The sequence below is a fragment of the Stenotrophomonas sp. WHRI 8082 genome, assembly GCF_040223995.2.
GTDB lineage: Bacteria > Pseudomonadota > Gammaproteobacteria > Xanthomonadales > Xanthomonadaceae > Stenotrophomonas.
The window spans coordinates 3,774,482-3,886,858 of the sequence record NZ_CP167826.1 but is presented as its reverse complement, the minus strand read 5'-3'; the positions used below and the strand labels follow the sequence as shown (position 1 = coordinate 3,886,858).

At 64.0% G+C, this 112,377-nt stretch carries 108 protein-coding genes, 7 tRNA genes and 1 pseudogene (1 of these 116 running past the window's edge); 30 read left to right on the top strand and 86 right to left on the bottom strand.

Features of this window, described 5'->3' with window-relative positions; all coding sequences use genetic code 11:
* Window positions 1–166: 166 nt before the first annotated feature.
* From dsbG to ABRP17_RS17125, 3 genes are all read right to left on the bottom strand, one after another.
* Window positions 167–1,000 (bottom strand): thiol:disulfide interchange protein DsbG, encoded by an 834-nt coding sequence (dsbG, locus tag ABRP17_RS17135; RefSeq protein WP_188327055.1) that lies wholly within the window; start codon window positions 998–1,000, stop codon window positions 167–169.
* Between the two features lie 31 nt (window positions 1,001–1,031).
* Window positions 1,032–1,832, bottom strand: coding sequence for a TlpA disulfide reductase family protein (locus ABRP17_RS17130; RefSeq protein ID WP_349984382.1), 801 nt, complete (start codon window positions 1,830–1,832; stop codon window positions 1,032–1,034).
* 97 nt (window positions 1,833–1,929) lie between these two features.
* Window positions 1,930–2,985: a GlxA family transcriptional regulator gene (locus tag ABRP17_RS17125; RefSeq protein WP_188327053.1), complete on the bottom strand. Its 1,056-nt coding sequence runs from the start codon at window positions 2,983–2,985 to the stop codon at window positions 1,930–1,932.
* A gap of 196 nt (window positions 2,986–3,181) precedes the next feature.
* On the opposite strand from ABRP17_RS17125, the gene ABRP17_RS17120 reads away from it, so the two are divergent.
* The 10 genes and pseudogenes from ABRP17_RS17120 to ABRP17_RS17075 all read left to right on the top strand — a co-directional run bounded on the left by ABRP17_RS17120 (window position 3,182) and on the right by ABRP17_RS17075 (window position 7,958).
* Window positions 3,182–3,580 carry a heavy metal-responsive transcriptional regulator gene (locus ABRP17_RS17120; RefSeq protein WP_188327052.1) on the top strand — a complete coding sequence of 133 codons (399 nt, stop codon included), beginning with the start codon at window positions 3,182–3,184 and terminating at the stop codon, window positions 3,578–3,580.
* Between the two features lie 68 nt (window positions 3,581–3,648).
* Window positions 3,649–5,906 (top strand): annotated as a pseudogene (locus ABRP17_RS17115) (heavy metal translocating P-type ATPase).
* A gap of 76 nt (window positions 5,907–5,982) precedes the next feature.
* A tRNA-Ala gene (locus tag ABRP17_RS17110) sits at window positions 5,983–6,058 on the top strand.
* Window positions 6,059–6,109: 51 nt separating this feature from the next.
* Window positions 6,110–6,185: transfer RNA gene (locus ABRP17_RS17105), tRNA-Glu, on the top strand.
* Window positions 6,186–6,367: 182 nt separating this feature from the next.
* Window positions 6,368–6,443 (top strand) — tRNA-Ala (locus ABRP17_RS17100).
* 49 nt (window positions 6,444–6,492) lie between these two features.
* Window positions 6,493–6,568: transfer RNA gene (locus tag ABRP17_RS17095), tRNA-Glu, on the top strand.
* A gap of 43 nt (window positions 6,569–6,611) precedes the next feature.
* Window positions 6,612–6,687 (top strand) — tRNA-Ala (locus ABRP17_RS17090).
* A gap of 49 nt (window positions 6,688–6,736) precedes the next feature.
* A tRNA-Glu gene (locus tag ABRP17_RS17085) sits at window positions 6,737–6,812 on the top strand.
* A 57-nt stretch (window positions 6,813–6,869) separates the two neighbouring features.
* The gene (locus ABRP17_RS17080) at window positions 6,870–7,817 is read left to right on the top strand and encodes an SOS response-associated peptidase family protein (RefSeq protein WP_349984383.1); all 948 of its coding nucleotides are present in this window, start codon (window positions 6,870–6,872) and stop codon (window positions 7,815–7,817) included.
* A gap of 55 nt (window positions 7,818–7,872) precedes the next feature.
* Window positions 7,873–7,958: transfer RNA gene (locus tag ABRP17_RS17075), tRNA-Leu, on the top strand.
* A 48-nt stretch (window positions 7,959–8,006) separates the two neighbouring features.
* Here the strand turns inward: ABRP17_RS17075 and ABRP17_RS17070 are convergent.
* The 12 genes from ABRP17_RS17070 to ABRP17_RS17015 all read right to left on the bottom strand — a co-directional run bounded on the left by ABRP17_RS17070 (window position 8,007) and on the right by ABRP17_RS17015 (window position 19,808).
* On the bottom strand, window positions 8,007–8,222 hold the full coding sequence (locus tag ABRP17_RS17070) for a hypothetical protein (RefSeq protein WP_188327049.1): 216 nt from the start codon (window positions 8,220–8,222) through the stop codon (window positions 8,007–8,009).
* 79 nt (window positions 8,223–8,301) lie between these two features.
* Window positions 8,302–10,479 (bottom strand): PAS domain S-box protein, encoded by a 2,178-nt coding sequence (locus ABRP17_RS17065; RefSeq protein WP_349984384.1) that lies wholly within the window; start codon window positions 10,477–10,479, stop codon window positions 8,302–8,304.
* Window positions 10,480–10,709: 230 nt separating this feature from the next.
* Complete coding sequence (locus tag ABRP17_RS17060) at window positions 10,710–13,100, bottom strand: Tex family protein (RefSeq protein WP_349984385.1); 2,391 nt, start codon at window positions 13,098–13,100, stop codon at window positions 10,710–10,712.
* A 156-nt stretch (window positions 13,101–13,256) separates the two neighbouring features.
* The gene (locus tag ABRP17_RS17055) at window positions 13,257–13,472 is read right to left on the bottom strand and encodes a hypothetical protein (RefSeq protein ID WP_349984386.1); all 216 of its coding nucleotides are present in this window, start codon (window positions 13,470–13,472) and stop codon (window positions 13,257–13,259) included.
* 216 nt (window positions 13,473–13,688) lie between these two features.
* A complete protein-coding gene (locus ABRP17_RS17050; protein WP_188327045.1) occupies window positions 13,689–14,147 on the bottom strand; it encodes a hypothetical protein in 459 nt (152 codons plus the stop codon).
* Window positions 14,144–14,350 carry a PspC domain-containing protein gene (locus tag ABRP17_RS17045; protein WP_192079786.1) on the bottom strand — a complete coding sequence of 69 codons (207 nt, stop codon included), beginning with the start codon at window positions 14,348–14,350 and terminating at the stop codon, window positions 14,144–14,146. Before ABRP17_RS17045 ends, ABRP17_RS17050 begins: the two co-directional genes overlap by 4 nt.
* A gap of 117 nt (window positions 14,351–14,467) precedes the next feature.
* Window positions 14,468–15,535, bottom strand: a complete 1,068-nt coding sequence (gene phaC, locus ABRP17_RS17040; RefSeq protein ID WP_349984387.1) for a class III poly(R)-hydroxyalkanoic acid synthase subunit PhaC — start codon at window positions 15,533–15,535, stop codon at window positions 14,468–14,470.
* Window positions 15,532–16,629: a class III poly(R)-hydroxyalkanoic acid synthase subunit PhaE gene (gene phaE / locus ABRP17_RS17035; RefSeq protein WP_349984388.1), complete on the bottom strand. Its 1,098-nt coding sequence runs from the start codon at window positions 16,627–16,629 to the stop codon at window positions 15,532–15,534. Before phaE ends, phaC begins: the two co-directional genes overlap by 4 nt.
* Before the next feature lie 13 nt (window positions 16,630–16,642).
* Complete coding sequence (locus ABRP17_RS17030; protein ID WP_188327041.1) at window positions 16,643–17,257, bottom strand: phosphatidylcholine/phosphatidylserine synthase; 615 nt, start codon at window positions 17,255–17,257, stop codon at window positions 16,643–16,645.
* A 433-nt stretch (window positions 17,258–17,690) separates the two neighbouring features.
* Window positions 17,691–18,179, bottom strand: coding sequence for an 8-oxo-dGTP diphosphatase (locus ABRP17_RS17025; RefSeq protein ID WP_192079792.1), 489 nt, complete (start codon window positions 18,177–18,179; stop codon window positions 17,691–17,693).
* A gap of 41 nt (window positions 18,180–18,220) precedes the next feature.
* Window positions 18,221–18,733: a DUF1249 domain-containing protein gene (locus ABRP17_RS17020; protein ID WP_188327039.1), complete on the bottom strand. Its 513-nt coding sequence runs from the start codon at window positions 18,731–18,733 to the stop codon at window positions 18,221–18,223.
* Between the two features lie 253 nt (window positions 18,734–18,986).
* Window positions 18,987–19,808, bottom strand: coding sequence for a pyruvate, water dikinase regulatory protein (locus ABRP17_RS17015; RefSeq protein ID WP_188327038.1), 822 nt, complete (start codon window positions 19,806–19,808; stop codon window positions 18,987–18,989).
* A gap of 145 nt (window positions 19,809–19,953) precedes the next feature.
* Between ABRP17_RS17015 and ppsA the strand changes: the two genes are divergently transcribed.
* Window positions 19,954–22,332, top strand: coding sequence for a phosphoenolpyruvate synthase (gene ppsA, locus ABRP17_RS17010; protein ID WP_192079798.1), 2,379 nt, complete (start codon window positions 19,954–19,956; stop codon window positions 22,330–22,332).
* A 264-nt stretch (window positions 22,333–22,596) separates the two neighbouring features.
* Here ppsA and ABRP17_RS17005 read toward each other — a convergent pair whose 3' ends face one another.
* The 5 genes from ABRP17_RS17005 to ABRP17_RS16985 form a co-directional block, all read right to left on the bottom strand.
* The gene (locus ABRP17_RS17005) at window positions 22,597–23,445 is read right to left on the bottom strand and encodes an EcsC family protein (protein WP_349984389.1); all 849 of its coding nucleotides are present in this window, start codon (window positions 23,443–23,445) and stop codon (window positions 22,597–22,599) included.
* 123 nt (window positions 23,446–23,568) lie between these two features.
* Window positions 23,569–24,138 (bottom strand): oligoribonuclease, encoded by a 570-nt coding sequence (orn, locus tag ABRP17_RS17000; protein WP_349984390.1) that lies wholly within the window; start codon window positions 24,136–24,138, stop codon window positions 23,569–23,571.
* Window positions 24,139–24,207: 69 nt separating this feature from the next.
* Window positions 24,208–24,729, bottom strand: coding sequence for a tRNA adenosine(34) deaminase TadA (gene tadA / locus ABRP17_RS16995; RefSeq protein ID WP_349984391.1), 522 nt, complete (start codon window positions 24,727–24,729; stop codon window positions 24,208–24,210).
* Window positions 24,726–25,178 carry a manganese-binding transcriptional regulator MntR gene (gene mntR, locus ABRP17_RS16990; RefSeq protein ID WP_349984392.1) on the bottom strand — a complete coding sequence of 151 codons (453 nt, stop codon included), beginning with the start codon at window positions 25,176–25,178 and terminating at the stop codon, window positions 24,726–24,728. The genes tadA and mntR overlap by 4 nt, the downstream gene beginning before the upstream one ends.
* Window positions 25,179–25,319: 141 nt before the next feature.
* A complete protein-coding gene (locus ABRP17_RS16985; RefSeq protein WP_349984393.1) occupies window positions 25,320–26,447 on the bottom strand; it encodes a DNA adenine methylase in 1,128 nt (375 codons plus the stop codon).
* A gap of 430 nt (window positions 26,448–26,877) precedes the next feature.
* Here ABRP17_RS16985 and ABRP17_RS16980 point away from each other — a divergent pair, with 430 nt between their 5' ends.
* Together ABRP17_RS16980 and ABRP17_RS16975 are read left to right on the top strand one after the other, a co-directional pair.
* Complete coding sequence (locus ABRP17_RS16980; protein ID WP_349984394.1) at window positions 26,878–27,462, top strand: hypothetical protein; 585 nt, start codon at window positions 26,878–26,880, stop codon at window positions 27,460–27,462.
* Window positions 27,459–28,787, top strand: a complete 1,329-nt coding sequence (locus tag ABRP17_RS16975) for an XVIPCD domain-containing protein (RefSeq protein ID WP_349984395.1) — start codon at window positions 27,459–27,461, stop codon at window positions 28,785–28,787. Before ABRP17_RS16980 ends, ABRP17_RS16975 begins: the two co-directional genes overlap by 4 nt.
* 57 nt (window positions 28,788–28,844) lie before the next feature.
* Here the strand turns inward: ABRP17_RS16975 and ABRP17_RS16970 are convergent, their stop codons facing one another.
* The 16 genes from ABRP17_RS16970 to ABRP17_RS16895 form a co-directional block, all read right to left on the bottom strand.
* On the bottom strand, window positions 28,845–29,375 hold the full coding sequence (locus ABRP17_RS16970; protein ID WP_349984555.1) for a DUF4189 domain-containing protein: 531 nt from the start codon (window positions 29,373–29,375) through the stop codon (window positions 28,845–28,847).
* 196 nt (window positions 29,376–29,571) lie between these two features.
* Window positions 29,572–29,985: a DUF4189 domain-containing protein gene (locus ABRP17_RS16965; protein WP_372487027.1), complete on the bottom strand. Its 414-nt coding sequence runs from the start codon at window positions 29,983–29,985 to the stop codon at window positions 29,572–29,574.
* Window positions 29,986–30,154: 169 nt separating this feature from the next.
* On the bottom strand, window positions 30,155–30,664 hold the full coding sequence (locus tag ABRP17_RS16960; protein WP_349984397.1) for a DUF4189 domain-containing protein: 510 nt from the start codon (window positions 30,662–30,664) through the stop codon (window positions 30,155–30,157).
* A 257-nt stretch (window positions 30,665–30,921) separates the two neighbouring features.
* Window positions 30,922–31,359, bottom strand: coding sequence for a DUF4189 domain-containing protein (locus tag ABRP17_RS16955; RefSeq protein WP_192079818.1), 438 nt, complete (start codon window positions 31,357–31,359; stop codon window positions 30,922–30,924).
* 148 nt (window positions 31,360–31,507) lie between these two features.
* Window positions 31,508–32,659 (bottom strand): type IV secretion system protein, encoded by a 1,152-nt coding sequence (locus tag ABRP17_RS16950; RefSeq protein ID WP_349984399.1) that lies wholly within the window; start codon window positions 32,657–32,659, stop codon window positions 31,508–31,510.
* 77 nt (window positions 32,660–32,736) lie between these two features.
* The gene (locus tag ABRP17_RS16945) at window positions 32,737–33,507 is read right to left on the bottom strand and encodes a hypothetical protein (protein ID WP_188327021.1); all 771 of its coding nucleotides are present in this window, start codon (window positions 33,505–33,507) and stop codon (window positions 32,737–32,739) included.
* A 32-nt stretch (window positions 33,508–33,539) separates the two neighbouring features.
* Window positions 33,540–35,987, bottom strand: coding sequence for a VirB4 family type IV secretion/conjugal transfer ATPase (locus tag ABRP17_RS16940; protein WP_349984401.1), 2,448 nt, complete (start codon window positions 35,985–35,987; stop codon window positions 33,540–33,542).
* 45 nt (window positions 35,988–36,032) lie between these two features.
* Window positions 36,033–36,365 (bottom strand): type IV secretion system protein VirB3, encoded by a 333-nt coding sequence (locus ABRP17_RS16935; RefSeq protein WP_188327019.1) that lies wholly within the window; start codon window positions 36,363–36,365, stop codon window positions 36,033–36,035.
* The gene (locus tag ABRP17_RS16930; protein WP_188327018.1) at window positions 36,358–36,744 is read right to left on the bottom strand and encodes a TrbC/VirB2 family protein; all 387 of its coding nucleotides are present in this window, start codon (window positions 36,742–36,744) and stop codon (window positions 36,358–36,360) included. The genes ABRP17_RS16935 and ABRP17_RS16930 overlap by 8 nt, the downstream gene beginning before the upstream one ends.
* 73 nt (window positions 36,745–36,817) lie before the next feature.
* Window positions 36,818–37,768, bottom strand: coding sequence for a transglycosylase SLT domain-containing protein (locus tag ABRP17_RS16925; RefSeq protein WP_349984402.1), 951 nt, complete (start codon window positions 37,766–37,768; stop codon window positions 36,818–36,820).
* Between the two features lie 55 nt (window positions 37,769–37,823).
* A complete protein-coding gene (gene virB11 / locus ABRP17_RS16920; RefSeq protein WP_188327016.1) occupies window positions 37,824–38,867 on the bottom strand; it encodes a P-type DNA transfer ATPase VirB11 in 1,044 nt (347 codons plus the stop codon).
* A gap of 15 nt (window positions 38,868–38,882) precedes the next feature.
* Entirely contained in the window at window positions 38,883–40,121 is a 1,239-nt protein-coding gene (locus ABRP17_RS16915; protein ID WP_349984403.1) for a TrbI/VirB10 family protein, read from the bottom strand.
* Window positions 40,118–40,894 (bottom strand): TrbG/VirB9 family P-type conjugative transfer protein, encoded by a 777-nt coding sequence (locus ABRP17_RS16910; RefSeq protein WP_188327014.1) that lies wholly within the window; start codon window positions 40,892–40,894, stop codon window positions 40,118–40,120. The genes ABRP17_RS16915 and ABRP17_RS16910 overlap by 4 nt, the downstream gene beginning before the upstream one ends.
* The gene (locus ABRP17_RS16905; protein WP_188327013.1) at window positions 40,891–41,976 is read right to left on the bottom strand and encodes a virB8 family protein; all 1,086 of its coding nucleotides are present in this window, start codon (window positions 41,974–41,976) and stop codon (window positions 40,891–40,893) included. Before ABRP17_RS16905 ends, ABRP17_RS16910 begins: the two co-directional genes overlap by 4 nt.
* Before the next feature lie 84 nt (window positions 41,977–42,060).
* Window positions 42,061–42,531: a toxin co-regulated pilus biosynthesis Q family protein gene (locus ABRP17_RS16900; protein WP_223203053.1), complete on the bottom strand. Its 471-nt coding sequence runs from the start codon at window positions 42,529–42,531 to the stop codon at window positions 42,061–42,063.
* A gap of 408 nt (window positions 42,532–42,939) precedes the next feature.
* The gene (locus ABRP17_RS16895) at window positions 42,940–44,580 is read right to left on the bottom strand and encodes a type IV secretory system conjugative DNA transfer family protein (protein WP_372487025.1); all 1,641 of its coding nucleotides are present in this window, start codon (window positions 44,578–44,580) and stop codon (window positions 42,940–42,942) included.
* Window positions 44,581–44,809: 229 nt separating this feature from the next.
* Between ABRP17_RS16895 and ABRP17_RS16890 the strand changes: the two genes are divergently transcribed.
* Entirely contained in the window at window positions 44,810–45,472 is a 663-nt protein-coding gene (locus tag ABRP17_RS16890) for an NAD-dependent epimerase/dehydratase family protein (protein ID WP_188327011.1), read from the top strand.
* On the opposite strand, the gene ABRP17_RS16885 is transcribed toward ABRP17_RS16890, so the two are convergent.
* Window positions 45,461–45,844 carry a DUF6180 family protein gene (locus tag ABRP17_RS16885; protein WP_188327010.1) on the bottom strand — a complete coding sequence of 128 codons (384 nt, stop codon included), beginning with the start codon at window positions 45,842–45,844 and terminating at the stop codon, window positions 45,461–45,463. The two genes, ABRP17_RS16890 and ABRP17_RS16885, sit on opposite strands and share 12 nt — an antisense overlap.
* Before the next feature lie 38 nt (window positions 45,845–45,882).
* Window positions 45,883–47,097: an OmpA family protein gene (locus tag ABRP17_RS16880; protein WP_349984404.1), complete on the bottom strand. Its 1,215-nt coding sequence runs from the start codon at window positions 47,095–47,097 to the stop codon at window positions 45,883–45,885.
* Window positions 47,098–47,253: 156 nt separating this feature from the next.
* Here ABRP17_RS16880 and ABRP17_RS16875 point away from each other — a divergent pair, with 156 nt between their 5' ends.
* The gene (locus ABRP17_RS16875) at window positions 47,254–47,514 is read left to right on the top strand and encodes a DUF3253 domain-containing protein (RefSeq protein WP_349984405.1); all 261 of its coding nucleotides are present in this window, start codon (window positions 47,254–47,256) and stop codon (window positions 47,512–47,514) included.
* Between the two features lie 51 nt (window positions 47,515–47,565).
* On the opposite strand, the gene ABRP17_RS16870 is transcribed toward ABRP17_RS16875, so the two are convergent.
* Window positions 47,566–47,790 carry a hypothetical protein gene (locus ABRP17_RS16870; RefSeq protein ID WP_349984406.1) on the bottom strand — a complete coding sequence of 75 codons (225 nt, stop codon included), beginning with the start codon at window positions 47,788–47,790 and terminating at the stop codon, window positions 47,566–47,568.
* Window positions 47,791–48,263: 473 nt separating this feature from the next.
* On the opposite strand from ABRP17_RS16870, the gene ABRP17_RS16865 reads away from it, so the two are divergent.
* Complete coding sequence (locus tag ABRP17_RS16865; protein WP_349984407.1) at window positions 48,264–49,058, top strand: NYN domain-containing protein; 795 nt, start codon at window positions 48,264–48,266, stop codon at window positions 49,056–49,058.
* 11 nt (window positions 49,059–49,069) lie between these two features.
* On the opposite strand, the gene ABRP17_RS16860 is transcribed toward ABRP17_RS16865, so the two are convergent.
* A complete protein-coding gene (locus ABRP17_RS16860; protein ID WP_349984408.1) occupies window positions 49,070–49,450 on the bottom strand; it encodes a helix-turn-helix domain-containing protein in 381 nt (126 codons plus the stop codon).
* Between the two features lie 82 nt (window positions 49,451–49,532).
* Here ABRP17_RS16860 and ABRP17_RS16855 point away from each other — a divergent pair, with 82 nt between their 5' ends.
* On the top strand, window positions 49,533–50,600 hold the full coding sequence (locus tag ABRP17_RS16855) for an SDR family oxidoreductase (RefSeq protein ID WP_372486828.1): 1,068 nt from the start codon (window positions 49,533–49,535) through the stop codon (window positions 50,598–50,600).
* A 49-nt stretch (window positions 50,601–50,649) separates the two neighbouring features.
* Here the strand turns inward: ABRP17_RS16855 and ABRP17_RS16850 are convergent, their stop codons facing one another.
* The gene (locus ABRP17_RS16850; protein WP_188327004.1) at window positions 50,650–51,408 is read right to left on the bottom strand and encodes an OBAP family protein; all 759 of its coding nucleotides are present in this window, start codon (window positions 51,406–51,408) and stop codon (window positions 50,650–50,652) included.
* A 215-nt stretch (window positions 51,409–51,623) separates the two neighbouring features.
* Between ABRP17_RS16850 and ABRP17_RS16845 the strand changes: the two genes are divergently transcribed.
* Window positions 51,624–52,118, top strand: coding sequence for a ferritin-like domain-containing protein (locus ABRP17_RS16845; protein WP_192094854.1), 495 nt, complete (start codon window positions 51,624–51,626; stop codon window positions 52,116–52,118).
* A 79-nt stretch (window positions 52,119–52,197) separates the two neighbouring features.
* On the opposite strand, the gene ABRP17_RS16840 is transcribed toward ABRP17_RS16845, so the two are convergent.
* Window positions 52,198–54,375 carry a TonB-dependent siderophore receptor gene (locus ABRP17_RS16840; protein ID WP_349984410.1) on the bottom strand — a complete coding sequence of 726 codons (2,178 nt, stop codon included), beginning with the start codon at window positions 54,373–54,375 and terminating at the stop codon, window positions 52,198–52,200.
* A 198-nt stretch (window positions 54,376–54,573) separates the two neighbouring features.
* On the opposite strand from ABRP17_RS16840, the gene ABRP17_RS16835 reads away from it, so the two are divergent.
* Window positions 54,574–54,840 carry a plasmid stabilization protein gene (locus ABRP17_RS16835; RefSeq protein ID WP_349984411.1) on the top strand — a complete coding sequence of 89 codons (267 nt, stop codon included), beginning with the start codon at window positions 54,574–54,576 and terminating at the stop codon, window positions 54,838–54,840.
* Between the two features lie 43 nt (window positions 54,841–54,883).
* Here the strand turns inward: ABRP17_RS16835 and ABRP17_RS16830 are convergent, their stop codons facing one another.
* A complete protein-coding gene (locus ABRP17_RS16830) occupies window positions 54,884–56,332 on the bottom strand; it encodes a DUF4832 domain-containing protein (protein ID WP_349984412.1) in 1,449 nt (482 codons plus the stop codon).
* Between the two features lie 377 nt (window positions 56,333–56,709).
* On the opposite strand from ABRP17_RS16830, the gene ABRP17_RS16825 reads away from it, so the two are divergent.
* Complete coding sequence (locus ABRP17_RS16825; protein WP_349984556.1) at window positions 56,710–57,261, top strand: CPBP family intramembrane glutamic endopeptidase; 552 nt, start codon at window positions 56,710–56,712, stop codon at window positions 57,259–57,261.
* 43 nt (window positions 57,262–57,304) lie between these two features.
* Here ABRP17_RS16825 and ABRP17_RS16820 read toward each other — a convergent pair whose 3' ends face one another.
* From ABRP17_RS16820 to ABRP17_RS16790, 7 genes are all read right to left on the bottom strand, one after another.
* Complete coding sequence (locus tag ABRP17_RS16820) at window positions 57,305–57,685, bottom strand: hypothetical protein (protein ID WP_188327001.1); 381 nt, start codon at window positions 57,683–57,685, stop codon at window positions 57,305–57,307.
* A gap of 364 nt (window positions 57,686–58,049) precedes the next feature.
* Window positions 58,050–58,613: a TetR/AcrR family transcriptional regulator gene (locus ABRP17_RS16815; RefSeq protein ID WP_188327000.1), complete on the bottom strand. Its 564-nt coding sequence runs from the start codon at window positions 58,611–58,613 to the stop codon at window positions 58,050–58,052.
* 38 nt (window positions 58,614–58,651) lie between these two features.
* Window positions 58,652–59,929: a beta-ketoacyl-ACP synthase II gene (gene fabF / locus ABRP17_RS16810; protein ID WP_349984414.1), complete on the bottom strand. Its 1,278-nt coding sequence runs from the start codon at window positions 59,927–59,929 to the stop codon at window positions 58,652–58,654.
* 36 nt (window positions 59,930–59,965) lie between these two features.
* Window positions 59,966–63,031 carry an efflux RND transporter permease subunit gene (locus tag ABRP17_RS16805; protein ID WP_349984415.1) on the bottom strand — a complete coding sequence of 1,022 codons (3,066 nt, stop codon included), beginning with the start codon at window positions 63,029–63,031 and terminating at the stop codon, window positions 59,966–59,968.
* The gene (locus ABRP17_RS16800; protein WP_349984416.1) at window positions 63,028–64,140 is read right to left on the bottom strand and encodes an efflux RND transporter periplasmic adaptor subunit; all 1,113 of its coding nucleotides are present in this window, start codon (window positions 64,138–64,140) and stop codon (window positions 63,028–63,030) included. Before ABRP17_RS16800 ends, ABRP17_RS16805 begins: the two co-directional genes overlap by 4 nt.
* Window positions 64,141–64,205: 65 nt before the next feature.
* A complete protein-coding gene (locus ABRP17_RS16795) occupies window positions 64,206–64,832 on the bottom strand; it encodes a TetR/AcrR family transcriptional regulator (protein ID WP_349984418.1) in 627 nt (208 codons plus the stop codon).
* 9 nt (window positions 64,833–64,841) lie between these two features.
* A complete protein-coding gene (locus ABRP17_RS16790) occupies window positions 64,842–65,993 on the bottom strand; it encodes an MFS transporter (RefSeq protein WP_372487023.1) in 1,152 nt (383 codons plus the stop codon).
* Between the two features lie 297 nt (window positions 65,994–66,290).
* Here ABRP17_RS16790 and ABRP17_RS16785 point away from each other — a divergent pair, with 297 nt between their 5' ends.
* Window positions 66,291–67,196, top strand: a complete 906-nt coding sequence (locus ABRP17_RS16785; RefSeq protein ID WP_349984420.1) for a LysR family transcriptional regulator — start codon at window positions 66,291–66,293, stop codon at window positions 67,194–67,196.
* A 105-nt stretch (window positions 67,197–67,301) separates the two neighbouring features.
* Here the strand turns inward: ABRP17_RS16785 and ABRP17_RS16780 are convergent, their stop codons facing one another.
* From ABRP17_RS16780 to ABRP17_RS16760, 5 genes are all read right to left on the bottom strand, one after another.
* Window positions 67,302–67,703 carry a tautomerase family protein gene (locus ABRP17_RS16780; protein ID WP_188326994.1) on the bottom strand — a complete coding sequence of 134 codons (402 nt, stop codon included), beginning with the start codon at window positions 67,701–67,703 and terminating at the stop codon, window positions 67,302–67,304.
* A gap of 99 nt (window positions 67,704–67,802) precedes the next feature.
* On the bottom strand, window positions 67,803–68,162 hold the full coding sequence (locus ABRP17_RS16775) for a hypothetical protein (protein WP_349984421.1): 360 nt from the start codon (window positions 68,160–68,162) through the stop codon (window positions 67,803–67,805).
* A 34-nt stretch (window positions 68,163–68,196) separates the two neighbouring features.
* The gene (locus ABRP17_RS16770) at window positions 68,197–69,399 is read right to left on the bottom strand and encodes an MFS transporter (protein WP_349984422.1); all 1,203 of its coding nucleotides are present in this window, start codon (window positions 69,397–69,399) and stop codon (window positions 68,197–68,199) included.
* Between the two features lie 101 nt (window positions 69,400–69,500).
* On the bottom strand, window positions 69,501–70,406 hold the full coding sequence (locus ABRP17_RS16765) for a LysR substrate-binding domain-containing protein (protein WP_349984423.1): 906 nt from the start codon (window positions 70,404–70,406) through the stop codon (window positions 69,501–69,503).
* 103 nt (window positions 70,407–70,509) lie between these two features.
* On the bottom strand, window positions 70,510–71,613 hold the full coding sequence (locus ABRP17_RS16760; protein WP_349984424.1) for an alkene reductase: 1,104 nt from the start codon (window positions 71,611–71,613) through the stop codon (window positions 70,510–70,512).
* 110 nt (window positions 71,614–71,723) lie between these two features.
* Between ABRP17_RS16760 and ABRP17_RS16755 the strand changes: the two genes are divergently transcribed.
* On the top strand, window positions 71,724–72,632 hold the full coding sequence (locus tag ABRP17_RS16755; RefSeq protein WP_349984426.1) for a LysR family transcriptional regulator: 909 nt from the start codon (window positions 71,724–71,726) through the stop codon (window positions 72,630–72,632).
* A gap of 78 nt (window positions 72,633–72,710) precedes the next feature.
* Here the strand turns inward: ABRP17_RS16755 and ABRP17_RS16750 are convergent, their stop codons facing one another.
* Window positions 72,711–73,667, bottom strand: a complete 957-nt coding sequence (locus tag ABRP17_RS16750) for an AraC family transcriptional regulator (protein WP_349984427.1) — start codon at window positions 73,665–73,667, stop codon at window positions 72,711–72,713.
* A 106-nt stretch (window positions 73,668–73,773) separates the two neighbouring features.
* On the opposite strand from ABRP17_RS16750, the gene ABRP17_RS16745 reads away from it, so the two are divergent.
* Both ABRP17_RS16745 and ABRP17_RS16740 read left to right on the top strand, forming a co-directional pair.
* Entirely contained in the window at window positions 73,774–75,012 is a 1,239-nt protein-coding gene (locus ABRP17_RS16745; protein ID WP_349984428.1) for an MFS transporter, read from the top strand.
* A 135-nt stretch (window positions 75,013–75,147) separates the two neighbouring features.
* Complete coding sequence (locus ABRP17_RS16740; RefSeq protein ID WP_349984429.1) at window positions 75,148–75,510, top strand: hypothetical protein; 363 nt, start codon at window positions 75,148–75,150, stop codon at window positions 75,508–75,510.
* A gap of 413 nt (window positions 75,511–75,923) precedes the next feature.
* Here the strand turns inward: ABRP17_RS16740 and ABRP17_RS16735 are convergent, their stop codons facing one another.
* Window positions 75,924–76,082, bottom strand: coding sequence for a BLUF domain-containing protein (locus ABRP17_RS16735; RefSeq protein ID WP_349984431.1), 159 nt, complete (start codon window positions 76,080–76,082; stop codon window positions 75,924–75,926).
* Between the two features lie 134 nt (window positions 76,083–76,216).
* Here ABRP17_RS16735 and ABRP17_RS16730 point away from each other — a divergent pair, with 134 nt between their 5' ends.
* Window positions 76,217–76,462, top strand: coding sequence for a hypothetical protein (locus tag ABRP17_RS16730; protein ID WP_349984432.1), 246 nt, complete (start codon window positions 76,217–76,219; stop codon window positions 76,460–76,462).
* An 81-nt stretch (window positions 76,463–76,543) separates the two neighbouring features.
* Here ABRP17_RS16730 and ABRP17_RS16725 read toward each other — a convergent pair whose 3' ends face one another.
* Window positions 76,544–76,993 (bottom strand): GNAT family N-acetyltransferase, encoded by a 450-nt coding sequence (locus ABRP17_RS16725; protein ID WP_349984433.1) that lies wholly within the window; start codon window positions 76,991–76,993, stop codon window positions 76,544–76,546.
* 309 nt (window positions 76,994–77,302) lie between these two features.
* Between ABRP17_RS16725 and ABRP17_RS16720 the strand changes: the two genes are divergently transcribed.
* The 3 genes from ABRP17_RS16720 to ABRP17_RS16710 are packed head-to-tail and all read left to right on the top strand — an operon-like array spanning window position 77,303 to window position 80,702.
* Window positions 77,303–79,441, top strand: a complete 2,139-nt coding sequence (locus tag ABRP17_RS16720) for a TonB-dependent receptor (protein ID WP_349984434.1) — start codon at window positions 77,303–77,305, stop codon at window positions 79,439–79,441.
* An 8-nt stretch (window positions 79,442–79,449) separates the two neighbouring features.
* Window positions 79,450–80,580 carry a PepSY-associated TM helix domain-containing protein gene (locus tag ABRP17_RS16715; RefSeq protein WP_349984435.1) on the top strand — a complete coding sequence of 377 codons (1,131 nt, stop codon included), beginning with the start codon at window positions 79,450–79,452 and terminating at the stop codon, window positions 80,578–80,580.
* Window positions 80,577–80,702 (top strand): hypothetical protein, encoded by a 126-nt coding sequence (locus ABRP17_RS16710; protein WP_349984436.1) that lies wholly within the window; start codon window positions 80,577–80,579, stop codon window positions 80,700–80,702. Before ABRP17_RS16715 ends, ABRP17_RS16710 begins: the two co-directional genes overlap by 4 nt.
* A 308-nt stretch (window positions 80,703–81,010) precedes the next feature.
* Here the strand turns inward: ABRP17_RS16710 and ABRP17_RS16705 are convergent, their stop codons facing one another.
* The 3 genes from ABRP17_RS16705 to ABRP17_RS16695 all read right to left on the bottom strand — a co-directional run bounded on the left by ABRP17_RS16705 (window position 81,011) and on the right by ABRP17_RS16695 (window position 82,897).
* The gene (locus tag ABRP17_RS16705; RefSeq protein WP_349984437.1) at window positions 81,011–81,301 is read right to left on the bottom strand and encodes a type II toxin-antitoxin system RelE/ParE family toxin; all 291 of its coding nucleotides are present in this window, start codon (window positions 81,299–81,301) and stop codon (window positions 81,011–81,013) included.
* Window positions 81,294–81,539: a type II toxin-antitoxin system ParD family antitoxin gene (locus tag ABRP17_RS16700; protein WP_192079899.1), complete on the bottom strand. Its 246-nt coding sequence runs from the start codon at window positions 81,537–81,539 to the stop codon at window positions 81,294–81,296. The genes ABRP17_RS16705 and ABRP17_RS16700 overlap by 8 nt, the downstream gene beginning before the upstream one ends.
* Window positions 81,540–81,673: 134 nt before the next feature.
* Entirely contained in the window at window positions 81,674–82,897 is a 1,224-nt protein-coding gene (locus ABRP17_RS16695; protein WP_349984438.1) for a DUF1173 family protein, read from the bottom strand.
* Between the two features lie 1,181 nt (window positions 82,898–84,078).
* Here ABRP17_RS16695 and ABRP17_RS16690 point away from each other — a divergent pair.
* Window positions 84,079–85,245, top strand: coding sequence for an integrase arm-type DNA-binding domain-containing protein (locus ABRP17_RS16690; RefSeq protein ID WP_349984439.1), 1,167 nt, complete (start codon window positions 84,079–84,081; stop codon window positions 85,243–85,245).
* On the opposite strand, the gene ABRP17_RS16685 is transcribed toward ABRP17_RS16690, so the two are convergent.
* Genes ABRP17_RS16685 through ABRP17_RS16675 form a run of 3 tightly spaced genes read right to left on the bottom strand, consistent with a single transcriptional unit; the run spans window position 85,242 to window position 86,948 of the window.
* Window positions 85,242–85,844, bottom strand: coding sequence for a hypothetical protein (locus ABRP17_RS16685; protein ID WP_349984440.1), 603 nt, complete (start codon window positions 85,842–85,844; stop codon window positions 85,242–85,244). The genes ABRP17_RS16690 and ABRP17_RS16685 overlap by 4 nt on opposite strands.
* Window positions 85,845–85,849: 5 nt before the next feature.
* Entirely contained in the window at window positions 85,850–86,224 is a 375-nt protein-coding gene (locus ABRP17_RS16680) for a hypothetical protein (protein WP_349984441.1), read from the bottom strand.
* Entirely contained in the window at window positions 86,214–86,948 is a 735-nt protein-coding gene (locus ABRP17_RS16675; RefSeq protein WP_349984442.1) for a hypothetical protein, read from the bottom strand. Before ABRP17_RS16675 ends, ABRP17_RS16680 begins: the two co-directional genes overlap by 11 nt.
* A gap of 1,181 nt (window positions 86,949–88,129) precedes the next feature.
* Between ABRP17_RS16675 and ABRP17_RS16670 the strand changes: the two genes are divergently transcribed.
* Window positions 88,130–88,795, top strand: coding sequence for an SOS response-associated peptidase (locus tag ABRP17_RS16670; protein ID WP_349984443.1), 666 nt, complete (start codon window positions 88,130–88,132; stop codon window positions 88,793–88,795).
* Between the two features lies 1 nt (window position 88,796).
* On the opposite strand, the gene ABRP17_RS16665 is transcribed toward ABRP17_RS16670, so the two are convergent.
* The 22 genes from ABRP17_RS16665 to ABRP17_RS16560 form a co-directional block, all read right to left on the bottom strand.
* Window positions 88,797–91,925, bottom strand: coding sequence for a hypothetical protein (locus ABRP17_RS16665; RefSeq protein ID WP_349984444.1), 3,129 nt, complete (start codon window positions 91,923–91,925; stop codon window positions 88,797–88,799).
* A gap of 32 nt (window positions 91,926–91,957) precedes the next feature.
* On the bottom strand, window positions 91,958–96,709 hold the full coding sequence (locus ABRP17_RS16660; protein WP_349984445.1) for a host specificity factor TipJ family phage tail protein: 4,752 nt from the start codon (window positions 96,707–96,709) through the stop codon (window positions 91,958–91,960).
* Window positions 96,700–97,095, bottom strand: a complete 396-nt coding sequence (locus ABRP17_RS16655) for a peptidoglycan endopeptidase (RefSeq protein WP_349984446.1) — start codon at window positions 97,093–97,095, stop codon at window positions 96,700–96,702. Before ABRP17_RS16655 ends, ABRP17_RS16660 begins: the two co-directional genes overlap by 10 nt.
* Window positions 97,095–97,556, bottom strand: a complete 462-nt coding sequence (locus tag ABRP17_RS16650; protein ID WP_192094785.1) for a DUF1833 family protein — start codon at window positions 97,554–97,556, stop codon at window positions 97,095–97,097. The genes ABRP17_RS16655 and ABRP17_RS16650 overlap by 1 nt, the downstream gene beginning before the upstream one ends.
* Window positions 97,553–97,906 (bottom strand): hypothetical protein, encoded by a 354-nt coding sequence (locus ABRP17_RS16645; RefSeq protein WP_349984447.1) that lies wholly within the window; start codon window positions 97,904–97,906, stop codon window positions 97,553–97,555. Before ABRP17_RS16645 ends, ABRP17_RS16650 begins: the two co-directional genes overlap by 4 nt.
* Window positions 97,906–101,265, bottom strand: coding sequence for a phage tail length tape measure family protein (locus ABRP17_RS16640; RefSeq protein ID WP_349984448.1), 3,360 nt, complete (start codon window positions 101,263–101,265; stop codon window positions 97,906–97,908). Before ABRP17_RS16640 ends, ABRP17_RS16645 begins: the two co-directional genes overlap by 1 nt.
* Before the next feature lie 2 nt (window positions 101,266–101,267).
* Window positions 101,268–101,582: a hypothetical protein gene (locus ABRP17_RS16635; RefSeq protein WP_372486827.1), complete on the bottom strand. Its 315-nt coding sequence runs from the start codon at window positions 101,580–101,582 to the stop codon at window positions 101,268–101,270.
* A gap of 28 nt (window positions 101,583–101,610) precedes the next feature.
* Entirely contained in the window at window positions 101,611–102,003 is a 393-nt protein-coding gene (locus ABRP17_RS16630) for a hypothetical protein (protein ID WP_349984450.1), read from the bottom strand.
* A 101-nt stretch (window positions 102,004–102,104) separates the two neighbouring features.
* Window positions 102,105–102,563, bottom strand: a complete 459-nt coding sequence (locus ABRP17_RS16625; RefSeq protein WP_349984451.1) for a hypothetical protein — start codon at window positions 102,561–102,563, stop codon at window positions 102,105–102,107.
* Window positions 102,564–102,968: 405 nt separating this feature from the next.
* Window positions 102,969–103,205, bottom strand: a complete 237-nt coding sequence (locus ABRP17_RS16620; RefSeq protein ID WP_349984452.1) for a hypothetical protein — start codon at window positions 103,203–103,205, stop codon at window positions 102,969–102,971.
* Window positions 103,206–103,214: 9 nt separating this feature from the next.
* The gene (locus tag ABRP17_RS16615) at window positions 103,215–103,619 is read right to left on the bottom strand and encodes a phage tail terminator-like protein (protein ID WP_349984453.1); all 405 of its coding nucleotides are present in this window, start codon (window positions 103,617–103,619) and stop codon (window positions 103,215–103,217) included.
* On the bottom strand, window positions 103,616–104,041 hold the full coding sequence (locus tag ABRP17_RS16610; protein ID WP_349984454.1) for a hypothetical protein: 426 nt from the start codon (window positions 104,039–104,041) through the stop codon (window positions 103,616–103,618). Before ABRP17_RS16610 ends, ABRP17_RS16615 begins: the two co-directional genes overlap by 4 nt.
* Window positions 104,022–105,113, bottom strand: a complete 1,092-nt coding sequence (locus ABRP17_RS16605; RefSeq protein WP_349984455.1) for a phage minor head protein — start codon at window positions 105,111–105,113, stop codon at window positions 104,022–104,024. The genes ABRP17_RS16610 and ABRP17_RS16605 overlap by 20 nt, the downstream gene beginning before the upstream one ends.
* Window positions 105,113–105,469 carry a hypothetical protein gene (locus tag ABRP17_RS16600; protein WP_349984456.1) on the bottom strand — a complete coding sequence of 119 codons (357 nt, stop codon included), beginning with the start codon at window positions 105,467–105,469 and terminating at the stop codon, window positions 105,113–105,115. Before ABRP17_RS16600 ends, ABRP17_RS16605 begins: the two co-directional genes overlap by 1 nt.
* On the bottom strand, window positions 105,466–105,978 hold the full coding sequence (locus tag ABRP17_RS16595) for a DnaT-like ssDNA-binding protein (RefSeq protein WP_349984457.1): 513 nt from the start codon (window positions 105,976–105,978) through the stop codon (window positions 105,466–105,468). The genes ABRP17_RS16600 and ABRP17_RS16595 overlap by 4 nt, the downstream gene beginning before the upstream one ends.
* A 2-nt stretch (window positions 105,979–105,980) precedes the next feature.
* Window positions 105,981–106,613 (bottom strand): hypothetical protein, encoded by a 633-nt coding sequence (locus tag ABRP17_RS16590; RefSeq protein ID WP_349984458.1) that lies wholly within the window; start codon window positions 106,611–106,613, stop codon window positions 105,981–105,983.
* 45 nt (window positions 106,614–106,658) lie between these two features.
* Window positions 106,659–107,597 (bottom strand): major capsid family protein, encoded by a 939-nt coding sequence (locus tag ABRP17_RS16585; protein WP_349984459.1) that lies wholly within the window; start codon window positions 107,595–107,597, stop codon window positions 106,659–106,661.
* 13 nt (window positions 107,598–107,610) lie between these two features.
* Window positions 107,611–108,078: a hypothetical protein gene (locus ABRP17_RS16580; RefSeq protein WP_349984460.1), complete on the bottom strand. Its 468-nt coding sequence runs from the start codon at window positions 108,076–108,078 to the stop codon at window positions 107,611–107,613.
* A 3-nt stretch (window positions 108,079–108,081) separates the two neighbouring features.
* The gene (locus tag ABRP17_RS16575; protein ID WP_349984461.1) at window positions 108,082–109,203 is read right to left on the bottom strand and encodes a DUF2213 domain-containing protein; all 1,122 of its coding nucleotides are present in this window, start codon (window positions 109,201–109,203) and stop codon (window positions 108,082–108,084) included.
* A 3-nt stretch (window positions 109,204–109,206) separates the two neighbouring features.
* Entirely contained in the window at window positions 109,207–110,994 is a 1,788-nt protein-coding gene (locus tag ABRP17_RS16570; protein WP_349984462.1) for an anti-CBASS protein Acb1 family protein, read from the bottom strand.
* Window positions 110,994–112,376, bottom strand: coding sequence for a phage terminase large subunit (terL, locus tag ABRP17_RS16565; RefSeq protein WP_349984463.1), 1,383 nt, complete (start codon window positions 112,374–112,376; stop codon window positions 110,994–110,996). Before terL ends, ABRP17_RS16570 begins: the two co-directional genes overlap by 1 nt.
* On the bottom strand, window positions 112,373–112,377 hold the 3' end of the coding sequence (locus ABRP17_RS16560) for a hypothetical protein (RefSeq protein WP_349984464.1). The gene runs 616 nt beyond the window's last position; the window shows 5 of its 621 coding nt (coding positions 617–621); the start codon falls outside the window, past its right edge; it ends in the stop codon at window positions 112,373–112,375. The genes terL and ABRP17_RS16560 overlap by 4 nt, the downstream gene beginning before the upstream one ends.

Genomic DNA, 112,377 nt, shown 5'->3' with positions numbered 1-112,377 from the left:
ACGCATACGCCAAAGGTCGCAGGCGCGGCTGGGGCACCCTGGCCAGCTGCGCTGGCGTCGCTGGCGGATCCCTGCATGGCGTCTGCAGCTCTCGCGCACCTTCAAGCCCGGCGTGACGCCGTGACGCCGGGCTTTGCCCGGCGCATCGCCCTTACCCTTGCCGTACTCAGCGCGGACCGAACATCAGCTCAAGGTCATTGCCCTGCGGCATGCCCGAGCGACGCTGCACGTTGCCTTCGGCATCCTTGAACAGGATTCCCGGCGTGCCCTGGAAACCAAGTTCCACCATCAACGCCTGGTTGGCTTCCAGCTTGCGGCCGACGTCGGCACTGATGGCGACCGGCTTGATGCCGCCGCGTTCGAAGCCGCGCTCGTTTTCCAGCAACGCCGCGCTGGGGTCCTTCGCACCGATGATGGCCGCCGCCTTGCCGGGGCTGTCTTCGCGGATGACACCGACCATGATGTGGCGCAGCTGCACCTTGCCGGCATCCACCCAGGGACGCGCCGCATCCCAGAATCGGTGGCAGTACGGGCAATTGGCATCGCCGAAGGTGTAGACCACGCGTGGCGCGTCCGCCTTCCCGTCGGCAACCCAGGCACTGTTCTCCAGCTGGCTCCAGATCTTCGTGGTCATGGGGCCGGCGACCTTTGCCGTCAGCAGGTCACGTCCCACGTCATTGCCCTGCGCATCGAACAGGCTGCCGACCACCACGTGCTTGCCATCCGGGGTGAGGTAAGCGGCCGCAGGCTGCTGTCCACCGACCACGCCGGCGAAGCCGCGCAGGCCACCGGGTGCGTCGAATTCGGATACCACCTCGAAGCCCAGCTTCTGCAGGCCCTTGATCGGTGCAGGCACGGCCGCGCCGTCCTTGGCCGCCGCCGGCTTGCCGCCGCCAGCGGCTGCAGGCGTGGGGGCCTGCGCCTGGCCGCAGCCGGACACCGCCAGCAGGATCGGCAACACCAGCGCTACCGGGGCAGCGCGCAGATACGTGGGCAACATGGAAAACTCCTGGTTGATTGCGTGCGCAAGGCTACCTCAGCCCGCGCAGTTTGTGCTCCAGCCCGGCGGCGGTAAGTTCACCGAGGTGCAGCTCTCGAAGGCGACCATCACGGTCGAAAAACAGGGTGCTGGGATAGGCCTGCACCCCCAGCGCATCGCCGGTGGCGGACGGCGCATCCAGCAACACGCCCTGCAGCGCCGGCGCGTGCTGCCGTAGGAAGCGCTGGACGGTTTCAGCGTCTTCGCCCTGGTTGACGAACACGAAGCGTACCTGCCCATGCCGGCGTTGCGCGGCGGAAAGCACCGGCATTTCGCGCACGCAGGGGCCGCACCAGCTGGCCCACAGATTCAGCACCAGCGGCTGGCCCTGGGTATCGGCGAGCCGGACCGGCGCGCCTGTCAGGTCCTGCAGCACTACCGCAGGCACCTGCACGCGCTGTGCCTGCAGGTGCTGCAGGCCGAACGACGCCAACAGCCAGCCACTGCTGCCCAGCAGCGCAGCCGCCAGCACCGGCCCCCGCACGGCGGGTGCCTTGCGCAGGCGCCAGATGGCCCAGGCTGCAGCGGCGACGAAGAAACCCAACGGGTCGAATCCGCCATCGCCGATGCGCAGCACCGACCAGGGCGACTCCAGGTAAGTGGCCGCGTTGCGCAGCACGAACACTCCGCGTGCACCGACCAGCCCGAGCAGGAACATGTCCAGCAGCAGCGCGTTCGCAGGCCGCCACGACAGCGACGGAGGCCGCGGCCAGAACCGCGCGACCGCCATCGCCAGCAACAGGAACACGAGGGCCAGCACCACCGGGAGCGGTACTGGCCCGACACTCAACATCGCTTGTCCCTCATCACCACACCCTGCCCTGCACTGTCGCGACCGCTGATGCTCCACGACCCCTGCATCCAGCACAAGACAGAGAAAGCGCCGCCATTCAGGCGGCGTGGCGATCAACCGGGCGCACCGGCGTACCCATCACCGAAGGCACCGGCGCGGGCGCCAGCGAGCGATCACGCAGCTTGCCGGAGACCATGCGGCGATACGTTGCCGGTGTCATGCCGACGATGCGCAGGAACAGGCGCCGAAACGCACTCTGGTCCGCGTAACCGACCCCCCACGCCACTTCATCGATCGCGCCGCCCTGCTGCAGCAGCAACTGGGCCTTGGCGATGCGCAGCCGCTGACAGTACTCGATGGGGCGCAGGCCCGTCGCTTTCAGGAACCGCCGCTGCAGCGTGCGCGGCTCCAGTCCCGACGCCTGGCAGATCGCGCCCAGCGTCGCACCGCGTGCCGCGGTGGTGTGCAGCCAACGCTGCGCCTTCAGCACGTCACGGTCACCGTGGGCGAAATTGGCACTGAACCGCTCCAGGTCCTGCTGGATTGCTGCGGGCACCACGATGCCCTGCTGCTGGGCCACGGCCGCCATGACGCCTTGACCGTGCACGCGGTACAGCAGGCGCAGGGCCAGGAAACGCCACGCCTGGGAGCCGCTGACGGTCAGCAGATCACCATCATCCACCAGCAACCGCTCGCTGGGCACCCAGCTGCCGCTCTGCGCATTCAGGCCGGGAAAGCGGGTGCTGTCCAGACTGGCCACGGCACGCCCGGCCAACAGCCCGGCACGTGAAAGCACGCCGATTCCGTCATTTACCGCCGCCAGCAGGCTGCCGCCATCGTAGTGCGCACTCAGCCATTCCAGCAGGATCGCCTCGTCACGGATCTGGCCGTTCTGGCTTACCTGTCCCGGCAGGGCGATGATCGCCGGCACCGTCGCATCCAGTACGTCCGCGCCGGCTACGCGCTGTGGCCCACCGCCGTCATTGGCCATGACCCAGCGCGACACCAGGATGCGCGCGGTATGGCGCCCCTGCTGTTGCGCGAGCCGGTTTCCGACGTGGGCCATTTCGGCCAGCATCGATGCCGCAGACGGGTCGGCGCCCGGGTATTCAACTACTGCGATTTCTGTCAGATCGTTCTTGTGTGCGTCCATCAGCTCCTCCTCTTGCCTCCCGCGAACAGAGTCGGCGCCATTGACAGCGTGACTCTTCGGTGGCTGCAGGTTAGGAACGGCGGACAGGCCGAGGCTATGAAGAAAGCTGCAATCTGCGTCAAAAGCCTTGCATTTAGCTCGGTATTGACTCTAGACCACACTCAAGGGTTGATGATGGTCACATTCGGAGGTGCAGATGAACATTGGTCAACTCGCGCGCCATGTGGGCGTGCCTATCGATACGGTCCGTTATTACGAGCGCCAGCAGCTATTGCCGCCGGTGCACAGGTCAGCGGCCGGTTATCGGGTCTTCGACGAGAACGCGGTGCAGCGGCTGCGCTTCATCCGCCGCGCCAAAACGTTGGGATTCACCCTGCAGGAAATCGCTGAACTGCTTTCGTTGTCGGCGCGCGCACCGCAGGACATGGCTGCGGTGCGGCTGGCCGCTACCGCCCGGCTTGCCGATATCGACCAGCGGGTGCGCGAACTGCAGCGGATGCGCGAGGGGTTGGCGCACCTGGTCGACGCTTGCCCTGGCCATGGCGCGCTGGCCGCCTGCCCGATCATGGCCGCCCTGCAGGAGGACCCCGCATGAGCCCGACTGCCTGCTGCGGCAGCTCCGCCCCTGCCGACAGCGTGCAAGCGAAGGATCCGGTCTGCGGCATGACCGTGGACCCCGCCACCACGCCCCACCGCACCCAGCACGATGGCACGGAGTGGCACTTCTGCAGTGCACGTTGCCGCGAACGGTTCATCGCCGATCCGCGCCGGTTCCTTGATCCGCAGACGCGCCCCATCGTGGCCGCCGGAACACCGTATACCTGTCCGATGGACCCGGAGATCATCCAGGACGGACCGGGCAGCTGCCCGATCTGCGGCATGGCGCTGGAGCCGATGATGCCGACGCTGGATACGCAGGAGAGTCCCGAGCTGATCGACTTCCGCCGTCGCTTCTGGTGGTCGCTGCCGCTCAGCGCAGCCACCATGGCGCTGGCCATGCTGGCGATGACGCCCCTGCTGCATGCCCTGCCTGCGGGCACGCGCGTCTGGATGGAGGCCGCACTCGCTACGCCGGTGGTGCTGTGGGCCGGCTGGCCCTTCCTGCACCGGTGGGCGCAGTCCATCGTCAACCGCAGTCCGAACATGTGGACACTGATCGGCACCGGCGTCATCGCCGCCTATGGCTATTCGCTGGTCGCCACCCTGGTTCCAGACCTGTTCCCGGCCTCGTTCCGCACGCACGGCCATGTCGCGGTGTATTTCGAAGCCGCCGCGATGATCGTATCGCTGACCCTGCTCGGCCAGTTGCTGGAACTGCGCGGACGCGCGCGCACGTCCGACGCGATCAGGGCCTTGCTGGGTCTGGCACCGAAGACGGCGAGGCGGATCGATGCCGATGGCAGCGAACACGACGTGCCACTGTCTTCGATTGCGGTGGGTGACCGCCTGCGCGTACGCCCCGGCGAGAAGGTACCCGCGGATGGCCTGATCCTCGACGGCCAGTCCCATCTGGACGAATCGATGCTCACCGGCGAGCCGGTGCCGGTCACCAAGCGCGCGGGGGACAGCGTGATTGGCGCCTCGTTGAATGGAACCGGCGCGCTGGTAATCCAGGCCGTACGCGTAGGCGAGGCCAGCCTGCTGTCGCAGATCGTGCAGTGGGTGGCACAGGCCCAGCGTTCGCGCGCGCCGATGCAGAAGATGGCGGACAAGGTGGCGTACTGGTTCGTGTTGGCGGTGCTGCTGGTCGCCGTGCTGACGTTGCTGGGATGGGGCTGTTCGGCCCTCCGCCGTCATGGACGCATGGACTGCTCAACGCGGTCGCGGTGTTGATCATTGCCTGCCCGTGCGCGCTGGGCCTGGCCACCCCGATGTCGATCATGGTCGCCAGCGGGCGCGCTGCGCAGCATGGGGTGCTGTTCCGTGATGCCGAAGCGATCGAAAAGCTGGGCGACATCGATACGTTGGTAGTGGACAAGACCGGCACCCTGACCGAGGGCCGCCCTGCATTCGGTGGCGTCATCGCGGCGCCCGGCTTCATGCCCGACCAGGTGCTGCAGTTGGCGGCCAGCCTGGACCAGGGCAGCGAACATCCCCTGGCCACGGCCATCGTGGCCGAAGCACGCCGTCGGCAGATCACGCTGTTGCCCGTGGAAGACGTCGATTCGATTACCGGCAGGGGCGTGCGCGGCGTGGTCGGTGGCCGTGCGCTGCTGATTGGCAGCAGCAGCCTGATGGCCGACAACGCGGTCACGCTGCAAGGCGCAACGCGCGACGATGCGGACGCCCAGCGCAGCCGCGGTGCCAGCGTGATGTTCCTGGCCGCCGACACGGTACTTGCGGGCATGCTGTGGGTGATCGATCCGATCAAATCCACGACCGCAGAGGCACTCACCGCGCTGCGCGCCGACGGCCTGCGCATCGTCATGGCCAGCGGCGACGACGCACGCACCGCGCGGGCCGTGGCCGCGGCACTGGATCTGGATGAGGTGCACGGCACCATGAGCCCGCAGGACAAAGCCATGCTGGTGACGCGCCTGCAGTCAGAGGGGCGCAAGGTGGCGATGGCCGGCGACGGCATCAATGACGCCCCGGCGATGGCCAGCGCCGACGTCGGCATCGCCATGGGCACCGGCACCGATGTCGCCATGTCCAGCGCACAGGTGACGCTGGTAAAGGGCGACCTGCGCGGCATCCTGCGTGCACGGCATCTGTCACGCATCACGGTACGCAACATGCGGCAGAACCTGGCGTTCGCGTTCGTCTACAACGGGATCGGCATTCCGGTAGCCGCCGGCGTGTTGATGCCATGGGGTATCAGCCTGTCCCCGATGCTTGCCGCCGTAGCGATGAGCGTGAGTTCAGTATCGGTGATCGGCAATGCGCTTCGACTGCGTACACAGCGTCTTCCGGATGGCTGAAGCGGCCTGCAGAAAACTGCAATAAATGCTTGCCATCCCCAGACCCCATCGCTATGATTTCGCACCTCGGCGACGTGGGGCCATAGCTCAGCTGGGAGAGCGCCTGCATGGCATGCAGGAGGTCAGCGGTTCGATCCCGCTTGGCTCCACCACACTTCCGGCAATAGGCCGTCGGAAGGTCGCGAAAAATTGATGAGATACGCGTCCCCATCGTCTAGAGGCCTAGGACATCACCCTTTCACGGTGGCGACCGGGGTTCGAATCCCCGTGGGGACGCCACTCATCTGGACAAGCAGGACCTGGCCGAAACCGGGTCTTTTTTGTTCATCGCCTTCGGCCTTCACGGGCGGCGCGCATTGCATTTCCTTCACTGCCGGTGCGGGACGATACAGGCGACAGGAAGCAGAATAAGTGCTTCCACAAACGTGAATAAGCCGGTATGATAGGCGGCTCGGTTACACGGGGCCATAGCTCAGCTGGGAGAGCGCCTGCATGGCATGCAGGAGGTCAGCGGTTCGATCCCGCTTGGCTCCACCACTTTCGACAATAGGCCGTCGAAGGTTCTACAACTTGAAGTTTTTCGTGCGTCCCCATCGTCTAGAGGCCTAGGACATCACCCTTTCACGGTGGCGACCGGGGTTCGAATCCCCGTGGGGACGCCAGTTTCAAACGGAAACCTGACCCATCAGGCAACCGGGTTTCATCGGGGCCATAGCTCAGCTGGGAGAGCGCCTGCATGGCATGCAGGAGGTCAGCGGTTCGATCCCGCTTGGCTCCACCACTCCAGGCATTAGGCCGTCTGGATAGCAGTACAACTCAAGTTTTCGTGCGTCCCCATCGTCTAGAGGCCTAGGACATCACCCTTTCACGGTGGCGACCGGGGTTCGAATCCCCGTGGGGACGCCAATTCTGCAAAAACCCGGCTTCGGCCGGGTTTTTCTTTTCCTGCGCTAAGCTGCCTCCATGTGCTACTCCGCCCAGATCCGCGCCGACTACGCCAAGCTGGTCCGCCATTACGGCGCGACGATGTCGCTGGAAGAATTCTCCCGTCTTTACACCTTCGACCCGGCCAAGAAACGGCCGAAGACACCGAAGGCGATGGACGACGGATTCCGGGGTGCGCGCACCGACCAGGGTCGCGGGATCGTGGCGATGATCCAGCAATGGCATGCCACCGAGCACGCCGAACTGGAGACCGAACTGCACCGCCAGCACGAACGCCGCCGCACCGCGCAGGCCGCCCTGGCCAGCACCCCCACACAGAAAGCCCGCAATGAACTGCGCATCGCCGGCAACCGGATCGAGCGCGCACAGTCACGCCTGGACGACCTGCAGCGCAGCCAGCACCTGCCGCGCGACAACCGTATTTTTCCCGGCACCTATGCGCCGGTGATCGTGTCCGAACAGGGCCGGCGGGTGATCAAGCCGATGCGCTACCAATGCAGGCTGCCTGACAAACCCGCGCGCAACGACGCCCTGTATCCGGGTACCTACAACGCGCGCAGGGACAGCCTCGAGGGCTATTGGCGCGGCGCCTTCGGCCATCGCCATGGCGTGGTGGTGGTGCAGTCGTTCTATGAGCACGTGCCGCGCAAGGGGCTCCCGCTGGCAGCCGCCGATGACGAGCGCGATGTCGTGCTGGAATTCCAGCCACGTCCCCTGCGCGATCTGTTGATTGCCTGCCTGTGGGCCGAGTGGGAGGGTCCCGAAGGTCGCCTGCTTTCCTTCGCCGCCGTGACCGATGAGCCGCCACGCGATGTGGCAGTAACCGGTCACGACCGGGGTATCGTGCCCATCCGCGACGTCCATCTGGATGCATGGCTGAATCCGGACCCCACTGACCTCGCCGCCCAGTACCGCATTCTCGATGATCGCGAGGATATTCAGTACGTGTGGAGCGAGGCCGCCTGATCGTCGCTGCCCCTACCCGTCTGCCGCCGTTTTGTTTACACTACGCGGCCACGCTGCCGGTGTGGCGGAATGGTATACGCAGCTGACTCAAAATCAGCCGGGGGTGACCCCATGAAGGTTCGAGTCCTTTCACCGGCACCAGTGACATCAGAACAGCCAGGCCCGCGCCTGGCTTTTTTGTGCCTGTGATCACGCCCTCCGCCACAATCCCCAGCTGACCCAGCCGCCGTGGCCGAGCGTGGCCATCAACAGTCCCACTACGGCCCAGCGCAGCACCGCTGCCACCTCCAGCTGCACCGCCTGGCCCTGCAGCTGCTCCAGCAGCAGCCAACCGATGACCGCAGCCACCCATGCGCCCATTGCGGGCCGATAGGCACGAAGTACGTTCTGATCCCAACCTGTCATCTCTGCCACCGGTGTGTCTGAAGGTGCGGCCAGTGTTCCCTGCCCCGCTCTCACCAGCTGAGATCTTCAGCAAACCACGTCACGCCACAGTGGGCGGCAGGACATCCGCCTCGCCATCCGTTTCGGACTGCACGGTATTGCGACCCGACGCCTTGGCCCGATAGCACTGCACGTCGGCAGCCGCCACGGCTTCATCCACGCTCATGCCGGCCCGTATCGACGCGATGCCGATGCTCACCCCGACGCGTATCGTGTGCTGCTCCCACGGGATGCTCAGCCCGCCGATCCCGTGCAGCAATTCGCCTGCGATGCGCTGTGCGCGCCGCAATGAGCAGCCCGCCAGGATCACCGCGAACTCGTCACCGCCCAGCCGCGCGACCACGTCCGAATCGCGGACGCCGTGGCGCAGCACGTTGGCCACCGCCCACAACACCGCATCACCGGCAAGATGGCCGTACGTATCGTTGACCGGCTTGAACTGATCCAGGTCGATGAACATCAGCGAGGCGGCCTGACCCGTCCGCTCCAGATGGGCGATCGCCTGCTGCAGATGGGCATCGAAACCCCGCCGGTTGATCAGCTCGGTCAGGGGGTCCAGCTCGGCCAGCTGCCGCGCCTCGCGCTGACGGGCGCGCAGTTGGGTCACGTCACGGATCACCCACACCGCCCCCCGCAGCGTGCCGGCATCATCGTGCAGCCATGCCTGCGATACATCCACCGGCACGTTGACGCCCTCCTGCACCAGCAGCAGATCCGAGTGCAGATCCACCGCATTGCTGTCCGGATCCAGCAGCACCGACATGTCCAGCACCGACTGTGGCGCGTACTCGGTGGTCAGCTGCATCACCTCGGACACGTGGCGCCCATGCAGCGTCCCCTCCCCGCGCAACGCGCGGACCGCAGCGGCATTGGCATGCTCGATGCGCCCCTGCAGGTCCACGCTGAGCACCAGGTCGGTCACGGCATCCAGGGTGATCCGGCTGCGCGCCTCGGCTTCCAGCACGCGCAGTTCGCTGGCGCGCTCGCTGGTGACATCCTGGATCTGCGATACGAAATGCAGCGGATCGCCCTGTTCGCTGCGGACCAGCGACACCGACAGGCGCGCCCATATCAAGTGGCCATCGCGGCTGATGTAGCGCTTGTCCAGATGATAGTGGGCACGCTTGCCGCGCAGCAGGTCATCCACCAGCTGCAGGTCGGCGTCCAGGTCTTCAGGATGGGTCAGACGCTGGAAATCAACCTGCAGCAGCTCATCGCGGGAGTAGCCAAGGATCCGGCACAGCGCGTCGTTGACGTCCAGCCAGCGCCCTTCCAGCGACACCAGCCCCATGCCCAGCGCGGCACTGGTGAAGGCGCCGGCAAACTTTTCCTCGGCCAAGCGGGCTTCGGCCCGCGCCTGCAGGACCTCGGTCACGTCCGTCGCCATGCCGACGAATCCGGTGATGTCGCCCTGCGCATCGGCCAGCGCGCTGACCGACAAACGGACCTGCCGCTGCCGCCCGTCTTTGCGTACGAATGTCCATTGGCGCGAGAACGTATGCGCGCGCGCCCGCTCGCTGAGAATCCCGAACAGATCCGTGCCGTCCCGTCTCTGCTCCGCCGGCAGGGTCTGCAGGAAGTGCTGCATGTCCTGCACTTCGTGGAACAGCGTCGGGCGTGCCTGTCCGACCACCTCGTCCGCCTGATAACCCAGCAGACGCTCGGCACCCGAATTGAACAGCGTGATCGTTCCGGCGAGGTCGGTGACGATGATCGCCACTTCGTCGGACGCATCCACGATCGACTGCAACCGCTGGCGAGCCGCCGATACGTCGTGCCGCGCCTGCTGCAGATCGTTCACATCGGCATGCGCACCCGCCATCCACAGGCCACCGCCTTGGGCATCCCACTCCAGCACCCGCCCACGGTCCTGCACCCAGACCCAGTGGCCCTGGCGGTGGCGCATGCGCACCAGGCACTCGTAGAACGGGGTCTCGCCCCTCAGGTGCGCGGACAGTACCGCGTCGGAGCGCTGCAGGTCATCCGGGTGCACCAGCTGCACGAACGTGTCGGACGACACTGGCTCCAGCTCGGCCAATGCGTAGCCGACGATCTCCGCCCATCGCGCGTTGACCCGCATCTCGTCGGTCTGCGGATTCCACTCCCAGGTCCCGGCGGCACTGCCATCGATCACCCCTCGCAATCGCCGGATCTCGGCAAGTGCAGCATCCAGCTGCGACTGCAGCGGTGGCGCGGGAGGGGTTGCCGGCAAACTCATGGGAAGGCGCCGCGCAGGGCGTTGCCGAGCCCCCTCGCGCCTTCGCGCCCGACCCGGATCACCCTGCCTGCAGAACTGAGCTCCAAACCGCCTCCCGGCATCTGCTGCTGAACCCGCGGGCCCATTCAACGCGCAGTGTGCTCAATACGGCGTCAATGCGTAAGCCCCTCGGTCACGGTTCGACAGAAAGGCCGCTGCCGCATCACGAGGGCCGGCAGCACGCCCTGCGGTCAGCTGCGCTTGGCGCGGGCAAAAGCGTCGGCCAGCGCACTGTTGGCCGGCGCACTGGAAGCGGGCGCGCCCCGGCCGCCGCCACCGTCCGTGCGCGCCCGCGCGGGACCTCGGCTGCCTTCCTCGCGCCGTGCCGGACGGCCAGTACCGGCGGCACCGGCACCGCGCTCATCACGCGCACCCGGCCGGCTGGTGGACTGTCCCGGCACATCATCCAGCCGCCGGGTCAGCGCGATGCGCTTGCGCGCCACGTCGACCTCCAGCACCTTCACCTTGACGATATCGCCGGCCTTGACCACGTCCCGCGGATCCTTCACGAACGTGTCGGACAGCGCGGAGATATGCACCAGACCGTCCTGGTGCACGCCGATATCGACGAAGGCACCAAACGCGGCCACGTTGCTGACCACGCCCTCCAGGATCATCCCTTCGCGAAGGTCCTTGATGTCCTCCACGCCCTCGGCAAAACGAGCGGCCTTGAACTCCGGGCGCGGATCGCGGCCGGGCTTCTCCAGCTCCTTCAGGATGTCGCGCACGGTCGGCACGCCGAAGGTTTCGTCGGTGAACTGCTCTGCCTTCAAGCCGCGCAGGAAACTGCCATCCCCGATCAGGGCGCGGATCGGGCGGGCCGTCGCCGCCACGATGCGCTCCACGACCGGATAGGCCTCCGGGTGCACCGACGACGCGTCCAGCGGCTGGTCGCCATCGGCGATGCGCAGGAAGCCGGCGCACTGCTCGAACGTCTTGTCGCCCAGCCGCGGCACCTTCAGCAGGTCCTTGCGGCGCTTGAACGGCCCGTTGTCGTCGCGATGGCGCACGATGTTCTCGGCGACGGTCGACGACAGCCCCGATACCCGCGACAGCAACGCCGCCGATGCCGTGTTGACGTGCACCCCGACCGCGTTGACACAATCTTCCACCCGCGCTTCCAGTGCGCGCGCCAGCCGGTACTGATCCACGTCATGCTGATACTGGCCTACGCCGATCGCCTTCGGCTCGATCTTCACCAGCTCGGCCAGCGGATCCTGCAGGCGACGGGCGATGGAGACGGCGCCCCGGATGGACACATCCAGGTCCGGGAATTCCTTGGCCGCGAACTCCGATGCGGAATACACCGACGCACCCGCTTCGCTCACCACCACCTTCTGCAGTTTTGGATCCGCGCACGCAGCGATCACCTCACCGGCCAGCTTGTCCGTTTCACGACTGGCGGTGCCGTTGCCGATCGCGATCAGCTCCACGTTGTGCTTGATGCACAGGTGCTTGAGGGTCTGCAGTGACTGCTCCCACTGCCGGCGCGGTTCGTGCGGATAGATGGTATCGGTCGCCACGAGCTTGCCGGTGGCATCCACCACCGCCACCTTGCAGCCGGTGCGGATGCCCGGATCGAGGCCAAGCACGGTTTTCGGCCCGGCCGGCGCGGCCAGCAGCAGGTCCTTCAGGTTGTCACCGAATACCGTGATGGCCTCGGCTTCGGCCTTCTCGCGTGCCTGGTTGAACAGGTCCAGCAGCAGGTGCATGTGCAGCTTGGCCCGCCAGGTCAGGCGGCAGGCATCCAGCAGCCAGCGGTCCGCCGCACGCCCCTTGTCGCTGATACCGGCACGGAAGGCCACGCGGCCCTCGGCATACGCATTGCCCGCCTCGGCATCGGTGCCCGGGTCCAGCTCCAGGAACAGGATCTCCTCGCGTCGCGCGCGGAACAGCGCCAGCAGTCGATGCGACGGAATCTTCGCCAGCGCTTCGGCGTGTTCGAAATAGTCGCGGTACTTGGCGCCTTCGTTCTCTTTGCCTTCGGCCACGCGGGCGCGGATCACCCCGGTATCCGACAACCAGCTGCGCAGCTCGCCGACCAGTGCCGCGTCTTCGCCCCAACGTTCCATCAGGATCGCGCGCGCGCCCTCAAGGGCCGCCTTTGCATCGGCCACGCCCTTTTCGGTATCGACGAAGGTTTCGGCGAACACCTTGGGGTCCTGCGTCGGATCGTCCAACAGGCCATCGGCCAGCGGCTGCAGGCCGGCTTCGCGGGCGATCTGCGCACGCGTGCGGCGCTTGGTCTTGTACGGCAGGTACAGGTCTTCCAGGCGGCTCTTGGTGTCGGCGGCCAGGATGTCGTTGCGCAGGTCATCGGTGAGCTTTCCCTGCTCGTCGATGCTGGCCAGCACCGAGGCGCGGCGATCTTCGAGTTCGCGCAGGTAGGTCAGCCGGCTTTCCAGGTTGCGCAACTGGGTGTCATCCAGCCCGCCGGTGACTTCCTTGCGGTAGCGCGCGATGAAGGGAACGCTGGCACCCTCGTCGAGCAGGGCGATGGCGGAGCGCGCCTGGGCGGGCTGGGCACCGATCTCATCGGCGATGGTCTGGGCGATCTGCTGGGCAAGCGGGGTGTCTGACATTGCGTCCGGCCGGGGCCATAGTGCGGAAAGACCCCATTCTGGCCCGCGAGGGCAGGCAGCGGAAGGCGTTGACAGCGCATCGGATAACAGTGCGGGATGGTCCATCGCACCGGCCAGGACACGCGACCCTGCGTGTCCGGCCTGTTCAACAAGGGATCAGCGGTAGTAGCGCGCCGCATGCTGCATGACGATGTCGTCGCGCAGCCCTTCCAGCGCCATCAACCGGACCTTGCCCACGCCCTGCAGTTCCATGAGCCGCTCCGTGTAGATCTCCGGCCCCAGCGCCGTATCGGCGCGGGATTTGCTGAAGCCATAGGGCACCACGCCCTTGTCGCCATCCTTGCTACCACCGACATAAAGAACGATTGCCATGTGATGTGTTCCTCCAGGTTACGTACTGCTCGGTATCGCAGGCCATGGTTGCAGTACTGCCTTCACCATGGCCTCGCTACAGCTTAACGCCTCGAAGCTGACTAGCTTGTCACGAAGGGTAATGTCGACCGGTTGCACGGACATGACGCCCGTTCGCCGCTACATGCTTACAAATATTTAACACCGCGCTGACGCGGCGCCGTGCCGATCCCGCGCTCAGCGAAAGCCGGGCCACCAGCCACGCCCGTGGTGGGCGTAGTGATCTGCGGCGATTTCAAAGGGATTGCGCGCGCTGACACCGCCACAGAGCAGGTAGACGGGCAAGTACAGCGGACCCAGTACGAAGTACTGATACACATGGGCGCGCTCATGGTCGTCCAGCCGGATCCACGGCTCCACCGCATGTCCCGCCCGATGAGCATACGTGCGGCAGCTGATGCCCAGGTCACCGCCGGTGTGCAGGATGACGTTGCCCAACGTGATCGCCCCCCCCGGCCCCCACGGCCAGTGATGAAACACCAGCGCGCAGTCCCGCGCGCTCCAGTGGGGGCGCGATCCGCCCAGCATGCCCACGCCACCGCCGACCAGGCCGATCAGGGTGTTGGGCGACGTCCACAGCGCGCCGAGCACCTGCAACGGGCGCAGCCACGCGGGTCGTGCCGGCGACCGGTTCAATCGGCCTCGTTCGGGATCAGCAGCCACAGGATCAGGTACACCAGGATGCCGGGGAACGCAGCCGAGGCGATGGAAACCACCACGAACAGGATGCGCAGCAGCGTTGCACTCCAGCCAAACCGCTGGGCGATGCCGCCGATGACGCCGGCAATCATGCGGTTGTTCAGAGAGCGCGAAAGGGTGCGGGGCGTGGTGGCATTCATGGAAGGGCTCCGAGGATCTGGGTACTACCCTAGCGGCAAGGCCGTCTACGACGGGTCAGCAGTCAGAGGAGCCGGGACGACACCCGATCACCACGCCCTGCCCGTCCGCCGTCGCGATCAGCCGCTGCGGGCCTGCAGCCACTCATGGATGGTGGTCGGCACCTCGCGCTGCGCGCGACCGGACACGTAAATGCCGATGTGCCCGCCCCGGAAGCTGGATTCGGTGTAATCGGTACTGCCCAGTCGTCCGCGCATCGCGCGTGACGCATCGGGCGGCACGAGATGGTCCTGCTCGGCGTAGATGTTCAGTACCGGCAGCGTGACCTGCGACAGCGCGACGGGCTCGGTTCCGATCCGCACGCCGTCGTGCATCAGGCCGTTGCCTTGGTAGAACTGCTTGATGAAGTCACGGAACGCCTCGCCTGCCAGATCCGGCGAATCGAAGATCCATTTTTCCATCCTCAGGAAGTCTTCCAGCGCCGCCTTGTCATCCAGGATGTCGAGCAGGCCGACGTACTTCTGCACGTTCAGTCGGAAGGGCTTCAGCATCAGGTAACTGGTGTTCATCAGATCGGCCGGGATGTTGCCCAGCGTATCCACCAGCAGGTCTACATCCACCTGCTGCGCCCAGTGCGACAGCATGTTGTCCGGCGTATGGAAATCCACCGGGGTGACCATGGTCACCAGATTGGCCAGCTTCCGTTGGCGCAGGGCGGCATAGCACAACGCGAACACCCCGCCCTGGCAGATGCCGAGCATGTCCACGGTCATGCCCGCGCGTGCCAGCAACGCGTCCACCGCGCCGTCGATATAGCGCAGCAGGTAGTCTTCCAGCGTCAGGTACCGCTCGGACCGATCCGGATAGCCCCAGTCCAGCACATAGACATCGTGGCCCAGCGCCAGCAGCTTCTGCACCAGCGAGCGATCGGTCTGCAGATCGACCATGTAAGGGCGGTTGACCAGCGCGTAGACAATCAACAGCGGGCGCTTGTGCACGGGCGGCGTATCGCCGACGAAGCGGTACAGCACCACCTTGCCGTCGGACCACACCGCTTCGCGCGCAGTCACCCCGTAGTCCACGTCGTCCACCGACGGCAGCAGCTGCAGGCCTTCCATCAGCTTGCGCTGCATGGCCAACGTCTCCTGCATCAGGTCATCGGCATTGAACCCGAGGGGCCCTTTCATGTGCGCGGTTTCCGTGAGGGGGTGGGTGCGGCCTTCTTCGCGGGCACTTTTTTCGCGTCGGTTTTCTTCGCGGCGGTTTTCTTTGGCGCGTCCGCCGTCGGCGCCGAGGCGCGCTTTCTCACGCGGGGCGCGACCTTGGCTACGGCAGGCTGCACCGCCTGCGCCCAGCCATCGTCCGGCGCGGCGCGGCCCAGCTGCTCCACGGCCACCTGCAAGCGGCGCAGCTGCCGTTCCAGCTCGGCAATGCGCTTGTGCGCGGCATCCATCTCGCTGCGCGTGGGCAGCCCGACCCGCTCACTCACCTGCTCCACTTCGCGCTGTACCGCCGCGCGCAGGCGCATCTGTGCATTACCCAGCGCGGCATAGACCTGCTGGAACGGTTCGGACAACGCCACCTTGGAATACGCTTCTTCCGCCACTTCGATCCACAGATCGAACATCGCCCGGGCGCTGGTCAGCTGGCTGCCCGGCGTTTCATGCTCACCCAGACGCTTTTCGAACAGAGCGAATGCCGCATCCAGCGCCTGCTGGATCTGGTCGACATACGCCTTGGACTGATCCTGGAATTCCTGCTGGGCCAGCACCAGCTTCTGCCAGCGGGCCTGGTGTTCACGGGCCGGGCCGAACGCCGGCCCCTGCAACCACGGCGCCAAGCGCTCCTGCCACTGCTGCAGTACCGCGACCACATCGTCCATGCCGCCATCGACGCCCGTGCTGCCGCGTGCTCCCTGCAGCATCCACTGCAGCATGCCCGCGCCCTGGCCCTGCCCCATCACGGCCTCGCGCCACGCATTCGCGACCTCGGCACTGGTCGCGTCACGACCGGCGAACTGCGAGGCGACCTGCTGCATCGTGCCGTACCAGCCGCCCGCCTGCGACCGGAACCGGTTCACGGCGTCATCCGCCGGACCCGGACCGCGCTCGGGCAGCAGTTGCGCCCACCAGTCCAGCACCTGCTTCCAGTCTGCCGGGTCGCTGCCCGCGCCCGGTGCACCCACGCCGCCCTGCTTCAACGCATCGCCCCAGGCGCTGAAATACTGCCGCGCGGCGTCGTCGAACGGCGGGCGGCCCGGGCCGTTGGGGGAACCCTTCATGCCGGTGCCTGCGTCATGGCTTGGGAATGTGCAGGGTCTTGCTGATCATCAGCGACCCCGACAGTGCAAACAGGAGCACCAGCGGATGCAGCTGCCACGGGCCGATCTGCCACTGGCCCAGCCACAGGTCCGCACCGATCGCGCCCGTGCCCGCAGCGACCGCCAGCACGATCACCAGCAGCAGGCTGCTCGGAATCGGCGTGCCCTCGAAATAGGGCACCTTGTCGCCGCCATCGGACAACGCCTCGGCGGTCACGTTGTAGCGCGCCAGGCGGCTGACGCCGCAGCACACGAAATAGCTCAGCACCAGCCAATCCCAGCCTCCCTGCATGCCGCAGGCATAGGCCAGGGCCGCCGGCGCCACACCGAAGGAAATCACATCGGACAGCGAGTCGAGCTCGCGACCCAGCGTGGAACTGGATTTGCGCCAGCGGGCGATGCGCCCGTCGAGCGCGTCGAAGATGAAGGCCAGCGGGATCAACGCCATGCCGAACAGGAGATAGCCCTGTGCGCCGTCCTGCAGGAAGCGCATCGCGGCAAACACCGCACCAGTGCCGCAGAACGCGTTGGCCAAGGTGAACCAGTCAGCCAGATGGAACTCGCGCAGCATCGAGAAGTGTCGTTTCATGAAGGCTCACGGGACTACGGTGGTCTACAGGGTACGCGAGGCCGCGTGCGGACGACAGACGGATCCTTCCGGCACGCTTCACCCAGGCCTCACGCTTCATCACCTGCGGTGAATTTTTGGCCACCCATCTTGACAGCGTTGGAGGGCGGGGGCGGAAGGCGGTTATCCACAAAGTTGCTCACCAACAATCCACACCCCCTGTGGACAACCTGCGCCACGGATGTGGCGCAGGTTGTCCGCGCATGCAGTACATCCCCCGCCTTCGGCGCGCCCCCTTTGAAGGGGGCTTTCCCTCTGACGGACCGCGGTGTGACTCAAGGGGCTCTTTGTCCCACGGCTGGCGCCACTGATGTGGCGCAGGTTATCCGGGCATGCACTACATCCCCCCGCCTTCTGACGGAATGCGGTCTGGCGGCGTTGCTACCCGCGCCCGTCAGACCCGGGTGTACTTCCAGGACTGCATGCGGCCGTCGCGGTAAGGCATCACGCCGTGGAAGGCGCGCGGGTCCGTATCGAACACCAGCGGCAGGAAATGGCGATCGCCTTCCCACATCGGCAGCGTGTCCAGCTTGTCCACGTCCACCCACTCCAGCGTGCCTTCGTGGTTGCCGCCGTGCGGCGTACCCTCATAGGTATCCACCACGAACACGAAGCCGAACCAGTCCTCGCCCTGCTTGCCGAACCCCGGCCAGCTGATCGTGCCGCGCAGTTGCATGGACGTGCAGTCGATACCGGCTTCTTCCTGGATCTCGCGGCGCATGCCTTCGGCCACGTCTTCGTCCGGCTCGACCTTGCCGCCCAGCCCGTTGTACTTGCCCAGGTGATGGTCGCCGGGCCGCGTGTTGCGATGGATCATCAGCACCTGGCGGCGGTCCGGCGAAAGCACGTAGCCGAGCGTGGCGATGATGGGGGTATACGGCATGCGAGGTTCCGGCAGAGGCGAAGCCGCCGATTATGGCCGGATCAGGGCACGACTGTCAGGCGGCGCTCGGCCGTCACCGCGGCAGGCGCATCGGGGTCGCGCGCCAGCGTGGCCACGCCATGCCCCCGCTCGGCCAGATACTCCAGCCACTTGCCGAGGAACGTGTTCATGCGCATGCGGTGATTGATCAACTCCGCCGGCGGCGGGTACAGCCCCATCACGTCCTGCCAGCGGCGGCCGACGTAGCAGTGGGTGGTTTCGGCCTGGCGGGCGTCACGGTACAGACGCACATACGCCGAGGGGTCGGGCTGGCCAGTGACCGGGTCACACAGGTCGTAGGTCAGCCGCATTTCCACCGTGTAGGCGTGGCAGGCAATGATATCCAGTCGGACATCGAGCCCATCGCCGACGGACGATACGTAACTGCCGACCGCCAGATCACCGGGGGCGAACAGGCGCACGAGGTGGCGGTGGTTTTCCGCGTACAGGCCCATCAGCCAGCTCAGGCGGCTGAGGCGCGGGATGCGTTCGGTAAGAGGACGTGCTTGGGCCATGGCTTGATCCTACACGCTGCCGGCCCGCGCCCGATAGCGCCGGTCAGCACCGCGATTCAGGCGCGTCCGGTAGTGACGGCCGCTGGCCGTCAACGAACGCCTTGGTAGTGACGGCTTCAGCCGTCAACCAAAGCCGGCTGAAGCCGGCTCTACCGGGCAACGCGCCACCCCGGCATCCCGCCCCGTCAATAACGCCCCACCCGGGCAACGCGCCCCGTCGACAACGCGCCACCCACCCACGCACCCCGCCCCGTCAATACAGCTCCCGGCGCAGCCCCAGGGTGGCCAGCACCTTGCTCGAGATCTCCTCGATCGAGGTGTGCGTGGTGCTCAGGGTCGGCACGCGCTCCATCTGGAACATCCGCTCGGCCGCGATCACTTCCTTCTTGCAGGTGTCCGCCGCGGCGTAGCGCGAATTCGGCCGACGTTCCTGGCGGATCTGCTGCAGCCGTTCCGGGTCGATGGTCAGGCCGAACAGCTTGCGGCGGTAATTGCGCAGGCGCGGCGGCAGGCGATCGCTTTCCAGGTCTTCATCGGTCAGCGGGTAATTGGCCGCGCTCACGCCGTAATGCAGGGCCAGGTAGATGCACGTCGGCGTCTTGCCCGCACGCGACACCGCCACCAGGATCACGTCGGCATCGTCGTAATTGACCGCGATGCCGTCGTCGTGGCTCAGCGCGAAGTTCATCGCGTTGATCCGTCGGTGATAGGTCTCGAAGTCGACCATGCCGTGCGCCTGGCCCACCCGCGACAGCCGCGGCGAGGACAGTTCAGCCTCCAGCGTTTCGATGAACGGGGCGAACACGTCCAGCATCAGCGCCCCGCTGCCGGCGAGGATGACGCTGAGCCCCTGATCCACGCAGGAGTTCACCACGATCGGCCTCACCTGGTAGCGCTCACCCGCCGCGCGGATCCGAGCGCAGGCTTCGGCGGCTTTTTCGGGGTCATCTATGAACGACATCCGGTCCGTGATGAAACTGAATCCGGAGAACTGGGTGAGCAGGCTATGCCCAATGGTTTCAGCGGTGATACCGGTTCCATCGGAAACGTAGAACACCGGTCTGATGGTCGTCATAGGCGTGTTTTCCCAGTCCGAAGCTTAAAACGCCTGCCGTGACACGCTTGTGCCGACGGCGGTCCGACCGGCATCATAGCGGCTTCTTCCTACGGACGCGGCCATCCCAGCCCGCCTCGGGCGATGGCCTAACGGAGCATCGCGCTTGAACGACAATATCCTGTGGTTGCACGAACTGCGCTTGGCCGACCTGGCCCGCGTCGGCGGAAAAAATTCTTCGCTTGGCGAAATGATCGGCAACCTCGCCGGTCTCGGGGTGTCCGTGCCCGGAGGCTATGCCACGACCTCTGAAGCTTTCAAGGACTTCATTGCCCATAACGACCTGTCCACGCGCATCTTCGACAAGCTGGCCACGCTGGATGTCGAAGACGTTGCCGCGCTGACGGTTGCCGGCAAGGAAATCCGCGGCTGGGTCATCGATGCACCGCTGCAGCCGCAGCTGGACCAGGACATCCGCGCCGCCTACGCGCAGCTGAGCGCTGAAAACGGCGGCGGCGACATCGCCGTGGCCGTGCGTTCGTCGGCCACCGCCGAAGACCTGCCCGACGCCTCGTTCGCTGGCCAGCAGGAAACCTTCCTCAACGTGACCGGCGCCGACGATGTCGTGGTCAAGGTAAAGGAAGTGTTTGCGTCGCTGTACAACGATCGCGCCATCGCCTACCGCGTCCACCACGGCTTCAAGCACGAAGACGTGTTCCTGTCCGCCGGCGTGCAGCTGATGGTGCGTTCGGGCGTCGGCTCGTCCGGTGTGCTGTTCACCCTCGACACCGAATCCGGCTTCCGCGATGTGGTCTTCGTGACCTCGTCGTTCGGTCTCGGCGAGATGGTCGTGCAGGGTGCGGTGAACCCCGATGAGTTCTACGTCTACAAGCCCACCCTGACCGCGGGCAAGCCGGCGATCCTGCGTCGGTCGCTGGGCAGCAAGGCGATCCGCATGGTGTATTCGGATGTGCCCGGTGAGCGCGTGCGCATCGAAGACACCCCGGCCGAACTGCGCAGCACCTTCTCCATCAGCGACGAAGATGTGCAGGAACTGTCCAAGCAGGCGCTGGTCATCGAGCAGCATTACGGCCGCCCGATGGATATCGAGTGGGCCAAGGACGGCGTCAGCGGCAAGCTGTTCATCGTGCAGGCGCGTCCGGAGACGGTGAAGTCGCGCAGCCACGCCACCCAGATCGAACGCTTCGCGCTGACCGAGAAAGACGGCAAGGTGCTGGCCGAAGGCCGCGCCGTGGGTGCCAAGATCGGCGCCGGTGTCGCCCGCGTGGTGAAGACCCTCGACGACATGGCGCGCGTGCAGCCCGGCGACGTGCTGATCGCCGACATGACCGATCCCGATTGGGAGCCGGTGATGAAGCGTGCATCGGCCATCGTGACCAATCGCGGTGGACGCACCTGCCATGCCGCGATCATCGCGCGCGAGCTCGGCGTGCCGGCCGTGGTCGGTTCGGGCAACGCCACCCAGCTCATCCAGGATGGCCAGGAAGTCACCGTCAGCTGTGCCGAAGGTGATACCGGCATGATCTACGAAGGCATCCTCGCGTTCGAGCGCACCACCACCGATCTGGGCAACATGCCGCCCGCACCGCTGAAGATCATGATGAACGTGGCCAACCCGGAACGTGCCTTCGACTTCGGCCAGCTGCCGAACGCAGGCATCGGCCTGGCGCGCCTGGAAATGATCATCGCCAGCCACATCGGCATCCATCCGAACGCGTTGCTGGAGTACGACCGCCAGGACGCGCAGACGAAGAAGAAGATCGACGAGAAGATCGCCGGCTACAAAGATCCGGTGAGCTTCTACGTGGATCGCCTGGCCGAAGGCATCGCCACGCTGACCGCGTCGGTGGCCCCGAACCCGGTGATCGTGCGCCTGTCGGACTTCAAGTCCAATGAGTACGCCAACCTGATCGGCGGCACCAACTACGAGCCGCACGAAGAGAACCCGATGATCGGCTTCCGCGGTGCCAGCCGTTACGTCGACCCGAGCTTCTCCGCAGCCTTCGCGTTGGAATGCAAGGCCGTACTGCGCGTCCGCAACGAGATGGGCCTGGACAACCTGTGGGTCATGATTCCGTTCGTGCGCACGCTGGAAGAAGGCCGCAAGGTCATCGAGGTGCTGGAACAGAATGGCCTGAAGCAGGGCGAGAACGACCTCAAGATAATCATGATGTGCGAAGTGCCGTCCAACGCACTGCTTGCCGATGAGTTTCTGGAGATCTTCGACGGCTTCTCCATCGGCTCCAACGACCTGACCCAGCTCACGCTGGGGCTGGACCGCGATTCGTCGATCGTCGCGCACCTGTTCGACGAACGGAACCCGGCGGTGAAGAAGCTGCTGTCGATGGCGATCAAGTCGGCCCGCGCCAAGGGCAAGTATGTCGGCATCTGCGGCCAGGGCCCGTCGGATCATCCGGACCTGGCGGAATGGCTGATGCAGGAAGGCATCGAATCGGTATCGCTGAACCCGGATACCGTGGTCGACACCTGGCTGCGCCTGGCCAAGCTGAAGTCGGCCAGCTGACGAAGCAGCGTGACGGCCCCTGGCCGTCACGCCTTTCCCGCACGATGAACTGGTAGAGCCGACCGGTAGAGCCGACTTCAGTCGGCTGCCTTTCGCGTGATGCACCCGGTACCCACGCCCGCTGGCCGTCCACGCTTTGCCGCTGCGCTCGCCGAGCATGGCTCGGCGCTACCAACGCTGCCGCGCGTCCACCATTCCCCGCGCGCGATTACCGGCTCTACCAAAGCCGTGTCCAAAGCCGTGTCCAAAGCCACGTCGCGCTTTTCAGCCGTTGGCGATCCGCTGGTAACACGCCTGCACCACCTCTTCGCCGTACTTTCGCTCCAGCCGGCGCACGATGAAATGCCCGCGCGCGACGTCCTGGTAGTAATCGGTGAACATCGTGTTCAACGCCGCACCCGTCGCTGCACCTACGATCGGTACGGCCTGCGCGGCGAACTTTTCGGTGATCACCACGCCAAAGCGCGCCGCCACCTTCTCCGCCAGCTTGGCCAGCAACTTACCGGCCTCCTTCGGCGCCACGCCCAAGGTCAGGTTGCGCCCCGTCGCCACCCGCCCGACCAGTTCGGCCGACAGGTGCCGCACGACGTCCGCCGTAAAACCCCGAGCCAGGTAATAGCCAGTCTCACTGGCGTCATCGCTCTTCGCGTTGCCGCCCAGCGCGAACACTTCCAGACAGGCCTGGCGCGTGGACAGATCAGCCAGGTCAAACCCCTCACTGCGGGCCACGTCAGCCACGGCGCGCATCATGATGGTCGTGGACAGCGGCAGCTCGATCAGCAGCGCGGTGAAGCCAAACGCGCCACCCACCGCGCCGGAGGTCGCCGCCGCGAACTTGTGCCAGCGCGTGGACGCCGCCTTGCCCGGCGTATTGTCCATGCTCATCAACGCACCCTGCACGGCCTTGTACAACGCCGCCTGCACTGCGCCGTGGATGCGACTGGACACCGCGTTGGGCAGGCGGCTGACGGCGAACTCCAGCGGCGTGCCGACCAGGTTGGCCATGCGCGCGGTGATGGTCGGTGCCTCCAACAGGGAAACAGCACGCTGGAGGGCAGCCCAATCGTCAGGCTGCTGGGCAATATCGCGGGGGAGCAGGATCGGTTCGTTCATGCTGCCGATGGTAGCGCTGCAGGGTTGAACGGCCGGGTGACGACGACCTGGCAGTGACGGCCGCTGGCCGTCAGCCCTGTGATCGTCCGCAGCCTCTTGTCGGCCAGCGGCCGTCACTACCCTTCAGACGGGCAGCCCCGCCAGCGCACCCATGAACTGTCGGTAATGCTTCAGCTCGTTGATCGAATCCTGCACATCGCTCAGCGCCGTGTGGTTGCTGTTCTTGCCGACGCCCGCAGCCACCGTCGGGGCCCAGCGCTTGGCCAGCTCCTTGATGGTGGACACATCCAAGTTGCGGTAATGGAAGTATTTCTCCAGCCGCGGCATCTCGCGGTGCAGGAAGCGGCGGTCCTGACAGATCGAGTTTCCGCACATCGGCGATGCGCCGGCACTGATCCACTCGCTGAGAAAGTTCACCGTCGCCGCTTCGGCCTGGCCCAGGGTGACCTGGCTGTCGACCACGCGCTGCCACAGGCCCGAACGGCGATGCTGGTTGCGGTTCCACTCGTCCATCGCCTCCAGCCGCTCCACCGGATGGTGGATAGCGAACTCCGGGCCTTCGGCAAGCACGTTGAGCTGGGCATCGGTGACCACCGTGGCAATCTCGATGATCGAATCGTTGTCGGTATCCAACCCGGTCATTTCCAGGTCGATCCAGATCAATCGGTCATTGCCTGCGCCGGTGTCGGCCATCGTGCTTCCTCGCTGAGGGCGGGCCGGACGACCGCGCCATGAATGGATGCGGCCATGATACCGCGCCCTTCAGCCTGCGTCGGCAGGCGGCGCGTCCAACGCAAGCAGCGGGCGCCCGCGCTTGGCACGAAAATAATTGGTCAGTCGGTTGCTGGCCTCGCGCGCCAGCACGCCGCCATGGATCTCGACCCGATGGTTGTGCCGCGCATCGCCGAGCAGGTTGAACACACTGCCGCAGGCGCCGGTCTTCGGATCGGTGGCCGCGTAGACCAGACGCCCCACGCGCGCATGCACGATCGCCATGGCACACATGGCGCACGGCTCCAGGGTGACGTACAGCGTGCTGCCCATCAGCCGATGGTTCTGCAGCGCCCTCCCCGCCCGCCGCATCGCCACGATCTCCGCATGCGCACTGGGATCGTGCTCGGCAATGTTGAGATTCCAGCCCTCGCCCAGCACCTCACCCTGTGCACTGACCAGCACCGCGCCAACCGGGATCTCGTTGAACTCGCGCTCCGCGCGCTCGGCCAGGGCCAGCGCATGGCGCATCCAGTGCTCGTCGGCGTCGTGCACCGGCATGGCGTCGCTCATGGGCGGCCCGCCTTCTGCAGGAACGCCTCGAACGCAGCCAGCGTCGCTTCGCTCACATGGTGCTCGATCCCCTCGGCGTCGCGTCGCGCTGAATCGGCATCCACGCCGAGTGCCAGCAGAAAGCGCTCCACGGTCTGGTGACGGGCGCGGACATCGCGTGCCAACTGCTCGCCGGCCGGCGTCAGGAACACCCCGCGATACGGCCGCTGGATCGCCCAGCCCTCCTTGACCAGCCGCTTCAGCGCCTTGGCCACCGTCGGCTGGGCCACCCCCAAGCGGCTGGCGATATCCACCTGGCGGGCCTCGCGGCCATCGGCAATCAGGTCGGCGATCAGCTCAACATAATCTTCCACCAGCTCGGACCGCCGCGCCTCGCGCACCTGCGCGAAGCCCTCCATATGGACCTGGGAAGCGGGCAGGACGGATTTGGGGCGGGCAGTATCAGGCATGGCGGCCATTGTACGCGGGCGCCGAGCATGCCACCCAGCGGCCGTCAGTAACCCTGCCCCTTGGTAGCGCCGAGCCACGCTCGGCGAGCGCAGCGGAAGGCACACCCATGACGGCCAGCGGGCGTCACTACCGGATGTGGTTCACCGTTTGTCCAACAGATACAGAAACTCCGTCACATGCGTGTCCCGCGCTGCCAGGTTCCGGCTTCCGCGGAACGCGTTGTAGCGGGTATCCATCACGCTCAACGCCCCCATGCCCTCCAGCCCCGCCACAAACCGCTCGTGACTGATGAACCCTTCGGAGTTGTACGAGATCAACACGAAATGCGCCCGCACCTGCGCCACCGCGTCGAACAGCGCGGACTCGGCCAGACGGGCCTTGTTGTAGTCCGACCGGTTCCAGTCGGTGGGAATGCCCGACACCCGACTCACCTGCGACGGCCGCTGGTAGTCACACAACAGGTTCAACATGAAGTAGTTCGAACCATACGGATGCTCATTGTAGGGCGGATCGAAGTAGGCCACGTCCACCACGCCCAGCTCGCGCACCAGCGCATTGGCATCGCGGCGATGCAACTGCACCTCGCACGCAAAGCGACTGAACACCGGCGGCTGCACCTCGATCGGCCGCAGGATCCGCGACAACGCATTGCGCGCACTGCCGCCAAACTGTCCAATGCCCTCGCGGTTTTTGTGGAAGCCTTTGAACACGCCGGACGTATTGGTGTACATCGACGCCTGGGCGAGCACCGGCCCCAGCAGGAATGGCTTCAACGCCTCCGGCGTATCGGCTACAACCTGGCAGAAGGTATCCAGGAACATCGCGTTGCGCCGCGTATAGAACACCCGCTCACCGGGCTCGATGTTGTCATCGTCGCGCGGAGCGTACAGCTCGCAGAGAAAGCCCGGCGCGCTATCCTGCGCAACGCGGCGGGCCACTCGGTCAAGTTCGTCCGCCAACGCGCCAGTGTCCACCTCCTGCGCATTGGCTTGATAACAGCGGTTGCCTACCTCGCTGTACCGCTCCAGATCATTGCAGTGCAGGGTCGCAGCATAGCGCCGGGCCAGCCGGGCCACCACGCCGGAGCCGGAGAACATATCCAGGAAATGGATGGTCGGCTTCTGCAGACACGCCATCGCATGCACGATGCCAGCTTCCACGAAGGGCAGCAGCGCCCGCTTGTTGCCGATGTAGGTGATCAGCTGGCTACGCAGGAACGCCTCGTGCTCGACAGGCACGCGGTCAATGGCATCTTCCTGCGGATTCAAACGGTTCCCCTGATCACGTGATGGCCTTCGAAACTCCAGGCCATGGTAGCGCCGAGCCACGCTCGGCGGGGGTCTGCAGTGCGGCTGATCCGGCTGGGATCGGGCATTCCGCCGAGCGTGGCTCGGCGATGCCGATGCAATCCCGCTACCCGCGCGCCAACACTTTGACGCAATCGGAACGCCAATTTGGTAAAACGTACGTCTCACCATCACGAATCGAGCACATGTCGCCAAGGAATGGAGACCCACGCAAGGCCACCACAGCACCCGGAACACCGTTCCGCGTATACCGCGCCGCCCTGTCGCCCACGATTCGATGACGTTCTTTATCAACCCTTCCCACCCATCTTCCAGGAGGCCCCCAGTGCGCCGATCACTTCTGCCGTGCGCTGTGTTGCTGCTTCTTACCGCCTGCCATTCGGAGACCGCCATGAATCAGGAAATCGCTACCGCAGAACAGGACGTTGAACAGGGCGGCCGCGGGCTGGCCAAGCTCAACCCCGCCCCACGCCAAGCCTACGAGTTCGTACTGAAGATCGACGATGCACCCGGCCCGTTCGCGGTGGTAGAAGGTAGCGCTCAGTACGACGTGGTGAATGAGCAGGAATGCGGGCGCATCGTGCCAGCAACAGGCCGCGCAGGGCGCATCACCAGCCAGGAAAACGTGCAGTTGCAGAAAGTGGGCGACAATGAATACCGCGGCACGGTCTACCTGGACCTGATGCAGGACGAGGATTACTACGGGCGCGGTGTCTGCCAGTGGAAATTCAGTGGCGCAGGCGCAATGCTGAAGGCCACCGGTGCTGCAGGGGAAACGCGCTTCCTGTCTTTCATCGAGGCGGATCGTTTCGTCAAGGGTGACAGCGAAACCCAGCACTATGCCGACATGGGCTACCCGCGCGAGTCGATGGAAGATTACGCCGACTACGGCGAGGACGCACCGGACGGCTTCAAGCCCGAACTGCGCGACAAGCTGTTCTCGGTCACCCTGGCAGGTAAAGAGGCCCGCTCATGAGCCTGCGCAGCCAGGATTACGCCGCACTCGCCGATGATGCCTACAAGGATCATGCCGTCGGTCGCTGGGATCCAGACAAGGCCGAGGTCGTACCGATCGGCGACCACCAATATCGCATCCTCGAGCACGTCAACAACAAGAACGGCTACCAGGGCTTCATCTACCAGCGGGTGGATACCAATGAAATCGTGGTGTCCCACCGGGGTACCGAACAGCCGCTGCACGACGTGGTCACCGACCTGGGCATGGTCGTGGCGCGCACCAACCTGCAGGCCGACGATGCGATTGCCCTGACCGGACGCGCCAACGCGTATGCGCAGATCCAGCAGGAACGTAAGGGCGAGCACATTGATGTGACAGTCACCGGTCATTCGCTCGGCGGCTCGCTCGCACAGATCTCTGCGCACCACCACGGGCTGAAGGGCGAAACCTTCAACGCCTATGGCGCAGCCAGCCTGGGCTACCGCATTCCGGAAGGCGGCAATGCGATGGTCAACCATGTGATGTCCGCCGACCCGGTCAGCGCGGCCTCCGGCCACTATGGCCAGGTCAAGGTCTACGCCAATGAGACCGAGATCAAGAACCTGTACGGATCCGGCTTCCGCAACGGCGCCGTTGCCGGCTTCCTGATGCCCGACTCTGCCCTGCTGGCCGCCGGCCGCTCGTTGGATTCGCACAAAATGGGCAACTTCCTCAACGAAGGGTCCGTGCTGGACAATCCAGCCTCGCAAGCGCTGGCCAAGCATAACGCGGGCATGATCAACGAGTACCGCGACAAGCTGGAGTTCCTGCGTGGCGGTCTGACCACGGCCACGCGCGGCGGTATCGGCAACGCAGTGGACATCTACGACCGTATCCGCGGCCCGCTTGACCCCGGCGAACCCGCACGCAAGGCGGCCGAAGAAGAATCGCACAAGCGCGACGGCGCCATGCGCATGGACAGCCCCGGCCACCCCGGCAACCTGCTGTTCCAGGACGCCCTGCGCGGCGTGGAAGCGCAGGACCTGCGCGCTGGGCGTACGCCGGATCAGCACACGGGCCAATTGGCTGGCAGCCTGGCGGCGGAAATGCATGCCAATGGCGGTACCCGTATCGACAACGTGCTGATGAGCAACGATGCCTCGCGCACCTTCGGGGTGCAGGGTGAAGTGAACGATCCGGCGCACCTGCGGGTGTCAGTGGCGACGACTGAGGCGATGAACATCCCACTGGATCAGTCCAGCGAACGCGTTGCGTCGCAACAGGCTGCCCAACAGGTGGCGTCGCAGGACCGCGATATGCAGATCGAGCAGAGCCAGGCGGCAGCACGCAGCATGAATGCCTGAAGTCGTCTTACAGATGCGTTGGGCCGGGTAACACCCGGCCCACGCGGCGCATCGCAATCAGCGTATACGCACCGCGACCGAGCAATCCGAGTACCCCACTTTGCATTCCCCCACACCTTGGAGGAAGCATTCGGCCGTCGCCGTTATGATCGCATTCTCGAGGGTGAATGCTCTGCCGACCACAAGATGCTGTGGTGTCGGCTCCGGCGGCGACGCGACCGCCACGCAGGAATTCTGATAGCTCACGCGTATCACGCAGTCCTTCGCACCACTGCGCTTGCACTGATCCAGCGCTTCCCGCTCCGCGCGCCGCTTACGGTTCTGGGTGTTGGAAACGCCCATGGCCAACTGTGTCGGTGAGGTCGCGATAGCGCCCCATGGCGCGGTCCACGCCTCAGCGAGGGGTGACGGTGCGCCACCCCCGGTAGGTGCGCAACCCAGCATGCCAGGCCCGCCCACGGGAAACTGCCCCGGCGGACAGCGGCCTTCCGCGCTGGCTGCGAACGGCAGGAAGGCGAACGCGACAAGCACTGCCATGAAGATCAATCGCTCAAGCACGCACTTCTCCTTATCACTGTCGCTCTCCATCACGCCGGAAAACCCTTCCCCCAGTCTGACCTACAGAGGACTTACGAGGCATTGCTACTTACTTGAAAACGTTACCTCAGCCTTGCTGAGGGTCTAGTCCGTCGATGCGCAAGGAAAGGTTGCCAGATTGCACCGTCAACCGTCCATCTGACGGGAGCCCATTTATCTGCGCCCCCTCCTCGAACGGAACAAACACTCAGCGAATGTACTTTGGCAGACTGCAACCGCTGTAAGCGACCGTGCACGTCCCGCCTGCAGCAGGCTTGCACTTCATCAATCCATCGCCGATGGCCGCTTCGGTCGTCTTGCCAACGCCCAAGCCTACCTTCGCACCAGGCACATCAGCCGGTGGCACAACCCACGCGGCACACTGGCTGCTGTAATCCAAGATGACCCGGCAATCCTTCACGCCATTGCGCGAGCATTTTCCAAGCGCAGTCGCAACGGCCGCGCTGCGACTCACTTCGTCTGCTGCAACACCCGCGTCAGTGGTGGTGTCAGAGAGTGCGAACGCTCCCCAACGCGCTTCATACCGCCCAGGATCCACCGCAGGCTGCTGATGCTGCCCCGGCTGCGCTCCGCCATAATTGGATATCGGCGCACACCCCATGATGCCTTGTCCGCCAACGGGGTAATGACCGGGAGGGCAGTTGCCCTCGGCACTGGCCGCGAAACAAGGCAGGACCAACACCGAAAGCGCGACCAAGACTTGGAAGTAGTGTGCTTGCTTGAACATACATCCTCTGGGGCCTAAATCCGACGCTAGTCCTGATCGAACGCTAGAACTTCTCGAAAATCGGCTCGCTACAGCCGGTGTAGATGATTTCGCATACGCCGTTCGGAACCTGCGCCCTACAGTCACGTTCCAAGCCTTGGCTGGCGATGTCAACCGTTGCGGCGGACCGAAGCCTGCTCTCGTATCCCGGGCCAAAATACATCGCCGCCATGCATTGATTCTTATAGGTCATTTTCACTGCGCAGTTCTTGGCGCCATCCTTCGCACAGTCGGCGATAGCGGCTCTGGATGCTTCAGCCTTGCTTCGCAAGCCCGTCGCGGCTCCGCCGGTGGTGCCTGAAACTGCAAAGCCCCCCCACGTCTCAATCCATCTGCCCGTAGGACGCGGTGCAGCAGGCTCTCCAGCAGCCTGCGGGATCGGCGCGCAACCCAGCATTCCCTGACCTCCGACCGGAAATTGTCCAGGTGGGCAGCGTCCTTCAGCCTTCACACCCTCGCCCATTGGAAGTAGAGCGCCAACAGACACGGCCAGAATGACTACGAAACGAAACATATCGTGGATCCTGTAAACATTGCGCTCCACCAAGGCAACGCAGCTGTCACGTGATACTTGGCGCTGACCGAAGATCGTGCAACCGACCTGCGATTAAGCCATGAGCGTGCAAATCGCGACTTGGAAGAAGAGCACTGGAATCGGCGCAGCGGTGAGAATCGGAGCACTCAGGACGTCCCTGGTGCAGGGCTTTGCTCTCACGAGCCAAAAGGTACATGCTGCCTACGCCGATCAAGCGTGAATTCGAGGCAATCGAGTCAGCGAAATGCCTCAAATAGGGGCAGGCTGCAGGCCGCGTATGCAATGTTGCAGCTCTTGCCACCGTCCTGCGGCGAGCACCCCTTGCGTGCTGCGTCGATGGCAAGGGCCTCCGTTCGTCCACCAGCGCTGACAGACTTCATTGACGGAGGGCGAGGGCGAGGAATCGGATCCGCCAAGGCAATGCAGCTATCAGTGTAGGAAGTCACGACCTTGCATCTCAAGCCGCCGTTCTGCTCGCAATTCTTGATTGCGAGCGAGCTGGCTTCACCACTTGAAGGTTGAGCCTCTGCCACGCCGGTGGATAGCACGACGCCACGCTCACCTGCGGAGGCATCCTCTGCGATAGCGCCAAACCTAGAGTGCCAGCGTCCATTCGGTTTGGGCGGTTCCTGCGCTGGAGCCTGCCCCCCTGGGATAGGAGCACACCCAAGCATCCCAGGACCTCCTACAGGAAACTGGCCAGGCGGGCACCGCCCCTCTGCTGCGGCTCCCCCGCCAAGTAAGAGAAGGGAGAGAAAAACCAGGCTTCTCATGATCATCCAAGTCTCCAGCCAACGTATGTTGATTGTTACCAAAGTCTACTTATACGGTCGGCGCGTTACCCATGCGTCCGGGAGAACTTGTGGGCGATGCGGGGGCCGTCCCCGAAACCGTCCGACCCAAATCGGACTGGCCGACCGTGGTTACGGCTGCGGGCTGCGCCATCGGTGCAGCCGGCGTGTAAGTACCCGGCGGACGACCATCCGCGCTCGGTGCTGACGCAGCAGTGCCACCGATCTGCGAATACGCTGCGTAGTTACCCAACGTGCCTTGGAAGAAGAACGCTGCCATCGGCGGCGCAGTCAAGATCAACGTCGTCAGGATCAAGCCCATACCACCCTGCTGCATGGCCTGGCTGGTCATGCCATCACTCATGCTGCCATTCATCAGGAAGGTATCAACCAAAGCCGTAGCCCAGAATGCACCGGCGACACGGATCACCATGTCCAGCGCAATGGACACCATCGCCGCCAGGACGGCCATCGAGAACATCGTGCCTATGCCGTAGAAGAGCCATTTCTGGAACAACGCCTTGGTCTGGTCGAACAGCAGACAGAGGATGAAGAGTGGCCCAAGGCCGATGAACAACGCCAAAGCGATCTGATACAGCAGCAGCATGGAGCCCGCAGTGACCGCTGGCCCACCCGTACCAAGGGCAATCAGCATCATGGCGCGGTTCTTGTCGCCTGCCAGTACGGGATCACCCGCCACGTTGATCGCGTCGATGCTGGACATGGCAACCTGCATCCACGCCAGCGCGTCATCGATCTGGTCCTCCGGCTTCTTGTCCGAATCCGTGACGACCTGCGAAATCTCGTTCTTGACGTCGTTGGCGAGGAAGTCATGCACCTTGGTGCCGAACATGGCCATGCTCGTGGCGATACTGACAATCAGCGCGGCACGCGCCATGTCGGTCACCAGCGCCATCATGGATTCGCGGCTGCGGCCGGTGACGATGCGGAAACCCTGCACCAGCACCCAAAGCGTCATCAGGGTGAGGGCGATACCGCCTACCCAAGTCATCATGTTGCCGAGCAACGCCACGCCGAAATCGCTGATCCGCTTTTCCAGGTAATCCAGGATCAGGCGGAAGAAAACGAAGTCACCGATGGAGGACTGCACGCGTGCGACGTTCTGCAGCAGGTGCAGCAACCCGTCGGAGAAGTGGAAATTGTCGAGTGCCCTGAACATCATTCCTGCGATCCTTGGAAATTATTCCTGTTTGCCCAGCGACAGCCTGTCGTTGCGCATCAAACGGTGATGCAGCGGTCTTACTTTATGCTGAGGGCAGTCTTGAGGGCTGCCGTCTTCACCAGATCACGCGCAAGCCGGTTGGACTTGCCTTTCAGCGCACCCATCGCGATTACTTTCAGGTTCTCTTCCTCGACGGAGATGAACGCGTCGTAGGCCTTCATGCGCGTCTCCCACTCGCGCGTCTTGACCGCGATATCGTTGGCCGTGCGCAGCGACTCGCTGTCAACTGCGGTGACATTGCCTAGCAGTTTGCTCGCCGTACGCAGGTTGTTGATGCGATCCAGCGCGGCCTGCATCTGCGCCATGGTGCCGCCGGCGAACTCGATCGACTCGTTGTACTTGCGGTTGCGGATGACACGGATGCGCGAGCAGATCGTCTGCTGCTGGGCCTTCCAGTCACCCTCGGGCTGGTATACGAAACGCTTGAACAGACCGGTCAGGCTGAGATCGGCGCCGCCGCAGGTCTCGGCCACCATGTAGTTGTCCGGCACGGTGGTGAGTGGTGCACCCGCCGGCAGGCCGAAGTTGTTGATCGTCCCGCTGATCGTCACCAACGCATCGGTGTAGCGCTTCAGCTGCTCGGCCCAGCGCAGTTCATCCTTGGCGAACTCTGCGCCGGACTGGATCTTTGACCACATGTTTTCGAACCAGTTCGCGCCGTCGAACACCGGCACACCCGAGGCGCCGACGTTGGTCGCGAACAGCATCGAGGCGCCCAGCACCAAGCTGGAGCAGAGTTTGGTCATGCGACGCGCCGTGCGCGGGCGCTTGGAATTCGGACGAGTCATGAGAACCTCCATGCGGTGAGTCTGTTTCGTGTTCATGCGGCCTGCTCCCTGCTGGAAGAGGCCGGCTTACCCGATCCCTTCCGCTGCTTGTAGAAATCTTCCAACCACTGTTCCGGTGTGAGATCGGCCTCGCTCACTTTTTCGCGCAATGCAGCGTCATGGAGTACATGGTGCATGACATCGATATTGTCCGTCGAGGCTGAAATGACCGACAGAATGTCGTCCATACCGCGAAGATTAAGCTGGCAGACGTTGGACGCATGCCCCTGCTTGACCAGGAAACACCGCGAGCGTTCATCCAGGGCGGTGACGACCTTGAACTCGGCTTCGGTCAGTTTCAGGCCTTCGATATAGTCTTCGCGGCTGGCGTTGGGGTTCGGCAACAGGATCAGCGTCGCGGTCTGTTCGATCAGCGCCGCGGCGATATCGCTGTTGAGCGCGTCCTCCGGGCTCTGCGTGGCGAAAATGCCCAGGCCGTTCTGCTTACGGATGGTCTTCTGCTTGTTCTTGGCGAACTCCTTCAGGCCGCCGCTGCCGTCAAGGATCTTCCAGAACTCGTCCATCACGTAGATCAGTCGACGGCCGTCGATCAGGGATTCCAGCTTGTGCAGCAGGTACTGGATGACCGGCACGCGCACTTCCGGATTGTCGATTACTTCGGTGTAGTCGAAGCCAATGATGTTCGCGCGCGTCAGGTCGATGGTGTCCACCGGATTGTCGAACACCCAGCCCAACGAGTTGCCCGACGTCCAGCGGCGCATGCGCGCATACAGGCCGTCATCGCCCATGTTGGGCAGGCTCTTCTGGAAGTTGGTCATGCTGCGCAGGTGCATCGGCGTATCGAGCATGCTCTCCACGGCGCGGAAGATATCCTCTTCTTCGCGGGCGCTGTACTGCGTCTTGCCGGCCAGCACCTTGACCAGATCGGCCAGGAACTGCACGTTGGATTCGTTGCGCTCACACTGGAACGGATTGAAGCCGGTCGGGCGTCCATTCTCCAGCGCAAGGTAGTTGCCGCCGCAGGCACGGACGAAGATCTCCGCGCCGCGGTCTTTATCGAAGAAGAAGATGGTCGGCGCCGGATCGTACTTCTGCACCTGGCTGAGCAGGAAGTTGATCAGCGCGGTCTTACCCGTACCGGATTTGCCGATCACCATGGTGTTGGCGATCGCCTTTTCGCCCAGCGAGTTCTCCGCCGGGTGGGTGGCATGGAAATTGAAGTAGTACGGCTGACCGTTGGTGGTCTGCAGCGTGGTCACGCACTCGCCCCACGGATTGTTCTGCTGCTTGCCGGTGGCGAAGTTGTGCAGCGGCGACAGGCCGAGGAAGTTCAACGAGCTCAGGTTGGCCAGACGGGTGCGATAGCGCCAGTTGGCCGGAATCTGCGAGTAGAACGACGAAGTAACAGCCAGGTCTTCCTTGGCCGACACGAAGCCGGCGTTGGACAGTTCCGCGCGGGTAGCCGACACGTTGTTGGCCAGCTTGACCTGGCTCTCGGCATACACGGCAATGATGTAGTGGTACTCGCCGAGCACGAAATTGCCGGAGGACAGCTGGTCCATGGCGTAATCCAGCTCGGTGATCTGGCTGACGGCCTTGTCACCGGAGGAGATCATCATGCCCTTGGTGCGGTCGAGGATCTTCAGTGCATCCTGGCGACCCATCGGGCTGAAAGAATGGGTGATGACGTACTCGAAATCCAGGTACTTCAACCCATTGAGCACGCCCGGCCAGGTCCCCTCGGCGAACTCCTTGATGTTGAGGATCGCGCCGAAGTGGTTCTCGCCGTTTGGCGTGTTGATCACGAAATCGCCTGTCTTCGGCGAGAACATGTGCCGGCTGACCGGCAGGTAATCGGCGACCGGCGCGGCCAGCACCGGCACCGGTTCGTCGATCCGGTTGATCAGGTAACCGAAGAACTCCAGCGTTTCGGAAAACACCACGCCGTTGGCTGCTTCGTACATCCCCAACCGGTACGGGGCGTAGTCACGGATCACCGCTTCCACGTTGCCCGCCAGCTCCATCAACTTGTCGACCGCCTGCTCCTGTTCGGCCTGCAGGCGTTCGACGTTCCCCGATTTTTCCACGAAGCGCTTACCGGCCACGACGGGCCGGTAGATCATCGTCATGTACAGCTCGTTCTGCATGATGCGCTGGCTGGACAGCATGTCCATGTACACATCCGACACGTCCTGGTTGAAGCGCTCACGGAACGTGCTGCGCGACTTCAGCTTGCGGCGGCGACGTACGTCATGCACCCAGAAGGCGACATTGACGAAGTCAGGCGCGCGCAGGGACTGCAGCAACCGGTTGAACGTGTTGTGCTTGTGCTCCAGCTCCCACTCTTCGCGGCCCACGAAGGGCAGGCCTTCCAGGTGCCAGGTCAGCAGATAGTCGCCACCGGTGGTCTTCACCACAGACGGTGCAACGTGCGAGGACAAGGGAATGAACTCGCTGATCGACGTATCGGGACTGAACATGCAACTCTCCTGGATCGCTGGACGAACGTACTGCTGGAAAAACGGTCAGCGCCGACGCGCGGGACGACGATGGTCGTCCGGTGCCGGGGTCTTGCGATACGCGTTCGGACTGAACACCCACATGCCGTCATGGTCCTGCAGGTTCCGCGCGCGGAACTTGAACTGCAGGCGTAGACCCATCAGGCGGAAGATCATTTCGTCGCGCTTTGCCATCTGCCGCATGATGAAAACCGCCACTGGAATCGCGAGCAGTACCCACAGATTCCAGTACATGGACAGCAGCAGCAGACCGCCGGCGACCATGAAGAACGGGACATACGGCACGCCGAGGAACATCGCCGGCCGTGTGCATCCGCGGAAGACGACGTTCTTATGCATAGTAGGAGCTGGACGCCTGGATCAGCGCGGCGGTGCATTCGGTAGCGCCGTCACCCAGCAGCATCTTGGCGATCTGGCTGGCTGCACCGATCAGCAGGCCACCGATCAGGATCGGCGACACGTCGGAAATGCGCTTGTGGGCGAACGCGATCTGGTAACCGGCGAAGATCACTGCGATGGTGACCACGGCGATGGAGGCCATGTTCAGCAGGCCGCTGATGCTGTCGAAGAAGCCGCAGACCTTCTTGTCGGTGTCAGCAAAACCACCCGGGGTGGCGAACACTTCCGGCACGAACAGAGCGCCAACGAAGGCGGTGGCCAGTGCAAGGGTCTTGGCGGTGCGCTTGGCATGCGCCAGATCGATGTGGGACTTGTTCATGGATTTCGTTCCTTCTGCTGTGCTGGAGGGATGTTGCGGGTGAAGGGGTGCGGGGGCGCCCCGGTAAAAAGGGTCAGAAAACGAAGGCGTCGTCGACAGGCGGGCCTTGCGGTGCCCGCTGCTGCGGCGCCTGTTCGACGGGTGCGGCGCCTTGGGCCGGCGCGTTGCGCTGTCCCCACGGCTGCACCAGCACTGGTTGCTCCTGCATCGGCTGCGCATATCCGGGCGCAGGCGCGGCCATCTGCTGCGGCGGCGGCTCGGCGTACATGCCGCCGGCCACCGGCTGAGCGGACTGCTGCGGCTGCACCGCGCGATCCACCAGGCCCATGACCGCGCGCGACAAGGCGCCGTCGGCCGTGCGCAGCAAGCTGCCACGGACCATGTCATTCGTATTGGGATACACCACGTAGGCGCGCGCCGGATCATCCGGCTGCGCAACAACTACCGGTGCCGACGCCGAACCGGCGATCCGGTTGTTCAAACGCGTGACGTGCTCCGGTAGCGGCTGCCGCGTGGCAGAGGCTGGACGCGGGCCCTGTCGGTCGATCACCCGGATCGGCTGCACCCCGCCAACGGCGGCCACCATCTGGCCACGCCGCATCGAGTTGAACACCTTGTCGACATAGCCGTGGCGGAAACCGGTGGTGAAGTTGCCCGAGTAGTAGCAACTGAACGACTTGCCCCAGTCGCCGCCAGAACGCGAGTGGCACTCAGCGAGAATGCGCGAGGCCGCCTGCAGGTTCGGGCAGGTCTCGAACGCTTTCTCGTAACTGTTCAGGCCGTACTTGGCCAGGTTGTAGCGGTTCACCTGACCCAACCCCAGCGAGAAGTTGTAGCCATTCTGTTCCAGCATCTTGGCCGTCGCCACTGCTTCGTCCAAACGCTGCGGCTGGCGCGCCAACGCGCCGCCCACTACGCCAATCGCGTACGGGTTGCGCGAGGATTCCACCTGCACCACGTGCTTCATCACGTCCATGGAGACGGCCATTTCCGGACAGGCCAGTACTTCGAGTCCAGGCAGCATCAGCGTGCCCTCCCCTTGCCTGCGCGGTACGGTCGATGGTTCTGCATGGCCATGGTTACTGCTCCTGCCCTTGGGTGCGGCCGGGATTGAAATCGATGCCGGTGATGTAGCGCGAACCTGCGTGCGCCTTTACATGCACAACGATATCGATGGTCATCTGCAGCAGGCGCTTGATCACGGCAAACTCCAGCCCCGAGCCTTCCGACGACGCCTTCACCATCAACGCCAACTGGTCCCAGGTCTGTTCCGGGCTGCCGGCATGGCAGCTGGTGATGGAACCAGGATGGCCGGACGCGCAGTTGCGGATGAAGTAGAACGCCTCATCGCCGCGCAGCTCGGCCAGGATGATCCGGTCCGGCTTCATGCGCAGGCAGGCTTCCATGCAGGTCTTGGCGCTGACATTGCTGCTGCTCTGCCCGCCCTTGGAGTACAACAGGTGCACCACGTTGGGCTGGGTGATGAACAACTCGCGCGCGTCTTCGATGGTCACCAACCGCTCTTCCGCGGGGATATGATTGACCAGCGATTTCATGAATGTCGTCTTGCCGCTGCCGGTCGCGCCGGATACCACGATGTTCTTGCGGTAGTGCACGGCGCGCTTGAAGAACTCGGCGTACTCGCGCGACTGGCGCAGTGCCAGCAGCTCCTGGTCCTGGGTGTTCAGGCCAGCTTCCTGCTCCAGGATCTGGTCGAAGAACCCATCGTCCTGGTACTGCGACAACGTGCGCGTGTGCTTGGACGGCAGACGGATCGTGATGGAGACCTTGCCGCCGTCACACGCCGGGGGAATCACGAACTGCGCACGCGGGCCGCTGGGGAAGGTCAACGAGACCATCGGGTCGGCATCGGTGATGCGCTGCCCGGTGTTGCTCTCGTTGACCACCGCCGTACAGAACTGGCGTGCGCGCTCGAAGGTCAGCGTGGGAACAGCGACCCGTTCCCAGCCATTGCGCGTTTCCAGGTACAGCTCGCCCGGACGGTTGATGCAGATTTCCGTCACGTCCTGCGATTCCATGAACCCGGCAATGCCCAGCACTTCGTACTGGTACTGCAGGAATTCACTGGAAACCAGTGCGATGGGGGAAGTTTCTGCGTCCACGGTCCTTCTCGCTCCTTACATCCGGCGGCCGAGCACGGCGCTGAAATCAACGTCTTTGGCGACGTAGACGTTCATCACGGTGCCCTGGTTGACGGTGACGGTCGGCTGCGGCCGATCCGACAACGCTTCACCCGCCAGGCGTTCCATGGTCCGCGCGGTCGCGCTTTCATACGGGCTCTGCACCGCGAACCCATTGCTGCCGATCGTGGTGGTTTCGGGACCGTTTTCCGCCGCGGCGTATTTGAAGGCATCGGCCAGCAGGCTGATCATCAGCGCGCTGGTCAGACGCTTGCCCCAGTGGGCGGTGTACTGCCCGGGCACGCCGGCGCCACCCAGTCCGTCGGTACCGGGGCTGGACATGGCCACGTCGATGCCGTTCGGCGTCGTGATGCGGTCCCAGATGACGTCCACGCGCTTGGCCACCGGGCCACCGTTGTAGCTGCCGTAGATCTTCGAGCCCTTCGGCAGCAGCAGCGTCCGACCGTTGATCGAATACACCGGCTCGGTCACCAGGCACGAGGTGTAGCCCGGGATGTCGGTGATGATCCGCGTTTCCAGTACGCAACGCAGATACGTGCCGCGCACCAGCAGTGCATCCGGACTGCGGATGAAGGCAGCGGAGGTCGGCAGTGCTTCGCCTTCCCGGCCCAGCATCCCGCCCTGCGCACCCTGGGCACCACCACCACCGGCACCCTGCGCGGCCGGATCCAGCGGACCGCCCGGCAGATACGGATTGGCCTGGCCTTGCGGCTGCGGATACTGCCCCAGGGTCTGGCCCTGGCCTTCACCCAGTGCTTCGGCAGCAGCGATGCGGCGCTCCAGCAGGGTCGGGCCACGCGGGCCGCGATCACCGCGGTCACCACCGGCGTACGACGGCGCCGTGTCATCGACTGGCGGCGGCGGCAGCATCGGAATCGGCTCGGCAGGCGCTTCGATCGGGGTCGCGCTGGGGATGGTCGGCAGCACGGGCGTGGTGGTACGTGCTTCTGCACGCGGCACCGGTGCCGGCTCCGGCTCGTTGCCCTTGCGGAACAGCAGGTAGCCCATGGCCAGCAGCAGCAGCAGGATGCCACCCAGGAACAGCAGCGCCTTGCGATCCAGGCGGCGCTCTTCCACCGTCCGCAGACGCGGGGCCGCAGCGTCCAGGTCAGGCGTGGGCTCCGGATCTACCCGGTTGAAATACGGGTTGTTTTCCGGCTGCGTGCCATCGCGCCTGTCGTCGGGTCCATTACCCGGGGGAGTGGTCTGGCTCATTTCTTGACGTTCCTTCGCAGGCCAACAACGTTATCGCCATGGCGGATCACCAGGTACGGATGGGTGCCGTGCACCACCAGCGTGTTGCCTTCCACGGTCGTATTGACCACGAAGTCTTCGCCGTTTTCCGTCTCGCGGCCGAACACCGCCGGGAAGATGCCGGTCTTGTATTCCGGCGACGCGGGCAGCCGCACGTAGGTGAAGCGACCATCGTCATAGGTGTTGACCGGGATCAACCAGCCCATCTTCTTGGCGCGGCGGGTGGAATAGGAATAGTCGAAATTGTAACGACGGTCCTTGGCCAGCACCGTGCTGAGCAGCGGCTTGGCCTCTTCTTCCACCGCTTCCTGGGCGACACCGAACTCGCTGTCGCTGGGGTAGGTAAAGGCGATGCGGTACTGCACACCTGCCCGACGTGCCTGGTCCAGCTGGCGCCAGTCGGTGGCCACGACCTTCAGTTCGAAGATGTAGTGGTGGGTTTCCGTGCGCACCATCATGTTGGTGTCCACGTCCACGTTCTTCGGCTTCAGATAGAACACGTTGCCGCGACGGGTTAGTTCCCAGCCCGCGCTGAATCCGGTGCTGTAGTCGAGGATCTTTTCGTTCGGGCTGAGCTCGATCTGGGTGGTAAGACCCAGGCCGGTGCGCACCTGATAGATCCGGTCCTTTTCATACTCGTACTGGTCGACGCCCTGCGCCGACGCACTGGCAGCCGACAGGGCCAACGCCCCGGCGACCAACCATGCACATGTCCTGATCTTGCGACTACTCATCGGTTGCTTGCTCCATCAGCAGTTCCGCTGGAAAGATTGCGCGCCGGCAGCGGCGTGCCTTGGCCCGGCGCAGCCTGCGCCGGCGCGCCGGGAACCGGGGTGCCCTGCGCGGGGACCGGCTGCGGCGTGTAAGTGCCAGGCGCGGCCTGGTTCGGATTCGTGCCCGGCGGCAGTGGCTGCGCAGGCACCATCTGGCCCGGAGCGGTCTGCACAGGCGCGGCCAGCGGCTGGCCGGTGATCGGATCGAAACGGGCGACCGGGACCTCTGCTGCCGGCTGGGCTGCGACGTCGCTGGGCGCGGCCGGCGTGGCAGCCGGGGCGGCGGTCGATGCATCCGGCACCGGTACGCCTGCAGCGGCGTAATCACGGTCCACGCGGTATTCGGTCACCTGGAACGACAGCGGATTGAGCACGCGTTCCTGCTCGCTCAGTGCCAGGGCCGCCTTGTATTCGAAGCGCAGCGTGACCAGCTGGTTGTCCAGGTAGGTCGATGCGCCGGTGCGCTTGTCCAGCAGCGTGCGCTGGATGCGTACCGAGGCCCCGCGGAAGCCGCCGTTGGGCAACGTGCCCAGCGGGGTGATGCTGAGGATCTTCACCCGCAGCGCGCGCTCGGTGCCATACAGCACCAGCGGGCTCTGCGGATTGCTGCGGTTGTACTGCGCCTGCAGCGCTGCACCCACCGCCTGATCGGACATCACGAAGACCTGTTCCCAGTCCCGCAGGCCCATGATCGCGTAGTCGTAGGATTCGCGCGCCAGCACGTACTGCGCCACGTTGCTGCGGTTGATCGCCTCATTGCTGGTGATTGAGTTCTCGCCCAGATTCCCGGACAAGCGCGCTACCGACGCCGTGCCGGTGTACGCATCCGCCATCACCAGGAAGGGCACCTTTTCCTTCAACGGCAGCACGTAGTAGTACCCACCCGCGAGCGCCAAGGACATCAGCAAGGAGGCGCTCGCCACCCACCACGCACGACGCTCACTCTTGCGCGCCATGTCGGCCACGGTGATCTCGTAGCTGACGGCCTTCGCCACAGCCTGCTCGACCTTGGGACTGTTGCCTGGGTCTTTCTTACGGAACATGGATTCTTCCGGACTACGTGGACGTCAATGAGCGCCATGTCCCGCACCGCGTGCAGGACACTACGTGGAGAAATACAACAGCTGTCAGCTACCGCTGGGCGCAGCGCTTACCGGTGCGGGCGCGGTCACGACAGGCGCAGGCGTAGTGGCCGCCGTCGGCACCGCCGCACTGCTGCCCGCGACGATCTTGTTGCCCACGATGCTCACGTAAACACCCTGTGCGGCATAGGCTGTGGTCACATCGGCCACCGCCTGCTGCGCACTCGTCGTCGATATGCGGGATACGCCGCCATGCAGCGTGTAATCCGATCCGAGGCGGTAATCCAGGGTCATGCCCGAATCCGCTGCCCAGCGCTCGAGCATGGCCTTCAAGGTGCCATCCATCGGCGATGCCTGGAAGGCATAGCTGGTGTACAGGGGGATTTCCGTGGGCGCGGCGTCGAAGCGATTGACTGGCTTCCAGCGCCCACCGAAGTCCGGTGCGGGTTTGGTTGCACAGCCTGCCATTGCTACCGCCGCCACGGCGATAAAAGTCTTTACCAACGCTTGCCGCATACGAACATCCTTTGACGTACGAAAAAGCAGCTGCGAATCGGGTGGTTCGGCAGTCCAGCGTTGCATCTGCACGCTGGAACCGGTTGCACGCCGGCCTATGCCGCTGCGTGAAACCGTCTCCCCTGCGGCCGTGGCCGCCTGCCCACCGGTCGGTGTACCTGCCCTGTGGGCCTGCAGCACCGACCTTCACCTCGTTCGAAGCCATCCCTGTTGCGGTGGCCGATACAGCCACCTGAACAATTCCAACAGTTCGATGCACTGAACCGATGCGGAAGGGTCTCATACATAGAGGTCAAAAGTGCGTCAAGAAAGCATGAAAGTTGTACAAGATCACGCCAAAAAGATGACCCACTTCACTTCTTCAGCGTCATGAACGCGTTTATGCGACACGCGACGTGGCGCCATGCGTCATATCTGCAAGCTCGGCACGTCGACCTTTGGTAGCAGGCGCGAGGTGAAGTGCCGATCCTTGTAATAGCGGATCTTGTCGCACATCACCGGATGCGGGATGCCCTCATAGAGGAACACCTCCTTGTCCGTGCCCATCGCCTTCAGCTCCTGCGGCAGCATCAACGCGCGGCGCTCTTCACTGAAGCTGTGGGTCTTTTCGCGGCCCTTGGTGATGTTCTTCTTGCGCAGCGTCGTGTAGCCCAGCATGTCCGAGTAGTCGTTGGCATCCTGCTGCTCGCGCGGTGCATACAGGATCTGCAGGGCATGGTTGGTGATGATGGTGCGCGAGACATCCCGGCCGTAGGTGGCATCCAGCTGCGCCATGCTCTGGATGATCGGCAGCAGGCGCACGTTGTAGCCGGCCATGTAGGACACCGCCGAGGCAATGATGTCCACCTTGCCGATCGAGGTGAATTCGTCCATCAGCAGCAGCACCTGGTGCTTGAGGTCCGGATTGGACTTGGGCAGTTCCTTGGTGTTGAGGTTGATGATCTGGCTGAAGAACAGGTTGATGATCATCCGGCTTTCGGCCAGCTTGTTGGGCTGGATGCCGATGTAGATGGTCATCTTCTTCTTGCGCAGGTCGGTCAGCAGGAAGTCGTTGGTGCTGGTGGCCGCATCCAGTACCGGGTTGATCCAGGCGTTGAGTGGCTCTTTGAAGGTGCCCATGATGGAGGCGAAGGTCTCGTCCGCCTGCGACAACAGATTGGCAAAGGCGGACTTAGCATTGCTGGTCAGGAACGGGCGCCCCGCCAGGGTCTGCAGGTACTTGCGCAGGTCGCTGCCGTCGCCAGAGGAGATGCGGTAGATCGCGCCCAGCGTCGGCACGCCCTGCCCGCCCGGGAAGCCGCTGCGCAGCTCATCGTCATGGTTGTCGAACAGGTACAGGGTGAACGCCATGAAGGCGTTGCGCGCCTGGCTGACCCAGAATTTCTGATCGTCCGAGCCGTCCGGGTACAGCATTGCCGCAATGCTCATCAGGTCCGACACCCGGAACGCGGGGTCGTTGGACACATAGCTGAGCGGGTTCCAGCGATGGCTGCGGCGGTCTTCCGCGAAGGGGTTGAACAGGAACACCTCGTGACCCTGCTGGGCGCGCCAGCCGCTGGTCAGCTCGAAGTTCTCCTGTTTGATGTCCAGCACCACGACGGACTCTTCGTATTCCAGCAGGTTCGGGATTACCACGCCCACACCCTTGCCCGAGCGCGTCGGCGCGGCAAGGATCACGAACTGCTGGCCCGACAGGCGCACCAGCTTGCCCTTGTAACTGCCCACCACGATGCTGTCACCGGTCTTCTTGAACAGCCCATGTGAGGACAGATCGGACCCGTTGGCGAACCGTGCATCGCCATGCAGGCCCTTTTTCTTGCGACGCAGCAGCAGGAAGGCGCACACGACGAAGAAAATGAGCAATGGCAGGCCGAAGCCCACGTAGCCGGCGGCCTTGATCTTGCCCACGAACGGGGCGACCTGCGGCTGGTCCAGCGCGCTGAAGTACTGGTGATACGTATCCCAGGACCAGTGCGCGGTATCCAGACCGAGGAAGACCAGGGTCAGGTAGCCTGAAAGCAGGTAACCCACGACGAGCGTCGATACGATGCCGACGGTAAGACGAACCCATTTCTGCGTGGCCAAACCCGATTCCTCCCTGAGCGCATGATTGCGCGGACTGTACACAACTGGCCGTGATGCGGGTAGGTGGCGGCACCGACCGATGCGGCGGGAGAGGACGTGAGCTGACGCGCGGGGCTGGCGGCCAGCGGCCATCACCACCCTTCCCTGCCTCCGCTTGTAGAGTCGATGGCCCCACCGCGCAGGAACTCCCACCATGCATATCCTTCTGACCGGAGCGACCGGCCTGCTGGGCCAGGGCGTGCTCAATGCCTGCCTTGACGCGGCAGACGTCACCCGGGTTACGGTGCTGACACGCAGTGCGATCGATCGCCCTCATCCGAAGCTGCACGAAGTACGGCTGGAAGATTTCGCGCAGGCCGCGACTGTCGCGCCGCAGCTGGCCGACATCGACGCCTGTTTCTACTGCGCCGGCGCGCCCCCCATCGGTACCGCCGAAGCGACCTACCGGCACGTTACGCTGGACCTCACCTTGGCGGTGGCACGCGCCTACGCCTCGGCCAATCCACAGGGGCGGTTCTTCTACATCTCAGGTGCCAATTCGGACCCGGACAGCCGATTGATGCCACTGCGCATCAAGGGCGAAACCGAAGCAGCCCTGCAGGCACTTCCCATCACCACCGTCATGGTGCGCCCGGGTGGCATCCTGCCGGAGGAAGGCACGCACAGCCCGCATGGACTGCTGCGCGCCATGCACACCCTGGCTGCTCCCCTGCAGAGCTTGATCGTGAAGAACGTACCGGCCGCGGCCACCACCAACGGGGCGATCGGGCGCGCGATGATCTCGCTTGTGCGTACGCCCAATCCGCCCCGCGTAGTGGAAAACCGCGAGGTCAACGCGCTCGGCTCACCGCACTGACTTGCGCACTTCCGCGCCGACGCGGGCCTTGACCCGGTCCACGTCGGGGTTACCAGGTCCGGAGTAGTCGAACGCCTGGATCACGAAAACGGTCTGGTCGCCTGCGCTGATGCAGTAAGCGATCAACGACCGGCCATCGGTGCGCGGCGCGGACACATGCAGCGCCAGGGTCTTCTGGTCCTGGTCGACGCGGGTGGTGTAACCCAGTGCGGCGGCACCGCGCGATACGGCGGCGCGACAGGCCTGCATGCTGAGCTTGCTGGCCGGGAAACGGTCCACATCGTAGCCCAGGCTGAAATCATCAGCCGCCGCGGGCAGTGCCGGCAGCAGCGCGGCAGCAGCGGTCAACGCGGCAAGAACGGTAGCTTTCATCCACATCTCCATGGCAGTCCGCATTGGCGGACGATCTATTACGAACGGACGAAAATCTCGACGCGGCGATTCAACTGCCGCCCGCCCGGATTGTCTTTGCCTTCGATTTCGTTGGGGGCAACCGGCTCGGTTTCGCCGTACCCCTTCGCGTCGGCCTGCTGGGCGGTGCCGCGCTCACGCAGCGCCGCGACCACCGATGCCGCACGACGTTCCGACAGTTGCTGGTTGTAGGCATCAGCGCCCTTGGAATCGGTGTGACCGCGCACCTGCATACCGGTCGACTTCACGTCCTTCAGCGCACCGGCCAGCGTATCCAGCAGGCTGGCCGCGTCCGGGCGGATGTCGGACTTGTCGAAGTCGAACAGCACGCGGTCGTTGAGCGTGATCACGTAACCGCACGGCGCACCGGGCGGTGCGAACTTCTTCAGCGGCGGGAAGCGACCGGCCTTGGGCAGCGGCGGCAGTGGCGCCATCTTCACCGGGCGCGCAGGCGGGCCCACGGTACCGGTACCATCGCCGTTGTTGTAGACCAGGCCCTCTTCGCCGTTCCATGTCCCCGAGCCATCGGCATTCACCCGCACCAGCCCCTTCGGGCCATTCCAGGTACCGCTGCCGTCGCCGTTGTTGGTGATCAGGCCACTATCGCCATTCCAGGTGCCCGCGCCCTTGCCGTCCAGTTGGATCAGGCCGGCGACGCCGTTATAGGTACCCGAGCCGTCGGCCTGCACGGTGATGATCGCATCGTCGCCACCGCCGGACGGATTGCCGTTGATGGTGCCGCTGCCGTCGGCATTCACCCGCACCAGCCCGCCCTCGAAGTTGGCCGTGCCGCTTCCGTCGGGGTTGATCATGAAGATGCCTTCATCGCCGTTGCGGGTCAGCTTGCCCTGCTCGTCCACCTCGGTGATGCCGCCCTCGTTGATCAGGCTGCCATCGGTACTGCAGCGCGCAGGCGATACGGTGATGCCTTCGACGGGATTGAGGATCGACTGCAGGGACGATTCCAGCGCCCGCTGCGCCGGGGTAACGCCGATTATCTCCGGGACGACGATGCTGGGAATGATGGGAAACTCGGGCCCCTGATTCTGCGCATCTGGCTGGGCCTCTTCGCCTTGCGGGTCCGGCGCATCACGGGCAATACGTGACTCCGCAGTCGCGGGGGGCTCGCCATCCGGCGATTTCGAGCAGCCGGCCAATGCAGCCAGCAGCAACGGGAAAGCAGACAACGCGAAGACGCGCGTGGATGAGCTCATGTACTGGATCATTCCGTGATGACAGCGAGGTCAGCATCCTATCCAGCGGCCATTTGCGTCGCGTGAAACATTCGTAAGCAGGTTGATGGGCGTCGTCGCCCTCGCGCCGAATCGCGCCAGACACCGTGGTCACCCGGACCCGATTAGGGTGCCAGCATGGATATCGCCCACACGATCATCGCACTGCTGCAGCAACGCGCTCCGGCCTCTTCGCTCTGCCCCTCCGAGGTGGCACGGGCACTGGCCGAGAGTGAAACAGCGTGGCGCGCCCTGATGCAGCCGGTCCGCGATAAGGCAGCCGATCTGGCGCGCTCCGGGATGATCATCGTTACCCAAGGCGATACGCAACGCGATCCGGACATGATCGACGTCGGGCCGATCCGACTGCGGCGTGGGCCGGGCTTTCCGCAGCGCTGACGGCGGTGTGGTTCGTAACGAGCGGGGTATGGCCGACCTTACCGTTGCGCGTCAGCGCGTGAACATTCTTTCCACGAAGCAGTATCGCCACAGACCCGCGACCAGCCAAAGGAGTGGCAGGGCAAACGCTGCAGCGAACCAATCCAGGCCGGCAACCCGTATCAGTCCATAGCCCACCACGCCGGTGACGACCACCGCGACCATCACTGCGGTGAAATCCACCAGGAATGGCAGCTTCAGCTCCCGTCCGCACACCGGACAATCAACCTTCCACACCGTCGCGCTGCGACCATCCGGAAGCCCCTGCTGGCGGCAGCAGTCGCTGAAACTCAGGGGAATGGCGCACCGGCATCGGGCGCACCGGGCACGGACGGTCATTACGCGTTCCTCCGGGCATACAGGGGTGTGCTGACATGCAGGTGGACGGACATCATGGACCTCTACCTTCTGCGAATCGGCGTGCTGGAGCGGACACCGTGCGCGCCCCGTAGACACCGCCGGGAGGGTGGCACGACCAGGCGCACGGGTCCTTGCTCAATCGCGACACCCGGCGGCAGCGGACGTGGCAGGTCCAGCCTCAGCCCATGCCGGCCTTGGGATCGACGGCATCCCCCGAGCGCTATCGGGGTGCGATCCGCCACGGAACCGAAGGCCCCTGTCCCTCAGCGCCCTGATCCAGCAGGGCATTGCCGACGGACGACCGTTCCCCCCATAGTCGCCCTGTCACCCACCACCACTGGCAGCCACGGATGAGCAGCTCAGCCCTACCCCACGAACCGCGCGTCGCGCTGTTCGTCGATTGCGATAATGTCAGGCCGGAAATACTGAGCGTCGCACTGCGGGTCGCCGCGCAGGCCGGTCGGGTCATGATGCGGCGCGGCTACGGCAACCATGACACGCTGGCAAAGAAGTGGAAGGAACAGCTGGTACGGGAAGCCTTCACGCCCTGCCTTCAGTACGCCTGCGTAGCGGGCAAGAACACCACCGATATCGCGCTCGCCGTGGATGCCCTGGAAGCCCTGCTGGATGATCGGGCGGATCACTTCGTGCTGGTGACCAGCGACTCCGATTTTGCTTACCTGTGCCGGAAGCTGCGCGAGCGCGGGGCGTTTGTCGCCGTCGTGGGGGAAACGAAATCACCGATCACGCTACGCAAGGCCTGCGACGTCTTCCATGAGTGGGCCTGTCCCGCGCCGGTGGTGGTCACACCTGCCGCAACGGCGGTGAAGATGCCCGTTGCACCTGCCGCAAAAGCGGTGAAGACACCCGCTGCGCCGGCTGCGAAGAAACCAGCAACCCCGGCCGCCGCCAAACAGAAGCCGGACTTGCTGGTGAAGGCGGTACGCGCGCTGGGCGGGATCGACCCCAGCAGCAAGGTGGACTTGTCCGCGCTGGGACAGCACCTGAGCAAGGTCCACCCTGGATTTACATCGAAGAAGTACGGCCATTCCACGCTGCTGAAGATGATCAAAACCTACGACGTGCTTCGCCACGCGCAGGACAAAGCCGGGGCATGGGCCGTGCACGTGGTCAGTGGCGCCTAGGCGCCGCTCGTTCAGCGCCGCCGCGACGTCGCCCGGGGCTGCAGTGCATCCAGTGTGCTGGCGTTCCGCCGCGCCCAGTCGTAGATCAGCTCGATCGGCTCCACCAACTGCCGGCCCAGCGCGGTCAGCCCGTATTCCACGGATGGTGGCACGGTCGGGTGCTCTGTGCGGAGCACGATGCCGGCCGTCTCCATCTCGCGCAGGGTCTGGATCAGCATCTTCTTGGAAATGGCGGGCAGGCTTCGATGGAGCGCGTTGCTGCGGGCGGTGCCCTCATGCCGTACCGCCAGGGTGTGCAGCACCATCGATGTCCACTTCGTGCTGAACAGCTCCAGCACCCGCCGCGGGGCGCAATCCTCCCGCCATTCTTCTTCCGCGCTAACTGACTTCATGCCCTGGTTACCGTTTGGTGCCTTCTTTCGAAGCCGAGGCCGCTATTTTAAGGTGTGACCCTGCATTAGATGAGAAGGCGACATGATGAACCAGAACGCATTGGTGGTCGGCGCGACCGGCATTACCGGCAGCGCCCTCGTACGGGAGCTGCTGCAGGCCGGTTGGCAGGTACATGGCATGGCACGCAACCTGGCCAATCTGCCGGCCGGCGTCACCGGCGTATCGGCCGACCTGCAGGACGCACAGGCCACCCGCAGCGCACTGGCAGGGCTGTCCCCCACCCATGTATTCATCACCACCTGGTCCCGCCAGGCCAGCGAGGCCGAGAACATCCGCGTCAATGCGGCGATGGTACGCAACCTGCTCGACGCCCTGCAGCCGGCGGGCAGCGTGCAGCACGTCGCCCTGGTGACTGGACTCAAACATTATCTCGGCCCGTTTGAAGCCTACGCCCAGGGCGTGCTGCCGCAGACGCCGTTCCGCGAAGAGCAGCCGCGCCTGCCGGTGGAGAACTTCTATTACGCGCAGGAAGACGAAGTCTTTGCCGCAGCGGCGCGCGATGGGTTCACCTGGAGCGTGCACCGCCCGCACACCGTGATCGGCGCGGCCGTTGGCAACGCGATGAACATGGGAACCACCTTGGCGGTGTATGCCAGCCTGTGCAAGACAACTGGGCGGCCGTTCTATTTCCCCGGCTCGCAGGCGCAATGGGATGGCCTGACCGACATGACCGATGCAGGCCAGCTGGCACGGCAGCTGCTGTGGGCGGCACAGACGCCCGCAGCGGCCAACGAGGCGTTCAACATCGTCAACGGCGACATCTTCCGCTGGAGCTGGATGTGGGGCCGCATCGCGCACTGGTTCGGCCTGGACGCTGCCCCCTTCAACGGTGAGGTCCTCCCACTGGAGCAGCAGATGGCCGACGACGCCGCAACATGGGCACAGCTGGCAGCCCAGCATGGCCTGGCCGAGGCGGACATCAACCGGCTGGTATCACCGTGGCATACCGATGCCGACCTGGGGCGTCCACTGGAAGTCGTCACCGACATGTCCAAGAGCCGGCGCATGGGTTTCCTGGAATACCAGCCCAGCGACGACGCATTCTTTGCGCTGTTCCAGAAACTGCGCGACCAGCACCTGATTCCCTGAAGCACCGTGCGGAGCGGGCGGCTCACCCGCTCCGCCGCGCTGATCCGGGTTACGGCGTCGGCTTAACCGGATGCTGATGATCTGCGCCTGTGGGGTCTGGAATCTGAATGACGTTTCCCCGCTGCCACGCATCTGCACCTGCATCGACGGCAGGCGCGGCAATGTCCACGCGCTTGGCTTTCCTGGCATCGCTGTCCACCCCCAGCCGCTCGTCGCGCGCCCTGACCATGGCCGGATCCGCTTGGCCGTCCGCAGTGAAGCCCATCATCAACTGCGGCACGCCCAGCGGCAGTCGCTTGTCCTGATCGGTGTGCCAGGTGTGCCAGGTCTTTCCATAGGTGCCTACCAGCTTCTCCATCAAGGCGTGCTCTGCCACTTCCGGGATGCCAGGAGCCACCAACTGACCCGACCGCACCTCATGCACGTGGCTGTGCCAGAGCGCCTTCTCGGCCTCCGGCAGCCCCGCGAACAGTGCCCCGCTGATGATGTATTCCACGCCCATCAGCTTCGCATCGGCGACGTTACCGTCGTAGATCGCGCACTGGATGACTTCTTCGTTGAGGATGGCGCAGTAGTGATGCGCCTCCATCTGCACATCCGGCCGACCGTTGTAGAAATGGAAGCCGTCCAGATAGGCATTCAGGGCCTCGACCGGCGGCCGGTTCTGCAGCACTGCCGCACCGGCATCGAGCGCCTTGGTCTTCGCGCTTTCCTCCGCACCGGGCGCCTGCACCTTGGAGGGCGTGTCCGCGCCGCCACACGCAGTAAGCATCAGCGCCAGCGCGCCAGTCGTCCATGTGGTTTTCATCACGCACCTCCCGTAAGACCAACGCACTTCTTCTAAGCTCACCCGTGTCCCCACACCGTGAACCCGGTTTGGTAGAGCCGACGTGGTAGAGCCGACTTCAGTCGGCTGCCCTCCCTCCCCGCCCCACCTGCATGCCCCCTTCACCCTTCCTCCAGCGGACGCTAACGGACCCGCGCCTAACGTTGCGCTCCCACCCACCCAGCCGGAGAATCCGCATGGCCATCAAGACCCTCGAAGACCTCTTCATCCACGAGCTGTCCGATATCTACAGCGCCGAAAAGCAGCTGACCAAGGCCCTGCCCCGCCTGGCCCGTGCTGCGACCAACCCGGATCTGGTGGCGGCCTTTGAGACCCATCTGGAAGAAACCAATGGCCAGATCGAGCGCATCGACCAGGTAGTCGAGACGCTGGGCATCCGCCTGAAGCGCATCAAGTGCGCCGCGATGGAAGGCCTGGTGGAAGAAGGCAAGGAAGTGATCGACAGCGTGGAGAAGGGCCCGGTCCGCGATGCGGCACTGATTGGTGGCGCGCAGAAAGTGGAGCACTACGAGATTGCCTCGTACGGCACCATCGCCGCGCTGGCCAAGCAGCTGGGCTACAAGGACGCCCTGCCGCTGCTGCTGGAGACCCTGGAAGAAGAAAAGGTCACCGACGAGAAGCTGACGATGATTGCCAAGGCAGGCGCCAAGGAGGCGGCTGCGGCGGGCTGATACCCGGCGCAGTGACGATGGCCGCTGGGGTGGCTGACCCCAGCGGTTCTCATCCCGAAGCTGCCACGCAGGCGGCTTCCTAGAACTTGTAGTTCACCGTGAGTCGGACATTGCGCGGCTCGCCCCATGTGTACGTGCTGTACCAGTTGAAGATCGTGTAGTAGTGCTTGTCCAGCAGGTTGTTGACGTTGAGCGTGGCCGACAGCTGGTCGTTGAACTCATACCGCGCCATTGCATCCAGCAGCCAGTACGGCTCGGTGCGATGCACCAGGCTACCCCCATCCACCGGGTTGGTGATGGTGCCGAAGGTGGTGCCCTGCCAGCGCGCGCCGCCACCGATGCTCAGACCCGGCACGCCCCGCTGCAGGCGGTAGGTGGTGTGCACGCTGAACTGGTCTTCCGGCTCCAGCGTGGAGACCTTGGTCGACTGCTGGCGCGCGATCTTGTGCGCATAGCCGCCCTGCACCTGCCAGCCCGGCGCGACCTGGCCGGACATCTCCAGCTCGTAGCCCTTGGTGCGCACGCCCATCAAGCCACGGTAGGCGATACCACCGCCGGGGGTCAGGCCGCCGCTGGGCTCGGCATAGTTGTCCTGCTCCAGCTGGAATACCGCTGCACTGGCATTGAAACGCCCTTCCAGGAACTCCGCCTTCAGGCCGGCCTCGACGCTGCGCCCTTCCAGCGGATCCAGCACCCTGCCCTGCTCGTCTTGGTTGCCCTGCGGCTTGAAGATACTGCTGTAGCTGGCAAACACCGAGTAATTCTTGTTGAGGTCATAGACCACGCCGGCATACGGCACCACTACGCCACTTTCGTCGGTGTCCGGTGAGGTGTAATTGGCGATGCGGGTGCCGAGGATCAGCTTGAGCGGATCGGCCAGGTCGAAGCGGCCGACCACGTAAGCACCGCTCTCGCGGGTGACCTGGTTATCGCCATAGCCCCACTGCCAGTCCGGCTCGGGCACATCGCCGGTCCACCCGTAATAATCGGCGACGCTGCTCACGTATCCCGGCTGCGGCGAGTACCCGTTGTTGATCCAGCGCTTGCGCGACACGCTGCCGCCGACCACCAGCTCGTGTTGGCGACCGAACCAGTCGAACTTGCCGCTGACATACAGGTCCGCGGCGTTGCTGGTGGTCTTGCCCACGTACTTGCCCAGCCACATGCTCACGCCTTCACCGGTGACCGGGTCCGGGTTGCCGCCGGCCGCCGCGCCCAGCGGCGCGTCGTAGCCGTTGACCTGGTGGTTGAGCTGCAGCTTGGCCACCCAGTCGTTGCTGAAGGTATGTTCCAGCGTCGCGAAGGCGGTGCGGCTGTATTGCGCCCAGCTGCTCCAGCGCGCGCCGTTGTTGAACGAGCGCGGCATCTTGTTGAAGTTGCCGGTGGTGTCCAGCAGCGGAATGCCGCCCCAGCTGGAACCCTGCGGATCACTGTCCTGATAATCAGCGCCGACGGTCAGCAGGGTGCTGTCATCGATGTCCGCTTCGAGGATGCCGTAGAACACCTGGTTGGTGCGCTGGTAATGGTCGACGTTGGAATGCTTGTCCTGCTGCGCCGCCACCGCGCGGCCGCGCACGCGTCCGCTTGCGGTCAGCGGGCCACTCACATCCACTTCGGCACGGTAGCTGTCCCACGAGCCGACCCCCAGACCTACGCTACCGGCCAGCTCGCGGGTGGGCTTCTTGCGGATCAGGTTGATCGTGGCGCCCGGGTCGCCCATGCCGGTCAGCAGGCCGGTGGCGCCCTTCAGTACTTCCACACGGTCGTAGATGGCCATGTCGCTGAGCGTATTGCCCGCCGAGTACGCCGAATCGCGCGCCATCGGAATGCCGTCGTACTGGAAGTTCTGCACCGCAAACCCGCGTGCGTAGTACTCGGTGCGCTCGCTGTCGTAGGTCACGATGCTGATGCCCGGGGTGACCTTCATGACATCGTCGATGCCGTTGAGGCCGAAGTCATTCATTTCCTGCCGGGTGATCACGCTGATCGACTGCGGGGTCTGCCGCGGCGTCAGCACCAGGCGCGTGGCGGTGGCGATGGTGCCGGGCGTATAGGAATCGCTGCCCTCGGTGACGGTACCCAGCTGGTTCGCAGTGACCTGCACGGTCTGCAGCGTGCGGGCCGCCTCGTCGTCGGCCTGCGCCGTGGTCTGCTGCGCATGGGCGGCAGAGGTCAGCAGCCCCAGGGCGAGACCGGCCAGAATGGCCTGGGTCAACGGAGAAACAGCGGGGATGGGACGGAACGGGACAACGGACACGGCAAGGCCTCCAGGCAGGAATGACTCCCTCTGGCGGCGGCTTGAGGTAAAGGAATGGGCGGCATGATGACGTAAATGTGACGACGTGGAAAGGTGCCGATGGCCTGATGGGCAAGGGCTGACGCCTGCCTTAGACGGAAAGGCACCAGTATTTTTTAATGTGATTGCATACGGTGCACTCCTGAAGGAGCCCACTCGATGCCCATCACCACCATCCGCCACCTGCCATGCGCGGCACAACAGACAATCAAGGTCCGCACCGCGCTGCACGGGCGCAGTTCGGAGGCCGAAATCCACACTATTTTGGAAGATTCGGTCCACCCTGGTGAGTGCCTGCATGTGGGCACGGCACTGGCTGAACTCGGTCGGGAGGCTGGGATGACCAATGCGGATGTCGACGCGCTTGAGCGAAACCGCGATACCACGCCAGCCGTGCCCTTGGAGTGGAAGGGAGGAGCCGACTGAAGTCGGCTCTACCCTCGGAAGCCCCGTGGCTGCCCCTGCGGGCTCAGTTGACCTGCACTTGTCCCAGCGGCAGGCGACGCTGTGTGTCCTGGCCGTCGTTCTGGGGGGCGATGTTGCGGCGGCCCGGTGCGTCGTCGGCCAGCGCCAGGCGCAGCGAATAGCTGCCTGCCGCCAGCGTGCCGGGCACGGTGAACGTCGTGCTGCGTGCCTGCACCGTGCCGGGCATGATCTCGCTCAAGGCCACGGCCGGGATGAAGGTGCGGGCCTTGGTGCTGCCGTCGGCCGCCACCCAGTGCAGTTCCACGTGATATGCGTTGTACAGCGGGGCTGAGCCATGGTTGGTGATGTCCAACTGCAGCGCAGCCTGCTGGCCTCGCACCTGGGTAGTGGGCCAGGTCACCTTGGTAATGCCCAAGCGATAGCCGAGGTCGCGCTTGATGTCCTTCAGCTTGCTCGCATTGCCGCTGGTTTCGTGGGCACCCGCCGGGCCGAGGAAGCTGAAGTGATAATCGCGCAGCAGCTTGCGCACGTTGGCGGTGCGGTTGATCCAGGTGCTCTTCTGGTCGGTGTTGGGGCTCTCGCCGCTGATCGGATTGACCATCCAGTTCTGGCGCGCCGCCGGCACCTCGTTGGTCAGGCCGTACTCCAGGTTCCACCAGCCATCGTCGCTGCAGTCCGGCATCTGCGGGCTGAAGGCATTGCACTTGCCAGTGAAGGACGGGAAGTAATCTTCGTGGAAGCCGAACATCGCCGAGCCCACGTCCGATGCGCGCGCATAGCGCGTCTGCAGCGGGGTCTTGATGAAGGCTGCCGTATACGCGTCACGGATCAGCGAGCGTGTCTGCGCGTTCGGCTGCAGGTCGTCGCACCCGCTGGTGTGCCACTCGCCCCAGAACCCCAGCAAGCCGACCTGGATCGCGGTGATGCGCGGATCGCCGTCGAAGCGTGCGGCCAGCGCCTGTACGAACTGCTGCATCTGCTGTCGCGCCGCCGGGTTGTTGTAATCCAGGCTGCGGATGGGGCCATCCGAATCGCACTTGGCGCGTACCGTGTACGGAATATTGAGCGGCGCCTGTTCCAGGAACTTGGGATAGTCGCGCTCGTTCTCACCGCCGGTGTAATGCGCGTCGATCTGGCTGGCGGCACTTTCCGGATAATCGGCCACCGGGCGCAGCACGAAAGTCGCCAACGGATCGTCGGCGAGGATCGGCTGCAGGTAATGGGTTTCCACGGCATTCCAGTCGAATACCTGGTCTGCGGTTTCGATGATCCGCCACGGCAGGTACACGTGATAGATGTGCGCACCGTGGAAGTTGTCCACGCCGCCATCCACGGCATAGGAACTGCCCCACAGCATGAAGCCGCGGTGCGGGTTGTCGAACTCCTGGGTGGATACGGCCGGGGTCAGGGTGCCGGCGTGGGCACAGGCGGCGCTGAGCGCGCTCGCCAGAACAGCGGCAGCCAAGGCTGCGCGGACGGGACGTGACGACATGGACTTACCTCTTCAGGTGCGCGGGGAAAGACGGCAACGAGGGGGCGGTGCATGCGGGCTGTGAGTCGTCAGGCCGCATCTATGGCGGGATTGACGGTAGCTTATGTTTCGTTATGCATCAATAGCGAAATATAACGAGCGCATCACAGTTTCGATAACAAGGCCAACGCATGTCCTCTGGCACGGGGCGCCGCTGGTACGGCTGGCTACGCTTGGAGTCCCTGCTCTGATCGCGGATTCGCATGCCTCCGCTTGGCCACCCTGCCCAACCCCCACCCGCCTTGATGTCGGCGCTTCGCCATCCGCTTGCGCGCGTCGCTGCCATCATGCTCATCGGGGCTCTCGCCCACTTCCACTGGCTGTCCTTCCCGTGGCGGATGCCAGTGGTGGGTGCTCTCGCGGTCGGTCTGGTCTGGGTGGAAACGCGCTCATGGGACGCCTGTGGGCTGAAGCCGCGCTCCCTGCGCGCGACGCTGGGCTGGATCCTCCTGTTGCTGGTGATCGTGATCGGGCTGGTCAATCCCTTCGTGCAGCCGCTGATGGATCAGCTGACCGGAACCAAGGCCGACTACAGCGGCTACGGCGCGCTGCGGGGAAACATCGCCGCCGCCGCCCAGCTTATCGGCGGTGCGTGGCTGAGTGCCGCAGTGGGAGAGGAACTGGTGTTCCGTGCCTTCTTGATGCATCAGCTGGAGCGCCTGGTCGGCCGCCTGCGCGGCGGGTTGCTGCTCGCCGCGGTGCTGGGTGGCGCGGCCTTCGGCCTGATGCACGCGTCGCAGGGCCTGTCCGGCGTCCTGCTCACCGGCGTGGTCGGCGTGCTCTTCGGCTATGTGTATCTGCGCTCCGGGCGCAATCTGTGGGCGATGATCGTGGCGCATGGCCTGACCGATACATGGGGCGTCGCTACGCTGTATCTGGGGTGGTATTGATACGGCAGCGTGCAGTGCGCCTCGCAACGTCCCGACGACGCGCTCACAACGTGCCGCTCAGTGCATCGCGCGAGGTCTTCAGCAGATCGCGCCCTGCCACCAGCAGACCCTCTACCAGATGCTCGCCGATCACCGGCTCGTCGGCTCCGTCGGCGGCGTCGATATGCGCGGCATGGAGGATCTCCAGAATGGCGTCCAGACCGGAGAGCTTGCGCTCGATCATCATCAAGTGAGCGCGTTTGCCGCCATTGATGTGACCGGGCTGCGGGGAGGCTGATGGCACGGCGGGATGCCCGGCGTACTGCGCGTCTTCCTGGGCCTTCAGGATGCCTTCAAGACGGCTGACGAAACGCGGCGGAAGGTCGTGTACGGCTTCGCCGATCACAGCGTACAGGCGTGCGCCGGCAGTGAGTTCTACAGACATGAAAGGCCTCGCATGCGGCCGCCAGCGCACAGGCGCTGGGCGGCGGACGGTGCGGGTTGCCATACCGGTGTCGTACAAAGCAGTTAACCGGCGGATCATGCGATCCCCCGCACCGTCCGCCAAAAGGATGGCACGAGGGCGCATGCTCCGCCGTGCCCGAAGGCGACAACAGAGATGCTTTGCTAACGACGTTCGGGATGGCAGTCCCGGCTGGCCCTGCGGGTCAGCACCGACATCGTGGGCGGGACGGCCTTGAGCGTCCATGAGGATTGCTGCGTTTCTCGTCATGGCATCGCATCAGAACCAAGGCGTTGCTGACAGTGGTCGCGACGGGCGGCCTCGCCCGCAGGGCGTCGAGCGCTACCTATGTGAGCGGGCAAGCCTGGACAACGAGCGCTTCGGTCATCCCACGTCTGAACATCGGTGATGGGCCACGCGGCAAGCCATGTTCTTCCGCTACCAGTCGGACGAAGGTCTCACCGTCATCCCACATCTTCAGCTGTGGCGGCGCGTTTGCAAACGTCCGCGCTGCCAAGGCCAGAAACGGGTGCAGCACCGTCTCCCAGCGGGCGAAGTAAATGCTGCGATCGTGCTCAGAACGTGCCAGCGCCTGACAAAACGCCCGGCAGCCCGGATGCGCGGCAAGGCGCGCCATGCCCTCCAGGATCCGCTGCAACGCCTTGGCGGTAGGGGCGCTGTTCGGCAGGTCCACGTCCGCGGCAGGGAGTCCATCAAGGTGGCCGTCCATCACCACCCGGTAAAGGGATTCCTTGTCACGGAAATATGCGTAGATCGTCGCCTTGGTGATTCCGCACCCTTCTGCAATGCGATTCATCGTCGCGTTCTCGAAGCCGCAGTGCGCAAACACCGTACTGGCGGCCTCCAGAATGCGTTGCCGACTTCTCGACCTCGCATCTTCCCAGCGCATCGCCGTTCTGCTGGCACTGCGCGCGGGCCCGCAGATGCTCACAGGCGTTTGAACAACGCGCTGGCATTTACTCCGCCGAAGCCAAACCCGTTGGTCAGCGCGAACTGGATGTCGGCCTTCTGGGGGTGCCCGCAGACAATCGACAGCCCAGCGGCGAGCGCATCGGGATGCTCCAGGTTGAGCGTGGCAGGCACGATCTGATCGCGCAACGCAAGCACCGTAAAGATCGCCTCGATGCCACCCGCAGCACCCAGAAGATGTCCCGTGCTCGACTTGGTGGCGGCGATCAGCAGATCGGCACGCGAACCAAACAACGCGCGCATGGCGGCAAGCTCTGCCCGATCGCCCACCTGGGTCGAGGTTGCGTGCGCGTTGATGTGGTGGACCTGGTCCGGAGAAATGCCGGCCTGGGTCAGCGCAATCTCCATCGCCCGCCGCGCGCCGCTGCCGTCGTCGGGCCCGGCAGTAAGGTGATACGCGTCCGACGTCGTGCCATAGCCGACCAGTTCTGCCAGAGGCGTAGCACCGCGCGCCAGTGCATGATCCAGCCGCTCGATCACCAACAGCCCTGCCCCTTCGGACATGACGAATCCATCGCGCTGCTCATCAAACGGGCGAGACGCGGCGTGGGGCGTGTCATTGAACGACGTGCTCAACGCCTTGGCAGCAGCGAAGCCGCCCAGACTGACCCGGTGCATCGCGGCCTCGGCGCCGCCGCACAGCGCGATGTCCGCCTCGCCGGAACGAATGAGGCGCGCCGCATCACCGATCGCTTGGACGCCTGCCGCGCAGGCCGTGACAGGGGCGCCCTGCGGACCCTTGAAGCCATAACGGATCGACGCCTGCCCCGCCGCCATGTTGGCCAGGAACGTGGGCGCAGTGAACGGCGACAGCCGGCCAGGCCCCCGGCTTTCGGTGGTGTGGACGGCATTGACGATCGATCCGAACCCACCGATGCCGGTGGCAATCACGGTCGCCGTTCGCAGCAGCCCGCGAAAATCGGCGTCCTGCCACTGCGCCTGCTCAAGCGCTTCGTGGGCGGCGACCAACGCGAACTCCACGAACCGATCCATCTTCTTGAGATCTTTCGGCGCGATGATGCCGGTCGAATCGAAGCCTGCGTCGGGATCTTGAATGCGGTCAGGCACGCGGCCACCCACTTCACAGCCGGTGCCCGCCGCAAGCTCGGCGCCCAGCGACCCGATCCCGGAGCGCCCGGCCAGGAGGCGCGACCAGACGGTCTCAACCCCGCAGCCGAGAGGACTGACCACGCCCATTCCGGTCACCACGATGCGATCTTTGTCGGCACTGCTCATACATCACTTCCCATATAAAAGAGGTCCGCGCCAATGTCAGGCAACGGGGGTCTTTTCCGCTCGGACCTTGAACCAGATGGCGTACATCGCCGGCAGGAACACCAGCGTCATCACGGTGCCGGCGATGGTGCCGCCGATCAGCGTGTAGGCAAGCGTTCCCCAGAACACCGAATGGGTCAGCGGAATGAAGGCCAGCACCGCCGCCAGGGAGGTCAGGATCACCGGGCGCGCGCGATGCACCGTCGCCTCGATGATGGCGTGGAAGGTCTCCATCCCGGCTGCTTCGTTCTCGTGGATCTGCCCGATAAGGATGAGCGTGTTGCGCATCAGGATGCCCGACAGGGCAATCAAGCCCACCAGCGCATTGATGCCGAACGGCTGCTGGAACAGCAGCAGGGTCGGCACCACGCCGATCAGCCCCAACGGACTGGTCATGAAGACCATGATCATCGCCGAGATGGAGCGTACCTGCAGGATGATGATCAGCAGGGTCACCGCCAGCATGATCGGGAACAGCGGCAGCATCGCGCTCATGGCCTTGCCGGATTCCTCGATGGACCCCGCCTGGGTAATGGCGTAGCCCTCGGGCAGCGAGGCAATGAGCGGCTCAAGCTGCATGCTGATCGCGGTGGATACGTCCGGTGGCTGCAGCGCATCGTCAATGTCACCGCGCACGGTGATGGTGGGAACGCGATCACGACGGCGCAGCACCGGCTCTTCCATCCGGACCTCCACCGCGCCGATCTGGGACAGGGGCACGCGCTGGCCAGCCGCCCCGACCAGGGTGAAGTCCGCAATCCGAGCAGGATCCAGCCGTGTTTCCCCGCCGGACCGCGCCACCACTTCAACGGTGCGGATGTCCTCGCGAACCGCCGTCACCGGCACCCCGCTCAGGAAGAACTGCAACTGCTGCGAAACCGAGGCCGAGGTCATGCCCATCGCCTGCAGGCGGTCCTGATCCAAGGTGAAGTGCAGCGTCGGCGTGCGCACGCCCCAGTCGCTGTTGACGGTGCGCATCATCGGGCTGGCGTGCAGGGTCTGCTTGACCTTGGCCGCGATGCCACGGATCACGTCGACATCTGGTCCGCTGACCCGATAGGCCACGGGATAAGGCGAATAAGGACCAAACACCAGCTGCGTCACGCGCACGCGTGCTTCCGGTGCCAAGCCCTCGGACACCGCCTGACGCAGCTTTGCTTTCAGGGAATCGCGCTGTTCCTGGCTGTCGGTGCGCACCACGATCTTGGCAAACGCGGGATCCGGTAGTTCCGGCGAGATGGCCAGATAGAACCGTGGCGCCCCTCGGCCGATGTAGGCCGTGACGATCTTCGATTCTTCCTGCGCAGAAAGCCATTTCTCGACCTTCCGCGTCGCCAGGCTGGTCTGTTCGATGGCCGTGCCGTAGGGCATCTGCACTTCGACCAACACCTCCGGGCGATCAGAGATAGGGAAGAACTGCTTCTTGACCAACCCCATCCCCACCACCGAAAGCACGAACAGCGCAATCACCGAGCCAGCGGCAAGCCACTTGCGCGCAATCACACGCGCCAGGATCGATCGGAAACGGTGGTAGCGCGGCGTGTCGTAGAGACTGCTGTGCCCGCCTTCGACGGTCTTGAGTTCGGGCAGCAGCTTCACGCCCAGGTAGGGCGTGAAAAACACCGCGACCACCCACGACACGATCAGCGCGATGCCCAAGATCCAGAACATGTTGCTGGTGTATTCGCCCGCGGTGGACCGGGCAAAGCCATTGGGCATGAAGCCCACGGCGGTCACCAGCGTGCCCGCCAGCATGGGCGCTGCCGTGTGACTCCACGCGTAGGCCGATGCCTTGACCCGGCTGTAGCCCTCTTCCATTTTGACCACCATCATTTCGATGGCAATGATCGCGTCGTCGACCAGCAGGCCGAGCGCCAGGATCAACGAACCCAGCGTGATCCGGTCAAAGTTCTTGCCGGTGGCGGCCATCACCATGAACACCGCAGCCAGCGTCAGCGGCACGGCCGCCGCCACCACCACACCCACCCGCCAGCCCATGCTGACGAAGCAGACCAGCATCACCACCAGGAGCGCGGCGAAGAATTTCATCATGAACTCGTCTACCGACGAGCTGATGTTCACCGCCTGATCGGTGACCTTGTCCAAGGCCATCCCCACCGGCAGCCCGTCGTTGATCTTCTTGACCTCTGCATCGAGGGATTCACCAAGATCCAGGCCATTCCAGCCGTCACGCATGACGATGCCCAGCAGCATGGCCGGCTCGCCACCGTTGCGGATCATGAAGGTCGACGGATCCTCATAACCCCGCTTGACGGTGGCAATGTCCCGCAGCTTGAGCGTCCTGCCCTGTGCCACGATGGGCGTATCCCGGATCTTTTCCAGCTGATCCAGCGCACCATCCAGGCGAATGAATATCTGCGGCCCTTTGGCCTCCACAGAGCCGGCTGGCGTAAGGGCGTTCTGGCCGTTCAGCACCCCGAACACGTCCTGCGGTGTGATGCCGAGGTTCGCCAGCCGCTCATGGGAAAGCTCCAGATAGATGCGCTCGGACTGCTCGCCGATGATGTTGACCTTCTTTACACCGGGCACGTGCAGCAATCGCTGGCGCAGGGTTTCCGCATCGCGCGCGAGTAAACGGAAGGGCTCCCCCTTCGCTTTCAAGGCGAACAGCGCGAAGGTGACATCCGCATATTCGTCGTTGACCATCGGACCGATGACGCCCGCCGGCAGATTGGCGGCTTCGTCTGCCATTTTCTTGCGCGCTTGATAGAACTCTTCCTGCACGGCCGAAGGGGGCGTGCCGTCGTGCAACGTCAGCGTGGTGAAGGACAACCCCGGTCGGGTATAGGTTTCGCTGCGGTCGTACCAGCGCAGCTCCTGCAGGCGCTTTTCCAGCTTCTCGGCGACCTGATCCTGCATTTCCGTCGGCGTGGCGCCCGGCCACGCCGTCACGATGGTCATGACTTTGACGGTGAACACGGGGTCCTCGGCGCGGCCGAGCTGGAAGAACGAGACGATGCCGGCAACAGAGATCAGAAAGATCAAAAAGACCGTAATGGCGCGCTCGCGTACCGCAAGCGCTGACAGGTTGAAGCCACTCACGGACGCACTCCGTCTGCCGCGGCGTTGCTGGCCGTGTCAGCCAATCGAACCAGCTGGCCTTCGCGCAGCAGATGGGCGCCAAGGGCCGCCACGCGATCCGATGCGTTCAGGGCACCCGCAACCAGGGCGTGGTCATCGCCCAATTGCTTGACCGCTACCGGCATCCAACGGGCTTTGAGCGGCTTACCGCCGATCACCCACACGCCGGGGCCGGTGCCAGGATCGAACAGCGCACCCAACGGTACTTCAACGCCTGCGGACGCGCCGGCAGGTACAGCACCGGCCATCTCTACGGCCACTGTTGAACCCAAGGGCAGCGCCGTGCCGCCCTCTTCCAGGGTGTAGCGCGCTTCAAACGTGCGGGTTGCGGGGTCGGCCGATTCGGAGAGCACGCGCAACCGGGCGGGAATCTTGACGCTCCCCCCGAACGCGGACGCCGAGGCTACCGAGCCGATCGAGGGACGCAGCGTCTCGGGCAGTTGGACCAGCGCCTCTCGACTACCTGCACGGGCAAGCCGGGCGACGATCTGTCCCGCCGCGACGACCTGGCCGGGCTCCGCAGCGATGGACATCACCACCCCATCGGCATCGGCGACGAGCACGGTGTACTGGCTGGCATTGCGTGCAACCCGGGATTGCGCCTCGGCCGCCTTGAGCTGCGCCGATGCTGCATCCGCCGCGGCTTTGATCTGATCGTAGGCCGACCGGGACACGACGCCCTTGGTCGCAAGATCGCGATACCGCACTTCGTCGGCGGTGGCCTGCACGCTTTGCGCCCGGGCCGCGATAACGGCTTGCTGTTGCGAGGCCGCTGCCAGGTTCAGATCAAGCGGATCAATCCGGTAGAGCACATCGCCGCGCCTGACGGTCTGACCGGTCTCTACGAGGCGCTCGGTGACTTTGCCCCCCACGCGAAAGGCGAGATCGCTCTGCACGCGGGCGGCGATGGTACCGGTAAACGTGCGCGCGTTTCCTGCGGCCGGTTGCACCTGAGCAACCCGGACGATGGGCGGAGCGGTCCGGGGGTCGACGTCTTCCGACTTTCCGCACGCCACAAGGAACAACGGAACAACACAGGAGAGGGCTGAAACTACAAGACGGCGCCGCATACGGTCTTCCGGAATGGGATATCCGGATGCATTCTGTTCCTAGTGACCATTTTCGTCAACCGTCACTATCGTTGTGGCGCAAGGCTCCGCAGGACCAGCTGCTGCAGCGCTTGAGGGTGTTCAGCGTGCAACGCCTTCAGATGGGGAAGCGTTACGGGGTTCAGGTACGGGGCCAGCACCTGATAGACCGCGTGGCTCGTCATCTGCAGGTCTGACACGGTCTCGAACTCGCCCGATGCACGCCCCTCTTTGAGGATGTCCTCGACCTGTTTCCGGATGCGGGCCTGGTAGGCCTGCGCCGAGGGCCACTGATCGGTCGCGGCCGCGACCGCGATTTCGTAGAGGCGCCGGTCCTGCAGAAACAGCCGAAGACTGGACTCGACAATCACCGTGAACAGCACCAGCAGCTTCTCTGGCGGCGCAGCCGTCGCACTGAGCGCCTGATGCACGTCCGCTTCGATCTGACTCAAGCAGTTCGCACAGATCAGTTCGCCAATGGCCTGCTTGGACGGGAAGAACTTGTAGATGTACGCCTTCGAAAAGCCGATGGCCTTGGCTAGGTCGGACACCGTGGTCTTGTCATAACCGTAGTGGCTGAAGTGCGCCGTGGCCGCCTCGATGATCTGGGTGCGCACATCATGCTCAGCGGGGCCGCGGACGGTCTCGGGCGCTGCGGAGAGTGGAATTGTCATTGCGGGAGGTTAGCGCTGCTCGGTTTTGTGGGCAAATGGTGGCAGGGGCACCGGAGCAGAAAACCCGTGCCGCCTGGCTGCCCACACCACCCCCAGCGCCGCTACCAACAGCCCCAGCAAGACCGGCGGGAAACCGTGGACGCCCACCCGCTCAAGCAGCACGCCTCCCACCAGGGCGCCTCCGGCAATCGCCAGGTTCCACGCCGTGACCAGCATCGCCTGCGCGACATCTGCAGCGTCCCCTGCCACGTTGGCCAATGCTGTCTGGAACAGCGTCGCCGACCCACCGAACGCCAGGCCCCAGGCTGCCACAGCCACATACACGACCTTGGGCGCATCACCGGCCACGCCGAGCGCCAACGCGGCCATTCCGAACAACGCCATGCTGGCGAGCGTCAGTGCACGCAGCCGACGGTCGATCAGTACGCCAATGATCCATATCCCCAGCAGCGACGAGAGGCCGAACACCAGCAGCACCACGTCTGTCCGCTCCACCATGCCCGCCGCCGCCAGAAACGGCGCGATGTAGGTATAGAGAACGTTATGCGCCAATACGAAAGCCAGGACGACGAACAGGACCGGGCGCACGCCGGGCAACGTGAAGACCTGTCGCAGCGACGACGCCCTGCCGGCGGGCTGGCCTGCAAAATCTGGCAGTTTGATGCGCGCCAACACCATGAGCACCAGCGCCAGCGCGCTCATGATGCCAAAGCACATCCGCCAGCCGACCAGATTGCCAATGTAGGTGCCGGCGGGCACGCCCAGCGACAGCGCCAACGGTGTGCCGACCATCGCAACCGCAATCGCACGGCCCTTCTGATGGGCCGGAACCATGCGCGCGGCGTAACCGGCCAACAGCGCCCACACCAGTCCGGCCGACACGCCCGCCACAAAACGCGCCGCCATGGTCAGGACATAGCTGGCAGAAAATGTCGTCACGGTATTGGCCACTACAAAGCCCGCAAGGGCCGCCAACAACAGGGGTCGGCGACGTAGGCCCTGCGTCGAGGCCGTCAGTGGAATCGCCGCCAACAGGGAACCCACGGCGTAGAGGGTGACGGTCTGCCCGACCCAGGCTTCAGACACCGCCAGACTGTGCGCCATCTGCGGCAACAGACCAGCAGGCAGCGCTTCGGTCAGGATGGTAATGAACGCCGCCATCGCCAGCGCCAGCAGCGACGCCAGCGGCAGGCGCCCTTGGGCGGCAGTGCCCCTCTGCGTCGTCAGGGTTGCGGGGCGGCCGTCAGCCAACACGGGACGGAACTCAGCCTGCTCGACACGCTGGGCCAGCGATGAAGGCCGGAGATGCTCGCGCAGAGAAATTGGATGACGCGCCATGGCATTGAACTCGTTTAGTGGGTCAGGCCATGACGATAGATACCGGGCGATTAAAGAAAAACTGGGCTACAGTTCCTCGATGTGCGGAACACCTTGTCCGCAATGGACAGTGAAGAGATCATGGACAGCCTGAGTGGCTTCGTGGTGTTCGTGCAGGTCGCCGAAACGCGGAGCTTCGTCGCGGCGGGACGGCTGTTGGGCGTATCGGCGTCGGCGGTGGGGAAGAGCGTAGCGCGGCTGGAAGAGAAGCTGGGGGTGCGCTTGTTCCACCGCAGCACGCGCAGCGTCACGTTGACGGCCGAGGGCACGCTCTTCCTGGAGCGCAGCCGCCGCATCCTGGCTGAGATCGAGGCAGCCGAAATGGAACTGTCGCAGGCCAGCGCCGCCCCGCGCGGACGGCTGCGGATCAGCCTGCCGCTGGTCAGCTCGCTGGTGCTGCCGGTGCTCGGCGAGTTCATGCGTGCATACCCGGAGATCGAGCTCGATCTGGACTTCACCGACCGGATGGTCGACGTGATCGAAGAAGGCTTTGACGCGGTGGTTCGCACGGGCGAGCCGGCCGATTCACGCCTGTCGGCCCGTCGGCTGGGCGCCTTCCAGATGCGACTGGTGGCCTCGCCGGCGTATCTGACGCGTCGAGGGACACCGATGGCGCCAGACGATCTACGGCAACACACCTGCCTGCACTACCGCTTTCCCAACAGCGGCAAGCTGGAGACCTGGGCCCTGGTGCAGGCATCAGGTGACCCAGAGTTACAGCTGCCCACGTCGATGATCTGCAACAACATCGAGACGCGCGTTTGTTTTGCACTGCGCGGGCTTGGGATCGCCTACCTTCCGGACTTCGCGGTGCGTGAGCCGTTGGCTGATGGCCGGCTCACGCTGATCCTGAGTGACTACGTGCAGCGCAGCGGCGTGTTCCATGTGCTGTGGCCGGCGAGCAAGCATCCCTCGCCGAAGATCCGGGCGCTCGTTGATTTTCTCTGTGAGCGGGTGTTTCCGGATGTGGAGAGCAGGGGAATTTGAGTGGTCAGTCGGCTGTATCGCTCACTTTTTCGGATGCGGCCGTAATCCAAGGGCATCACCGTCAGGCCAGCCGCAACGCAATCCTGAAATGCACCGATAAGCGCCTTAGAGCGAGACACCAGAGATGTAACGGTACTCTTGCGTCTTCCCCTCATAGCCCCACGCGTCTGCATGCACTTCGTGGATCACGATGTAACTCGCAGGTGCCAGTGGGCCGAAGATTTCAGCCACCGCATCAAAGACCTGACGGACGTACTGGGACTTTTCATTCTTGGTGTTGGTCCCCTCGGTTACTTTGATGTCCAGGTAGAACGTCACCACGTCCTGCCCCGCAACACGCTTGCCACCGATGTACCAGCTTTCAGGCGACGTTGCCTTTATCTCGACCGAAGTGAGCTCGCGCTTCTTGCCGAGCACGGTCGCCGTAAGCTCCGTGAGGACACGTGCGACGTCGTCTGACTGGGCTTGCGATGCGTCCGCAGAGACATGAAAACTGAGATACGGCATACCGGGACTCTCCGAAGGTGGCGAACGCGCTCACTGAAGTGTACCGGACCGGGATGTTCAGTCATGCGCGCGTCCGCGGGGCCCGCACTTCCTCGGTATCTACCACTCGACAAAACGCAAGCCACTGAAAGACCGATAGCTCGCGCCCATCTCAAACACTTTTGCTACAAGTCCGGCGACCTCACCTATGGCGACCTGTTTTGAATACGAGCCGCGCTCTTCGATGACGGGAAAGTCGACAAGAACGATAGTGAGATGACTCGCATCTTCAACGTCGTCTGGAATGCCCTCGGTAAAATAGAACTGGACTGTGTTTCCGGAACCATCCGTGATACCGAGAAAGTTACCCTCCACCCCTCGGACTTCATCGGACCAGACCAACTGCGTCTGCGCGAGATCAAGCTCCACGGGGGCATCAGACGTTGGCCCTTCGCCGCAGTCATTCCAGTACACCTTCATGCCATTCCCTTATTTTCCAGTGCCAGTGTTTGAGTCAAGTGCCCTGCCCGGCTTGTTGCGGCATGTCCTCTGACGGCTCGCTCATCCACCGCCTCTGCAGGTACAGCACCACGACGGCCAGCACCGCGGCCGACGCGCCCGTCAGCGGGACGGAAGCCAAGGTCGCAAAGCTTATCGTGAGGCCTCCCAACGCACCACCCAGCGCGGTCCCCAGATTGAAGGAAGCGATATTCAATCCCGCTGCCACCGAGCTGTAGGCGGGAATGAAGCGCTGAGCCAGCCGGAGCAGACGAAGGGTCAGCAGCGTCACAATAGAAAAGAAGCAGAGGCCCAGCATGCCGATCAGAATCATCATCGGGACCGGCATGCGTGCGAAGCCCCACAACCCCAGCAGATTCAGCGCCAATGCGATCAACGCAAATCGGATACTGCGATCCACGTCCATCGCGTCGGCAAGGAATCCGCCCAGCAGATTGCCTGCGATCGCACAGACGCCGAACAACAACATCCCCAGGCTCAGCCACTGCATATTCACCGCGGTTACCTGCTGCAAGTAGGGCGAAACGAACGTAAAGAACGCGAAGGTGGCGATGCTGACGAGTGCGCCGATACTGGCCGTCACCAGCAGCTGGGGATGGGCGACCGCCTGGATGCCCTTCCACGCGCCACCGCCGGTTGAGTCCACCGCGACCTCGCCGCGTGGCATGGACAGTGCCAATCCAAGCATCCCCCCCACACTGAGCAGGCCGATGGCCAGGAAAACCACCCGCCAACTCCACAGGCTGCCCAGGTAGGTGCCCAGGGGAACACCGATTGCCAATGCAAGCGTCAATCCGATCCACACCACCGACAGCGCCCGGCCTGACCGCTGTGGATCCACCAGCCTTGTCGCTGCGTCGGAGGCCACCGCCATGAACACGCCGTGGCCCAAGCCGACCACGAAGCGAACAACCAGCAGGAACACCAGATTGGGTGACGCGCTCATCATCAAGCTGCCCACCCCAAGCAACGCCGTTGCCAGAAGCAGGATGTTCCTGTCCCGCCAGTGGGCGACCAGCGCAGTGAGGAAAGGCGCACCGATGGCGGCGCCCAGTGCATAGGCGGCGATGGCCGTGCCGACGAGGGAGATTGGTGCGTCAAGGTCGTCGGCAAGCGCGATCAAGAGGCCAGCGACAACGAACTCGGAAAGGCCGAACGCGAATGCGCACAGCGAAAATACATAGATGGCGGCAGGCATTTAAAATCCTCAACAGCAATGCTGCCGAAGCGTAGTGGCTGGCGTGGCGCTGGTGAAGGACGCTCTACATACTGCAGCAAGACGCGGCGCGTCTTGTCAGGTCACGACGCTGACAAACTCTGCAGGACAGCCTGTATCAGCCGGTCGCGGAGCGTGGATGCCCGGGTCTCGTTCCACGCCATGAACAGGTCCAGGCGCGCCATTTCATCGGATGCGTCCGCCTGGAGTGGGCGGAACACTACGTCTTCCCGCGCAGTCGTCGCCAAGGACGCGGGGAGCAGTGCCACACCAAACCCGGCGGCCACCAAGGCGATCAGGGTCTGCATCTGTCGGCCGTGCTGCACGATGTTGGGAACGAACCCTGCTGCCTGGCAAAGGCTGATGAGCTGGTCATGGAACCCCTTGCCAAGCGTCCGCGGTGAGGCGACGAACGCGTCATCCTTGAGCGACGCCAGTTCAATGGTCGGGGCCGCTTCCAGCCGATGGCCGGCGGGCAGCGCCACGTAAATCCGTTCGCTGGACACGGTGGCCATGCGCAAGTGCGGGACAGACGCTCCTGGCAACCGCATGAATCCGATATCCGCCCTGCCCTGTTCCAGCGCGATGACCTGCTCCTGGGTCGTGGCCTCCACCATGGTGAACGCAACGCCCGGGCAGGCGTTTCGAAAACCGCGCAGTGCTCGTAACAGAGGGGTATAGGGCGCAATGTTGATGAAAGTCAGCGTGAGGTGGCCCTCAATCCCCTGCGCAACCCGTCGCGTCTGCGCTACCCCCTCCTCCAAAGCGCTCAGGGCGGTGCGCGCCGTGACAAGAAATGCCGCACCGGCCGGGGTCAGCGCCACACTGCGATGGGTGCGCACGAAGAGAGGTGCACCGACAGCGCTCTCAAGCTTGCGGATCGCTTGGCTCAGCGGGGGCTGCGCCATGTGCAGCCGCTCGGCAGCCCGATTGAAATGGAGCTCTTCGGCGACGGCAACGAACTGTTGGAGCAGGCGGGTCTCTATCACTGAAGCGCCACACCTCTGGTTTCCCTGGATCGGGCGTGTTCAACATAGCAAATCAGTGAACGGATGATCGCCCCTTCCGGGGCCGATCATCCATCTCTAACGGTCAGGTAGCCCGCGCGTAATCGGTGTATCCCTCTGCGCCGCCGCCGTAGTACGTCGCGCGATCAGGCAGCGCGAGCGGAAGGTCGCTCTCCAGTCGCTCTACCAGGTCGGGGTTGGCAATGAAGGGCTGGCCGAAGGCTGCCAGATCGATTACTCCCTCCTCGACCAGCCTCAACGAGGATTCGCGGGTCATGCCACCGGCCAAGATAACGACCCCGCCATAAGCACGCTTGAATGTGCGCAGGAACGCTTCGTCGAGAGCTGACTCGCCATGGGAGAAATTGTTGTTGAGGTGGACGTACGCGAGATCCCGGGTGCCCAACTCATTGGCGAGGTACAGATAACTGGCCTCGTTCTCCGCGTACTCCGGCATGTCGAACTGACGGTTATTCGGAGCCAGGCGGATACCCACCCTGCTCGATCCGATTCGGCTGGCGATCGCATCGACCGTGTCCAGGATCAGGCGCGCCCGATTCTGCAGCGAACCACCGTAAGCATCCGTCCGGTCATTCGTCACCGGGTTGAGGAACTGCTCGAACAGGTAGCCGTTGGCGGCGTGAATCTCGATCCCATCGAAGCCGGCCTCGCGCGCCCGCTGGGCCGCCTCGACAAAGTCGCTCACAACCCGTTGCACCTCTTCGGTTTCGAGTGGGCGCGCCAGACTTGGCTCCGCCGTCCCACGCGACCCGTCTTCGCGGTAGATGAAGGCAAAACTCTTCGAGCTGGAAGCAACCGGCCGGCTGCTTGCGCTGACCGGTGCCGCACCGCCAGGCTGCAGAGAGGAGTGCGACATGCGCCCTACGTGCCACAGCTGGGCGAAGATTTTGCCCTGGTCCGCATGCACTGCGTCGGTCACACGTTTCCAACCGGCAACCTGTTCCGAGGACCACATCCCCGGGACATCAATGTAACCCTGACCTTCCGGTGACACGGGCGTTCCCTCGCTGATGATCAAGCCCGCACTTGATCGCTGTGCGTAGTATTCAGCGGTCAACGCGTTGGCAACGCAGCCAGGGTTCCGGGCGCGAGTCATCGGCGCCATCACGACGCGGTTGCTCAGCGGTGCTCCAGCGAGGTCAAAGGGTGCAAACAGCTTGGGTGTCATAACGGACGTCTCGAACGATGTAGTGACTACCAAGATAAGGTTGACAGGATGCGGCATAAAGGAGCCAACTATCCCCTCATTAGGGAACACAATTCCCCAATAGGATCCGCATGCTTGCTGTCGAATCCCTGACAGGTTTGACGACCTTCGTGACCGCCGCCCGGTCGACTACGTTCACGGAGGCAGCCGAGACGCTCGGGATATCGCGGTCGGCCGTGGGCAAGGCCATCGCGCGACTGGAGAGCAGGCTGGGGGTGCGCCTCTTCCATCGCACGACGCGGCGAATCGCCCTCACGGCGGACGGCGAATCCTATTTCGCCACATGCGCTGCCGCGTTGGAGGAAATCGCCAGCGCCGAGGCATCTTTGGCGTCCAGGTCATCCCTGCCTGTAGGACGGCTACGCATCGACATGCCGACCTCGTTCGGGCGCCACGTACTCCTGCCGATATTGCTGCGCATCGGTGCTGCGCATCCCGACCTCCACTACACGCTGACGTTCACGGATCATCTGGTCGATCCCGTTGAAGAAGGCATCGATCTGACGATTCGATTCGGAGCGCTCGAACATTCAGCCAGTCTGGTTGCGCGCAAGCTTGGCCACCAACGGTTGGTGCTTTGCGCATCACCTTCCTATCTCCAGACCTTCGGGGTGCCCCGAACGATAGATGACCTCCGCACCCATCGCAGCATCGTCGGACTCCGCTATGGACAAACCGTCCCGTGGCGCGTCGGCCCAGAGAATATGAAGCCTGGGTTTGTTCCGAGGGGGACGCACCACCTGAGCGATGGCGATGGGGTCATCGCAGCTGCGGTCGGCGGTCTTGGCATCTGCCAGATGCCCATTTCCCTGGTACGCCCCTATTTGGAGGCAGGCTCACTGCAGCTGGTCCTGGAGGACTGTGCGCAGCACTACATTGAGATTCACGCGCTGTGGCCACGCACACGCAACCTGCGTCCCAAGGTGCGGTACGTCGTGGATGAGTTGCTCAGGCTTTCGGCTGCGGGGGTGTTTGACTGAGCTCCGCGCGTCTTGCCGATTTGTCGTGGGCCCGCAACGGTGGTCGCGTAGGCGCAGCTGGGACATGGCAACGTGCCGTCAGGCGACCCGATTCCGTTTGCTCGCGCCAGGCGATTGACCGTTCACTCGTTTGAAGGCTCGACTGAACGCCGCTTGCGAGGTGTAGCCCAAGCGAAGTGCCACCTCTTCGATCGGAAGCTTGTTGACCGAGAGCCATCGTGTCGCCAGATGCATCCGGATCTGCGTGACATATCGGAGTGGCGGCACGCCGATGGTGCTCTGGAAGCGCTCGGCGAAGACGGATCGTGACACGTGCGACTCCGCCGCCAAGGTGTCTACGGTCCAGTCCCGGCCCGGGTTTTCATGTAGCGCCAGTAATGACCGAGCCAAGCGGGGATCGCGCAATGCTGCAACCAACCCCGACGCATCGTCGCACCCCCGCTCCACCCAGCCCCGCACGATCATGGCCGCAATCACATCCGCCAGCCGCGCCAATATGCCGGCAAAGCCGATCCGACCTGAGCACACCTCGCGCTTCATCGAATCGATCAACGGCAAAAGACCAGCGAATTGAGCGTCGTTGTAACGTGCAAGCATCACGCTCGGCATCAACTTGCTCAGCCCCTGCATGCCACCAAGATCGAACGCCATGCGTCCGTAGAAAAGCACCGCACTGGGCACCGCATGCGTGCTCGGACACGTGTCGACCCCCGCCACTGAATCGCTGAGGGGCGCTGCTGAAAAGCTGTCGATGGGGCTTACCCGCTGCTTTTGACTGGACACCAGCGAATGACCCTCGCCGCGCGGCATGAACACCGCGTCCCCAGCAGTCAACACATGCTCGCTCCCGTCGTCGCAACGCAACACAGCGCTGCCCACCGCAATGTAGTGAAAGTAGGCGTGACCCGGCTTGAACTCGAATCCCAAACCAAAGTCTGGGCCGGTCTGGATACGGCGATATTCAACGCCGTGCAGATGCATATCGCCCAGCAGCTGGTTGATCAGGTCCGCAGGCGCGGGAGCATGCTCGCTCATAGAGGGGCTCGGTGTTTCGATCAAAATTTCAGGTCATATGATCATAGATCATCCGGCATCGCATCCCTAGACTCTCGGCATTCCACGCTTCGTCGAGAACCATGCAATGAGTAATGTCGTCGTTGAACCGGCACGCGAGGTGCCCGCAGAGCCAGTGGGAAACATGCCGCCGCCGGCATGGGTCGCTGTGTTCTCGCTTGCCATGGGCGTCTTTGGGCTTCTCACGGCCGAATACTTGCCCGCAAGCCTGCTCACGCCTATGGCAACGGACCTGGGCGTGTCAGAAGCACTCGCAGGACAGGCGGTAACGGTGACGGCGGTCGTCGCTCTGTTTGCCGGACTGCTGGTGCCTGGATTGACCCAGCGCCTTGACCGACGGAGTGTCCTCCTCTCTTTCACGGTATTGATGATCCTGTCCAATCTGCTGGTCGCGGTGTCGAACAGCCTTGTCACCCTGCTCGTGATGCGCGTTCTTCTGGGCATCGCACTGGGCGGCTTCTGGAGCATGGCAGCGGCCGTGGCGATGCGCCTTGTGCCAGCAGATCGGGTGCCGCGCGCCCTCTCGATCATTTTCAGTGGCATTGCCGTGGGCACGGTCGTATCCGTTCCGCTCGGCAGCTACCTGGGCGGCTTGTTTGGCTGGCGGAGCGCCTTCTGGGCGGCTGCTGGGGTCGGTAGCCTGACGCTACTGTTCCAGTGGTTCACGCTGCCACGCATGGCCCCTCGCTCGACCACGCATTCGGTGTCCGTAGTGGCACTGCTGCGTCGGCCGGGGGTTGCCATCGGCATGGCTGGTTGCGTGCTGGCCCACACAGGTCAGTATTCGCTGTTCACCTACATCCGTCCCGCCTTGGAAACCTTGGCGGCGATCGATGTTGATGGCATCGCACTGATGCTGCTCGGGTTCGGCGTGGCCAACTTTGTCGGCACTCTATTTGCGGGCTGGTTGATGGAGCGCACTCTGCGCGCCACACTCATCGTGATGCCCGCGCTGGTCGCCATTGCGGCGCTTGGCATGGTCTTGCTGCCAGTGAACGTCACGGGGCTGACCCTCCTTGTCTTGCTGTGGGGCCTGGCGTTCGGCGGCGTCCCGGTAGCGTGGTCGAGCTGGGTCGCTCGCGCTCTTCCGGACCAGGCAGAGAGTGCCGGCGGGATGGTGGTCGCTGCTGTGCAGTCATCCATTGCGGCAGGGGCGGCACTCGGCGGCCTCGTCTTCGGCATGGGCGGCATCACGACGGTCTTCGTGGTCGCGGCTATCACCATGCTGGTTGCAAGCGTTGTTATCGCGCTGCGCGTCAAGGTTGAGGCCCAGGGCACTGGGGCGCCTGGTGGCCACTTTCTCTAGGGAAGGTCTGAGCGGAGCTGCGCGAAATGCGATGGCAAGTTAACGTGCCTGGCTGCTGCGTGCCTGATGCGGTAGCTGGTCATACACCATCAATAGCGAAGGTGAGATGCTGAGTGTTCGTGCGGGAGGCCAACAATGCGGAAAGAAAATAATTTGCTTGCAGCGAGCGTCGTAACACTGACAGTCGGGGTGGTTTTCTGGGTGCTGGTGGCCTGGCGCACTCCGGGGGGCGAGCCTTGGGACGCGCCCACGTACTGGATTGTCGTCTATCCCATTGCACTCGTCATTGCGGCGGTTCTAGGCGCCTGTTTTCCACGGCGCGCGTGGCTATGGGGATTGTTGTTAATGGTGCTGCAGGTGCCGGTGGTAGTCGTGGCCTCGGGCTTTGGCCCACTGTTGCTGGCCGGACTGGTATACACGCTGGTGCTGGCCGTGCCTGCTCTGGCTATCGCGGCGGCAGCGGGCGCGCTGCGTCGCCGCCTGCATCGTAGGGATTGAGCTTCGTGGCTCTCGCCAGGGAAGGCATGAATAAATCTGCACGAAATCCGACCGTAGTGCCGGCCGCTGGCCGGCAGGTTAGAGGTCGATCAGACACAACCTGCTCAGACCTTCTATGGTTGGCTTGGGACAGAGATCGAAAGGCCGCCCACCACGTGCGGGAGCACAATCTGAGACAGCTCCTCCACACCGGTAGGCAGGGTCTGCTCATCGCGAACCGGACGGAGAGCAAAACTGTCCCACGCGCTGGCTACAAGCTTGCTGATGTCCCGCTCATCCGTGGACAGCACTCGCATAGACCAGTAAGGAAAGTGGCGCCCACCTGTCCGCGCGCGGCCCAGCTCAGTGATGCCGGTGTGGGCCTTAGAGTGGATCACACGGGCGAAGGCCACAGACAACCCATCCTCCGGCCCTTAGATGTATTGGAAGAACCGTTCGCCGTCGAATAACAGCACGCCCGTCACGCCGGCCTGCATATTGAACGCAGCGGCTTTTCGGACGAAATCTTGGACTGACGCCAGGGAAAGCCCCGGACTTGCATTGCTGGTGTAAGCAATTGCTCGAATTGGCATTGCGCCCACTTTGGGAAATATGAAAGCAGCGTGCTCATGCCCTCAAGAGCCCATGATGCTAGGCCCACGAAAGGGTGAGGTCAACTTCACATGCGCGAGCGTACGTTCAGTGCAGGTCACCACATGGATCAGCTATGACGAACACCGGCGCATTCCAGATCCTGAGATTCGAAATGATCCGTATTCCCGAGGCGGAAGACGAGGTGATCGATTCCATCACTGCCCGCTGCCTGCGATGTGGCCACGTTACCACCATCACCGACGGGGCAATCCATCACCTGACCGGGGGCGTGGTAATGCAGTGCGAGCAGTGCAGCAATCGGCAAGCGCTCCCCAATGCGGGCTTGTCACCTGCTCGCCCTGACGCTGCCAGAGCGTGAGCGGCTGTGTGCCGTCGCTTCGTCCTGGCCCGGCGTTGCGCCCTGCCAAGCTCGCCTGCCCGATCGTTTTCTGGACGCCACTCAGGCAGCCAGGGCGCGCTTCATGGGCTGGTAGATAAGCCCAGCAGCTTCAGCCACCGGACCAGCCAAGGCGAATCCATAGCGCGTGTATGCCGGCACCGAGGGCAGCGACGCGCTGACGGTGATCAAATCGGCCCGAGCCTGCGCCAGGGCCGCTTCAACCAGCTGGCGCCCGACGCTGCGTCCCTGAGCGTTCGGGTCGACGAACAGCATGGAAATGTGCCGGCCTTCCTTGAGCTCGATCACACCGACTACGCGTCCAGACTCTTCGAACACGAACATGTTGTTGTCGCCTACGAAACGCTTGGCGAAGGATGACGCGGCTGCGATCGAGCTGAATGTCGCGACACCCTGAGCGGTAACCGTAGGAGCAACAGATTGTGTGAATGCCGCTATGCAGATTGCACTGGCGGCTTCGAAATCGTGTGGAGCGAGCGCGCGAACTGACAAAAGCTGACCTCAATCACCGTCGACAGGTAAACACGATCTTACAGGTGCGTTGCACAGGCGGGTTTGCATTATTGGCTGCAGGCGAAGGCGGGTAACGAAATTGGTCACGGATACGGCTATGGATGGCCTGGCGAAGTGGCAGGGTCGACGCGGCACTGTGGCGATCCCAGCGTCGGAACGGCGGGCGATGCCCTGCACCTGCGCCTCTTCGGCTTCGTCGCGACATCAGACCGGACCTCAAACCGAACGGTCGACGCTATCGGCCTACATGTTAATATTTCTCATTCGCACCTACCGACCCCCACCTCGATGACCCGCAAGCCGCTCCGCTTCTCTGCCCTGGGCCTGGCCCTGACCTCGGCCTGTGCGTCTGCCCATGCGGCCCCGCCCTCCTCGCCCGATGTGCGCCAGCTGGACGCCGTGCAGGTGCTCGGTCGTGCCCAGAGCCTCTACCGGGTGGACGACGCCACGGTCGGCACGCGCACGGACACGCCACTGGCGCTGGTGCCACAGTCCATCCAGGTGGTGCCGCGCGAGCTGATTGAAGACCAGGCGGCCCGCCAGATCACCGACCTGTACCGCAGCATCAGCGGCATCAGTTTCTTCAGCTACGCCGGCGTGACCCTGCGCGGCTTCCGCCAGGAGAACGTGCTGTATGACGGCCTGCGTGGCGACCCCTACGCTGGTTTTTCGGTGCCGCAGCTGTTCAACATCGAGCGGGTGGAGGTCCTGAAGGGGCCGGCCGGCGCTCTGTACGGCGGCGGTGATGCTGGGGGCGTCATCAACTACGTGACGCGCAAGCCGAAGGCCACGCCCGAACGCCGCATCGAACTGCAGGCCGGCAACAACGATTTCAGTGCCGCATCGATCGACGCCACCGGGCCACTGAATGCTGGGGGCAGCGTGCGCTATCGCGCCGGGCTGTATGGCGACACCGAACAGGGCGTGCGCTGGAACGCGGACAGCGAGAGCGTGATCGGAGACGCATCGCTGGCCTTCGACGTCGGCGACACCGGCGAGCTGACCCTGCAGTTCACCGACATCACCCAGAACCTGGGCGGCAACCGCCTGCGCGGCGTGCCTGTGGACGACAACGGCAGCTTTCTGACCGACCGTCGCTGGAACCACAACGAAGCCACCGACTTTCTTGACATGCGCGCCAAGGTTGCCCTGGCGCAGTACCGCTTCTCGCCCAGCAGCAACTTGGACGTGGATGTGGGTGCACGCTGGTTCGAGAACAACGAACATCAGATCTACCACGAGCCGATGGGGCTGATCGACCGCAACCGCGACGGCGTGCCCGAATGGATGACCCGCCAGCTGCGCAACCAGATCCGCGACAACGACGCATTCACGGCCAACGGCAACGCCGTGTGGCGCGTCAGCACCGGCAGTATCGAGCACAAGGTGCTGTTCGGCGCCGATGTGTACCAGCAGGATGCGGACTTCACCGCGCAGACGGCCAACAGCGCGGATCTGGCGCGGGGTGCCGGCCCGGTGCCGGGCATCGACCTGTTCAACCCGGTGTATGGCGCAAGTTCGTGGCGCGACTACAACCTGGCCGCCCTGCCCTGGCGCAGCACGAGCACGCGCAGCAAGCGCTATGGCGGCTACCTGCAGGACGAACTGACGCTGACACCGCGCTGGCATGTGCTGGCCGGACTGCGCTGGGACGGGTTCAAGGACGATGACCGCATTGCCGGCACCCGTGTGGACGGCAACGACATCAGCTGGCGGCTGGGCAGCACGTATACCGTGCGCGACGGCGTCAATGTCTACGCCAACATTGCCAGCGGCTTCATGCCCCAGAGCGCGGCCAACCAGAGCGCCGAGGCGGGCGGCCCGTTCGATGCTGAGCGCAGCAAACAATGGGAAGTCGGGTTGAAATCCCTGCTGGCCGAGAGGGTGACCCTGAACCTGGCCGCGTACCGGATCGACCGCAGCAATATCGTGCAGGCCACCGGCGAGATCGTGGACGGCGTCAACCAGCTGGCCGCCCTGGGCCTCGTGCGCAGTACGGGCATGGAGCTGGATCTGCTGGCCGATGTCACCGAACGCTGGGTGCTCAACCTGACCTACGCCTACAACGATGCGCGGGTGAAGGATGCCGGCAGCAACGGCATCACCAATGCCTCGGGCGACCGCTTTGCCAATGCGCCGCAGAACAAACTCGGCCTGTGGACACGCTACGACCTGCCGGCGATCAACTCCGCCATCGGCTTTGGCGCGGATTACGTGGATGAGCGCGTCAGCCTGGATGGCCAACGGGTCAAGCCGTACACCGTGTTCGACATGAGCTGGAAGACGCAGTGGCAGCAGTGGCAGTTCCAGGCCAACATCAAGAACCTGTTCGACAAGGTCTATGCCGCCAGCGGATTCACCGAGCGCACCGGCCATTTCCCGGGTGAGCCACGCCGCGTGTACGTGCAAGCGGCGTACTCCTTCTGAGCCTGCCCATGCGCCAGCCTACGCCAGCGCACCCCGACCGCCCCGCGCGCAGCGGGAGTGGTCGCCGACTGTGGTTCGACCTGCACAGTTGGCTGGGCCTGAAGCTCTGCCTGTTCATGGGCTTTGTCTGCCTCACCGGAACGCTGGCGGTGTTCTCGCAGGAGATCGACTGGCTGCTGCACTCCCCCATGCGCGTGGCTGACGGGGGCGAGCAGGCCAACTGGGGTGCGGTCATCCATGCTGCACAGACGGCACATCCGGACTGGGAACTGGAAGGCATCACTGCCGGCCATACCCGACTGTTCGCGGCGCGCGCGCAAATGCACCTGCCCGATGGAAAGCGGCGGTTCGTCTGGGTCAATCCGTATACGGCGCGGGTGACCGGTGACACCGGCTGGTTCAATACGCAACGGCTGCTCCGCAACACCCACCGCCACCTGATGCTGCCGGTAGCCTGGGGCGTGCCACTGGTGGCGGCGCTGTCCATCCCGCTGCTGCTTTCACTATTAAGCAGCCTCTACATCTACAAGAAGTGGTGGCGCGGTTTCTTCAAACGGCCCGACCCCTCCCGACCGCGCCGCCTGTGGGGCGATGTGCATCGCTTGGCCGGGGTGTGGTCACTCTGGTTTTTGCTGCTGATCGGGTTGACCGGGGCGTGGTACCTGATCGAATCGCTCGGCGGCGACGCACCGGCCGCGCCCACGATGCAACTGGCCGAGAGCAGCGACCGCGTTGCCCCCGTGGACCCGGCTGCCGTCGACGAGGCGGTAGAGAGCGTCCGCCAGCAATGGCCCGGGCTGGCCATCCTCGCGGCAATTCCCGCGGTCGATGGCAGCAGCATCCTCTTCATGGGCGAAGCCGACGCCTGGCTGGTGCGGGAGCGGGCGAACAACATCGCCGTCGACCTGCATACCGGGCAGGTGATGGGCATGCATGACGGCCGTGCGCTGGGCGTGCATCAGCGTATTGCGGAAATGGCCGATCCGCTGCACTTCGGCAGTTTCGGTGGCTGGCCCATCCGACTGCTCTGGTTGCTGGCCGGCACCCTGCTGACCGGACTGTGCTTTACCGGGGTGTATCTCTATGGACTGCGCACCGTGGATTCGCTGCGATCGGCAGCAAAGAGGAGGCAGGCATGAGTGGTGAGAAGCTGCCGGGGCCTTGGCGCGCGGCATGGCACGGCATGGGGCGTTGGCGCTGGCTGTGGTTGGTGTTGTTGCTGGTGTGGGCGGCGCTGGTGCCGTCTGAGGCGGGGAAATAGATTTGATCGGCCAGATTGCGGACACCTGTTTGGCACGTGCGCCAGAGCATTGCGCCAAGCGGGCCCTTCCCGACGACGCAGCGTAGAGTGCGCGCGCAGTTGGCCTGCAGCTTATAGTGCTGCTTGGGTAATCGCCCCGCAGGTTGGCAGCAGCCATAAATGGAATCTTCTCGTAACCCTTCCCGAGGAGATTGCATGAAAAGTCACGATTCACCGACAGCCAGATCATCGCCGTGCTCAAGAAGACCGGCGTCGACAGTATAGCTCCACTTTAGGCGACCGCTAGAAACGGGGGGAATTGCGGAACCTCACAGGTAACGCAGCGCGTCCATCCGATCATGCAAGACACGAATGATCGCGATCCCATACTCGGTGATGCGAAAGTAGACCATGTGCCGCTCAACGCGGCTGCAACGGTAACCCGGCCGGATGTGGTCACAAGCTTGGGCGGTCTTGGGCGACTGCGCCAAAGCAGCAAAAGCGGCGATCAGAATGTCGATGTAGCGATGCGCTTGCTCCACGCTCCACTGTTGAACGGTATAGGCCCAGATCACCTCGAGGTCACCCTCGGCGGCCGGTGCAAGGCGATACTCAACCATGCTTGGCCGACATCCGCTGCTTGAAGGCGTCAGCGTCGAAGGGGCGCGGTTCGCCGCTGGACTCACCGACCATCAACGCCGAACGGATCGCCTCCACTTCGGCGCTACGCTCCTGCTCACGGCGGATCAGGTCGCGGATGTATTCGCTGTCGTTGGTGTAGTGACCGCCATCGATCTGAGCCTTGATCCAGCCGTCCTGCTTGTCGGTCACAGTGATGGTTTTACGCACGGTTCCCACGATTCGGCCTCCTGTATCGTCATCAGCAGGCAGAGGCTATCATACTATTGGTGCGGAATGACGCAGGCGAGGCATGAGTTGACCACGCAGCCAAGCCAAGTCCTTTGGCGGCGTATCCGCAGTGGACGACTGACCTAAGCAGACTCAGCCGACACAGGAAGCGGCGGAATCGTAGCAGTCGCACAGGCATCCCATTGCCACCAACCAGATGGGTAGCTCGCATTGTAGTGAGCAACTTTGACCACCTTTCGCGCCAGATACTCCGGCGTGTTCATGCCGAACACTTCCATCGGGTAATCGCGAACCATGTCCAGCAGCCAAAAATCCGGGAATACCGCATCAAGCGCCGAATCAAAACGAAGCGGCTTGTAGAAGCTGCGCTGGTTGTCGTAGAGCAACTGTTCCACTGTCGCCTCATGGCCGGAATCCAGAGGAATCAGGCGTTCACTCACGCGCATCAGCGCGACCTTGTTCACGTCCGCATAGGGCTTGGTTCCGGCCCGAACGCTCACATGCAAGATGGCATAGATCTGAGCCCCCGCCTCCCAAGCATTCAACTCAGCTGCGAAGCTCTCGGTTAGCGCCGTCCTCGCCATATCGGCCAGGTACATAGCTGGCATGCCGGCGGCGCTGCGCAGGGGCAGTCGCTCGAGCACTGCATCACGATCCGGGTTGTATCTTGCCAGCGGCGCAATGGCCACCACGTTGTGCTTGTGCTGCCGGGCAGTCGCCACGACCTGGAGGTTCCTTCCCTTTTCCTTGGAACCATCAGCGGCGGGCACCAACAGCACGTCGTTTAAGGTCATTCTTGCAGTACTGATCCGTTGCGCTTGCTCGGCCATCAAACGGGCGACAAGCCATTCGCCACGCTTTCCATCCATTGCCGGGTACCACTGGATCAGACCGCTTTCGGTCCAGAGCAGATGCAAGAGTCCCAGCAGCGACATCGCGTCGCGTTTAACGCCCGGTCCCGCAACGCGCGGCGGTGCTGGCTTGGCCTTTGTCTTGGCTTGACGCGGCTGACGCAGTGGAAGGTCCAGCCGGACATTCAGCCCCCCATCCTCAAGTTCCTTGACCGCCTTGAGGCTGTAACCCTGCAACCCCGAACTGGTGGCATCCGGTGAGTAGAAGCGGCAGTTCCGACGATGGTTCGGACCAGAGCGAGGGTAACGATGCAGGTGATAGTTGTTGCGCAACTGGACCGAAAGCCGACCTTCGCCAGTCGGCGTGCAAAGACAAACGAAATGAGTCACACGGTGGGCACGGGTAAGCGCAGAGATCCAGCCAGCTCCTTGCTGGCTTCTTCTATCAAAAACCTCGCCGGTGTTGGCGACCTTGAGTGAGTAAATTGTCGTCATCCCATCTCCATATTGTTTCGATTCAGTAGCCGGCCTTGCTCACTATTGATCAAGACCGCTCCTCTAGCTCACGGGCTAAAGAACCCCATGATCAGGAAGGTGCGCAACGCAAGGACGCATCTGCACTCCTATGTGACTGTTGGCGTGCCCCATCAGCCGTGGGTGGCACAGGCTCTGCAGAAGCTACCGGGCCGGGCGAAGGCAATGCACTTGACATCAATGCACCCTCCCCCAAACCCCTACCATTAGCTATGACCGGACCAAGCTTGGACAAACGATTGGCGGCACTCAAGCCAACCGACACCTTGAAATCCGATTGTTGGGTCCATCCATGCACCCAACCCTTCCGCGCTGCGCGCTCCAAGGCCAGCCATTCGGCTGTCCGGATTCGCTCCCGGCGAATCCGTCGAACCCGCGTTGCTTCGGCACCCACCTCTCTCCGCCAGATACGCAAAACGCCCCTTTCGGGGCGTCGTGATCTTCGGATTTCCCGAGTGGGATTGTGAGGTGCATCCATACACCTCACCCTCGTCCGCAAGCGGCCGAGGGCCAGCCCTTCGGCTGTCCGGATTCGCACCCTGCGAATCCGTCGAACCCGCGTCGCTTCGGCACCCACCTCTCCCCGCCAGATACACAAAACGCCCCTTTCGGGGCGTCTTGATCTTCGGATTTCCCGAGTGGGATTGTGAGGTGCATCCATGCACCTCACCCTCGTCCGCAAGCGGCCGAGGGCCAGCCATTCGGCTGTCCGGATTCGCTCCCGGCGAATCCGTCGAACCCGCGTAGCTTCGGCACCCACCTCTCTCCGCCAGATACGCAAAACGCCCCTTTCGGGGCGTCTTGATCTTCGGATTTCCCGAGTGGGATTGTGAGGTGCATCCATGCACCTCACCCTCGTCCGCAAGCGGCCGAGGGCCAGCCATTCGGCTGTCCGGATTCGCTCCCGGCGAATCCGTCGAACCCGCGTAGCTTCGGCACCCACCTCTCTCCGCCAGATACGCAAAACGCCCCTTTCGGGGCGTCTTGTGTATCTGGCGGAGAGAGTGGCCGATTGCGCTGTCTCACTGCGCCTCATGTTGACTCAATAGCTAGGCGTATCAGTCTGTGCGACTCCACACCTATACCATGCCGTCTCACTCAATCGCACCCGGAAGTATGGGACAAAGTATGGGACGGTTTTAATGGCGCGCCCGATTAATCGGCTCAGCGCCAGAGCAGTCCAGACCCTGACGAAGCAAGGCTACCACGCCGACGGCGGTGGCCTATATCTGTTGGTGAAGGCGACCGGTTCGAAGTCTTGGGTGCTGCGATTCCGCCGCGGTGGCCGGCTACGAGAGATGGGCTTGGGTTCCACTCAGGTGGTGAGCCTGCAAGAAGCGCGCGCCGCAGCCCTGGAGCATCGCAAGCATCTCGCCGGCGGCGAGGATCCCATCGACGCCCGCCGGGCAGCCCGGAGCGCGGGAGCCACCTTCGGCCAGGCCGCAGAGGCTTACATCGATGCGCACCGCGCTGGCTGGAAGAGCAATGCCCAGGCCGACCAGTGGGCCCAGTCGCTCAGGGACTATGGCCCAGCCGAATCGCTGCCCATTGCTCAGATCGACACCAGCCTGGTGATGGCATGCCTGAGGCCGATCTGGTCTACCAAGACAGAGACCGCAACCCGCGTGCGCGGCCGCATCGAGCGCGTGCTCGACTGGGCGAAGGTTCACGGGCTGCGGGAGGGGGACAACCCAGCACGCTGGCGCGGGCACCTGGAGAATCTCCTGCCGAAGCCAAGCAAGGTCAAGCCGAAGCGGCACCATGCGGCCATGCCTTATGTGGACGTGCCGGCCTTCATGGCCAGGCTGCCGGAACGTGATGCGAAGTCTCGCCGCGCCCTCCGCTTCACCATCCTCACAGCAGCCCGCACCGAGGAGGTTACCGGGTCCACGTGGGCCGAGTTTGATCTAGACGCAATGCTGTGGACCGTACCGGCCGCACGAATGAAGGGAGGTCGGGAGCACGTTGTGCCCCTGACCCTGGCGTCTGCAGCCATCCTGGACGGCCTGCCCCGCTCAGCTCCACCCTTCGCGCTCTCCGAGAACGCGATGCTATACCTGCTCCAGAAACCAGCACCGAAGGGTTTCGGCCTGCCATTTACGGTTCACGGCTTCCGGTCGAGCTTCCGCGATTGGGCAGCAGAGCAGACTGAATTTTCCCGCGAAGTGGCAGAGATGGCACTGGCCCATGCGATCAGGGACAAGACGGAAGCTGCATACCGCCGTGGAGCCCTGATCGAAAAGAGGCGGATTCTGATGCAATCTTGGGAACAGTACTGCATCAGCTCGCTTTTAGAAAAGAGACGCTAAGCTGCTGTGCGGCCAACGCCTTCGTGCGGACGCAGAAAGTGCATTGAAAGCTTAACCAGAAGAATCCAGAACCCCCGCTGCGTTAGAACCGCGAGACGACTTGGTGCTGCAGCTTGAAACTCTCCAATGGAAAGCGACTGGACCCGATCCAGCAATGCGACCATTTCCTCTTTAACAAGAGCGCCAACAGGGATGTAGATGAGGTTCGTCTTCTCTTGCTTGCGAATTCCTGAGGTGATATCAGCTACAGCTGATTCCGATACCCCTTTATCAAGCAGCATCTGAGCATACCGGTCCAAGCGCATCAACGGCGCGACGGTGAGGTCTAGCGGCAGATGCCGGGGATTATCCGTGCTTGCATCGCAAGAATTGGACAACAGCAGCACGCGACGATTTGCCAGCTTCAGCTCGCCGCCCGCGCGCAATACGCATGGAACTTTATCGTAAACGTCGCCCTGCAACAATGAATCATCGTGATTCGCGGCGATCATTCCGCGTCCAGCACGCATTTCCTGTAGCTCTTGAACCACTGCCCCCAAGTTCTCCTTGAGCAGATTTTCGTTCAAAAAGACCTGCATCTCCTCGCGGGTCCATTCCATCGGCGTTAATCCCAATAAGACTCGAAGTGTTCAGAGACGATCTCTTGAATATCTCTTGAAACCGGCGTTTGGGAGGCTTGCAAAAACATGGCTGCCCCCAGCAGCATATCAGCAGAGAATGACCCGGACGACTTGAGCATCAGGGACGAGATGTCACCTACGGCGAACGATCCCGAAGAGTATTTAACGTCTCCTGGAAGAGTGCGCTCGCCAACCACGCGGTCTGGTCGAGAAGAGTTGGCGGCCTTAATAACGCCCTGACCAGAGACATTGGCACCTACGGAGTGCGTCCATTGCGGACACAGCTTCGATACGTCGGCCTGCACACCCCCTGCAGTCGCTGACATTATGATTACAGCTGCGAATCCTTTATTCACCATTTCCAGCCCCCTGTCTTATGGTGCCAACTGCTTCCAATGCGGATTGAAAACCTGCAGCCAACATCCCCGATAGCGTTGACTCAGAGCTAACATAATCATCTCGCTCGTTGAAAGCCAAACGATCGTTATAATCACACGACACCTCGACGCCACAGGCAGTCAAACTATCGCTACGCATTTTTGGGATGCCATTCAAGGCGACAAGCAAAGATTGATCGAATCCAGCGAATGTCTGTAAAGCGAGATTGTTGAAAAAATGATCGCCGACACTGAGTGAACGCCTGCAGGACAGCTCGTTAGCAGATGCAATCAGCTCTTCTCTATTGGCGAAAAATTGTGCAGCCATTGCTACGGCTGCTTTCTGAGAATCGGCTCCAGCCCGGAAAACTGTGGTCACGCCCGTGAAGCTCGGGCCCGGAAAACTCTTCCACCCCGCCCTAGCAATATCAAAAAGAAGACGAACCTTAGACGCGAGGTAGTTCAAACATTTTTCGTGATCTGCAGCCCAGTCATCCGAATAAGTAACGTTGAAAGTTATACTAATTTGCGAAACCATCAACTGGCTATGGCCGCCCTTGGAGGTGAACACTACTCTTGGTATTTCTGGTTCCAGTTCGTCAGGAAATGGAAACATTTGAGGCTGCGCAAAGCCATCCACCGAGGAAGCCTTAACCAAATCCTCGATATCATTAATGGCACGACGAATCATCTGATTGCGTCCCATCGTCAGGCTCAGACTGTGACGAACTAAGCTCGCGTCCACTTTGAAAACACCCTCAGTCGCGTATAGGCAGGTCGGTGTCGAGAAAGGCGATTACTGCGCGCAAAGTTCACGCTGGCACCAAGTCCAAGCACTGACCATGGGAAAAATAAAGCCGAGCATTATGCCAGAGGATTCATCATCTACGCAAGGCCCTCCTTGAGCCGTTCAGCCGACAACCTGATCGTGACACTTCCAATGAAAGAACGCTACTGATCGGTTTGGCGCACGCTTCGGCGGAGCCTCCCGCCGACGCGTTCCGATCATGCAGCCTGATTGGTAAAAAACGCGTTTAGGGCTGATGATCTCGCAGCAGATGCGTGCTTGAGAAGGGGACCGAGCGCGCGTCGCCTGATGCTGAACCACCTCCCGCTAAATTTTGTCGGAAAGCGTACATGTCTGAGCGTAGTTTTACTGATCGACTCGAAGCGTGTGAACTTGAGCTCAAAGCCTCCCGGGGCTAAATCAAGGCTTTGGAGTACGGGCTTCACGCCGTGATCGCCTCTAACCCCACCCCGGACAGACTAGCCGAGCTGTGGTCCCATGTCCTGCCGGAACTGGCCGACGCACACGGTGGTGGCGCAGCACCCTTTCCGGTCTTTGATGCAGCCTTCCAGCAGGCGCTGGCAGGTTTGTCCGAGCACATCCAAGGGGCGGCAGATCGGGAGCCTGGCAGCGCTGAACAAATCTAGGCCGGACCGAGTACGTCGCGCGGGTCCAGTTGCTTCCCCCTGCCCCGTAACACGACGTGGTCCTGGATCCATTGCAGCTTCTTGGCCACCTGCCGGCGTAAAGCCTGCTCATGGCGTAACGCCCACATCTCACACCCGCGTCGGCCGGCATCAAACGAAGTACACGGCCTGAGGATCAGTGGAGCATGCACCCCGTCCTCGGGGGTCAGCCTGGCCAGCCAAGACCCGTCGACCCTCTGCTGCATGGACGCAACCTGCTCGCCGTGCAGGAATAGCCCCGTGGGCAGCGTGTCCAAGTGGCAGCGCGGCTTCCAGTAAAAGCCTTCGGGCATAGGAGTAAGGGTCTGGGTGTCGGCGTCCATGGGCGGGAGGATATGCCCGGCCAGTCTCACAGCCCGATACATCGGTGAAGCGTTCACCCCGGCGCCACCCCGCGCGGCCTATGGTCCGTCCATGTGCGGCCGATTCGTCCAGACCCCCATCTTCAAGCCGGACCAGCTCGGCCTGCCCGATCTGGCGCAGGACCTGCTCGAGCTGCCGCCCAGCTACAACCTTGCACCGACCCAGCGGGCATCGGTCATCCTCGATCGTGGCACAGGCCGGCAGGTCACCCGACTGGCATGGGGCCTCCTGCCCTTCTGGGCCAAGGCCAAGGGCCTGCAGGGCTCGACCATCAATGCCAGGATCGAAACGGTAGCCACGAAGCCGGCATTCCGGGCCTCCTTCAAGAAGCGCCGCTGTGTGGTGCCGATGGCCGGCTACTACGAGTGGTCGGTCAACGCCGAAGACGGCAAGAAGGATCCGTGGTTCATCCACGCCGCCGGGCCGTTACTCGCCGCCGGACTGTGGGAGGACACCAGCCCCCTCCTGGGCGAGGGCAACCTCGGAACGTTCACCATCATCACAGGAGACAGCAGCGGCGTGTCGGCCGATATCCATGACCGCATGCCGGTATGGCTGCAGCCCGGGCAGGTCGACGACTGGATGGCCGCCGATCCGGAAGACGCCATGGCCATGCTGCTGGCCAGCGAGCCTCCTTCCATGGAGGCATACCGCGTCAGCCGGGCGGTGAACTCGCCGCGCAACAACGTCGCGGAGCTGCTCAACCAGGTCGAATGATCTACCACCCGACCTCGATAGCATCCGGCCGGATCGCCCGGAGCAGCCCCTGGCTCCCCCCTGACGCTGCAACGCCAGGTGTCGCGCCGACGCTCATGGTAGAACCGAAGGCGAGCGGAGCAGCATCGGAGCGACGGACGTCCGATATCGGCAGGTAGCCAGACGTTTTCACCCGACCCCAGCCGCCCGGATAGATGTCCTCCCAGGCCACGCCAGCGAACAGGCTCGCCGCGTCCGCCGACGTCATCAGGCGAATGCGCTTGTAGCTCCCGTCGTAGGCCAGCACCGACCCCACGGGAATCCCTACCGCTGACGAGTTCTGCAGCGTCTGCTCTTCGTCCCGGATATTCGGACGATAGCGGTTGCCCAGCGCGTACTCCGTGGCCGCCGCGGCCGATCCCAGCACTGCGTTGATGGCGGCGAGCACCACTGCATTGGTCACGTTGGTGTAGTCCTGGTTGAAGGTCACCGTCAGCGGTGCGGCACCGTCCACTGCCACGGTCAGCACCTTGTTGACCGTGCTGCAGTCGCCGAGCCTCTTACCCATGCTGGTGATGAACAAAGCGTTGGTCGGCCCGACCCCAGCACCTGACACGTCCACCGACCCATGCACGTATCCGGGCAGGTTCGCGACGCCCGCGAAGGTGCTGACGTCACCGAAAAGCACAGCCTGGGCCGAGCCTGCAACAGCGATAGAAGATCCCGCACCGCCAGCACTGGCGATCTTCAGCGCCCGCCCGAAGTCGCTGATCCGGAACACGAAGGGCGTGTTGCCGTAACCGCTCACCTCGATCTCCGCGTGGGACGCCGGCTGGTAGTCCAGCGTCGTAGGCATCCACGGCGAAGGGTTGTAGAAATAGTCGCCGACCACCTCGCAGCCGATGAGGACATGTCGATCCCGCTGACGCGAGCCGAGCGGCTGCGCGCGGACGGCAAGGCCCGCCACGGCTCCGTCAACCGCCGTACCGATCAGCCGGTCGTTTCGATTCTCGACATAACTGGGCTTGGTGAAGTCTCGGTTCGTGTGGAAGCTGAAAGCGCAGAAAGGAGCACGGTAAACGGTCCCTTCGCTGCGGAAGTCCCAACCACTGGATACGCCCATTCCCCAAGCCGCCTGCGAAACCCACCCGGCAAGCGTATTTCCGAAGTGCTCGATCCAGCTGTCACGCACGCTGATCTTGGAATCCGGATTGGCGCCGGAGGCCTCACAGTGCACGGCGTAACGGGCATTTCGGGCCGTCACTTTAACGCCGTCGAGCGATCCGTCATAGACGATCCACAAGGGCTGGAAATTGGCAGGAGCTTCAAGTGAGTCGTCGGGCAGCTCGTAATGAATCCACGGCCTGGCGGCGCCGCGCGCTCGCAACGTTGCGTATCGGGCAAGGGTCCAGTTGAACTCATCGTTGTAGCGCCCCGCCGCAAGCAGAATCGTCGAACGATTTGTCACCGAGCGGTTAACGACCGCTTGGCTTGCCTGCCCCGGCTTGGCGTAGGCGCCGCCGGCTCCGGCCGTGAGCGTTGCTGTTTTGAATGCGCCCACACTGGCGCGCACGCCGTCGAGACGGACATCCAGCATCTGGTCATTCGCAGTTCCACCGCCAGCAACGACGGCCAAGGTGTAGGAAAGCGAGCTGAACTCCAAGGAACGGGCTGACGCCACGGCCGGAGCCGTCGGCGAGACCTGGACGGTCAAGCCAACCCGATCCGAGTTGGCGGGCACGTCGATCTCACCGGCCAAGGTAATGACGCCACCGTCTTGGATGATCGAGTAGTTGGACACCGCGAGGTTGGAGGATGCCGCGCCAGCCAGTGACTGGGCCCGCACGCCAGTGAGCGGCGTCGCGGCGAGCCACCCTGCCGTTGCTGCGTACTTCTGCACAACGCGGATTCTGCGGGCACGGACTGCCAAGGCATCAAAATCACTGGTCAGGAAACTTGATCCACCAGACAGCCCCTCAGCGATAGCAAGGCCTTTGACCAGGCCGCTGGAACCGACGAGCAGGGTTGCTCCATTGAACGTCTGGCCGCGAGGAACGGCGCCATCAAGCATCTCACCAGACGTCAGGATTGCAGCTGCGCTCGCCGCAATAGCTTCGCTGGCGCGGGCGTTGACCGGCACCAAGCGCAGCTGCAGCATTTCGTCGTTGGGAGTCTCTACACCAGGCGGGGCGGAAATAAACGAATAGCCGATCTCGGATATGCGAACGCTCCGCGCCGACGGCCGTGAAGGCGCATTACTGGCAATCTGCAGCGTGAAGCCAACCCTGTCCGCGTTCGACGGTAGATCTATGGTGCCCACCTGAACGACGCGCGTGCCCGTCTGGGTGATTGAGTAGTCAGCGACAGCAATGGTTGACGTTGCCCCCCCAGCTGTCACCTGCGCGCGTACCGTGTTCAAAGGGGTCAGCGAAAGCCAGTCCGGAGAAGCTTCGTAGATCTGCTGAACACGTACTCGCTTTCCACGCAGCTCCGCGGCCGGAATGTCCGATGAGATATAGGTCGTTGCACCCGTTGAACCGGAGGGGACGTCAAAGCCAACGATGCCTGTACCGCCGGTGGCGACAGATGCACCGTTGAATGCCTGCGCGCGGGGCACAGCCTGTCCACTCACATTCCCGGAGGTCAACGCCACGACGTTGTAGTCGGCCTTCTGGGTCAGGATGTCGGCGCGCAGGAACTCCCACGCAGACCCTCCCCAGCGGTATTGCCCGGCACCCGTCCCGTTGACGACTACGCCACCCTGCCCCACATAAGTGCCAACAACGGCCTGCAAGGCAGCCAGCGTGTCCGCATAGATCGCGCTGGTCTGCTGACCGGCCGCAAGGGTCTCAATCTGCTGCTGAATACCGGCCGTGGCTGCAGAGAGCTGAGCTGGCTGGACTGCTGCATCCGCCCTTGCCCCCTGTACTGCAGTGGCAAACGCCGCCTTTGGCTCAAACGCAGAGTCACCCAACGAATCTGCCAACTCTGCAACCTGGGACGACGCCTCCTGCCCTATCCCTGATGCGCCCTCCACCATCAACACGAGCTCGTCCAAGTTCTCGTTGTGCTTCCCCCACGCGATTCGAGTTGGGTCGCCGAAGCGGCCACCAGGCTGCGGGGTATCAAGGTCTACTTTCTGCAGTGCCATTCTGATTTTTCCTATTGGCGATACTGGTCGGCTCAGACTTCCGTGGAAGCAATCGTGAGGGACTGCCTTATGGTCTGGCTGTTGAAGCTGCCCGACTGATGAGTGACGTCCTGGGAGGTGAAAGCGACGATCTCTGCGCGGTAAGCGCGTTGAGTTGCACCGTCTGCACTGTCATTGACAGTCAGTGATCCGCTCCATGTCGAAATGGCAATGTCTGGACCATCGAACTCGTTGGTGATGTCCACACCGCCACCACGGGTGAACGACTGCCACAACGTCTCGGCGTGCCCGGTGAGCTGGCGATACACGTTGATCGTGACAGTGTTCTCTCCAGCGCCAGCCACGAACCCAGCTGCTCCCATGTCCTGCTTAATGCGGACGTGGCGGCGGCTGAAGCTGATCACCACATTCTTGTTGCGCCCGTTGGTATCGAACGGCCCATTAAGTAGGCTGGTGCCGATGGTCTGCGTCGAGGTGTTCTCTACCGCGTTGAGCAACACACCCGCCGAAAGAGTCCCGCCGAAGTAAGCACTCCCGGCGCGATCCGCCCACAGATTCGCCATCGCCTTCGTCGTCTGGCTGGCACCAACATTCGGGCCGGTAAACAGCATCAAGTCGTTCTCAGCACCGAAGCCCGCACCGAACACCGCCTGCGTCGGACCTGCCCAGGCACGCATGAAGCCGTCCCTGAACTCGATACCATCCTGGCCGTCCGGAGAAGCGATCTCGAAGATGTCGCTCTGGAAGCGCGTTTGAACGATCTGGCCGTTGTTGCTGATCGTCATACCGCCGATAAGCGGCACGCCGTCCGGGCCGATCCCGATCAGGCGCAGGTAGGCTCGTGACTCGACCTCCGCCACCCCCATCTCATTGACCGTTACACGGGCATCAAGCCCGCTTATAGCCTCGGCCACGACGCCATTCACCTCGGCCCTCACGGCCTCCAGGCGCTCTGACAGCGCGCGAATGCCACCCTCACCGTCAAAGACCTCTGTGCGCATCAGCTCCAGATTGTTGGCGACGATCTCGACCTCGCCCTGCAGCTCGCTCTGCACCTCAGTTACCCGCTCGGCCAGCGCTCGCTGGTCGTCCGCATAGGCCTCGAAGGTGTCAGTAACGCTGGCCTCGAACTCGCCGAAGTCAGCCACCACCGTATCCACACGCTTTGACACAGCGCGCGTGGAGTCGGCCGCGACCGTCATCACCGTGATCTGGCCAGCGTAAGAGTCCGGATCACCGGCCCCAGTGTCGTCGTCGCCGGCGTGGTCGCCGACTACCTGCGCAGTGAACGAGGTCAGCCGCTGGCCCAGAGCACTCAGGCCATTCTCGTTCTCTTCGACGCGGGCGGTGACCTGCTCCACGTCTTGGACCGATGCCACCGCGCCGTCGCCGGCGGGGAGCCGGACCAAGATTGCATCCAGCCTGGCCGCCTCAGCCTCGATGTCGGAGGCGTTCTGGTGCGCCATGGCTATCGCAGCCGCCAAGGCGTCGCCGACGCTGGCGAACTGCCCCACCAGCTGCCAGTCGTCGGGGCTGGATGAGGGCGGCGCATCGATGTTCGCCCGCAGCGCGCGGTAGAGCCCGTCTTCGTGCTTCACCACCGCGCCGACTTCATAGCTGGTGGCAGGCGCCCATTCCCCTGCCCCGACCAGATCCCCAATCACAGCGCTCAGGGCGTCTGCGTGGGCGATGGCCGCGTCGCGGGCGGCGTTGGCCTTGGCAGTAGCGTCGGCAGCCGCCTGCTGCGTTACACGCGTGTCCTCGTTGAAGCGGTCGACCTTCTCTTGCTCCAGATCCAACTGCAACTGGACCAGCTCCGCGACGCTCTGTTCGAAGTCCTCGATGATCTGCCCGAGGTTCGGCTGCAGCGTGACCGTCATCACCCGGGCTACTGTGGACAGCGTCCCAGACGTGTTGCGGCTACGGCAGGCGAAGGTCCACTGCCCTGCCTCGGGCAGAATCGCCTCGAACGCGGAGGCGTGGTAGCCCTCATCACCGAGCGGGGTCATCTGCTCCCACGCCGGGTTGGGGATCGAGCCAGGCACGTACCGGATCTCGACGCCAGCAAAGTTGGCCGACTGGATCGTGTCGCTGAAGAAGCCCCACGTGTACCGCCGCACACCGCCGCTCAGCTGCTCGACGTTGAAGAAGTCCACCGGCACCGGAGGGGCGTCTGCCCCGAGGGTGGTGTAGATTACCGAGGCCGCTACGCCGGCGTTTCCATCCGGACTGCAGGGCCGCACGGTGATCGGGTACGTGCCGGCACCAGGGATACGCCAAGTGGCGGTCCGGGTCACGGTCCTGGCCACTTCCTCCAAAGCCGCATTGCCGTCGATGTCAGACAGCACCACGGTGTCGCCCACCGGGCCGGTGATCGAGAACGTCGCCTGCAGCTCAGTGAACTCAGTGTCTCCCTGCACCACCTGTCGTTCGGTGATCTTGAGGTCGCTGGCCACCGGCCGGGTCTGCAGTAGCGACTCGTTCGGAGACGGGATGTACTCACCGGTGTGAACGTAGTGCCAGAACTCGCGGCTCTCAGCCACGACCTCAACCGCGGCGCCTTTCAGGTCGCTTTCCGGACGAATGCTGGTGACCCGGACGCGCAGGCCCGGCGTCTGCTTGAAGTCATAGATCCATAGCGTGTCCCAAGCCGGGTTGGTTGCGCTGCTGCCAGGAAGCGGCGCATCGGAGGGCCAGTCCACGACCAGCGAAGCGCTGGTGCCCACGAAAGGCTGCACCGTAAGCACCCGGTACACCCGCTCACCCGGAATACGCACGCCCACGTAGGCGTTCCCCTGCGCTGGCGCGGGCACAGGCTCATCAAGGAGCAGTCGCACGCGCCCGTTTACCAAGGTAGCCCCACGAACGCGGCCGCCATAACCCCACTGGGTCAGATCGTGCTGCAGCGCCAGCATCGACATGCGGCTGTACGACAGGTGCTCGATGTCGGTGCTGTAGCTGATCGCCTTGTACTGGTACAGGCTCTGCGCCAGGTGCCAACGCGCCAGCATCGCGGCATGGGCCTCGCTGGTGATGCCCTCACCCGTGACCTGCGCCGGGTTAAGCATCGTGGTGATACCTGGCGCCGGCACGCGCAGGGTCTTGGCCTCCCACGTGGTGCTGTCGAGGTAGGTGTACTCGATACCATCGGCACCGTTGGTCAGGGTGTAGTCAACCTGGAAGGCGCCCTTCTTGATCGTGGCCATATTGACCACGCCGGACAGCGGCTGCTCGTCGGCAGCCCAGCCCACGGACAGGCGCCCACGCGGCCAGCTGATCTGCCCGAAGCCCGCCAAGGCAAGCGCGTCCAGCACCTGCTGATGGCTGCGGACATCGGTGATCCAGTTGTCGTAGGTGAAACCGCTTGCGGCGCAATGGAGCATAAAAGCCTTGAGGCCCTCGATGTCGATCTGCCGCTCCGGCATCGCCATGCCGGCAACAAGGTCTCCGTTTGGTGCGTAGATGCCTCGGGCGTAGGCAAGGATCCATGCGCCCGGGTTGCTGGTGCGCTGAGTGACCCACGCTGAGCCAGTCCAGACAGGGATAGGTATCGAATGGGCGACGCAGCGGATCTCGTCGGGAGCACCGTTGAGCTGGCCGTTCGCCTTCATGGCGATGCCGATGCGCGAGATACCCGCATACGTCGCCGTATCGCGCTGGACGCTTGTCAGCGTGGTCCAGACGAACGAGGCTTCGGCGCCACTGCCATCGGTGTTGTTGCCCGCCACGCGCACGCGCACGTCGTACTGGCCCTCGGCCACGTCGATCGCGTAGCTGGCACGTTGGGACTTGTTGTTGTCGCCTTGGACGTTGAAGGATCCGAATGATTGCCACCCGGCGTTTCCTGCCGGCCGATACTGGATCTGGATCTGCTCTTTGTTGACCTTGTCCTTGCCCTTGGTCGTGCGGTCCCAGATCTGGAACTCGACGCCGACCATCAGGCGGATGGTGCCCGCCGAGCTGGTGCGCTGCACCCACGCGCCGGGCTGATGCTTGGGATCGTTGCCGGTGTCCAGCAGGGTCCCGCCGTCGGTGACGTCCGGGTTGGTGTGGAGCGGGATCTCCTGGCTGGGCATGCCCGGAAAACCGTTGTGCCACACACGCACGCCATCGTAGGAGGAAAGCAGCGCATCGCCGTTGTACAGGGCCTCGACGCTGTGCACGTTGAGGCCGGGCGTCAGCACCATCGAAAGGAACTGGTCGTCACCCTCATACCAGGTGTACGGCGTGCTGATCAGGTCCGGTGCAATGCGCATGGAGCCGATGAGCAGGCCCAGCGGCTCATAGGGCCGCGCACGGTTACGCCCGGCGGCGATGGAATAGGTCGTGGGGGCGGCCGCGCCTGCCTTGGGCTGCTTGGGCTGCAGCACGCGATTGATCAGGACCGAGCCGGCCATGTAGATGCCGGCTGCGGCCACAGATCCGAGCCCATGCACCGCAGCACCAGCACCCCACGTGGCGAGAGTGCCCACGCCGAAGGTGAAATAGGTCAGGGCCAGGGTGGCCACCAACGCCACAGCGGAGCGGCCCACCGCGCCACGGGCCTCGATGACCTGCCCATGCTTGGGGTAGACATAGGGCCACATGTCGCGCGGCACTGCCTTGCCGCCGATCAGCACTACCCAGTCCTGGGCGTCCAGATCGATCACGTGCCGGTGCAGGAACGTGCACAGGGACTCGCCCGGCAGCAGATCGGCGGGCTGGTTTCGCTGGCCATCGACCAACACCGGATGCGGCGTGACGATGAGCCGCCCACCGGCAGCAGGGTTATCCATCAGGCCCATTCGTAGAATCCTTCGATACGCAGGCCAAAGCCCGTCAGGTCACGGACGCGATGCAGCACGCTGCAGCGGCTGCGCTCGTTGCTGTGCAGGACCCAGCCTTCGTGGTCCAGAAAAAAGAAAACCCCGGCATGGCCGGGGTTGCGTTGTCCGAGATCGAACATCAGGACGAGGTCACCGTCGTGGGGCGGTCCCTCGCGGGGTTTGGCATAGGGCTTTGACAGCTCGCCCAACTCCGCTTCACCGCGAGGGCCACGCGGCCGCCGGCTTGGCATTTCCACACACCGCCCGAACAGCTCACGCTGCACCTTCGCCACCAGGTCGGCACAGTCGAACGTGTCGGCGTCGTAGGGGATGCAGGTGAACTGCTCGACGTCGGCCGTGCGCATCAGAAGATCCCTGGAGAGACGTGCGGGTTAAAGCGCAGGCGCACAGCCTGTTGCCGGGTGTAGAAGTCCACACCGCAGCTGGCCCGGGCAGTCTGGGCGTTCACAGAGACCGTCATCATTGGCAAGAAACTTTCCTGCCACACGAAGTTAGGGTCCTCGCGGTCGGTGATGATCATGCGGCACATGACCAGCTCGCCAGGCGCCAGTCGCTCGAGATCCTCCGTTATGGCGCGGCCCACGTTGCTCAGCACCAGCTGTGCCCGCTGCGCCTGCCCTGGCACGTCGTCTGGCATCTTGAAGCCAAACTGCACGCCAACGAAGATCAGACCGTTACTGGTCCAGTCGCGGGTGTCGTTGGCGATTCGCAGGGTCTCTACGAACGACGGAGCGCTCACCTCCAGCAGCATCAGCGTGCCAGCTGTATCTGTGACCCGCTGGCGCCGCTCGAGGAAGGTGCTCATCGGAGATACTCCAACGTCATGGTCCGTTGGGAGAAGAAGAACCTAGGGGCCTGCGGAGACAACATGCCGATGTTGCCGCCGACGATCCTGGCCGTGAGAGGCCCCTTCCGTGGGTGCCTGATGGAGAACCATCCAATGCGCTTGATGTCGTTGAAGTACCAGGCTTCAAAGGAATCTGAGTCCTCCGGCGTCTTGAACAAGACAGTTGCCTGGATCTGGAAGATCACGTCCGAGTTGATGATGCTTTCCTTCGGGACGCCGCGCTCCATCTCAACCCGATCAACCGAGGGGTCGAAGCCCTCGGCCAGGCCACTGAATCGCACCGTGGCATAGCTCGGCCATTCACTCATCAGACCGTCTCCTGCCAACCGTACTTGTTGCGTCCAAGGGATCCGAGATCACCGCCGTCGAGGCTTTCGCCCACGATGTCGATAACCAGTTTCTTCAGCTCGCTGCCGTCGGGCATGCGCTCGGTGGTCTGCCGGGTCTGCACCTGGCCACCTCCGTGGTTGTTGATCTCCACCTTGTAGGATCCGCCCCCGCTCGCAGCACCGCCGGTGGAAGGGGCAGCCGGGATGACCTTGCCGCTGTTCCCCGGGATCAGGTACTGCTTGCCGTTCTGCTCGAGCAGCTCCGGCCGGCCGCCCTCGCCCACTTCGTAGAAGGAGCCGCGGTTGACGCCGCCGCCGCGCGCGCGGCCGCCGCCATAGTTGAGGAAGTTGCCGACGTTGTTGCCAAAGCCGCCCACGGATCCCGCGCCCGTTCCGTTGCCTGTGTAGGTTCCAGCCCCACCGCCGAAGAGGCCGCCGAGTGCGTTGCCGAACAGTCCCAAGGCTGCCTGCTTTGACGCCATGCGTGCCATATCGGCGATCACCGAGTTGGCCAAGTCGCTGAAAGACAGCTTGCCGGTCTTGGCAGCGCGCACCCACATGTCCTCCCACCCCGACAGCGTATTGCTCACGACCGTACCAGCCTGCTCCGACGCATTGGTTGCTGAGGAGACGTAGTCTTCCCAGACCCGCGCAACCCCCGTACGCCAATCGCTGAGCAGCGTCATCCGCTGCTGCTGGTACGAGCGCTCGATACCGAGCGAACGCTCCAAGCTTGCCTGCAGGGCCAGTTGCTGCTGCTGGTAGTCGGCCTGGCTGAGCGCCGTGCTCTTGTCCCGCTGCGCCTTGTCGAGCTTCTCCGTTTCGTCCAGATACTGCCTCTGGATATCCAGCTGGCGCTGCAGCATCGCCGTCGCATCCGCACCGCGCCCCAGGCCCATCAGGTCGACCTGCGACTGCTCCTGGCGCTGCTTCTCCAGCTGCGAGAGACGTTCCGTCAGAGCAATCGATGCCTGCATGCCGCGTTGGCGCTGCATCTCCGCTTGCCCGGCCGCGTCGGTGGCCTGGAGAGTGGGAATCAAGGATTCCAGCAGCTTCCGGGTGGAGGCCGTCATGGTGTTGGTCTTGTCGTCCAGCAGCTGGCGCGTCTGGATCGCGAGGCGGTCACTGGCGGTAACCTTGGTCCCGCTCTCCGCCAGTTGCTCATTGGCGGTTATCTGGCGCTGCACGTTGGCCAGAAGACTCTGGGCCGCGCTGTCGTCCGCGTTCTTGCGACCGATGCCCTCGCTTCGGTTGAACTGCTTGTCGACGTCTCGCTGTGCCTTGGCAATCAGCTGCTGCATAGAACCGTCGAAGTGCCGGGCATCGTTGTCGGCCAGCTGGTTGTATTGGGCAATGATCTTGAGCCGCGCGGCCTCTTTGGCTGTAGCGCGATCAAGGCCGGCGACCTGCGCGTTGATTGCCTCCGCAGCGGACCGCTCGGCTGCCAATCGCTCCTGCCCCAAGGTGGCCAGCTCCCGCGCCGCGCGTGGATCCAGCGAGCCTTCGTCAATGGCAGCTGGCAGAGGTGGCAGCCCACGGATCCGCGAAGACACCCCGTTGAGGGCTTCAGTGAGCGACGGCAGGCCCAGGTTCTTTACCAACGTGCCGCCAACCACGCCGAGGCCAAGCATGTCGCTCAGCCGTGGCAGGCGAGCCAGCACACCCCACTTTCCGGCCAAATCGACAAGCCCGCCGGTGAAGCCGCCCAGTGCCGACCAGGCGCCTCCGATATCGTCCTTGACGTCGCGCCATGCCCTCGACATCCCCGGCATGATTGCCTCGGTCTGATCTGCCACGTTGTCCAAGTGGCTGGCGTAGATCTGAATCGCTTCGTTGGCGGCCTGTTGCGAGCGGCCCTCCTCCTGCAGCGAGGCGATACGTTGGACCTGCGCCAAGGTCAGGAACCGCTCTGCGTCGTTGAGCTTGAGCAGCCCTTCCAATGGCTCCTTGGCGATGGACTGGAAGGCTCCGACCGTGGCCGCAGCCGACCTGCCGGTGGACGCCTCCATCCGCGCGGCAGCAGCCGCGACCAGTTCGAATTGTTCACCGGCGAAGCGCCCGGCTTTGGCCGTTTCAGTCAACGCCGCAGCAGCACCTCCGCGAGAGACACCCTCCAACTGGTCGATGCTCTGCGCCAGAGCCTCGAACCCTGCGGCCCCAATCATCGCGCCGTTGCCGCTGAGGATGAGCTCTTTCTGGTATTCAAAGAGACGGTCCTGGCCCTGCTTCGCCGCAAGTGCCATCGCAGCGAGAGCTGCAGCGCCCACCGTAAGCGGGTTTACGAGCCCCACGATGTAACCGCCCAAAGCGCGCGCCGCAGGGCCAATACCACCGAACTGATCTTTCAGCTGGCCTCCTTGCTGGATGGCCACCATCCACGCTGGCTGGCCGCTGATCAGGCTGGTGGTGATGTCGGTCACCTGCATCGGCAGCATGCGCATGCTCTGCCGAAGCTGGCCAGCGGACAGTGCCATGCCATCCTGCGCATTCGTGTTCTTCAGAACCGCAGCACGCATGCCGTCGATCTTGGACTGGTACTGATCGAACACGTTGGTGTTGATCAGGCCAGCCTTCTGGGCCCGCTCCAGGCGATCCTCCATCGCCGCCAGGCGGTTCAACGCCGCGACGGTCGGGTCGATCTGTCCGAGCAGCTGCTGCAGATTGATCTTCTGCGCATCCGCAGCGGCCGCAGCCTGCCGCTGCCCATTGGCGGCACGGCCCTCAGCCTCTTCCAGCGCGCGCACCCGAGAGACCATGCGCTCCTGCTCGGTCCCAGCAGAGGCCATCGCCCTCTCTTTGTGATCGATTCCCAGCGCTGCGTCACGCGCCGCCTCCGCAAGCGCACGCTCCGACAGGTTCGCTGCCTGGTTGCCTTGGGTCCAAGCCATCGCCTGCTGCGCGACAGCTTTGTACCGTGCCTCCTGCTGGGCGAGCTGCTGTTCGAGCTGCTCGCTCGCGGCGGCCACCTGCGCGGCTGACGTGGCGGCAGCGGATCCGGCTACACCGTAAGCCTGAACCTGCGCGGCGGTGCTGGACAGCTTTCCATCCAATGCCCCCAGCGAGGCGAGCATCTCAGCGTTGGTGCGGTTCAGTGTCTGCAGCTCGGCGATGACGGTGCCGGTGCCAGTACCAATGCGGTCGAGTGCGCCACCCAGCCGATCACCCAGAGCGCTCGAGGAACGCTCGATGGTGCGCGAAAGCGCCTGATAGTCCTTCTCCAAGCGTTCCGCAGCACCACCGGCCTTGTCAGCGGCCGCCGCGTTGTCGTCCAGGGCCTTGGTGCCCTCCAGCAGTCCGCTGGAATCAACCTTGTACCCAAGCTCCGCGATATCAGCCATCTTCACCTGCTCCCGTTCTGCGCATCGAGTGCCCGTTCCCGGGCCGCCGCTTGGTCCTCCCGCACGGCGGCGAGGTACTTGTCATCCATCGCCATGAGCATCCCGACCTCTTGCGGTAGCAGGTCCAGCTGCAGCAGCCGCTGCCAGTCGCCGACGTCGCTGAAGCTCAACGCCTCGGGCCCTGCCCGACGTCGGGCAGACAGGTCCCAGAACCACTCCCAGACGTGGGCGCCCTCCTCGGGCAGGTCCACGTCCGGCGTCGTGATCTCAAAGCGCTCATTGCGCTGCCGCCGGGTTTCGCCCTTTTCGTCCGCCATGTCGTAGCGGACGACGGTGTAGGCAGCTTCAGCCAGCCGGCTCGTCAGCGTGGCGAAAAAACTCGGCACGGTCGCCGAGGGCGATATCGACCTGGTCACTCACCCAGGGGAGCTCCTTGAAGAGGTTGCGCAGTCCCTTTTCGGTGAACTCCGGCTTCTCCCCGTGGAAGGTCAGCTCGCCCTGCCAGTCCCAGCCGCCCACAGAAGCCACCAGCAGGTCGAGGCGCCCGGCCTCCAGCTTCTCAGCGGTGACCTTGCCGCGGCCGAGCATCCGCTCGTTCGTGGCTTTGCGGGAGGCTGCACGGACCTGCGGGTGGCTGTCCGGCAGGATGGTGATGGCCAGGCCGACCGGTTCGTCGGTGGCCGGGTGTTTGATATCGATGCGGCGCTCGGCGGCAACGATGGTGCTCAATTCGCTCATGGCGTGATCCCTGTGAAATCGATCCGGAGAGAGAACCTCGGGGAAGCCGGCCGGATCAGATCCGGCTTGTCAGGCGGCCGCCCTATCCCAGAGGTGTTCGGTTACGGCGCGGGCACTTCCACCGGCACCTGATTCAGGGCCAGCGAGTACACGTGCAGCACGAAGTCCTCGTTGCGGCCGCCGGGCGTACGGGGGCCAGTCACCAGGCCGCGCAGGTATTCGATTTCGCCGCTCGGACGCTCGACCTTGAACGCATAGGCGTCCTGCACGTCGGGCTGGCCAGCGGCGCGCATGGCGATCTGGCCCGGGTCGGCGAGGTCGCGCGCCATCTCCACTTCCGGGTCGCCGGCATTCGAGATGCCTTTGCCCTTCAGGGCGACCGCGGTATCCCAGGTGTCGTAGGTGACGATGTTGGTCGTGATGCCGCGCTCGCCGACATTGCCGACCTTCTTGACCTGGACATAGGTCAAGGCCGCGAACTGGGTTTCGGTGAGGTCCTCGTTCTGGGGCAGGACGCAGATGGAAAGCTTGGAACCGCTATTGGTTTGTGCTTCGGGCATGGCCGAGTCTCCTCGCGATGGGCATAAAAAAACCCGCCACGGGGCGGGGTGTTGGTGAAACAAAAAAGGCCCGCTGCTAGGCGGGCCTGGTAGGGACTTCTCTACGAGCTGTAGGAGCCCTTTACTAGCAAACAACCTTCATTAGGCCACTTGGGATCACAACGAAGTGGTCTCCCGTGTCCAGCAGATGCCACTCGCGAGCAAGACACTCGCTCTTGAGATCGGCGGCGCTAGAGTTTTTATCTACGTCTTTCTTCGCGCGGCGGGTGGGATCCCCACCAAGCGCTGAATCTTGATCAAGCCACTGACGCAGCCATGCATTCATAACGACATTCCCTGTACGCCAGCCACTTGCTAGCCTCAAGCACATCGACCGCAACTCAGGATTCTTGAGTTGCATACGCTCTATTTGGGAGACAGCTTCGCCGCCACCAGCTGCATAGCCTGCGGGCGCGTGAACCCCGCTTCCACGTAGGCCAAGAACTCCGACCGCACGAAGGCGGCCTGCTCCCGGTTGAACGCATCCAGCAAGTGGCGGTTCCTCCGCATGCGATCGATCGCCTCGCGCAGCTGCGCCAGCTCACCCTCAGTTGGCGGGGCGTCACTGCGGACCAAGTGAAGTGCGGGCGGCTTGGGGCTCATGGCCGGATTCTAACCCGACACGAAGCCCCGCCAGGGAATGGTCACCGGATGCATGATCCGCTCGGGGTCCTGGATGATCGAGCTGGTCCACGGCTTCCGGTACACCCGCACCCCTGAGAAGGCAGTGCCCTTGGCGAACGCGGAGATGATCTGGTCGGTGATCTTCGCGCCCACGATGATGCCGGCGCCCGGCCGGTAGCAAGCCGACAGCTGCCCAAACCCCTGCAGCAGCGAGGGACCGTCGTCGCCCATCCCGTAGTTCTGGGTCTGGTTGGGGAACCACTGCAGCTCCAGCCATGCGCCTTGGGCCGGCGGAGTGAAGCCGAGGCCCGGATAGGAGCACGGGAAGCCAGTTGCGGTAGCGAACGCGCCGGCGAGCCCTGCGAAGGCGTCATAGATGGCCGTGTCGCTCATTTGATCCGCTCCTTCACGTCCTTGGCCACCCTGTCCACGATGAAATCCCAGTTCTGCGCAGCGGAGCGCATGAAGCCCTTGCCGGACTGCGCATAGACCCTGCCGAGGCTGTCCTCACCGTAGAAGCCGTGTTCCATACGAAGGGCGTAGGAGGCGGTCCAACCCGCCCACACCGACTGCCCCAGCTCGACGCCTGAGAACACCAGCGAAGGGTCTCCGCCAGCGCCGTCGGGCGGTCCTGCGGTTGATGCCACTGCCGAGTTGCGAAGGAAGCCGGTGGCCACGGGCATCTTGCCCCCCTCGCCCTCCGGCGTGCTCGCATCCTCCATCACCGCCTGCGCCGACTCGCGGAAGATAGCCAACTGGCGCTGCTTGGCCTTCTCGGCGAAGGCCTTCACCTGGTCACCGAACTTGCTGGCCACGCATCACCTCCGCCGTCATGTCGATCCGGTACTGCTTCATGCAGCGGCAGCCGATGGTCTCTTCCGCACCTGCACCGAGCGAGCTGTCACCGGGGTAATTCATCTGGGCGCCGCTGGGCGTTACGAATGGCTCGCCGAACCGGCGCCGCTGGCCGTTCATTGCCGCGTGGCTGTGCCGGGTCTGGCGGTCACCGGTAGCCGACCAGGTGCATGTGAGGTTTTCAGGGGCCAGCTTCCCAGCCTCAACCTGCTGCCGATACGACTCCTCCCGGCCAGCGTTCATTGCGGTGATGGACTCCGTGCGCGCGACCATCTCGCCGCGCAGCGCCAGCAGCCGATCTGCGTAACGTCCTGAGATCTTCTCAATGTCGGCCTGTGACACGGGCTTGCCGGCCGCGATGGCGCGCTTGACAATGCCGTCCAGGCGCTTGTCGCGGCGCTTGCGTCCGAAGTAGGCCGACATCTGACTGGGGTCGCCGCTGGCCAGCTGCGTGCGCACGTTGGCTACGAACTGGCCTTGCTGAGCCGTGAGTCCCACGATACCGCCAGCCCGGCGCCCACTCTCGCCCACTCTTCCAACCAGATCCAGAGCGGTCTGGCGGGGATTACGTCCCACAGCCATGCCCTGCTGCAGCGCGCCCCGCACCAGCGTTCGCTGGTCCTCGATGATGCCGGTGATCAGCTTCGACGAGTTGTCACGAAGCCAGCCCTCGGCGGCTGGGTTGCGCAGGTCGAACGAGGGCCGGAGCGGCGGCGATGCGGAACGGGGCCGATACCGCCCGGTGATGATCGGGTCCAGCGACAGACGGAGCGGCGGCATCTCTACGAGGCCAGCATCAGCGCCCGCTACGAAGGCCTGACGGATCGCCTCTGAGAGTGGCGAGAAGCGCGCAGCGTCCAGCCCCAGTACCTCGAGCACCGTATCCACCTGGCCAGCGCGCAGCAGGTCCGCTACCAAATCCAGCGGCGCCTGCCGTTGCACCTCGATCAGGGCCTGTACGAAGGCACGGCGGATGGCCGGCTCCAGCCGGATGGCCAGCTTCTCGATCTCGCGGGAGGATAGGCTGGCCATCAGCGACGGGCATGAAACTCATAAAGAAGGACCTGCCCACCGGGAGAGAGCGGCTGCAGGTCAATGAAGTTGTAGGGCACGCCCCCCAGCACGATCCGGTCGTCCTTGACCGGCTCGATGTCGATGGCCGTGGAGATCAGTCCCAGCTTGTCGCCCTTCAGCACCAGCGTGGCGTCGCGGTTGGTGAGGCTGTACTCCAGCTCCACCACCGTGCAGACGTGGCTGGTGGGCTGACCAGGCTGGGGGTTATGCGGCGGCCCAGTCGGTGCGCCATCACGCTGCAGCTGCGTCTGGTAGCCGAACTCGGCAATCAGCTCGACCGCCACGGCCCGCATTTCGTCGTAGAAGGCGCTCATACGACCCTCACCGCCGGCATCGACCTCGGCGCGCGCAGGAGCGCCGCGAGGATCTCATCAATGACCGTGATCACCGGTCGCGTCGGAACGCCACCATCAGCGGCCTTGTCGCTGTAGGCGACCTCGATGGGCCCCACCTTCTTGCGGATGGCCAGCGAGCTGGCGACGAAGTCGGGCGAAAGACTGCCCGGCCTCGCCAGTTCCCGCAGCGCAGCCTCATAGGTAGCCTGCAGGACCTCGACTGGCACCTCATCCGCCGGAATGCGGGCACCTTCATTGTCGATCGCATCGGTGCGGGGCCATTCGTTCGGCTGGCCCCGCCCTGCAGTACGCACGCCGGGGAACATCGATGCCCAGCGGCCGGTGGGTAGCAGGATCCGGTATCGACCGTCGATGTAGTCCGTGGCGCGGTTCAGCGCCGCGGTGCGCGCGCCGTCTTCACCCGCACCCCAAGCGGCGTTGCCGCGCGCCTGGTGGTAGGTGTCCGCCCCTTCCAGCGTGCCGTACATGGTCAGCCCTCGCTCTTCTTCTGCGCCTCGGCGATGGCTTCCTGCAGCTTGCCGGTGCCCCAGTGCGAGCCGACGCCGGCGACGCCCAGTTCCTTGGCACGCGCGACCAGCACGGCCTTGTCGCTGACCGGGTCCGGCGCGCCGCCGCCATCCGCACCAGCAGCGCCATCCGCACCAGCAGCGCCGCCCGCGCTTGCAGCGCCGGCAGCAGCAGCGGCCGCGTCGGCACGGGTCTTCGCCTCGGCCTCGGCGATGGCTTCCGACCGCAGCCACTCAACCGCGTCGGCCAGCTTGGCCTCCCGCAGGGTGTCGTCCAATTCGTTCCAACCTTCGATGGACAGGCCGGAAGCGGCATGTGCGTGGCGAACCACGTCGCTGAGCGACACGTATACGTCGCCATCCAGGTGGATGCTTCCGGGCAGCAGGTTGGAGCCCAGCAGACTCGGCGCCGGCGGCGCGGACGCAGTCGCAGCGGCATCCGCACCGAGGGTCAGAATCTTGGCTTTGACCCAGCCCTGCACCACGGCGTTCTTCTTCAGCTGCTCCCAGTTGGCGACCGTCTCTTCGACGCCCGGCGCCAGCACAGTGCCGTCGGGCAGCCCGAGCGGGCCCTTGTGATTGTTGGTGATCTTCATGCTTCGCTCCGGTGAGGCCCCGGCGATCTGCCGGGGCCGTGTGGATCAGATGCCGTCGAGGTAGACGACTTCCTTCGGCAGGCGCACGTCCAGGCCACCCAGACGCATCACGCCCGGGATGTCCCAGCGCAGCGGGCCGCTCTGCCAAGCCGGCAGGAAGCGGTGCGGCATCGGCATGTGCAGCTTCAGCACCTCCGGATCCTTGCGGTAAGCGACCAAGCGAGTGGTGCCGCCGACACCTGCGGTGTCCAAGCCACGCACGCCGCGCACAGTGAGCTGCTGGCCGGTCTGCACGGTGTACAGGTTGTTGGCCAGATACCACTGCATCACGGTCATGTCGCTGTGCTCGCTCATCTTGCGAGTGGCGAGCAGATTGAAGCGGGACCACGGCAGCAGCAGCGTGTCGGCGATGGACGCCGTGTTGGTGCCGTTGAAGACGTTCAGCAGCGCCTGGTTGAGCACGCCCACGATCAGGTTCGTGTCGGTTTCGACGCTCCAGTTGCCGGTCTGCGCGGCAACCGGGGTAACACCATGCGCGTTGTACAGCCCGGTGAAGCCCTTGTCGGCGTCGCCCTGCAGCGCAACGCGGTCGACCATCTCTTCAGATGCCCGGCGCGCCGCGTTGGCGTCGTCACTTTGCAAGTTGATGCCCAGGAGCTGCGCCCGGCCGATCTCTTCCCAGCCGTAGCCGTAGCCGATACCAGCGGTGTGCACGCCAGTCTGGTGCTGCGCACGGTTGGTGCCGGCCTTCGGGATGTCGTCCGCGTTGCCGTTGATCCAGCCGGCCTTGCCGTACTGGTCGGACGAGAAGTAGGTCACCGAGGTGGCGAACTCGCTGCCGGAGGTGTCGACCGGAATCAGGTCTCGGTACTGCACCGACGGGTAGCGGGTACGGTAGACGCCCGGTTCGATGATCGATGCCTGGGCGATGACGAAGCCGAGGGCGGCCTGCGCATCGAACAGGTGCAGGGATTGTCCATTCATTGGTTTTGGCTCCTTAGCCGAGACGGACGACGGCCAGCTGGCCGGCGGCGGTGGTGCTGGTGTCCCAGCGGGCGCCGGAAATGGCGGTGTTGTCAGCCTCGGCGTTGGTGAACGCCCCGGCGTCGGTGAGGTAGACGCCGTCGCCGGCATCGACAGCCACCGCAGCTACGACCCACACGTCGCCCTTCGTACGGATACGCGCCGATTCACCGACGCCGAAAGCATCGATCGCGCGGCCCGTCACCTGGCCTGCGGTAACGCTGAGCCCGGACGCAGAGCGATCCAGCAGCGCGATGCCGACGAAGTTCCCGCCGGCGAAGGGCTTCGCGCTCTTGTCCGAGGCGCCCTGCTCCACCGCCTTGCCGAAGGCGACGGCCGCGCCTTCGATGGTGCGTGAGATTTCGGTCGCCGGCAGCATGGTCGCCGGCGCGCCGGCAATGGCGGCCGGCTGGGTGTCGAGGTAGGTGTTCTGCAGTGCCATGGCTTAGGCCTCCTTGTGGCCGGCGGTGCGGTAATCGAGCCCGGCAACCGAAGCTGCCCAGCCGTTGTCATTGACCGGGGTGCGCTGGACGGCGCCGTCGCGCATCGCCTGCGCCACCGGGTCGCGCGGCTTGGCGCTGTCGGCCAGGATGTCGAAGCGCGCCTCGATGTAGGCATCCGGCTTGCCTGCGATGGCGGCATCGCCCAGCTTGGCGACCACGGCAGCCTTGCGGACTTCGGCATCGGTCTTGCCGCTGTAGTCGGCGTCGTGGATGGCCTTGGCCTTGCCAATCAGGTCGCCGCGCTGCTGCACACGCTGATCCAGCGCCGCGTCGCTCAGCACCTGGCCCTTCAGAGAGTCGATCTCGGCATCGCGCTTGGCGATCTCGGAATCCTTGGCCGCGATGGCCGCCTGATGGGTGTGGTCAGCAGACGCCTGCGCGGTCTGCGCGTCCTTCAGCTGCGCCTGCAGCTTGCCGATGGCCTGTGCGCCGGCGTCGTTGGTCACGACGGACAGCCCATCGACCAGGATGGTCTTGTCGCTCATGGTTGGTTCCTTCTGGTGGTGATGGGGGCCGGGATCCGGAGCACCAGGGGCGCCCCCGTCCCCGATGCGAAACTCGTGGCCAGCCCGGCCGAACCGGACCATAGCCAGATGGTTGTTGCGGATGTTTCGCTGGATGGCGTCGAACGGTTCACCCTCAGGCGTCACCCCGTCAGTCCAGTCAATCTCGGACGAATAGCCCTGCGACAGCTCGCGCTTGCCGGCCTCGTAGTCCGCGATCGCGTCCTGATCCATCAGCACCAGCGGCACGCGCACACGCTTCTGGTCGTGGACCACTTCGTCGCCGGTCTGGCCCACCGCGTACTTCTTCCAGTTCTGCGCGTTCACCTGCTCCGGCGGGTGATCGTTGGTCATCGGCCGGTGGGCGAAGCTGCGCAGGGTGGCGTCGGAGAACACCTCCTCCGGCGGCCGGTAGAGGCGCACGTTCAACAGATCGGGGCGGCCCAGCTCTTCGCCGAGGTACGTCTGGACGCCCGTGCGTGCGACAAATGCGTCGGCCACCAGGTAGCCGTCCGCAGTGCGGCGGACACCCGACAGCGGGACGCGGTCAGTAAGGAACATGGTTCAGTCCTCGCGGAGCTCTTCGAAGATTTCCGGGCCGAGCACGATGCGACCCCGGTACGGCTCGACCTTGGAGAGGTCAATGGGAGCCTTCGTCAGGCTGATGTGCGGCGTGTAGTCCTCGAAGTCGTGAGACCCACCCGCGCGGATGATGCTTTCGTGGCGCCAGACCAGCTGGGAGGAAGCGAACAGGATCACCGCCGACATGCCACCCAGCGGCTCGACTGCGCGCGGACCACCTTCGGGGATCACGAGCTCATCCCTGCCGTCCGAGCCCCAGTCATTGGCATTACCCGCCTTGATCCAGTCGAACGCCTGGCTGGAGTGGACGATGGTGACGTGCAGGTCGTCGCGCAGGTCTGTGATGCCCTGCCCCCTCGCCCAGGCAGCGATCTCGCTGACGTTCTGGACGTCGCGGCGCACATACAGGGAGCGAGGTGCCGCATCGGCAACCGGCGTGGCCGCTGCCCGCCTCTCTTCGTCGTCGTCCGGATCGTCGCCTTCGGGCGCCGACAGCGCGTACTCGGCCATTTCCGATTCCAGACCGGGCGCCACGCCTGCCTCGGTGAGCATGTTCACTGCCACCGTGGTCATCACGTCGTCGGGGATCAGCTTCGTCTCCGCAACGATCTTGATGCTCTCGGCGGTGGTCTTGCCGATGTCGGCCCGCTCCTTGTCGGTGGTCTGCCACAGGCTGCGCCAGTTGTAGAACACCTCTTCCGGACGGGTGCCGAGCGCGGAGCGGATCAGGCATTCGTCCAGGACCTGCAGAGCGGGGCTCAGCACCAGCTCCTGGCCCGAGCTGATCCGGTCGTAGTAGTTCCGAATGTCGTTATCGCCGCTGGCGTTGAGCCCGCCCGGTGACTGACCCAGAAGCCTCGTGATTGGAATATCTGCAGCGCCGGACACGAGCTGCATGAAGGCCAGAAGCACGTCGGTCAGGCCCGAGAAGTTGGCGGTCTTCTGCTCGTAGTCTTCGTCCTTGTCGAGCAACAGGGCGCCATTGATGCCCTTGGCCATCGCTGCCAGCTGGAGCCGCTGCAACACCTGCTGCTCATAGACAGGGTCGGCCAGCATGGCCATGAAGCGCGGGATCTTGATGACGTCGACCTTGGCCTCGAAGACCAGTGACGCGATGTTGCCCGAGGTGCTGTCCGCGTCCTTGATTGCCTTGCTCAAAGCCATCAGGACGGAGTCGCCCCACCCGTCTCCCGCATCCAGCTCCGGATCTGGCTTAGCCGCGCCTTGGAGGATGACCAGGCGGGAGGGGTGTATCCCAACCGTGCCTGCCACGCCGCTGCTGAGGGTGTAGTAGGCGGGCCGCCCGTAGCCTGGCGACTCGGGGTCACGATCAAGCTCACCCGCCTGCAGCACGCGCTTGGACAGCACGTTGAGGTGGCGGATGCCTCCCTTACCTATTGATTCCGGCCTCAAGGGCTTCAAGGGGTCCGAGTCACCCGTTCCGATGTACAGCGCAGCGCCCCCGCCCAGGCGCGCGCGGATCAGTGCGTCCAACAGCTTCTGCTGAACCCCGAGGCGCTTCTCTTCGGCCTCGATAGCGCTGATCTGTTTCTGGTCTGCACTCCATCCGCGCCACTTACGGCAGCTGTCGAGCGCCGGGATTTCAATGATTTTGCGGGCCAGCCACGTCCCACGGTAGGCGTTGGAGCCCTCGTCATCGGTAAAGAGCGGCCGCCCGTAGAAGGACGAGGCCGCCTTGTCACGCGGCGTGCCGAGGTTGCTGACCAGGTTGACGAGGCCGTCCCTGATCTTGGTGGCCACGTTCGCCATTACAGTGCATTCCCAATGTTGTAGGAGCCGGTGGAGAGCTCGTTGAAGGCGCCAGAGGAGGCGTCAACCTGGTCGTCATGGATGCCGGCTTGCTTCGAAGGGAAGACCTCGAGCTCGTCGAAGTAGTCTTTGTTCCAATGCCCTTGGACCACCTCGACATTCCCGACCTGCCATTGAGCCGCGAAGGGCTCGCCACGGGTCTCCTTGTCGCCGGTTTCGCGGACTGCCTTCGCCATCATCCCGGCGAGCTGGATCACCAGGCTTTCGCCTTGGTCCTTGCCGGCTTGTCCGGGATCCTGCGGAACCACCACACGCACGCCGCGCCCGTCCATGAGGGCGGTGTTCTGGATGAGCTGGCGGACTTTCGCGGCCCGCTCCCTCACCCTGACCACGTTGGCGACGACGAATTTGCCGTTGCTGCGCAGCCCCATCAGCACGCCCGCCGTCCAGTCAGGATCGGGGCTCGCTTCACTCGGCTCGGTGGCCGCCAGATCCCATCGGCGCACCCACGCGACGACATCATTCGGCCGGGTCGGTATTACGTCGACGTCTGTCCGGCGGAAGTAGCTCCCGGCCGTCTTGCGCACCTTCCAGTTACCCCCCAGCAGCCGCTCACGCTCTACGCGCGACAGCGCCATGAGGTTGGCAAGGTACTCGGGGTTGGCATCCAGCAGCGCCTTGTTGTCGTAGACGCTAGCTGCGATGAAGGTCGCCGACTTGACGAGGGCTTCGGGGGCTAGGCCGGCTACCGATTTCAGCCCTGCGCGCTCGACTACCTCGGTTGGCGAATCGCCCCACACCACGGAGTCGTTAACCACGGTGAAGTAGCGGACCACGCCGTCCCGGGCCGGGATGGGCAGTCCGCTCTCCTGGTCGATCCACCAGGCGATGAACTCCGCCACCCACGAATCGGCATCGGGGTTGCAGGTGGCCCGCACGTAGGGTTTGACGCCCGACGTGGAACGGTTGCGGCTGAGCATGTAGAAGAACTGGGCACGCGTGAAGTGCGTCAGCTCATCGAAGCAGATCAGCGGGATCTGAGAGCCCTGCCACGCGTTGACGTCCGTGTCGTACTGCAGGTGGCGCATCTGCACCTGAGCGCCGGATGGGAACGTCCATTGCGCGTGCGGCGATGTACGCGGATCAGCCCCCAGCAGCGGGTAGAGCTTCGTTGATTCCGTCCACAGGCCGCCCGGCGCGGTGATCTGCGTGCCGTTGCGCCTGAAGATGACGGCGGAGAACTCGGAGATCTCGGTGTGCCGCATCGTCTCCAACAGCAGGCCGAACGTCTTGCCGCCACCTGCCGCGCCGCCGTAGATGGCGATATCGGCTGGCGTGGACAGGAACCGCTCCTGCGGGCCTTCCTGAGGCCGCAGGCTCATC

Coding starts and splice junctions, on each gene's coding strand:
- ABRP17_RS16675 (WP_349984442.1), bottom strand. CDS start 86,948: ATGGGACGCAATCAGATGATTCGTCGTGCCATTAATGATATCGAGGAT.
- ABRP17_RS16570 (WP_349984462.1), bottom strand. CDS start 110,994: ATGGCGAACGTGGCCACCAAGATCAGGGACGGCCTCGTCAACCTGGTC.
- ABRP17_RS16970 (WP_349984555.1), bottom strand. CDS start 29,375: ATGGAGAGCGACAGTGATAAGGAGAAGTGCGTGCTTGAGCGATTGATC.
- ABRP17_RS17055 (WP_349984386.1), bottom strand. CDS start 13,472: ATGGCAATCGTTCTTTATGTCGGTGGTAGCAAGGATGGCGACAAGGGC.
- ABRP17_RS16595 (WP_349984457.1), bottom strand. CDS start 105,978: ATGTACGGCACGCTGGAAGGGGCGGACACCTACCACCAGGCGCGCGGC.
- ABRP17_RS17045 (WP_192079786.1), bottom strand. CDS start 14,350: ATGAATGCCACCACGCCCCGCACCCTTTCGCGCTCTCTGAACAACCGC.
- ABRP17_RS17070 (WP_188327049.1), bottom strand. CDS start 8,222: ATGACAGGTTGGGATCAGAACGTACTTCGTGCCTATCGGCCCGCAATG.
- ABRP17_RS16575 (WP_349984461.1), bottom strand. CDS start 109,203: ATGTTCCTTACTGACCGCGTCCCGCTGTCGGGTGTCCGCCGCACTGCG.
- ABRP17_RS16785 (WP_349984420.1), top strand. CDS start 66,291: ATGGACAGCCTGAGTGGCTTCGTGGTGTTCGTGCAGGTCGCCGAAACG.
- ABRP17_RS16760 (WP_349984424.1), bottom strand. CDS start 71,613: ATGACACCCAAGCTGTTTGCACCCTTTGACCTCGCTGGAGCACCGCTG.
- ABRP17_RS16685 (WP_349984440.1), bottom strand. CDS start 85,844: ATGGAATGGACCCGCGAGGAGATGCAGGTCTTTTTGAACGAAAATCTG.
- ABRP17_RS16915 (WP_349984403.1), bottom strand. CDS start 40,121: ATGAGCCAGACCACTCCCCCGGGTAATGGACCCGACGACAGGCGCGAT.
- ABRP17_RS16795 (WP_349984418.1), bottom strand. CDS start 64,832: ATGACAATTCCACTCTCCGCAGCGCCCGAGACCGTCCGCGGCCCCGCT.
- ABRP17_RS17005 (WP_349984389.1), bottom strand. CDS start 23,445: ATGAACGAACCGATCCTGCTCCCCCGCGATATTGCCCAGCAGCCTGAC.
- ABRP17_RS17025 (WP_192079792.1), bottom strand. CDS start 18,179: ATGCCGTATACCCCCATCATCGCCACGCTCGGCTACGTGCTTTCGCCG.
- ABRP17_RS16885 (WP_188327010.1), bottom strand. CDS start 45,844: ATGAAAGCTACCGTTCTTGCCGCGTTGACCGCTGCTGCCGCGCTGCTG.
- ABRP17_RS16710 (WP_349984436.1), top strand. CDS start 80,577: ATGAGTGGTGAGAAGCTGCCGGGGCCTTGGCGCGCGGCATGGCACGGC.
- ABRP17_RS16790 (WP_372487023.1), bottom strand. CDS start 65,993: ATGGCGGCGTTCATTACCATCCTGACCGAAGCGCTGCCTGCTGGTCTG.
- ABRP17_RS16730 (WP_349984432.1), top strand. CDS start 76,217: ATGACGAACACCGGCGCATTCCAGATCCTGAGATTCGAAATGATCCGT.
- ABRP17_RS16960 (WP_349984397.1), bottom strand. CDS start 30,664: ATGTTTCGTTTCGTAGTCATTCTGGCCGTGTCTGTTGGCGCTCTACTT.
- ABRP17_RS16780 (WP_188326994.1), bottom strand. CDS start 67,703: ATGCCGTATCTCAGTTTTCATGTCTCTGCGGACGCATCGCAAGCCCAG.
- terL (WP_349984463.1), bottom strand. CDS start 112,376: ATGAGCCTGCGGCCTCAGGAAGGCCCGCAGGAGCGGTTCCTGTCCACG.
- ABRP17_RS16830 (WP_349984412.1), bottom strand. CDS start 56,332: ATGTCGTCACGTCCCGTCCGCGCAGCCTTGGCTGCCGCTGTTCTGGCG.
- ABRP17_RS16735 (WP_349984431.1), bottom strand. CDS start 76,082: ATGCCAATTCGAGCAATTGCTTACACCAGCAATGCAAGTCCGGGGCTT.
- ABRP17_RS16630 (WP_349984450.1), bottom strand. CDS start 102,003: ATGAGCGAATTGAGCACCATCGTTGCCGCCGAGCGCCGCATCGATATC.
- ABRP17_RS16955 (WP_192079818.1), bottom strand. CDS start 31,359: ATGCTTGGGTGTGCTCCTATCCCAGGGGGGCAGGCTCCAGCGCAGGAA.
- ABRP17_RS16935 (WP_188327019.1), bottom strand. CDS start 36,365: ATGCATAAGAACGTCGTCTTCCGCGGATGCACACGGCCGGCGATGTTC.
- ABRP17_RS16690 (WP_349984439.1), top strand. CDS start 84,079: ATGGCGCGCCCGATTAATCGGCTCAGCGCCAGAGCAGTCCAGACCCTG.
- ABRP17_RS16715 (WP_349984435.1), top strand. CDS start 79,450: ATGCGCCAGCCTACGCCAGCGCACCCCGACCGCCCCGCGCGCAGCGGG.
- ABRP17_RS17020 (WP_188327039.1), bottom strand. CDS start 18,733: ATGGCCCAAGCACGTCCTCTTACCGAACGCATCCCGCGCCTCAGCCGC.
- ABRP17_RS16940 (WP_349984401.1), bottom strand. CDS start 35,987: ATGTTCAGTCCCGATACGTCGATCAGCGAGTTCATTCCCTTGTCCTCG.
- mntR (WP_349984392.1), bottom strand. CDS start 25,178: ATGCCTGATACTGCCCGCCCCAAATCCGTCCTGCCCGCTTCCCAGGTC.
- ABRP17_RS16875 (WP_349984405.1), top strand. CDS start 47,254: ATGGATATCGCCCACACGATCATCGCACTGCTGCAGCAACGCGCTCCG.
- ABRP17_RS17030 (WP_188327041.1), bottom strand. CDS start 17,257: ATGAAACGACACTTCTCGATGCTGCGCGAGTTCCATCTGGCTGACTGG.
- ABRP17_RS16855 (WP_372486828.1), top strand. CDS start 49,533: ATGATGAACCAGAACGCATTGGTGGTCGGCGCGACCGGCATTACCGGC.
- ABRP17_RS16705 (WP_349984437.1), bottom strand. CDS start 81,301: ATGGTTGAGTATCGCCTTGCACCGGCCGCCGAGGGTGACCTCGAGGTG.
- ABRP17_RS17130 (WP_349984382.1), bottom strand. CDS start 1,832: ATGTTGAGTGTCGGGCCAGTACCGCTCCCGGTGGTGCTGGCCCTCGTG.
- ABRP17_RS17080 (WP_349984383.1), top strand. CDS start 6,870: ATGTGCTACTCCGCCCAGATCCGCGCCGACTACGCCAAGCTGGTCCGC.
- ABRP17_RS16880 (WP_349984404.1), bottom strand. CDS start 47,097: ATGAGCTCATCCACGCGCGTCTTCGCGTTGTCTGCTTTCCCGTTGCTG.
- ABRP17_RS16865 (WP_349984407.1), top strand. CDS start 48,264: ATGAGCAGCTCAGCCCTACCCCACGAACCGCGCGTCGCGCTGTTCGTC.
- ABRP17_RS16815 (WP_188327000.1), bottom strand. CDS start 58,613: ATGCGCTGGGAAGATGCGAGGTCGAGAAGTCGGCAACGCATTCTGGAG.
- ABRP17_RS16615 (WP_349984453.1), bottom strand. CDS start 103,619: ATGAGCGACACGGCCATCTATGACGCCTTCGCAGGGCTCGCCGGCGCG.
- ABRP17_RS16835 (WP_349984411.1), top strand. CDS start 54,574: ATGCCCATCACCACCATCCGCCACCTGCCATGCGCGGCACAACAGACA.
- ABRP17_RS16640 (WP_349984448.1), bottom strand. CDS start 101,265: ATGGCTGATATCGCGGAGCTTGGGTACAAGGTTGATTCCAGCGGACTG.
- ABRP17_RS17015 (WP_188327038.1), bottom strand. CDS start 19,808: ATGACGACCATCAGACCGGTGTTCTACGTTTCCGATGGAACCGGTATC.
- ABRP17_RS16910 (WP_188327014.1), bottom strand. CDS start 40,894: ATGAGTAGTCGCAAGATCAGGACATGTGCATGGTTGGTCGCCGGGGCG.
- ABRP17_RS16720 (WP_349984434.1), top strand. CDS start 77,303: ATGACCCGCAAGCCGCTCCGCTTCTCTGCCCTGGGCCTGGCCCTGACC.
- ABRP17_RS16625 (WP_349984451.1), bottom strand. CDS start 102,563: ATGCCCGAAGCACAAACCAATAGCGGTTCCAAGCTTTCCATCTGCGTC.
- ABRP17_RS16695 (WP_349984438.1), bottom strand. CDS start 82,897: ATGACGACAATTTACTCACTCAAGGTCGCCAACACCGGCGAGGTTTTT.
- ABRP17_RS16750 (WP_349984427.1), bottom strand. CDS start 73,667: ATGAGCGAGCATGCTCCCGCGCCTGCGGACCTGATCAACCAGCTGCTG.
- ABRP17_RS17120 (WP_188327052.1), top strand. CDS start 3,182: ATGAACATTGGTCAACTCGCGCGCCATGTGGGCGTGCCTATCGATACG.
- ABRP17_RS16650 (WP_192094785.1), bottom strand. CDS start 97,556: ATGAGCACCTTCCTCGAGCGGCGCCAGCGGGTCACAGATACAGCTGGC.
- ABRP17_RS16605 (WP_349984455.1), bottom strand. CDS start 105,113: ATGGCCAGCCTATCCTCCCGCGAGATCGAGAAGCTGGCCATCCGGCTG.
- ABRP17_RS17065 (WP_349984384.1), bottom strand. CDS start 10,479: ATGAGTTTGCCGGCAACCCCTCCCGCGCCACCGCTGCAGTCGCAGCTG.
- ABRP17_RS16670 (WP_349984443.1), top strand. CDS start 88,130: ATGTGCGGCCGATTCGTCCAGACCCCCATCTTCAAGCCGGACCAGCTC.
- dsbG (WP_188327055.1), bottom strand. CDS start 1,000: ATGTTGCCCACGTATCTGCGCGCTGCCCCGGTAGCGCTGGTGTTGCCG.
- ABRP17_RS16950 (WP_349984399.1), bottom strand. CDS start 32,659: ATGATGTTCAGGGCACTCGACAATTTCCACTTCTCCGACGGGTTGCTG.
- ABRP17_RS16600 (WP_349984456.1), bottom strand. CDS start 105,469: ATGAGCGCCTTCTACGACGAAATGCGGGCCGTGGCGGTCGAGCTGATT.
- ABRP17_RS16845 (WP_192094854.1), top strand. CDS start 51,624: ATGGCCATCAAGACCCTCGAAGACCTCTTCATCCACGAGCTGTCCGAT.
- ABRP17_RS16820 (WP_188327001.1), bottom strand. CDS start 57,685: ATGTCTGTAGAACTCACTGCCGGCGCACGCCTGTACGCTGTGATCGGC.
- ABRP17_RS16740 (WP_349984429.1), top strand. CDS start 75,148: ATGCGGAAAGAAAATAATTTGCTTGCAGCGAGCGTCGTAACACTGACA.
- ABRP17_RS17060 (WP_349984385.1), bottom strand. CDS start 13,100: ATGTCAGACACCCCGCTTGCCCAGCAGATCGCCCAGACCATCGCCGAT.
- phaE (WP_349984388.1), bottom strand. CDS start 16,629: ATGAAGGGTTCCCCCAACGGCCCGGGCCGCCCGCCGTTCGACGACGCC.
- tadA (WP_349984391.1), bottom strand. CDS start 24,729: ATGAGCGACGCCATGCCGGTGCACGACGCCGACGAGCACTGGATGCGC.
- ABRP17_RS16680 (WP_349984441.1), bottom strand. CDS start 86,224: ATGGTGAATAAAGGATTCGCAGCTGTAATCATAATGTCAGCGACTGCA.
- phaC (WP_349984387.1), bottom strand. CDS start 15,535: ATGAAAGGGCCCCTCGGGTTCAATGCCGATGACCTGATGCAGGAGACG.
- ABRP17_RS16655 (WP_349984446.1), bottom strand. CDS start 97,095: ATGCGCACGGCCGACGTCGAGCAGTTCACCTGCATCCCCTACGACGCC.
- ABRP17_RS16580 (WP_349984460.1), bottom strand. CDS start 108,078: ATGGCACTGCAGAACACCTACCTCGACACCCAGCCGGCCGCCATTGCC.
- ABRP17_RS16825 (WP_349984556.1), top strand. CDS start 56,710: ATGCCAGTGGTGGGTGCTCTCGCGGTCGGTCTGGTCTGGGTGGAAACG.
- ABRP17_RS16645 (WP_349984447.1), bottom strand. CDS start 97,906: ATGAGTGAATGGCCGAGCTATGCCACGGTGCGATTCAGTGGCCTGGCC.
- ABRP17_RS16665 (WP_349984444.1), bottom strand. CDS start 91,925: ATGGCACTGCAGAAAGTAGACCTTGATACCCCGCAGCCTGGTGGCCGC.
- ABRP17_RS16900 (WP_223203053.1), bottom strand. CDS start 42,531: ATGCGGCAAGCGTTGGTAAAGACTTTTATCGCCGTGGCGGCGGTAGCA.
- ABRP17_RS16890 (WP_188327011.1), top strand. CDS start 44,810: ATGCATATCCTTCTGACCGGAGCGACCGGCCTGCTGGGCCAGGGCGTG.
- ABRP17_RS16850 (WP_188327004.1), bottom strand. CDS start 51,408: ATGAAAACCACATGGACGACTGGCGCGCTGGCGCTGATGCTTACTGCG.
- ABRP17_RS16930 (WP_188327018.1), bottom strand. CDS start 36,744: ATGAACAAGTCCCACATCGATCTGGCGCATGCCAAGCGCACCGCCAAG.
- ABRP17_RS16660 (WP_349984445.1), bottom strand. CDS start 96,709: ATGGGCCTGATGGATAACCCTGCTGCCGGTGGGCGGCTCATCGTCACG.
- ABRP17_RS16925 (WP_349984402.1), bottom strand. CDS start 37,768: ATGCTGCCTGGACTCGAAGTACTGGCCTGTCCGGAAATGGCCGTCTCC.
- ABRP17_RS16905 (WP_188327013.1), bottom strand. CDS start 41,976: ATGTTCCGTAAGAAAGACCCAGGCAACAGTCCCAAGGTCGAGCAGGCT.
- ABRP17_RS16620 (WP_349984452.1), bottom strand. CDS start 103,205: ATGAGCCCCAAGCCGCCCGCACTTCACTTGGTCCGCAGTGACGCCCCG.
- ABRP17_RS17125 (WP_188327053.1), bottom strand. CDS start 2,985: ATGGACGCACACAAGAACGATCTGACAGAAATCGCAGTAGTTGAATAC.
- ABRP17_RS16800 (WP_349984416.1), bottom strand. CDS start 64,140: ATGCGGCGCCGTCTTGTAGTTTCAGCCCTCTCCTGTGTTGTTCCGTTG.
- orn (WP_349984390.1), bottom strand. CDS start 24,138: ATGGCCGACACCGGCGCAGGCAATGACCGATTGATCTGGATCGACCTG.
- ABRP17_RS16770 (WP_349984422.1), bottom strand. CDS start 69,399: ATGCCTGCCGCCATCTATGTATTTTCGCTGTGCGCATTCGCGTTCGGC.
- ABRP17_RS16590 (WP_349984458.1), bottom strand. CDS start 106,613: ATGAAGATCACCAACAATCACAAGGGCCCGCTCGGGCTGCCCGACGGC.
- ABRP17_RS16585 (WP_349984459.1), bottom strand. CDS start 107,597: ATGAATGGACAATCCCTGCACCTGTTCGATGCGCAGGCCGCCCTCGGC.
- ABRP17_RS16945 (WP_188327021.1), bottom strand. CDS start 33,507: ATGACTCGTCCGAATTCCAAGCGCCCGCGCACGGCGCGTCGCATGACC.
- ABRP17_RS16635 (WP_372486827.1), bottom strand. CDS start 101,582: ATGGCGGACGAAAAGGGCGAAACCCGGCGGCAGCGCAATGAGCGCTTT.
- fabF (WP_349984414.1), bottom strand. CDS start 59,929: ATGAGCAGTGCCGACAAAGATCGCATCGTGGTGACCGGAATGGGCGTG.
- ABRP17_RS16980 (WP_349984394.1), top strand. CDS start 26,878: ATGAATCAGGAAATCGCTACCGCAGAACAGGACGTTGAACAGGGCGGC.
- ABRP17_RS16965 (WP_372487027.1), bottom strand. CDS start 29,985: ATGGGGTGTGCGCCGATATCCAATTATGGCGGAGCGCAGCCGGGGCAG.
- ABRP17_RS16745 (WP_349984428.1), top strand. CDS start 73,774: ATGAGTAATGTCGTCGTTGAACCGGCACGCGAGGTGCCCGCAGAGCCA.
- ABRP17_RS16755 (WP_349984426.1), top strand. CDS start 71,724: ATGCTTGCTGTCGAATCCCTGACAGGTTTGACGACCTTCGTGACCGCC.
- ABRP17_RS16775 (WP_349984421.1), bottom strand. CDS start 68,162: ATGAAGGTGTACTGGAATGACTGCGGCGAAGGGCCAACGTCTGATGCC.
- ABRP17_RS16860 (WP_349984408.1), bottom strand. CDS start 49,450: ATGAAGTCAGTTAGCGCGGAAGAAGAATGGCGGGAGGATTGCGCCCCG.
- ABRP17_RS16975 (WP_349984395.1), top strand. CDS start 27,459: ATGAGCCTGCGCAGCCAGGATTACGCCGCACTCGCCGATGATGCCTAC.